The following is a 115343-nucleotide window of genomic DNA, read 5'->3' on the forward strand; positions in this document are numbered from 1 at the left end:
CACCCGGCGCGAAGCGGCCGAGTTCATCGAACAATACTTCGCGGCGTTTCCCGGCGTGCGCAAGTACATGGACGACATCGTCGCGCAAGCGAGAGAGGACGGCTACGTCACGACGCTGATGGGGCGGCGGAGATACTTGCCGGATATTCGTGCCTCGAACTTCAACCTTCGCTCCTTCGCCGAGCGGACGGCGATGAACACGCCGATCCAGGGAACGGCGGCCGACATCATCAAGCTCGCGATGGTTCGGATGGACGAGAAGCTGAAGGAGCTCGGCCTCCGCAGCCGCATGCTGCTGCAGGTGCACGACGAATTGGTGTTCGAGGTGCCGCCGGACGAGGTCGAGACGATGGCTGCGCTCGTGCCCGAGACGATGGCCCGGGCGTTCCCGCTGAGCGTGCCGCTCAAGGCGGACGTCAGCGTCGGAACCAACTGGTACGAGGCGAAATAATTCATACGAGGCAATCGGCGGGACATAGAGAGATTGCGGCCTGAACCCGGGTGGTTCAGGCCGTTTTGATCCGATATAATGGGAGAAGCCCGCACCGAATGGAGGGAATTCGTACAATGCCGGAGTTGCCGGAAGTCGAGACGGTGCGCCGCACGTTAAACGAACTGATTACCGGAAAGACGATCGGGAAGGTCTCGGTTCGACTTCCCCGGATCATTCAGAAGCCGGACGATCCGGAAGCGTTCGCCGCGTTGTTGGAAGGCCGGACGTTCACCGGCGCCGAGCGCCGGGGCAAGTTCCTCCGGCTTATGCTGGACGGGCTCGTGCTCGTCTCGCATTTGCGCATGGAAGGCCGGTACGGAATGTACCGCGAGGACGAGCCGGTGGAGAAGCACACGCACGTCATTTTTCATTTTACCGACGGTACCGCATTGAGATATAAAGACGTTCGCCAGTTCGGAACGATGCATCTGTTCGTCCCGGGAGAGGACCTGATCTCCGCGCCGCTGCGCAAGCTGGGGGCGGAGCCGCTGGACGAGGCGTTTACTCCGGATGCGTTCCGGGCGGCCCTCGGGAAGAGAACGACGAAGATCAAGCCGCTGCTTCTCAACCAGGAAGTCATCGTCGGACTCGGCAATATTTATGTCGACGAGGCGCTTCACGCGGCCGGCGTGCATCCGGAGCGCGAGGCCGATACGCTTACGCGCGCGGAGAAAGACCGGCTTCATGCGGCGATCGTCGCCACGCTGCGGTCCGCGGTGGAAGCCGGGGGGTCCTCGATTAAATCTTATGTGAACGGACAGGGCGAAATGGGCATGTTCCAGCATAAGCTTAAAGCATACGGGCGTACCGGGGAGCCGTGCGGCACCTGCGGGAGCCCGATCGTCAAATCGACGGTCGGGGGCAGGGGCACCCACGTCTGCCTTCGCTGCCAGAAGCCTCCCAAGGGCAGCCGGGCCAAGACGGTCCGGGAAGACCGCGCACCGCGCGGCCACGCCGTGAAGCGCCGTCTGGACGGAACGGGCGCGGCGGATTCGTAAAGGAGGGGGCATTCGCCCTCCCGCCTGCATAGGATGAACGAGAGCCGATACGCCTCGCCCTTTTGAAGCGGGCGCGCGTCGGCGATGTTTCGCCTATGCGGGAGGAAGAGCATGCAGCCTCACAGTTTTTTTTCGTTGATCTTGCTATCGATGGCTGTCAGTCTGGACGGATTCGGGGTCGGCATCTCCTACGGCTTGCGCAAGATCCGGATCCCGCTGCTCTCGGCCGCCATCATCTCTCTCTGCTCCGGCACGGTCATTCTCGTCTCGATGATGGTAGGCCAGGTGCTGGCCAAGTGGCTGTCGCCCAAGGGAGCGTCGTCCGTCGGAGCTTACTTGCTGATCGGCATCGGCATTTGGGCTTTGATTCAGTTTTTTCGCAATCGGGAGAAAGAGGATCAAGCGGAAGCAGGCGCTTCCCGCCGGCCGAAGCCTGCGATGCGGCCCGCGCAGAAGCAGGCGCTGTTCACGCTGGAGATTCGCCGTGCGGGCATCATCATTCAGATCTTGCGCACGCCGTCCGTCGCCGACGTCGACCGGTCGGGTATCATCACCGCCGGAGAGGCGCTGCTTCTTGGCATCGCGCTGTCGCTGGACGCCTTCGGCGCGGGGATCGGAGCGGCGCTGGTCGGCTTCCCGCCGATTCTGACGGCGGTGCTGATCGCTTGCGCCAGCGGAATGTTCCTGTGGCTCGGCATGAGAGTCGGCTTTGTCGTCGCCGGCCTGCGCTGGGTTCACCGCCTGTCGGTACTTCCCGGCATTATCTTGATCTTAATGGGAATCATGAGGTTGTTATAGAAGAAAAACGAGGTGCCTCGCGTATGAATATCGGATTGACCGGAGGGATCGCCACCGGCAAGAGCACCGTCAGCCGCCTGTTCACGGAGCGGGGGGCGGCGCTGGTGGATCTGGACGTGATTGCCCGGGAGATCGTGGAGCCCGGGCAGGCTCCTTTGTCGCAGATCGCGGAACGGTTCGGACAAGCCGTTCTGCAGGAGGATGGCACGCTCAACCGGCGCAAGCTGGGAGAGATCGTGTTCGCGGACGAGAACGAGCGGAGAGCGCTGGAGGCGATCACTCACCCCGCCATTCGGACCCGGATGCGCGCGCGGATGGACGCGCTGCAAAACGAGCGGCCGGACAGGCTGGTCGTCGTCGACGTTCCGCTGCTGTTCGAATCTTCGCTTCAGTCCTATTTTGAACAAGTGGTCGTCGTTTATGTCCCCCGGACCGTGCAGCTTGAGCGGCTGATGAAGCGGGACGGGCTCTCCCGGGAGGATGCCGAGCGAAGGCTGGCGGCCCAAATGGACATCGAGGAGAAGAAGCGTCTCGCCGATCGGGTCATCGACAACAGCTTCGGCGTGGAACGAACGGCGGAACAGATCGACCTTCTTCTTCGGGACAAAGGTTTGCCGGTATGAAGCGAAAACCGAAAAAAATTCGCAAACGGGTCGTCTTGCTGCTGCTCCTCGTCGTGGTCGGATTGTTGTTCGTTCAGTCGGAGTGGCTTGGCAGAACGATCTATCCGATTTACTATAAAGAGGAAATCAAGAAAAACGCAGAAATATACCGTCTCGATCCGCTGCTTATCGCGTCGATCATCCGGGTCGAATCGAATTTCAAGCCGGATGCCGTATCGCCCAAAGGGGCTCTCGGAATCATGCAGGTGATGCCCGATACGGCGGAATGGATCATGAAAAACGAAGAAATGAATTCGATTACGATCGACGACGTCAGCCACGACCCCAACGCGGGCATCCAGGTCGGGACCTGGTACTTGCAGAGCTTGCTCAAACAGTTCGGCGGCAATCTGGCGTTGTCGCTCGCAGCCTACAATGCCGGGCCGGGCAAAGTGAAACAGTGGGTCGACGGCAAGGTGTGGGACGGAGACGAGGATAAGCTGGAGGACATCCCGTACGGAGAGACGAAACGGTACGTTCAGCGGGTTCTTTACTTTTATAATAAGTACAAGCAGGTTCATCGGAACTTATAATCGTTTCTCGCGTTAAAGAAGAAAGCCTTGAAGCGGTTGGGCTTCAAGACCTTCTCTTTATTGAATGCGATTCATTACCTGGATTGACCGGCAAGTTGCTGCTCGGCGATCTGAACCAGACGCTTCGTGATTTGGCCCCCGATATGGCCAGTGTCGCGAGTTACCATGTTGCCATAGTAACCGTCTTGCGGCAGGGCGATACCGAGTTCTTGAGCCACTTCATATTTCAGTTGGTCCAGCGCTCCGAAAGCTTGAGGGACGACCAGCTGGTTACTGCTGCGGGATCCTGCACCCATGTTGTTCACCTCCTTGCGGTTGGTACAAGTATTATGTGCACGAATTCAAAGATCATGTAAGGGAAGACATGGGAAAATTTGAACGGGACAAGCAAGGCTGGTCCCAATCATGAGGGAGGTTGAGAAGAAAGTGAAGTGCCCATTCTGCGACTACAACGGAACGAAGGTGCTGGACTCCCGGCCGGCCAACGACAACAAGTCGATCCGCCGCCGCCGCGAATGCGAGCAGTGCAGCCGCCGGTTCACGACGTTCGAGATGGTCGAGGAGACGCCGCTGATCGTCATCAAAAAAGACGGCGGCCGCGAAGAGTTCAGCCGCGACAAAGTGCTGCGGGGTCTGCTGCGCTCCTGCGAGAAGCGTCCGGTCTCGATCGAGCAGCTCGAAGTCATCGTCTCTAATGTAGAGAGGGAACTGCGCAATACCGCCAATCCCGAGATCGAGAGCCGCGTTATCGGCGAATTGCTCATGGAACAGCTGTATGCGGTCGACGAAGTCGCCTACGTCCGTTTCGCGTCGGTGTACCGCCAGTTCAAGGACATCAACATGTTCCTTAAAGAGTTGAATTCGCTGATCAACAAGCACGGCATATAAGAAGGATGGCAGGCGAGCGGACGGGATGGCGGGCCCCCTCTGACGGGGCGCGCCTGCCGCGTGAAATTAGCCAAATTCTGATCGTCACGTTGACAGTCCCCCATTCGCTGTGCTATTATCAATCTTGTCGTCACGAATCGTGAACGAACGTTTGGGGATTTAGCTCAGCTGGGAGAACGCGTTAGCCGAGTTCACTACCCAAAAGTGAAATTAATAACAGTTTGTAACAAATTCCTTAAATGGAAATATTTGGGGATTTAGCTCAGCTGGGAGAGCGCATCGCTGGCAGCGATGAGGTCAGGGGTTCGATCCCCCTAATCTCCACCAAAACAAAAATGACAGCCCTCCATTGATTGGAGGGCTTTTGCGTGATGGCTATGATTCACAATTTACACCGTGATGGTTTATGGGGAAAATTGAATATGCTTAGTAGGTGCGCCATTAGCGCGGCAACAATTTAACGCGTACATCGGCTCTCAGCCAGCACGGTGATTGGGGTTCTTGTGAAATGGCCACCGCGCCAAACAAGCGCAAGACACACCAATCACGGAAATTCCCTCAAAAGTTTGGCGTACCCCGCTAAAGAAATCTTTAGCGCGGCCGACATAGGCGCGGCTGGTGTGTCGACCATAACTCTCCAGGGGAAGAGAGTCAAGTCAAGGAACAATTGAATATGCGGTCGTGGCGGAATTGGCAGACGCGCTGGCTTCAGGTGCCAGTGGTAGCAATACCGTGGAGGTTCGAGTCCTCTTGACCGCACCATCCCCTCAAACTAAACTCTTCTTCGGAAGGGTTTTTATTTTTATCGAAATTAGTTTATTTTTCTTCGAATTTTGAAAAGATGCAGACAACTGATTGGGTGAAACCCATGGAGGTTCGAGCCCTCTCACCGGTATCGCATTAACCAGATTAGTTCATTGGAGATTATCTCTAATGAGCTTTTTTTATTTTTTGATAATCCACTCATCATTTACACAGACGTAATCTTAATAGGCTGCACAATACGAAATCTTTACCCACCTGCTTGTTTTACCAAGGCTTTATTTATCAAAGTCTTGGACTGCCGCTATTTCTTTAAAAACCAGTCTTCTTTTTCTACTTCTAAACAAGGTTTTACAAAATTCAACATTAGTTTGAAAGGAGTAGGTATATAGATGTGGAATTATATAGTGATACGTAGTTCTATTGTCTAATCAGGTCGGACAGAGAGGGGTATCGTATTATGTTTTTACGACAGCTGAATATTTGGAATTTTAGAAAGTACGGGGTGTCTACACAGGATAGCAAATTACCAGGATTGGTTGTTTTGTTTAATGAAAGTTTTAACTTACTAATTGGGGAAAACGATTCAGGAAAAACAGCAATAATTGATGCCATAAAAATCACTTTAGGTACCTCAAGTGAAGACTCATTTCGTATATCTGAAAGTGATTTTCATGTTGATATAGCCGGTAATACGGCTCAGGAGATAAAAATCGAATGTATTTTTTCGGGATTGTCGGAGAAAGAAGCAGGAATTTTTCTGGAATGGCTTACTTTTGATAAAGATGGGAAATATGAACTACAAGTCAGAGTGACAGCAAAAAAAGTGAAAAGTGATTTACTCTCCAGCGAAAGAATAGAAAGAACAATTAAAGCTGGCCCTGAAAATGCTTCTACTAAACTAGAGGGACTTGCACGAGAGCTACTGAAGTCAACATATCTCAAGCCACTTAGAGATGCTGAGAATGAGCTTAAACCAGGTGTAAGATCTAGACTCGCTCAGATCTTAAAAAACCATAGAGCGTTTAGGAGGATTGATTTACTTGAAAAGCACCCTTTAGAAATTGCTTTTCAAGACGCTAATGATAAAGTCGAAGAGTTCTTTGATCTACCCTACTCAGATGGTGAAGATAAAACGATAAAATCTGAATTAACGGCTTATCTGGACAACTTTTTCAATGAACCAATGAATGGTGAAGAGAAACATGAATCTTATTTCAAAGTAACCCCGGTTAAACTGAATGAGATTTTAAAGAAATTAAGTCTTTTACTTGAGGATGTTCCATCAGGATTAGGTAGTTTGAATCTTTTATTTATAGCTGCTGAGCTTTTACTTCATGATGATGCACTTTCTATTGGACCCAATATTACACTAATTGAGGAGATTGAAGCTCATCTTCATCCTCAAGCGCAATTAAGATTGATCAAATATTTACAGAAAAATTGGTCAGAGAGCTCGACAGGGGGGCAGTTTATATTAACTACCCATAGTACAACACTGGCAGCATCTACTAAGCTCGAACATATTATACTAGTGCATGATGGAACGGCATATCCAATGAATGGAGAAAATACGGAACTTGAGTTAGATGATTATAAATTTCTTGAACGTTTTCTAGACTCAACAAAAGCTAATTTGTTTTTTGCAAAGGGGGTTATCTTTGTTGAGGGTGACGCGGAGAATTTATTAGTGCCTGCCATTGCTGAACTAATTGGACGGCCACTACATAAATATGGGGTTTCCATTGTGAATATAGGTAATACTGCCTTTAACCGCTATGTTAATATCTATTCTCGGTCAGAAAAATGGTTGAATGATTTTCCTCCATTAAAGGTGCCAGTAGCAGTTATTACTGATGTGGATATAAAGCCAATGCCATATTACTATGATTCTGAAGAAAGTATCACGAGCGCAATATACATTATTAGAAACGAGCATTTATCTTTTATTACTGAAAAAATGAATGTAGAAGAAGAAGATCTCATTCCTCTAGTTTTTCAATCATTTAGTACTAAGAAGGCTCTGACCGCTACTTTGGAAGTTTACTCTTCTGCTTTGTCGAGCAGCGATATAAATGAAATTGCTGATTTTATTAAAGAAGAGTTGTCGCAAGAGACTATTAACTCCCTCAGAGAGAGTAAAGCTCGTACTTTAAGAGCGGAGTATGGTAATGATGACAATATTCAGGTTTTTGTGGCGGCAAATTGGACTTTAGAATACGAAATAGCTATGAGTTCTCTTCGGAACGAATTATTGGATGCGATCCATAATGTTAAATATAAAAATCCTAGTAGTGAATCTAATTCAAGGAAATTATCAGATGTAAAACAGAAGATAGAAGATATCAGCTTTAGAGAAGCAGCGGCGTATGAAGTATATAAGCCGTTATTGGAGAAAAAAGTTTCAAAAGCTTCCGTAGCACAACAGTTAGCTTTAGTGCTTCATGCAAATGATGAGGGTGCTAGAGAAAGGATAATTCAAGATGAATATCTAAAATACTTGCGGGAGGCTATTTATCATGTAACTGGAGGGCCAAGTAATGATTGATATCACTATTGAAGATATTATCGATGTGGAAACAGCCCTTCTAGGACAGACTAAGAGTTTCACTGAAGAACAAAGAAATATTATAGCCTACGGTAGATCCGGTGATGTGGTAGCTTGTCCAGGAAGTGGGAAAACCACTGTTTTGATTGCAAAAATTGCAATCATAATTAAAAAAATAAAGGAAGCCGATTTAGATTATGGTATATGTGTTATCACACACACAAATGTCGGCGTTGAAGAGATTCTAAATAAATTAAAAATTCTAGGCATTAATGATGTTTCATATCCTCATTTTATTGGAACAATTCATGAATTTTTAAACAGCTTTTTTTCGCTAAAAGCGTATTCTATCCTTATTAATCGTGAACGTTTTTTTTTCATAGAAAATGATGAGTATAAAGCTTACTTCTCTAATTTTTTTGAGAAGCATAAACCAGCTTGGTGGGGATTTGCCCCCCCTATTACTGCTGTAGATAGAACAAAACTTTCAATAGACAATAACACTAGAGAGATTTCGTTAGTAGGTTTTGAGGATAAAAGATATCACAGTGAGCTCCAAGAAACGTTTAAGGATATGTTTTTTTCAGGTTACCTAAGACATAGTGATACAATAGCACTATCTAAGTGGTATATCGAAAATAATACAACGAAATTAAGCCGAGCGTTCCAAGCGAGATTTAAATATTTTTTTATGGATGAAACACAAGATACTAGCATCGACCAATATCAATTAATAACAAGATTAATAGAAGGGAATAAAGAAACAGTAATACAACGTTTCGGTGATCCATATCAAGCCCTTTATAATTTGTATTATGGTGAGCCTGATGCTTGGGAGCCTCCTGTAGAAGAACGGAAAGAAATAGCTACGAGTAATAGATTTGGGGAAAAGATAGCGAAAATACTAAGAACAACCTGTATTGAAAGATACGATCATTTAGAAGGAAGCGAGATTGTTCCATCCTTAGAACCCCATATACTTCTGTATGATAATCAGGCAGAGGTACTTGAAGCATATGCGAGGTTGCTTAAAATATATGGATTACCGTTAATTGGTAAGAAAGTTTATGCAATTGCCCAACACCATGAAGCTGTTGGACATTATCACCAAGGGTACCAAAGATCCAAAAATGACGGTCAGAGGAAATCAAATTTTGCTGATTGTTTAGGACAAGTATATAAAGTGATGTCGAAAACATTAAGAATGAAAAATCCCGCGAATCGCTCGAAGTATGCTTCCAATAGATTAAATGATTTGCTTAATAGCGAGTTTCCGTTGGCACACAACCAATTAAGAAGCCTCCTATCTGAGGTTATTAGACGAGTTTATTTATGTCAGGAATACAATTCAGAACTTGACCAATTTCACTTGTTATATGAAAAAATCATAACAGAAGATTTTCTATCTACTGTAGAAGCTATAGATACTAAGGCTGACGTCGAAAGTATTAAAAATTTTATCATTAGAATGTTTACTGTTGAGACTCAAATTGAAACTATTGATAATAATAGGTTTAAACACCAGGATGTATTAATTCATTTAAATACAGTGCACGGAGTTAAAGGAGAAACGCACTTATCTACATTGTTACTAGAGTCAACTGTTAGAACTGATTATTCTGATCTAGTTGGAATCATGCCTTTTTTATTAGGAAGTCATGATGAGGAGCTAACAAGAGTTGTAAAAATTAAGGACACACTTAAATTAGCGTATGTTGCTTTAAGTAGACCTACACATTTTGCGGGTATAGCGATTAATGAGAAGCACATAAGCTTAGAGGACATTCTAGTTGCAGAGCGACATGGGTGGAAAGTTCTTAAAACCAGAGAATTAATTTCTAGAAATAATTAGAGAAAAGATTTGGGTGAGTTTTTTTTTTAAATCGTTTATTAGCTAAGGAGCCTTTATGGAGAATTTTGAACTATTAAAGAGTAAGGTTAATATGGAAATGGATGAAAAAATAAGAGAAATATATGATTTTTGCGAAAATGTAAATATGATTGAATTTTTATCTTACAGTGCAGTCTTAAGTTGGATTAGTTTTGGTACACGTAATGAATATTCTTATATGTCGCCAATTGATTTTGAATATCTTGTCGGGGTGTTTCTAAGTTTAGGCTTTGACAAAAGCAAAAAAGGTAAGGGGAGCATTCAAGAGAACGGCAGAATATTAGAGAATCTCAAAAAGCTGATTCCATTGTGGAAGCTTTCTAATAACATTAGAAAAGTTGATGGAAAGACAGATATCTCCGATATTAATAAAGCTTTATTTGAGGCTAACTACATTTCGGCTACTGCAACAATAAAAGGTTATTCCCATTACCAGCCGAAGGATAAATTTAACAGTGCAATCTTTAAACCGTATAGCAATACATTCAAAGCATCTATTGGGTTCGATTTTGATGAGGCCCTTAAATTCCTTGACATAATAAATGAACATTATAAAAAAATATTGGAACAAATAAGAAATGACTTAGATAGCATGATAGGTACTGTTGAACATTTGAATGATGAGTATTTGGGGATGCGTCTGTTTGAAGAGATGCACGCATATAAATTCAACGAAACTTTATTTTTTAATGAAGAAACAATTGAAATGAATTCACCGGATATTGATAGAGTTTCTTTTAGAAGTTTTTTGGAGTTTTTTTCAGTTGATATTACACAAATTAAGCTGAACAACATTAAATATTTTAATGATACTAACCCCTTTAAAGAAAAGCCTATCTTGTATTTAGACAATAAGTTTTTTTTAATTAATCCAATGACAATAAGATGGTGTATGAAGGATCGGTTTGAAGACGAGTTGAAAAGAAATCAAAAAAAATGGCAAAGTTACAATGCATATAAATCAGATTGCCTAGAAGATTTAACAATGAAGCTATTTAAGAAAATATTTCCTTCTGCTGAAATCTATAGTTCCTTATACTACATATCTAAAGAGGGAAAACGCTGCGAACTGGATGGGCTAGTTAAGTATGATAACTGTATTATTCTCATTGAAGCTAAAAGTGGGATTTTTTCAAAATCAGCACGCAATGGTGCCATTGGTCGGCTAGAGAATGTTCTTTATGATAATATTGATTATGCGGCAATGCAAGCAAATCGAGCTAAAGAGTATATAACGCTAACTCATGAACCTATATTTGAAGATAAGAGCAAAAAAGAAATATTTCGTCTCAAGAAAAACGGGTATGAAAATATTTATTTATTGAATGTTACTTCAGAATATTTTTCTGAACTTTCGACTAATTTAAAGCAATTGCATAATATCGGATTGGTAAATATTGAAAACTTCCCGTGGTCTGTTACTTATACTGATTTGGATATAATAGCAGATTTTACACAATTTCCAAATCAGTTTCTTCATTATATTTATTTCAGAGAAAAATTAAATAATAAAGCCCAAATTAGTGGAACATTTAAACACATGTATGAACTTGATTTATTTGGGTTTTATTTATTAGAAGAAACAGAGGGACTGGACGATTTTTTCACTGAAGATATGGATGAGAGTGTCCTTGTCCGAAATATTTATTTAAACAAGTCTGAAGATGCAAGGTTAACTACTCCTGATTTTAGCAGCATTTTTAATGAGTACTATAATAGAAAAGCTATTAATATTGAGTCTCATAAAATAAAGAAGAAGTATAACACAGAGTACTATCATTTAGTAAGACAAATTGAGAAGTATGAAAATCAAAGTGGTGGTTTTTCCAATCTTGTACTTAGATTACTGGACTTTAACAATAGCGTACAGGATCAAATAATTGCGCTGATACACTCATTGAACCGAGAAACTAGTGTCAGTAAACAAATAAAGGTGAAATCCCTGCCGTATCTTCACGGCAACTTCGATGAAAAACCTAATTTTGGTATAACAATTATATCTGCTTATCAAAAAGACCAGGAAAAGGTATTTGAACTCCTTAAAAATCTTATTGTTATAAATAGATCTAAGTACAATTACACTGAATGGCTAGGATTATGTTCGTTTATTGATAACAAAATACATTTAGTTAATAATTTTATGTTCGTTAGAGATGATAAACAATTAGATTCGATATGGGGAAATTTATCGGAAAATCTTCCCTCAAAAAAGTTGAAGTACTATGATGGAAGTAAATTAAGTAGGAATGATCCTTGTCCATGTGGAAGTGGTAAGAAATATAAGAAGTGCTGTTTGGGCACACCGTAGCTTTGGCTAAATGTCGTAACATTGGCAGTTAACAGAAACGTGGAAAGCGTAAGTTTATGTTGTTTAAAGTTGATGAAATAAGCCAATCAGGGAATTATGAAGTCATGGATTTGGAAGAAGAAATGTTTTGCTAGATACCATGAATGCGGATAATCTGTCTTTTTTTCAGGCAGAGGCGTTTCGATTAAAGGTATACTCGTCAATATGAGAATGACGTTTATTAGACCGGACAAGTCGGATCCTTACATGGTGTTAGATCAACATAACAAGGATATGATCGAAATTTTCATGATTCGCTATTCGTATCAATAGTCATTGTTGTAAATTGATGGGGCATTGCTTAGCGGGGTTCTCAGCAATGCTTCATTTTTTCAAGAGATCACTTCCTCCGGGCTTGCATATGTTCTACCGGGCAATATTTCCGATGCTGCTCCTTCACCTCATTGCTGAAATGCCGCACATACATTTGTACCGATCTAGCGAGGAATGGCCAAGTATTTGCTGCAATGAAAACGGGTCGCCTCCGTTTCGGATATAAAGCTTGGCCATGGTGTGGCGAAACGTATGCGGGGAAACCCGAACACCGGAAGTTTTAGCCCTAAGTCCGTAATCGCGAATACGATCCTTTACAGACCGAAGCTGAAACGGCAGCAGGTAATGCAGCGTGCTATCATAATAAGCAATGGAGCGCTGGCTGAGGTTCCGGGATCGGCAGTCCTGAAGGAACAGATCGATCCACTCCTCGTTCGACGGTTTGGCGGAAAAAGACCGATCCGTTTGGGCGGATATGCGATTGGTACGACGTTTAACGGGACTATTTACGAGACATCTTCCTTTCTACTTTGCATTTCTGGGCATAACGAAGAAGCGATTCGACGGGGCTGCATGTTTCGTGCCGATGGCGTACATCGGCGGGCTGAAACGGCACATATTGACGGGTCATGGTGATGTCGCTATGTCCTAAAAGGGCTTGCAAAGCGTAGGCATTACCGCCATTCATCAAGAAAGATTTGGCCATCGTTCTCCGGAAGGCATGGGCGGAACCGCGTATACCGACGTCATGACAATACTTGATGATCAACTGCTTGATCGTGTCAGGCTGAAGGGACTGCCCTTTGCTTGAGATCCATAAGCCATCCTGCTGCTGTCCGCCGCGTAGTCGCAGATATGAACGGAGTACCGCGGCGCAAGTGTTTTGCATGGGGACGAAGCGGCTTTTGTCGCCTTTTCCTTGGGCAATGCGAATAAAGCCATCCTGAAAGTACAGATCGAAAATAAGTAGAGTACTTAATTCGGTAAGTCGAATACCGGTATCCAGCAATAACAGCATCATGGTGTAGTCCCGCAGTCCAGTGAATCGCCGGAGATTGGGTTGATGAAGAATCCGTTCGACTACCGCTTCCGTGAAGCAGATGGGCTCGTAAGGGTTGACCTGTGAATTCGAAGGCATGGCTATGGCGAAGTTTTCTCCAGCTGTATCCGGAAATGCGAATCGAAAAAATTGTCGACAAGTATAAAATCGGCCACGAATAGAATGCCGGGCATAGCCTTGCTCGTTCAATTGTTGAAGCCAGTCCTGAAGGACCATTACGCAGTTGGAAGCGAGGAATGGCATCTGGCGAGAGATAAAAAATCGTTCCAAGCCCAACAGGTGGAAGGAATAGTACGTTATCGTTCGGGGAGATAAACCGCGATGGGAGGCGGCGAGGAGAAACTGCCGAACCTGGTCTTGAAATTCAGGCCAGTGGAAGCCCGGCAGGCTGTGGGGAGTGGCTGGACTCGTAATCGTCATACGGATACGACCCTCCAATAAGGAAATGGAGGGAAAAGCAGAATGGAGAGTTAGAGCAGATTGTCTGGTCGACGCGTTTTTCACCCGCGCCAGATTCGGCGAATGTAATCCACTTGGCAAATAATCTTACGCGTCTCTTCAACACGGGGAACCCTGGCTCCATCTGCTTTTCCCGGTCCCGAATTTAGCGCGTCCCGGGCCAGACACGCCGACTTCAGGTGCCAGTAATGGAAACATTGTGGAGGTTCGAGTCCTCTCGACCGCACCAACCTTACAAAAGAAGCCCTGCAGAGTATCTCGAGGCCACTGAAAAACTGCTTATTTGAGAAAAAACATAAATTTTAGGGGGTACAAATATGTCTCCCTAACGTAAAAGGAACCTTAGAAGCTATTCTAGAGGCTCGTTTTTCTTTGCTTATTCAATTCCACCCATGGATCGTCTACACTAAGTTGGACAGAAAAAATGAGGGGGAGTAGAATAGACGAAACGATAAGGAGCGGATGAGCCGTGCCCCAACCCAGACGGACCTTTACAGATGAGTTTAAAAAACAGATGGTGCAGCTATTCGAGAGCGGAAAATCGAGGGCCAGCATCGTCAAGGAGTATGGTTTAACGGCTTCCGCCCTGGACCGGTGGATTAGCCAAAGCCAGCAGACAGGATCCTTTTCGGCTAAGGATAATCGCACACCGGAAGAAAATGAACTGCTGTCACTGCGCAAGGAAGTTCAGCGTCTGAAGATGGAGAACGACATTTTAAAGCAAGCCGCGCTGATCATGGGACGAAAGTAAATGTGATTCGCAGCAATGCCCACAAATACTCGGTATCAGCAATGTGTAGCGTCCTGCAGCTCCCCAAGAGCACGTATTACTATAAGCCAAAACCGGCCTTAAATCCGGACGAGCAGAAGCTGGAAGACGCAGTCGTCGAGATATTCCGAGACAGCCGTAACAACTACGGCACCCGTAAGATCAAGGTGGAACTCACGAAACGATCCATCCAAGCTTCGCGCCGTAAAATCGGCAAGATCATGCAGAGGCAGGGCTTGGTCTCCTCCTACACGGTGGCCCAGTACAAGCCTTACAAGGCCGCACCCAACGAATCGAAGACGACCAACCAACTGCAGCGCAAGTTTAGCCAGGACGAGCCTTACGCCGTAGTCGTCAGCGATCTAACGTACGTACGCGTGGACGGCAAGTGGAACTACGTCTGCTTATTTGTCGATCTCTTTAACCGCGAGATGGTCGGTTATAGTTGCGGCCAGAGAAAGACAGCTGAGTTGGTCTACGAGGCGATTGCAAGCCTCTCCGTGCGGCTGGATCGAATTCAGATGTTTCATACGGATCGTGGCAGCGAGTTTGACAACCGCCTGATTTCGGAGGCGCTAGCTACCTTCGGCATCCAGCGTTCGCTGAGCAAGAAGGGCTGTCCGTATGATAACGCAGTCGCTGAGGCTACGTTCAAGATTTTCAAAACAGAGTTTGCCAACCAACGACAGTTCCAAAGCCTAAAGCAGTTGTCGGTGGAGCTCCGTGATTATGTCCACTGGTTTAATGAGCATCGGATTCATGGGACGTTGGGTTATCGAACGCCCGCTGAATTCAGACGGTTGCCCTCATAATCGTTGTCCAGTTTTGTGTTGACAATCCAACCCCCCTTTTTTTATTGAAGAGGAAGCGGGAAAGGGACGAAATTTTTCCACCTACTAATTACCGAACAACAAACGGACATCTAGAAACCTGAGTTACGGGATTCCGTTTTTAGTAACAGTGCTAAACTTACCTTTAATATGTTCTTTAAACAAAAGCCGCCAGACTTGATACTCGGGCGGGACCTTCTTATTCGCATGCTACTCCGTCATGATCTCTATCTAAAGCGCTCCGATAGCCTGGATCTCCCTCATAGAGCGGCGCTTTCCCCGCATCCCTAACCGCTGAGCAGTTTTTATAATAAACGGTCTCAGTCGATTCAACCGGTTTTGGTGTCGGCTTAGGTGTTGGTTTCGGAGTCGGCTTCGTAGTAGGTTTAGGCGTTGATTTCGGTGTAGCCTTCGGTGAAGATTCCGGAGATTTACTAGACTGAATCGCCTTATCCGAACTCTTCGTTGCCTCAATCACCTTTTCGCTTTTCCCTCCCTCGATCACGAAGAGGATTCGCGTCCCGTCCGTGTAATCCTCCAGCTCGTTACTAACCCACGAACCAGCTCCACGGTTATCCGATGGAGTTACGTATGCAATATCAGCGCCCGAACCGCCCTCCGCGCACATAGCCATCGGCCATTCATCGCGGTCATAACCGTCTTTAGTAGCGATACCTTTCAGGGATTCCGATCGGTGCTCCTCGGCGTCTTTCCTGTCGATTGTACAAACGGGGGACTCTCCGCTATTTATAGCTGCCAGAATGTGCGCGGCTGTCTCCGGATACTTATCTGCGGGGAATTCGATCTTGTCATCGTAATTTATACCGCTAACTTGATCGCCACTAACTTCGACTTCCACTCGCTGCATTGGAGAAGCGGAGCCTGTAACCGTTGGCATCGGCTCTGCTGACTCGATCACTGGTGGTATGGATTCCGGCGTGCCCATGACCGGAGGTACCGGTGACACCACAACCATTGAAGATTCCGGCGTTGCCGATGGACTTGGCGTAGTCGAAGCCGGTGGAGTGCTTGATAACGTCGCGGTCGTGTCGTCGTATTGGCTACCGCCTATTGCTCCGGATATTCCGATAATCAAGGCTATAGCTGCCCATGTTGTTCCAAGAATTCTACCGGTGGAACCCAATTTTCTCCACTGAAAAAGGATCATAATGTAGGGAACGAATATCCAACCTAAAATCTTCATCAATGCTTCCTCCGCACCATGTCTTTAGACACAATTCTACATTATTCTGGCATTAGTGGGAAGAGGACCATTCTTTTAAATTTGGATAAGAAAGTTAAAGGAGAACAGAAATATAAGATTATTATCTGGATGTAAAATTTCGTTAAATAAATGTTAAAAATAAACAAATGAGTGATCATCTATAAAACAAACGAACGTGTCGTCGATACTATTAATAACAAGGAGGTGATATTAATAGAATACTCGCGGAGACTTCTTTATTTCTTCTATGAGATCGGCTTTCTAATCCATGTTGAAAAACAAAGAGGATTTGTTTACATGGCAAAGACAGCTGACCTCGATCGGTTCGAGAAGAAACTTTGTCCAATGATTGATCATGCTTTAGGAATTTTAAAAAGAGGCGTGACTGATGAGAGAGCTAGGATGCTTCTCGATCTGCACAAGATTAATTACTGGAGGGACAATTCGTACGATTGCTTCGATTTAAAATTGATTCAGATTTGTTTGGAATCTAGTCTTCTTCTGCGTAGATCGGATTTGGATGATTTTCGCTTGTTTGCTAATGAAATTTTAGTGTCTGAAGGAAAAGAAGACGATAAACATTTACTAGCGAATTTATTGCATACTCTCCAAAAGGCTGTACTTGAAAATAGGTTGCTTTCTTACGAACAATTGGCGATCGAAATCGAGAATACTTCCAGTCTAAACTTTAATGAAGGATTGAGCCGAGAACAAATTGATAAATTACTTTCAAAAAATAATAAATAGAAAGGTTGAGGTTTTAATGAAAAAACTTTTTTCCTTTGTTTCCATCGCGTCGTTAGCTATTGCTATTTCCATTCCGGCAGCGGCTGAAGCGGCGGCCCCTCTACCGGTTAACGAACATGTGTTATCTAAAGATAAAATTAACTCCCTGTTGTCAACTAGCCTTCCATTCGATCCTTCTACTGTACACACCGCCACTGAAGAAGAGGTAGAATTAATTAAAGAAAAGGCTAAGCAAGAGAAGTTAGCGCATCCTGATCAAGCTGTTGATCTGCAAGAAGTTCTCGAAGATTTAAATCTTTCTGATCTGACAATTGTTTCTGAAAACGAAATGAATAAAATTTCTAGCTCACAAGTTCAACCATTCGCTGCGTCTGGAATTATCGATGCTGGCGGAATTGGGTTTGAGTCTTACTCGCGTGATGCTACCTATTTTAGGGCTCAAGCGCATGTTTTTAATTCGGTTCCTTTAACTACTATCGACCAAATCGCGGGATATGTGGAGGGCTTCCGACAACTCTCTCTCGATTTTCCAACCTCATATGTTGTCATGTTCAATGAGTTCTACGATGCCAGAAACATTGGATATGGAAACACTAAAGTACTTGACCCTAAATCCATTGCTCATTTAGGCTTAATAGCAAAGATGACTATTACCGGAGTGGTAAAGGTCGGTGAAGATACGAGGACTCTCACAAACACAATCGTTAGTAATACAAACGGAACATTTACTAATGGGTGATAACTCGTAGCGATTTCTTTAATTAAAGAAAAGGGAACCGTTTGGTTTAGACGGTTCCCTTTTACCATATCTGAATTCAAGCTTCAGCGAACAGGCATAGAGTGTGTCGTTGTAAGAAGAAGGGACGGTAAGATATTCTATCCCTCCTCATTCCTTCTGCACAAAGATCGGTCTTAGAATTTCCTCAGTTAATTTCTTCATCTTAACTCGGATTTCCGACCTCATAACTTCGCGAGTGTATCCGACTTTCTCGACGAATCCGCGACATCGCACCTGATAATAATAAATATCGTCAACGTGTTCGTCCTGACTCACTCGGATGTTACGTCTGGTAAGCTCGCGAACGATACTTTGCATTTCCCCGCTTATCCGATTCATTAATGTCTGGAGAAAGATGTCAATTAGTGACCTGAGTGGATTGGCTGTTGATTGATTGCCACGCTGGCTGTTATCCGCAATAGTGAGCATATGCGGCAGGACGATGTAATCCCGAACTAAGAAGCGTTCGTCCTCCGTTTGTCGCTGAGCAGGCTTCTGCTCTTTGCGTGCCTCGAATTGTTCCTGATGTTCGGTAAGAAGCATTTTCGATTTCCACCTTTCGTTCCCATCGAGTTTACTCATTTGAAATGACCCCCGATTTGTCCTGCTCTTTCTCGTGCAACGCCCGATTCCAACATCGAAGAAGCCCGCATTGGCTGCGTCTCCAAACCGATCCTTAATCGAGTCGGTAGCGTGTTCGATCTCGTAAGCGGCCGGCCGATCGTCAAACAAAGTGAGCTGGTAAACCGAATCGCTCGCGAGATCGGTAAGCGAAATAAACAATCGACTAATCGGAAGGCCTCGCCAATGCTCAACGAAAAGCTTGTGAGCCGCCGATGCAACTTCATGCGTCAATGATGTCGCGTGAGGCAACGTTAATTGCCGACCGAAGTAAAGAACGCGTTCCCCATCTGTTTCTACGGCACCGACGGATACGACGCGGCCGATATAACCATGCCGGCGGGCTCTACGGCAGACTTCGATGACGAGTTCGAGTAAGACAACTTCGATGTCCTCGAGCCTACGATATAAGCTGCTTCGTAATGCCTTCCCGTGACTTACGGATTGAAGCTTATTGCGAATACTCGGAACAACGGGGGAGGGGGCGATTCCACGCGCAGTCTGCCAGTAATATTCCGCTTGAATATCCGATTGTCTACCCATTTCCCGCCGCATGCGACGTTTGAATTCCCCGAGTTCCAATCGTGTGACATCCCCGATCGTTGGCAGCCCCATCCGGATAAAATGCCGGGTCATGCGGCTCGCGACCATGAACATTTGATGCACGGGCAACGGCCACAAATCTTTTTCAATTTTCTCGAGACCTAGCCGAAACACACCGTCCGGCCGTTTCTTCGCGAAGTTGTCGGTTCCCATTTTGGCAAGTATTTTCGTCGGTCCGATACCCACGCGTGACCACACCCCGTACGGACTTCCGAACAAGGCAAGCGAGCCCTTAACGTCGAGAGATAGTTCATCGATCGAATAAGGTTCGACCAGGTCCGTAAAGTTTTCGAATATTTGCGTAATCAGAAGTGAGATCGAAATGTAACGCTGCATTCGCAGCCGGATGACGACGATGTCCGGACATTTGGCCCGCGCTTCTCCAACCCGTTCGGCGGTCGTAACTCCACGTGATTTTGCAACCGGACAAGCAGCGAGGATGTTTCCCGATTTTCGATCCGGATCTCCAACTGCGACAGGCTTATCGCGATACTCGGGGGGGCAGCTTTTTCAACCGAAGCGTAAAACGATTGCCCATCGATTAGAAATATCGTGCGCTCAGGAGGCATAGCCGCTCACCGGCTTTTGCGCAAGGATGTTCGGTAATTTAAACATGCGGAATTCCCTTTTTGAGTGATCGAACGCGCGAACACTTCCGTTCGTTACGGAATGTACCGTAATCCTTCGTTGTGTGAATTGCCCCTCGTTGTCTACGTAAATAATGTCCAACGACTTGCCTACGTACTTGTCAATGGACATGATTTCCGCCTCCATTTAACAAATCGTAACACGAACTTGTTCTAATCATATACGAACGAATGTTCCCTATCAAGGGATGTTTTATTCCAGTTATAAAAAATCCCGCTCTGCAGATGACCACGCGGGTAATTCGCAGATTCATTTGGAGTCCATGAAGGGTTTTGCCATGATGCGTCGAGATGGTAACGAAGTAAACAACGGGAGGAGATACCGTGGTTAGTAAGTATCCCCTTAAAGATAAGCCTGGTCGTACGATGTTTGTATTCGAGCGTTCGGGGAAATTTTGCGGGAACATCATCAAGGATCACACAGACAAAGAGCCGGCCAAACTAGTATTTGAAACAGAGCGGTTCGACAGTATTGAGGCGTTGAAAGAAGCTTACCCACCGGCGGACGAAAAGAAAGAGCAGGAGGCTTAGACCTCGCTGCTCTTTTGTATTATCTCTATTTGCTTTGGAAGTTGCTTTGCTGGCCGGCAAGGTGCTGCTCTGCCAAATTCGACCGGCGTCACGGACCGAGGTTTTTTGATTATAATTATAAGTTATTAGAAAGTGTTAGGGTCCAAGAATCGCCATATCCAGTTAGCTTGCATTCGGTATAAGCTCCTACAACAGGATCAGTAGCCATATTACCGGTTTTTGCGGCATCAATTGGTTTCCAAGTTGTAGGGGCGGCGTAACTGAACGTATTACTAGATGGATTGAATTCTTGGTGTTGTGCAACAGGAATTGAACCTGCAAATCCCGTTGTTCCAATTCGCACCAGTCTGTTCGTTACAGCAATACCATTATCTGAATTAGCCCAACCACCAGTTACACTGGTAAGTCTCCAGTATTCACGAGTATTAACAACTGTTCTTTCAACATAAATTGTTGAGTATGCTCTGACAGCAATAGAAGGATCCCAAGCCTCATCTCCTCTTGTTATGGTGGTTGATACGTCCATAACAGCATATGTTTCAACGACACTGTTTTCGGGAGTGAGCCTTCGTTCTAAAAGCTGGCTAGTGCGATACTTAGTAACTTTAGCGTTAACTGCATGCTTGCCATCATCCGAATTTAAAACAATATCAGAAGTTTCCGTGGTTTTGTCAACCAAATTAGAATCATTAATACCTTTCTTCGCCCTTTCAATTATCGAATCAATGTCCGTAATTTGATCGGCTTTAAATAAAACTTTGCCTTTTGGGGAGGTATTTGTGGCAGCAAGAACGGAACCGCTTGAGGCAAGGAATAGCATGACCATTATAACTAGAATAAAACTAGATTTGATTTTCATTATGACACTCCCCTTAACGTTAGTGATTGGTTTTATTGATTTTTAAAAAATGAAAATATGAATAGCAATCCACAAATCAGTGATAGAACGCTAGTATTGATACTGGCATTTAGGAAATTGATTAAAGAAGGAAAAAACAATATTAAAATGCACGGCAATAAAGCAAAAAAGGCTACAAATGCATTGAAACTAAATTTCCATTTTCGAAAAAATGGAAGAGCAATATAAATTCCGAAAATAAAATAAATCAAGTATATTTCTTGGGTTCCAGGGTTCAATTGGTAAGTACGTTGAATTTCATTCTTTATTGACTCTTCAAAAAAGTTCACTAGCTTTAGAACACATAAAAATCCAATAAGCCACGCAATGTAAAAAAGAATTCTACGTTGAGTAATCTTCATAGATGCATACCGCCTTTTTTAAGATTTAGTTTTAACCTCCATTTCATAATATACTGAAAATAGAAAAAAGAACCGAAATAAATATATCATAAATATATCTCATATGGAATAGATCTCCTTTTTTAGTTTTTATGCGCCAGGTCCAACCCCACCTTTTTAACTACTGCTTTTATGCTCCTCGGCTTTCCTCATATTCAAACAATTACCGATTTATCCTTCCGCGACCGAATGATACAATTGGTATATCACACTTTACGTACGGAAGGTATGCGCAATGTTCCTCACACCGATGCTACTAGCAAAACGCGAAGATCCATTTGACGATCCACGTTACTTATATGAGCCGAAAATCGATGGTCATCGTGCGATCTTTTCGATTGAAAATGGAGTCGCCCGCATTTATACACGTCATCATAGCGATGTAACTCGCCAGTATCCGGAATTGCACGAGGTCCCGATCGCTGATGACTCCGACATGGTACTCGACGGTGAAATCGCGGTTGTTGATCTGGAAACAGGAGCAGTCGATTTCGAGGCGGTGATGAGGCGGTTTCAACTGCGAAAAGCTGAAAAGATTCGCGTAGCTGCCGCAACCCAACCGGTTCATTTCTTCGCGTTCGATATCCTACGTTATAAAGGCATGGATCTACGGAAGTTACCGCTGATCGAGCGAAAGGAGATACTCGCGGCTGCACTCGATAATTCCCCGTATTTCTCACGTGTTTTATCGGTGGAAAACGAGGGGACCGCGTTGTTCAACGTAATAAAGGAACGGAAACTCGAGGGGATCGTAGCGAAGCAGAAGAGCGGCGTATATGTCGGCCGACGTAGCGAAAGTTGGCAAAAGATCATCAACTATACGTACGCCGACGTTTACATTTCGGGATACCTCAAGAACCAGTTCGGATGGCTCGTCGAGTACAACGGAAGGCCAGCGGGAATCATCGAGTTCGATTCGACGGTGCCGGCCGCGCAGAAACAAGCGTTTTACAGTGTAGCTCGAAAGCTTGTTACAGGAGAAGACCGGAACTTTGTATACGTGGAGCCTATGATCGAGGCTCGCGTAAGATTCCGGAATTGGACGAAAAGCGGGAAGATGCGGTCGCCGGAGTTTGTTGGTTTTACTGTATAGCAATTAATCTCTTGTCAAAGTGTCAAGCCGAATATGAATAAAAGAACGCCGGCCACCTTAAAACTATTTGGTAGCGAATTTAATGGATTATTGTCGCAATCTCCATTTTTTGCTATGATGGCTGTGGGTATTTTTGCCTGATTGTATTGCCCCGAAAAGCGGGGTATTTTTATTATCACTATATGTATGTAAGAAGGTGAGAAAATTTGGGTATAGTGTTTAAAGCGATTTTTGGAAGAGCTTTGTACACGTTATATGAAGAGTATGTTGGCAAGTCTGAGTTAGTGGATACAATCTTAATTATACTAGGTACTGTTTTTCTATGCTTTCTCGGATACGTATTCCTAAAAATCTTTATAGATGAAGTTATTTTTCAAAAATGTGTTCATGGTGTGAAGTTCGGTTATACAAAAAAGAAGTGTGAGGCATGCACAAACGGAGTACATAAGAATGTGGAGCCCAAAATCAATCCATCAGGAATTTGCAAATCTTGTGGATCTCAAGTTAAATCTCGCTATAGACATCAAGTTATAAAGCCTGGGCAATCCTTAGAATATAATACAGATGAAATTGATACATTTGTAAATGAAAATCGGCTAGGCCCACTATTTAAGCAACAATTACATCTTAGACACTATCCTCCTGAATTGTACTGGTTAGATTATTGCGATGAATGTTTTTGCTCGAAGGACCTAAACAGATACAATATGAAGTACAAGTTTGCAAAGTGGGGTGAAAGTCTTCTTAGGGCATTTGCGTATTACTGGTGGATTGTCTTACTTGCATTAGCGTTTGGTTGGATCAAATTTATAAATGATCTATGGGTCATTGTCTTGGGTTACTTTGTTATGATTCTGCTTTCTCGATATTTGTTTGGATTGGAGGTCACAAGCCGTATTCAACAAGCTCGAAGTGATTTATCCAAGGCTAACAGCGTTCATACAGAGATTTTAAAAGCCTTGGATTTCATAAAAAAGATTGATGAAGAGGCTGCTGCTGCAAAGGAAAAAATTCGTATTTTACGCGAAAGCAGGATTAACGATATTGATAAAATGTCAGGAGTGCAGTTTGAGGAGCATCTAGCCTACTTTTTTTCTAGACTTGGTTATAAAGTCAAAGGAACGAGCACTACTGGAGATCAGGGAGTAGATTTAATCCTTAAGAAGAACAACGAAACAATTGCAATTCAGGCGAAAAGATACGATCCTAGTAAATCCGTAGGAAACTCTGCAATACAGGAGGTTATTGCTGGCAAAATTATCTATGATTGTTCTGACGGTTGGGTGATTACCACCTCATACTTTACTAAGTCCGCAATACAACTAGCCAGTAAAGCAGGCATACGATTGATTGACCGTGAAAAACTAATTAAAATGCTAAGTGACGTTGAAAGAGAAGATCAGTTTGATGTGGTTTAACAAATCAAATAAAGTACGAAGCCGGCTGCAGAGAAAGCAGTCTGCCTATTCAGCTTTTGGTATAAAAGAAAGAACATACATTTCTGCGAAAATACTCTCCGCCTATCTTCACATACAAATCAGTAATCTCCTCGACAAGACCGTTGCCCATACATTCATCATCGATATAAACGGCGATAGGTCTGTGATCAATTGCCGCAGTATAAAGATGAATCGCGCTGAGTGGTTTCTTCTTCATACGAAAATAATTCGACAAATACCGCAAGATTCCTCCGAGAATCACTTGTAAAACTTGCGATTAGTTGTCTACGGGTTATGAAGCCGCACAAGGCTTAAATCGGAACTAGGCCGACGGGCCGAAAAGAGCGAACTCCCTGCGCTCCTGTTCCGCATATTTTTATTTTGAGAGAGGTAGGCGTTGTAAATGGAGCGAGAAGAAAAGCTCGGATTAAGCGTCAAAGTTAACGTGAACGTCTCGGAGGCTATTCGCGGGCTTAAAGCGATTCAACGCGAGGCTAAGAAGGCTGCACAGGCATTGCGAGAAGTCGAATCGGCTTTGGCGAGTGATGTCGCTAGTGCGTAACATAACAGCACGAAGAGTCGGCCGCCTAATCAGCGGAGCGCCTGTCGGAGCCTTAGCGCCGATTAACGCAGAGTGGGCACGTGACGAGCGTGGTAACCTTTTTAAATACACGCAAGCAGAGCGGATCGAAGCCGCTAGACGTCGCAGTTGGGCGAGTCGAGATAAGCGGCATTTTTCGTTTACGTATATGCAACACATACGAGAGATTACCCCAAGAACTATCGAATAAATACTGCGGCTATCTACTGCTCATTCAACCGTATATCGCGTTTAAATCGAACGTGTTGGTTACGGAGGGGCGAGCGGACATTCCGCTTACCATCAACGACCTAGCGCGCATATGGAATGTCAGTAAACGGACCGCACGTACCATCATCGACGAGTTCGAGCTTCGGAGCATTTTATTCGAAGCTGACGGAGTGTTCACGCTAAACAGTCGGTACCACTTCCGGAAGAAAACCGGAGGGGACGTGGACGCGCTGATTAAAACGTACTTTACGACGCTGAAGTCATTTAATATGACTGCGGCCGATCTTGGATTCGTCTATAAGCCTCTGCCATACGTTCATTACGAAACAAACCTCATATGTGCCGATCCATTTGCGGAGGACCACGAGATATGGTTTCTCAACGATAAAGAAATCGGAGAGGTCATCGGCTAAACGGAGACGAAAACAAAAGAGACGATCGCACGACTTCGCAAGGTGCGGATAATTGGTGAGTGGATTAACGCTGAGGATAAGCGCCAAAAGTTTACCGCGTTGAACCCTTACGTATTCTACCGGAAGAGAGGCGAGCCTGTCGGAGTAACCGCGTCATTGTTCGCGAATTGGGAAAGCGCCAGGAAACACAGCGCATAAATAGGTACCCTTTTTTGCACGCGATTAAAATCGCTGAAAGCCGGCTTTTATTACATGTAAAGGGAGTATTGTAATATTTCACTATAATGAAATTGAAATGGTGAGATCGCATCGATGGCGCTTACAAGATTTTTTTAAGTCAGAGCAACTAGTAACTATGAAACCGTATTTTACAGCGGCAGTACTCATAAAATTGTCTTGGATGGCAGCTAATGACTCACTTTCTGTCAAAGCACAAAGCTGATAGTGTTGTCTGAATGCCAAAAAAAAGCAGGAGGGATATCCTCGCTGCTTATTATTTCGCTTCCGCAATTAACTCTGGCGAATGATTTCGAACATTTCCAACAGCCTTATCGACCTTATACGCCCGCATTTTTTCGGCTTCGTATGGTCTTAGCAAAGATAAGAGCAGATCCTTGTCTTGGTTGCCCTTGTCCAGCCACACGTCTGTATTGTCACGGGTTAGAATGACAGGCATCCTATCGTGTATATCCTCCATTAACTCATTCGGTTTTGTCGTAATGATTGTACAAGTGCTTAATCTATCTCCGCTATCCGGATTTACCCACGTATCGTACAAACCTGCAAAACTAAATAATCCTCCGTCTCTTGGTACGATGCGATAGGGCTGCTTGTCCGATCCGCTCTTTTTCCACTCATAAAATCCATCAGCAGGGATGATGCAGCGTTTTCGCGAAAGTAAACTTTTAAACGCGGGCTTCTCGCCTATGGTCTCAGCACGAGCGTTAATCATCTTGAAACCTCCTTTACCATCCTTTGACCATGAGGGGATGAGACCCCAACGAAGTTCACCTAGCTTATTTCGCTGTCCATCGTTAATTATCGCAGGTACTAGCTGTGTTGGAGCAATATTGTAGCGCGGTAACATGGGGCTTACACTGGATTCTCCGATCTCATAAAGGGTCATCAGTTCGTCGAGACTTATCGTTATCGTGTACCGTCCGCACATAATAACCACCTCAAAGACAGTATGGCACGAAAAAAGCACGTGCTCAAGATCCTTGAGCAGACCATTTCCTGGGGATGTCGTACTGAGGACAGAACTTGTAATTCACAGCTTTTATTTTAAAAGATACAGATAATTTGAAGGGAAATCATTTCTGTCAGGACCTTTAATATGTTCGAACTTAAGGAGCTTTACGTTAACTGTCGGGGAAATTTCAAATATAAATCGATCCTTACCAACAACAATATGCGGCCCCACAGTAGGGGTAGCTTCAAGTGTGATAAGAAAGTCATAACCTCGAAATCCGTTTAATCGTTCAACGTGTTCAATATCAATATAATACGGGAACAGATCTGGAGTCGTTTTTAGATGTTTAGAGTACTCTTCGCCAAGTGTTTCCCTCATATCTGGCAGTAAAAAAAGTATGAGCATTTCTTGGAGCTGTAATTCCCTTGAATCATCAGTTGGCTTACTTACTAAGGCAGATGCAACGCAAGGCCAAAAAAACAAAGCAAGCATGTGTAAAATTAAAAGCTTCCTGAACATCATAACACCTTCATTTTATTGTTTTCGCAAGATCAACCATTATTTGTTCGGGTAGTTCCACACTCTCCATTTCCACGTAAGTGCCATTTTGTATCCAGCGTAAATACCCTCCCGTTTCACGGTTTGCCCATGGTTCGAAATAAGCCTGGGTCTTGTTAATACGAACCTTTTTACCTCGAGGAATAAACTTAAAATCCTCTTCAATCATTCTAGTCGTCGTAGTATGGTTCCGAATATCGACAATCGTTTCTGTTCGCATTTCCTTATAGCCGGATGCTTTGTGCTCATCAAGACTAAAAACGAATTTCTGGCTGTATTTATCGAAGTAATGGATTCTGGCTCTAGAGACAGGCTGACCAGGATCTAACGGATAGGGAACCTTAATTTCAGCCGTGTAAGAGGGGTTCTCAAGGGTCTGGAGCTTGAAGGTCGCAACTTCTTTTAGATCATCCAACTGATCACTTGATGTCGTCATCGTTAAAACAAGGGAAAGCAATGAAAGCAAATTCAACAAGCAAATCTCCTCCAATCCTGTACCAAAAAGAAGAGCAGAGGCAACGTTCCTCTGCTCTTTTCGTTTATCTCCAGTTGCTTTGCTGGTTCCAATTGCTTTGCTGGCCAGCAAGCTGTTGCTCGGCCATTTGTACAAGGCGGCGGGTGATGTTGCCGCCGATCCGGCCGGCATCGCGAGTCAGCATGTTGCCGTAGTAGCCATCTTGTGAGAATTGGATTCCAAGCTCTTGAGCAACTTCTGTTTTCATCTGGTTCAGCGCAGCGCGAGCTTGCTGAACGACCAATTCGTTATTGCGATCGTTAGCTGCCAATGTTTATCACCTCCGCGATTTGATCGTATTTTGCTTCCCCGAACTGCCTCCTATTCAAAAACTTACCGGCTCAGGAAAGTAATCCGAAAGGAATAAATTGACCTCTTGATGAGAACAATAGTTCGTATTAAACTTAGAACAAATGTTCCCATCGGAGGGCGAGTAAAATGTCCATTGAAAAGTATGTCGGGCGGTTGGTCCGCGTGGTGTACATGGATAGAAGCCAGCATTTCAGTATGCGAACGATTCGGATTGTTCAGATCAAGAATGGCACGGTCCGGGCGATTGATGTAGAGAAGGGACTGCCAAGAAGCTTCAGGACAGATCGCATTCTAGCGGTGGAGCCGGTGATGCTCCATGCCTCCTGAGCGCACCATATTTTTAATCGATGGCCAATCTTTTTACGCGAGCGTCGAAAAGGCTGCCCATCCTGAGTACCGAGATAAGCCAGTAGCGGTTGGGGATCCGGCACGGCGAAACGGCATCATCCTGGCTGCTTGTCCAATTGCAAAAGCACGAGGCGTAACGACGGCGGAACGAGTGGGTGAGGCCCTCGCGAAATGTCCGGATCTAGTGGTGATTCGCCCGCGTATGCAGCGTTACATTACGATTTCGCTTCTCATAACGGAGATATTCGAGTCCGTCTCGGACCAGGTAGAGCCCTTCAGTATCGATGAGCAGTTTATCGACGTGACTGGGTCGATTTCATCGTTTGGTTCCCCCGAAGAAATTGCGAAAATGCTTCAGTCCCGTATCATGCTTGCAACAGGGGTTTGGTCCCGGTGCGGGATTGGGCCAACCAAGATCCTGGCCAAGATGGCAACGGACAATTTCGCTAAAAAAAGGCCGGATGGTATTTATAAACTGGGTCCAGAAAACATCGAGTATGACCTCTGGCCATTGCCGGTGCATCAAATGTTTATGGTTGCAAGCCGCATGACGAGGCATTTCATCCGGATGGGACTGCCCACGATCGGTGATATCGCTCGCCTTGAGCTCGGCGAATTCAAGCGGCGGATGCGCCGGGAAATGGGGAAACAGTCAGATATCCAGGCCGAATACTACTGGCAAACAGCACGAGGCATCGATCCGAGTCCGGTTGTACCATCCATTCGTGGCGCCTTGAAGTCAGTAAGTCACGGCAAGGCACTTCGAGCTAATTTGTATACGCGCCGAGAAGACATTGAAGTTGTTTTGCTGGAGCTTGTGGTGGAGGTATGCCGGCGAGCGCGGAGGCTAGGTTACCAGGGCCGTGTTGTTTCGGTCGGAGCGATGGAGACGAATGGAGAGCGTGTAACAGGATTTGGTCGCCAAATGACGCTGTCGCAACCCAGTTCATTAACGCATGAGGTCGCCGCTGCAGCTTGCAAGCTCTTTGAGAAGTACTGGTCGGGCTTACCTGTAGGCCGGCTCTACATTGCATTAACGGAACTCTCCAGTGACGAGACCTATCAGCTTACCCTTTTTGATAATCGACCTGAAGCGTATGCGCTGGAGCGAGCGACTGATGCCATAAAAGAGCGGTATGGTGATGCTGCTATTCTAAGGGGATCGTCCTTATTATCGTCTGGAGTTGCCCGTGAGCGAGCTGGGCAGATTGGAGGACATTTCAAATGAATAAGCTGTCCGGTAATGAACGCTGGAAGTCCAAGATGCTTCTGACCGAGCATCAAGAGCAGTATCCGTCACGAAATGAACCAATGATTAAAGGCCGACCGACCACCGATGAAGTGACGATGATTAGAGATTACATCATGTTACCCCATATGCTTACCATGACGGACCGCGCTTATCAAGACATTTTACGGTCCTCCAATATTTTCAAAAGTTACTTTGCAGCGATGACACAGCTGATCATGGACAGGATCACATCGGATCTGGCGTCCTTGCGACGCGATTTACGGTCGCGGAACATCAAGGTGGTCGAATCTGAGACCCAGGACGACATCATTTACCATAAATATTATTGCCGCGGATACGAGGACAGGTTCGGGATTGTTCGTGAAGTGTTGAGGTCCCAAATTTCCATAAGACTTGCCCAATATGCTTCAGAATTACTCAAGAAAGGGGAGAGCGAGAAATCCAAGAATGAATGAGCGGCGAGGGGGAAATTAAACACTTGTCGCATTTATGTAAAAAGGGTTGGCGATGCCAACCCTTTTTTGAACTGAATTATTGGAACAGTTTAGGTTCAACAAGGTCGATTGACTCTTTACCATCGTCAGTAAAGCTAAATTCAATTTTTAGCTTTGCGACGCCTTCAACATTAACATTAAATGGGATTGCGTGATTTCCACCAACTAAATCGTCACTCTTATAGAGTTCTTGGTCGTCACCATAAATGGTCACAAACCCAAAGGAGGCTGAGTCCTTTGTATAATCGTCAATTCCCACATAACCAGTCAATTTAGAATATTTGTCGTCCAAATTATAATAAATCGTGCCTGTTTCACCCGTATATGCGCGTCCTAAATCCACTGCGAGACCATGATCGTAGGTTTCCCCAGCAATTTCAAATTTACCATCTATGTGATAGCTAGAGTTTTTCCACTTATTAATATAAAATTGCTCAAAACCTCGAATCGGATTGCTCGCAACTCCTTCAGCATGGGCGTAGTCTAGATCCGACAAGTATGTAGACTCACCTTCTTTTTTTCCAATCCATATCGTCTTCGTTTTGCCTTCATACTGAACTTCTTTTCCGGTTGCTTCAGCAGCAAATCGCAGGGGGACAAAGGTAGTGCCCTGATAAATAAATGCTTGACCTGAAGTCGGTTGTTTTTGAATTCCATCCACCATAAACTTAAAGTTATCTATTGTGACTTCAATACTTTTTGAGCTCGCGGCATAAATGGTTCCGCCTGTTACCATCGTACCTAAAAGCAGTCCAGCAACTAACCCCTTGACTTTGTCTTTCATACAGCCACCCCCGAAGTTATTGTATCCAGTAGTATTTATCGGCAGCTTCTAGGAAATTTTAACCTGATTAAGTGCTTTCCCCCTCTATCCAAAACAGTCTTTTGATTTATAGTTGAAAGTTGAGCTGAATTACCTTAGAATCCGTTATTTTGAAAATCTTTTTCATGTATACTGAAATTAATCCTTACAAAAGGGAGCTGATTTACATGAGTCAAGCCAAAGACAGGCGTCTCCCATCGAATGCAGAATCAATGAAATTGCTGCTTGTTAGAATTATGGAAGAATCTTTGAGCAGTATGGAAAGAGTCCGTGACCGAGAATGGCTTCTTCGCCAAATCAATTACTTTAAAAATCCGAAGCAGATAAATGGCCAGGTCCGACATATAAAACCCACAGGAATGGTGCGAAACCTGGATCCTCTTGGACGTGTCGTTTTGCCTAAGGAATTGCGCAAAACGATTGGGATATCGGGAAAAGACCCTGTAGAGATGTACACGGAAGGTGATTGGATTGTTCTCGAGAAGGCAGAAGGCGTCGCCACCAGATGTGCCGCTTGTCATTCTCAAGAAGACTTAAACCAATTTAAATCAATATATCTTTGCGAAAGTTGTATAGGTGAACTCTTTGATACGGTTGAAGTCGAGTAGGAGGGCGATTCTTTGAAAAATAAGGTTTTAACGCAAAAACAATGGGATCAAGAATTCGAAAAGAACAGCAGAGCTATTATGCCTTTTGAGAAATGGAAGGCTCTCCCCGATAAGAGTTTAAAACGTGAACTTATTAGAGCATGGCGCAAGCAATTCACGGACAAGTCGATCCGGGAAACCTGGGATATGAAGTTCTCCAAATATTATTATTATTTAAAAACCGTGGATCTGAAGGGTGCCGGAGGAGATATCGATCCGGTTGATCGGCCAGAGAATTCGAAAGCAACATCCCCTGAAGAAAAGATAATTGAAGCAGAGTGGACCGTAATTGAAGAGGAGAAGGAAAATAGCAAGGCCTTAGTGGTTAGTGGTGGCGCAGACGCAGCAGAACAGCTAATTGGAAGTCTCATTATGTCATTCCGAGAAACTGGCACGCCGGAACGTATTATGAAGCGTCTGAAAGCTATTGCAGCGAACCTCGAGCTTGAGGAAGATGATCTTGAGCTAAATATCCAAGTATGGCGTCGCTGAGTATGATAAAATAAAGGTGGAAACGCTCGTGGCACAGTTCGATGTAAAAATCACGCTGCCCAATCAAGTATTCCATGGGACGCAGATGAAGGCCATTCCGGGAATAAGACAAAAGCCCATTAACAAAGCCTACTGCAGAGCCAACAAAGACTTCGGTTCGGGGTTTTACACGACGATCGATCTTTACCAGGCCACGAGATGGGCGCGAAAGTCCATCGATGATGTTATTGCCTTCAATCGAAAGATGGGGCAGCCGCTGATCTCCAACATCTCCGAAGGCGAACTTCCTGCTGTGGCGGTACTAAATTGTGAACCAGATGGAAACAATTTAGATATACCGGTTCATGATTTTCGTGCAGAAAGCAAGGAATGGGCAGATTTCATTTTAAAGCACCGGTTCGACAGCTCCAATGTCTCATGCAATTGTTCGCTTCACCCCGATATTGTGTGCGGGGTAATGGCTGACAATAACACCGGTGATATTATTGCCAAATTCAGAAAAGAAAACCGTCAAATTGATAATCCAGCCGACCTGAAGTGGTTTTGGGAACGGATAACGCTCTCGCAAGAAGGAAGACGGCTTATCGGATTGGAGCTCGGTGATCAAATTGCTTTCTTAAATGAAGACTTAAACGAAATGCTGACGGTTAAAGGATATTATAAATATAATTTGTCAAAGCGTATTGATGTAGTGACTCCCCAAAACTATACGGAGGAGTGGGACTATTATGAAAACTAAAGCGACCAAATCACTTTATGCTCATGCGGTTATGAATGAAATCCGTAAGAAACTTGATCTTGATGAAAAAGAAGCCACGTCCTTCTTACTTCGGTATTATCGGCCGCTGAAAAGAACGTGGGGGCAAGAACCGAATCCAGAAGAATTTGCCGAAAAGGCCATCCGATTAGATCAGCTTGTAAAGAGCAGCCAAGCGAACTCGGATGATCGAGCCGGAAGGGTAAAGGTGCCGTCCGTTAAAGTAACATATAACGTTGGAAAGCCGGTAATCGGAAACAGTCCGAATATCCAAGTTCAAGTCACACAGAAAATGATTAAACGATTGAAAGATCGCAGATATGCCTATGCGCATCTTCATAAGCATCAACAATAAGAAGCCTTTTGATCTGAAGGCTTCTTTTTTTTGTCGTGAGCTCCTCAGAAATAAAAAGCAAGAGTGTTAAGTTAATCGACAGAATTATGTGGTAAAAAATGGGTGGAAATGATATCGTTAGTGTAAGCGAAGGGATTAAAAAAAAGGATGATAGAAAATGGAACTATCGACGCTGCTCACCCAAGATATTTATATTGAAGATGAACGTTGGGACCTGCAAAACAAGGGCTTGTCGTGGCACGAAATAGAGGCCCAGTTAAACTCTAAATATAGGGAAAGCTCTAAAAAGCGGCTCTTCCGTTGCAAATGTTGCAATGCGACAACCTTTCTCGTGCTGAGTGAGAGCAAAGCCTGTTGTTTTAAACATGAAAGCAAGGATGAATGTGCGGGCTCACGTAATTATACAACTTATGTAAGTGCCACCAATCGGAATGAGCATCCAAAGCATCGAGTAGGCAGAGCCATTATTAAAGATCAACTTTTGATTAATCTCACACGCCATGGAGCTGTAATCAAGGAAGGGTACTTGTCAAAAACGGAGCTCAAGTTTGTACCTGATTTTATCGTGGAATGGCCAGGTGACGAAACATGGACTATTGACTACGTTACCGGCACAAGAAGCGATCAATATCAGCGATACTTGAGGAATAAGCAAAAAGCATATGCAGAAAACGGTTATAAAGCATACTTTCTATTTGATTCTAGCCAGTTTGCGCGGCATCCAGATAAGGATGCAATAGCACTTAGCCCTGGAGAACAGGGTTCTCTTAGTTTCTTGTCTCGGGACTCATCGCGGGAATCTCTGATTCGTGAAATTCATAATCGAGTAGGAATAGACTATCTTGTTCAAGATCCTAAGCTTACGTTAAAAGAATTCCAAGTACAAAAACTTCTGTATGTAAGTGATTCATTCGAAGGCACTTTGTTCTTTGTGAGTCAGCTGCAGACGAAGCCTGATCAACCTTCAAAGAGGGAAATTCCGGATGGCTGGTACCAAGTCATTGGTGGAGAAAAATCCATATCGCTTGATGCTTTATTTTTATATAACAAGAACATGAACGGGTTTTACTGGGAATTCCTAAATTTATCCGATGTGGAACGAGATCAAATCATTCAAACAGTGAATGATCGATATCAACTCGCGCAACGAGAAACTGAAGAAAGAGAGCTTCAATTAAAAATTGCCAGACAGAAGCAACAACAGGAACAAGAACAGCAGGCAAAGGCTGAAAGAGAATGGAACTACGTGCATTATCAAGATCAAATCTATGTGGAATCGAAGTCGAAAAAAATGGCGTTCAATCCTTATCAAGTTAAAGAACTTACCCCCTATATTAAAGTTGTTGAGTTAATGAAACGGTCAGAAGTATTAAAATCCAGTCCAGGATTTCTAGAACGAATTCGAGAATGTGAAGAAGATTTTCAAGTGTTTAGGGAAACAGGGATCATGCCTGATCGTACACCCCCCTTAATTAGTATGATGATGAATGCAATGGACATTAAAGAAATACCGTCCTGAGAAATCGGCAGGAAAAAGTAATATAGTGAATAGGAGCGTACTGTATGACTGTAAGAGTGGACTTAGATTGGGATGGACCGTATAAATTAAGCCAGTTGGCTTCGATTAGTGATGTATCAAAGGACTACGGTATTTATCAAATTTACGGCCATCATCCGATTTATGGGCCAAATGTTCTTCTATATGTCGGCCTTGCCAGTAGACAAACCTTTGGAACAAGAATTGCCCAAGAAGGTTGGGAGCAGAATAAAGATTCAAAGAATGTAGAGGTTTACGTAGGGCGATTGTGCGGTGCAAGCACCCCATCTGATGACGAATGGGATAGATTGATTAAGCTTACCGAAAAACTATTAATCTTTTCGCACACGCCGGCTGCTAATCAATCAAATATAGGCTCGATACCTTTTGCTGCGTTAGAGGAACTCCATATCTTTAATTGGGGGAATCATAGGAGTCTTTCAGCTGAGGTGTCCGGGTTGCGATGGTGTACCGACACTGAATTACGTCATTTTATTTATGTTGGCGAAGAATCACTTTGAAGAGGAATTTGATCGATTCGAAGAATGTCCTTGTGGGAAAAGAGCCTCGTTTGCAAACGTATAACTTGAGGAAATCACCAGAGTCAATTTAGAACAGTCTTTGAAGAATGCCACTTCTTTTCGATTTAGGCGAATATAAGAAATTTAATAAGAGTATAAACAGGGCACAGAATATGTATTCTGTGCCCTGTTTCTTCGTACGCCCAGCATGGGCGTCATCTTTAGGGTGAAAGTCCCGAACGGGGGCTGGCGAGCGCCTACCGTAGCCAAGGGCAAGGGTGTCGGCCGCGAGGCCGAATCTGAAGGAAGCCGGAGGCAAATGCACGGGCCAAGGTACACGAACCTAATTCGAGGCAGCGTCAGTCGGATGAGTCTCCTAGACAAGACGAAATCCAAAGCCGCCAAGGGCTGGAGCTGTAAACTTAGGTGGTCGCGGGCAGACAGATGACGTTCTTATCTGGGGAGGCCTGTGGGACGTAAAAAAAAAATGCGAAGTCATTTCGTAACCGCAACCGGGAGGTTGCGCTGAACCCACAGGAGTCAGCAGAGGTCATAGTACGCAAGTACGGGACGCCGGAAAGCGGAAGGACCGAACCGAAAGGAGAGAGGAAACCGATGCGTTCGCGCGATGAGCAAAGACAGCCGAATATCCCGCAAGGGAGCTTACTGCAAAGAGAAGCGGTGAAGCCGCCAGGGTATGCAGAAGCGCCGAGTTCAACGCCGGCACCAATCGTCCCTTCCTCTCGCGAAGCAAGTGGCGACTTGCTGGAGCGGATGCTCGGTAGCGCGAACCTCAGGGACGCGTACAAGCGAGTGGTCCAAAACGGAGGAGCGCCCGGTGTGGACGGTGTAACGGTAGCACAGCTACAGGCTTACCTGAAAACGCACTGGGAGTCGGTGAAGACCGAACTCCTCGCGGGAACCTACAGACCTGCGCCCGTCAGACGGGTGGAAATCCCCAAACCCGGAGGCGGCGTACGGCTGCTTGGCATCCCGACCGTGATGGACCGACTGCTTCAGCAAGCGCTTCTGCAAGTGATGAACCCACTTTTCGATGCCGCGTTCTCTCCAAGCAGCTACGGCTTCCGGCCGGGCAAGCGTGCGCACGATGCGGTGCGGCAGGCACAATCCCACATCCAGAGCGGACTGCGCTGGGTGGTAGACATGGACCTGGAGAAGTTCTTTGACCGGGTAAACCACGACAAGCTCATGGCCAGAGTGGCACGTAAGGTGACGGACAAACGCGTCCTGAAGCTGATTCGCGCCTATCTGAATGCCGGCGTCATGGAAAACGGGGTTTGTCAGCGAACGGAGGAGGGGACGCCGCAAGGCGGACCGCTTAGTCCGCTGCTGGCGAACATCCTGTTGGACGACCTGGACAAGGAGTTAACGCGCAGAGGACTGCACTTCGTCCGCTATGCGGACGATTGCAACATCCTCGTGGCAAGCAAGCGCGCCGGAGAACGCGTCATGGCGTCGGTGATTCGCTTTGTAGAAGGAAAACTAAGACTGAAAGTGAACCGGGAAAAGAGCGCGGTAGCAAGACCCTGGGAACGCAAGTTTCTAGGGTTTAGCTTCATGAACCACAGGCAGGCGACGATTCGATTGGCACCAAAGACGATTTCGCGGTTCAAGGACAAGGTCCGGGAACTGACGAACCGTACGCGATCTATGCCGATGGAGGAACGGATAAGCCGGCTAAACCGCTATACGATGGGTTGGCTGGGCTACTTCCGACTGGCTGCCGCGAAGAAACACCTCGAGCAATTCGACGGTTGGATTCGCAGGAGGCTGCGCATGTGCCTGTGGAAGCAATGGAAGCGAGTGCGAACGCGGATCCGTGAACTAAGGGCATTGAAAGTACCTGAGTGGGCCTGTTATGTCATGGCCAACTCCCGGCGAGGCTCTTGGGAAATGTCCCGGAACGTAAACAACGCCCTTCCGACCTCCTATTGGGAGGCGAAAGGGCTGAAAAGTCTGCTTACTCGTTACTTGCAGCTTTGTTAACCTTTTGGAACCGCCGTATGCGGACCCGCATGTACGGTGGTGTGAGAAGACGGGGGTTAGTCGCCCCCTCTTACTCGATTGTCCGCAACTGCTAAGTGTTGCGTTCCCAATTGCTTAAACTCCCTGTTGAGGCTTGGCCATCGTCGCGGCGGCTGGCTGGATCGTCAACTGGAGACGGATAGCGCGCAAATTCCGAAGGCAACCCGCTGGCGTAGTTTCTCGAACGCCTGAGTGCCGTCTTGGCCAGGCGCAACTGGCCGGTCGATTTTCAGTACAGTTGCATGCAGATCCTGAAGACGGCCGGCGCCGGCGCTCAACTAACGTCTTCGTTAGCGGAATAACTTTACGTGAAGTTACGGTCCACCTCAACTCCATCCCCATTTCAAAATCTATTTCTTGACGACTATCCCCGTTGCAAACAATTTGATCGCCCGCAACGTAGGTCCGTGCACTAAACACGGAATTGCCGCCAGGACGATCGAATTCGGCCTGCAGCTTGGCGATACTCCGATGCGTTTTGTTCACATTTAGTTCATGCATAGAAGGTAACTTTGTTTCATGAACTAAAATAATATTGATGAAGGAGCAATAGATTATGTCCAATAAAGAGATGCCGCTCACATCGGGGAATGTCATATCCGCGGACGGAACGGCTATCGGATATTTAACACTAGGCAGCGGACCTGCGCTGGTCATTGTTCACGGTACATTCCGTGAGGCTGGGAATTACGAAACACTTGCCCGCACGCTTTCCACTTCCTTTACAGTCTATGTCTTGAACCGCCGGGGACGCGGCAGCAGCGGACCGCAAGGCCCCGACTATGGATTACATAAAGAGCGGGAAGATCTTGTCGCGCTATTGCAAAAAACCGGCTCGGAGCTCCTCTTCGGCCACAGCTACGGGGGTTTGGTAGCCCTTGAGACGGCAATCTCCTATCCGTTAAAAAAAGTCGCCGTGTACGAGCCGCCCATCTCCACTGACATGTTTTCGATCAAATGGATTCCAGCTTACGAGAGTGCGCTCGCCGAGCGAAACTATGGGAAGGCGCTGCAGTTATTCTTTAAGGGGCTTTCCACTCAGGACATTCCCGACGATCATTTGGAAGCGTTCGGGCACATAACGGAGCAACCTGAATGGTCTTCTATGGCTCGCCTTCTACCTTCCCTCCCAAACGAGGTCAGATCTGCTTATCAGGCGGCATCCGGGCTAAAGCGATACGAGGCAATCTCGGCTGAAACGCTGATGATGAGCGGCTCGGAGAGCACCGTTTTCAATCAAGCGGCTACCGTTCGCGAGTTTGGGAAGCTAATTCATCGGCTCCACTACATCGTACTGCCCGGACTTGAACACAACGCGCCCGATATGCATGCTCCTGAACAGATAGCGTCGCAGCTAACACGTTTCTTCTTGGAGTAGCAGCACTCTCTGTTTCACACGGATTGGAATGCTGTTCTGCCCGTTAGTTGAACAGCCTGCCGGATCACGCCGGCAGGCTGAAAAATTGAATTATCGTTTCCCGTTAACGTAATCCCAACAATTCTTTATCAATGCAATAGCAATTATGATAACACCAATTATAAGGAATAGTGGTACAAAAATGTTATCACTGAATGCCGGCATAGTAGGGTTTGGTACGTTTCCAGACATTCGTCCCGCATAAAAACCCGCGAGTGTGATATTTTCAGCAATATAAACGATAGCTCGTTCTATCGTATAGATTAGTCCTGATACTATTATGAATAGTGCTCCAATTACATAAACAATTCGTCCCCTCACATTTATCCTCCTTAATCCATTTTTCGCCATAAAGACGATAACTGTATACTAACATATATTGGAACTAAACGTACCCGTTTGTTCAACATCGATCAGACACTCTTATATACAAATTCACGATATCCCGAGAACCCTTGTTTTTTGTAAAAGTTCTTGGCAACTTCATTGTTAGCCCAGTAATCCAATTCTACGGTTTCAATGCTCTGTTCTCGTGCTAAGTCATATATGTAGTTCATTAATGCCGTTCCATATCCCCTTCGCTTTTGGCCATTCACTATGCTTATTTGATGGACAAACAACGCTTGACGTGCTTTAGTGAAGGCGTTTTGATGATAATTTCTCAACTCCACCCATGCATATCCAAGCGGTTCATTAGCATCTTCTAGAAGCAGAAAAATAAATAAATCGTTTTTTACCAAACTCTCAAATGAATCCCGAATTGCCTCGTAGTTGTATTCTGTAAAATACTGCGGGTATAAGGATACATGCAATTCGTGTATGGGCTTATTCAAGGATGTAATCAACTCAAAATCTGTTGTTCGAGTGATGTTCATATTCATTACTCCTAACGTTCTTAATTGTGTGACAATTGAATTCTACTGCCAGTTACTTCAGTAAACCAAAAAGGAGTCGCAGCTACGACTCCTACGCTATTGTTCCCCGTTAGTTTAATCTCCTTGCGTACTTTTTTCCAAAACAGGGTACCATTTTAAATCCTCAGATCTAATATGATTTGTTTCAGGATAGCGGTATTCATAAAGAACCTTTCCATATTCATTAAAAGCCTTTGCATTAAAATCATTCCATGGGAATGATTTATCCCAATAAAATGTAATTGGTACATTTAACTCTGCTTTCTTTGTTAATCTGTTCCCACTAGGTCCAACCTCTAAATAAGATACTTGGGGATCATTCAATAAAACGCTCAGAACGGTCGCCGTTCTGCCTTTGTCATCCGTATATATTATTCCGCCTATTGTTTTAATGGGGTCCTCGTTATGAAAATAATACGTGGACATTCATGAAACCCATAAAAAACCAAATGATTTGAAACTTAATGCTGTAATTGGCTTTTCAGATGAATCGAATATTAAAACTTTTCCCCACGGATATTCAACTTCATCTAATAAAACTGAATCTTTTGGTATAAATGAGTTCGCTCTGGCAGCACCTGATGCGTCTAATCTGTACCCGCCTAAATAAAAAAATAATGTGATCAATAACAATAAAATTACAAAAGCAATCCCTAGTCTAATTTTCGTCATTATTTCCCTCCAAGCACTACCAAGCTCTAATGACAACCGGAACAGATACGAATCCGTAGAAAGCATGGTTCACAATACATGTTCATTACTACTTATAATCTAACGTGGATTTTATTCCCAAACTACCCTGCCTTTTAGCATAATGGCCTGCGGATCACGCCGGCAGGCTTTTGGAGTATCTTAACGTACCCGTTAGCTTAAAGCATCATTGGTAAATAGTTGGATCTGATTAAAACATTTTGCTTTTAGAATATGACAATTGATCGAACTAATATTATTTAGCAACTCCTTTGTTTTTGCTATCAATTCTGTCTCTAATTCATTCCAAAGTATCTTCTCGTTGATAATTTCCTCTTTCTCGGCATTCACGAAGAATTCGGAATTGGTTTGAACAGGGGTGTTCACTGAGTTAACAATGTTTAGCTTACTAACGATTAATTCATTTTCTTTTCTAATGAATTCAAGCCAAGTCCAAGGGTTTTCAATGTACTTTAGTGCCACATAGTTGCTTTTTTGAAGCTCTGAATATGCTTCGATAAGAAGATCAAAATGTGTAAGTATTAATTCAGAATAGATTCGTTTCGTCTCTAATTTCATCTCACGAGACGGGAATGGCAAATACTCAATACCATTTATGCTCAAAGTAAAACAACCATAAATTTGATTAAACTCTTTTGTAAAAGTCTGAATATCAATTGTTTGAAGTTCGGAAATATCATCTTCAAAGATTTCATATTTAATCTCAAACATTCAGATATTCCTCCGAACTTTCATTGCATGATTTACCCCCACTACACTGGCGTAAGACACTTCAATATTATCATAAAATGGAACTATCCTGTCCTTTAGCTGAATGAAAACGGCAGCCGATTGTCTGGTCGGTTGCCGTCCTAATGATTGCTATCGTACCCAGTTAGTCGAAGACAGGTTTCCAGATCCGTTTGCTATTGTTCATTCTTGAACAGGTTTATCTAAAACAACAATTAAAAATGTAGCAACGGGACCCAACAATATTGAAATCAAAAACCAATTAAATCCGCTTCTATTTTTGCCCTGTGCTAAGCCTGCATTTAACAATGCCAGGGTTCCCCACCCTACTACATAACTTCCATCTTGAAACATCGGTTGCTCCCCCTTTACCCGAGATTACTTATTTTCAATTTCGGTATTTTATTCCACTATCCTACCCGTTAGCTGAGCAAAAGAAAAGGAGCTGCTGTGTAGGAGCTCCCTTCACTATCGTTTCCCGTTAGCTTAATCAGTTAATGCAAATATGGTTGGATTAACAATACAAGTCCAATGGCTGCACATATTGCAGTTCCGATTCGAGAAAATACAAAATATGCAGTCGAAGGTTCTCTTGTTGCCTTCCAACCTTGCGTTATGTTCCAAAAGGTTTTGGGTTTGATAGTGGCGAACAATGCAGCTCCAGACCAAAGCACGAGAAAAATGGTTATTATTACGGAAATGACTTTAAGTTCAGGCGGCACCATGTCATCCCCTCCTTAACTTACAGAATAATCCTAATACCTCTAAATTTCAATTTATAACAATATTCAGCTATCCTGCCCGTTAGCTTAACACCGCAACCAGTCCACAATTATATTTGCCCGCATTCTGCTGGAGGCCGCGCCGCCAGCATCGATCGCAGCGCGACTTCGAGCTCCCAGCGAGACGCCTCCGCCTGTCGTCGCCGGCGTTTAAGCGGATCCGGATGCGCATGGCCATGTTCTGCCGGCTATCACTCTGCCGGCAGATCGATCTGCAGCAAGCCAGGTCGTCGCGGTGGTCGGCCGATCGTCAGCTGTAGTTGAGCGGATCCCGCGGTGTCGGCGCAGATCGTAACCAGGTCGATTGCGATTATACGCGCCTGCCCTTATATCTGTAAGGACATCTTCTATGTAGAAAACCGTCTTAAAAAGCATGCTTTTTGAGACGGTCAAAAATCCTCTATATATATCGTCTCAAAATGTACTAAAATATCTTTAGGAACGTTTCACTTATTCGAGTTACTTTTTGAGACGATATAAGGGGAGAGAACCATTTGAAGCTGGCATATGTCCGTGTTTCAGCTAAAGACCAGAATCCAGAGAGACAACTCGTCAAGTTTCGGGAGCTCGGTATCGATGAGCGGTACATTTTTGTTGAAAAGCAGAGTGGTAAGGATTTTGATCGGCCGCGTTATCAGGCGATGCGTTTAATGCTTCGAGAAGGTGACTTGGTCTACATCGACGCTTTAGACCGCTTGGGTCGTGATTATGACGGAATCATTGCTGAATGGAAGGCAATTACAAGAGAAATTAATGCAGACATTGTTTGCCTCGATAACGAAACGTTATTTGATAGCCGGAAATTCAAAACGATGGGCGATTTCGGAAAAGTGATGGAAGATCAATTTTTAAGCTTGCTTGCCTACGTGGCCGAGCAGGAGCGAAAGAAGAATCGACAACGCCAAGCGGAGGGCATTGAAGTTGCGCGAGCTGAAGGAGTATCCTTCGGGAGACCTCGATTGGAAATTAACGCTGTGTTCATGCAGGTTTACGCAAAGTGGAAGGATGGACAAATGACAGCTACGGAAGCAATGAGACAGGCCGGTTTATCGAAACCGACCTTTTATCGACGTGCAAAGGAGTATGAACAACAAGCATTTAAAGAAAATTGATCGGTGGTCTTTGATGGTGGTTAATTGTTATGGAAAAGGACTGTTTTTCCCGTAACGACAGGCTTTATGGCAGGGACAGAATATGTATTCTGTGCCCTGTTCTAATCTGTCCGCAACTGCTAAGTGTTGCGTTCCCAAATGCATAAGACTCCTTGTTGCGGCTTGACCACCGTTGTGGCGGCTGGCCAGATCGTCAACTGGAGACGGATCGCGCGCAAATTCCGAAGGCAACCCACTGGCTCAGTTTCTCGAACGCCTGAGTGCCGTCTTGGCCAGGTGCAGCTGGCCGGTCGATTGTCAGTTCAGCGCTGCATCGCGCCGCGCAGATCCCGAAGACGGCCGGCGCCGGCGCTCAACTAACGTTACCCGTTAGCTTAATCACCTAATTGCAATTTATGATACGGTTCACTTTAATGTATAAGATATAACAAATGAAATGCTGTGGATTACTTATGTCCAAGCTTAGTTACAGCTTGGGCTTTGTGTGCTCGTCAGTGGAGAATATTGAACACCTTATTTCTGATTATATTTTGTCGCAAACGCTTTTGCATATTCTTTCAATTTTGTTTTGCCTAAAGTTGGGCGGTTTTTGTAATAATCTTCATACAGTTTACCTGTACGACCCGCCACACCCATTTCCACAAAACCATTTACCATTTGCTCATTCATACCTCTTTTTAGCATGGCATTTGCGAGCATTTTATCTGAGATTTCTCCATGTTTCAAATAGGGTTTACCGATTGCTTCACCTAATATTTTGGCGACCTCATTGGAGGTAAGTTCCTCACTGGCTATATATCGAACGGTTCTGCCATCAAAAGGTTTTTCCATCTCTTCAAGAATGGCAGTAGCAATATCAGTTGGAGAGACCATTAGGTTGATGACTTCACCGCCATAGTGCTGCTATTTTGCTATCGTACTCCGTTAGCGGAATCCAACCTGTTTTCTTCCAGTAACGTGAATAAAACAACACGGTTCTCCAAATAATGATGCAAACAAATTGTTTGGAGGAGATTTTTTATGGACAAAGGGACTGTCAAACTCACTGCCGCTGAAATTGGGACATTATGGGGGGAATATGTAAACGGAACGGCTGTTGATGTAGTGAACCGATACATGCTTGGTATTATAGAAGATGAAAACATAAAAACGCTGTTTGATGAAGCAGTAAAGACATTCGGTAAACAAAAACAGCAAATCGCAACGTTTCTGGAGAAGGAAGGTTTTCCAATCCCCATTGGATTTAACGAATCCGACCTGATTCCAGGGGCTCAAAGACTTTTTTCAGATACCTTCTGTTTACAATACCTGCACATCATAACGCTTCATGGGTTATTGGGACATATCACGTCGCTTTCCGCTTCGGTGCGAAAGGATCTGCGAGAATTTTACGACAGTTGCGACAACGATGGGAAGATCATGTACCATAAAACCATTGAATCGATGTTGGAAAAAGGGCTATTCCAAAGAGATCCTTACTTCTATCCCGAGGAAAAACCTGATTACGTGCAGGGTCAAAAGTTCTTAGACGGCTTCTTTGGTAACAAACGCCCTTTAAGTGCAACAGAAATGATTGCTCTTTCCTTTAATCTGAAAAAGAAAATAATGGAGAAGACGCTCTCCATTGCGTTTAGCCAAGTGACACAACAGGAAGACGTGAGGAAGTTTTTTGAGTCGACGCAGGAAGTGTCCAATAATCAAATTCAAGCGCTTGGCAACATTTTGCGCGACGATAATTTGCCTGTTCCTACGTCGTGGGAAACTGGGGTTACAACTTCCAAAGATTCCCCTTTCTCGGACAAATTAATGCTGTTCCACATTGGATTTTTAATTCAAACATCGCAAGCATATCATGGCACTGGTCTGGCATCCGCGATGCGAAAAGATCTCGCTGCGCAGTACGAAAAAATCATTCTAAGAAACCTCTTGGTCACGAAAGAATGGTTTGATCTCATGACAAAACATCAATGGTTAGAACAGCCGCCGCTTGCGCCCAATCGAACCATGATTGCGAATGGAAAATAAAAGGGAAGAGGACGCCCCTTCCAAAAAGGCAGAGGCATTTAAGATGAGTAAACGTGTTGAAGTGGTCTTATGTGCCTGTCGATTAACTGTGCACACCTAGCCTAGAAACGCTAAAGCAAATTACCCCGAAATCTAAACAAAATCGAATACTCTCTCGCCATTACTCCCACTCTCTAAGGTACTTAGGCGGGAGTTTTTGCGATGAAAAAAAAAGTTCGTTACAAAAACAATTGACCAGCTTTTCTTCGCCGAACTACTGGTGTACTCCAAACTGCCGGAGTATCCCTTCTGGAGTAAAAGTACCCCGAATCTTCGTCGTGCCGTACCCAAAAAAATCGTGCAAAATTACCCCTCATGATCGAGCCGGGTAAAACGAACGACGATTGAGAAACCGATACCCTTCGTAGCGAAATAGCGAAAGGTGCGGGGACGGGAGATGCTGAAGATGAGCCAGATCGATACGATTAAGGAACTGCAGGCGAAGGGGCTGGGGCCGGTGCAATCGCCGAGCGTCTGAACGTTACACGAAAGACGGTCAGCAAATATATGGCAGCAGATGGCTTCCAGGAAAAAGCGAAAGAGCAGAAGCAAGCGCAGCCTTCCAAGCTGGATCCGTTCAAGCCGCTCATCCAGGAGTGGCTAGAGGAAGACCGCAAAAACCGGTGCTTAAGGGGTTTATTACAGGTAGCCGGGGTAGAACGTCTCTGCCCGTGTGGCTTTGACCCCGTAAGCTAAACTGTTCACCCCCTGCTTGTAGAAACATGTTTGAGGCTGGTTGAGACATCGATCTCGAATAACAAGCGAAGCTATGACACTACAAGCGAGTGGAAGGAAATTACAAGGGAAATTAATGCAGACATCGTATGCCTCGATAACGAAACGTTATTTGATAGTCGGAAATTCAAAATGATGGGCGATTTCTGAAAAGTGATGGAAGATCAATTTTTAAGCTTGCTTGCCTACGTGGCCGGCGGGCAAAAATTGCTCGCGTTCGAGGAAAGCGAAAAACGGAGAGAACCGTTTTCCTGTCGGCCGAGGCCAGAACGGCGCTGGTGGAATATTTGGAGAAGGAAAGGCCCTTAGATGCAACGGCCGAAACCCGAGCATATTCTTGAGTACCAGCGGGAAATCGGATAAACGTCTGCACCCTCGATCGCTTAATAAGATCCTGGAGGAGATCGGCAGATCGCACGATGCGGCTTTCCCAGATCCGGAGCGAAGCATTTCACCGCTGTCTTCGCACGATCTACGCCACACGAGCGCAAGCGATTTACGTCGCTCCAATCCGGATATGACAGATCAGGATCTGATGATTTATATGGGGTGGTCGGATAAAGAGCAGCTGCTGCGATATACGAAGGCGCAGGAGGAAGTGATGTCCGGATTTGTTGAGCGAGCAAACAGGGGGGAGGCGTAGAGGGATGACTAATCCAACTGTTTGTCCTCATTACCAAGTTGTGTCGTCCAATCACCCTAAATTAAAGTGCAGCCATTTTTATAGTGGCCGTGAGTGGATTTACTTTGAGATCCGGGAAAGACTCACGGAGTACAAGAATTCATTCTGCAGAGGCAGCTATAAAGAATGTCAGTATTTCAAACTTAATTGAATGCTTCTTTTTTCAAATTCGAATTTTGCCGCGACGCAGAGCCAAACGGCCGTTGTCGAATACACTCATAATGGGCACTTTTTTTGGAATTATTTATTATAAAGCATAAAAAATAAGCAAGCCCATAGAGGACTTGCTTGAAATTAGGATATTTTTCTTCGACATTGCCGCCATTGTCATTGTTATCGGATTGATCACAACTGGAGGAATGTGTCTTGGCAGTATGAGCACCCTGAGTGGTTGCGGGCGAGGATGTTTTCCTGCCACGGCAGTAGGGGCTTCTACTGCTACGCTTTTGGATCAGGAGGGAAGAACGTGACGAGCCGTGGTGTAATGCGTGTTCCACCAACCCGTATTCAAGTTGGTGATCGTAACTCCGCCTTTGCCGAAAGTATGCAGCAATTTCCCGTTGCCGATGTATATCGCGACATGGTGAACCGGATTATAGAAGAACACAAGATCTCCCGGTTGCAATTGATCGCGGGAGACGGGAACGCCGACTTTTAATTGCTGTTTGGACGAGCGAGGAAGTTTAATGCCGTTCTGCCCAAAGACATACTGGGTAAAGGAAGAACAGTCGAAACGGTCTGTTCTCCCGGAAGCCGCCCCCCATTGATAGGGCACTCCCATGAATCGTTCTCCGGTCGAGATGATGTTAGCCGCCGTAGGGCTCATGGTCTCGGCTGCATGTGCCGGGGAGTTCACCGCGAGGATGCCTCCAGTAAGAAGCGTAAAGCTCAGCGCAATACCAGCCAACGTTTTGCCGTATCGAAAATTCATCTTATTTCCTCCTATGCTTTGGGATTGAGACTCGGCTTGTCCGAGCTCACAGGATTCACTATAACATGTCAGTTTTCACCTCCATTTCCCAACGGGAACGATAAATTCAGTTCCGCCAACAGTTTGAGAAAGAAACCGTTTCAATAGTTAGAATTTTTTCACTCACGTGATGTGGACAGGTAGATAAGGGTTCGCTAGAATAGTGGATTTTACCCTATGCTCTTGACAATAAGCCATAACTTCTCATCAAATTCTAATCTGAATCACAAGGCGATCTCATGTTGGGCTGCTATAGTTAAAAGCGGCTTAGACAAACCCAAATCAGGAGGTAATGAGATGAAAAAGAAATGGATGGTTGCAGCGGCATTGCTTACGGTGATTGCCGCAGGATCGGGAACTTGGTTGCATTCTTCGTATGCGGCTTCGGGCAAGAGCAACTCGACGACGGCAGTAACTACTAAAGTCGCAACAAATAATGGCTCTGTATCTGTCAATCAAGAGAAGTCCGATGGTGATGGTGAAGTGGCTGATGACCAAGCGAATTCCAGCTCCGCTAATGTCGCCAATCAAGCGGTCAAGTCCGACGGTGATGGTGAAGTGGCTGATGACCAAGTGAATTCCAGCTCCGCTAGTGTCGCCAACCAAGCGGTCAAGTCCGACGGTGATGGTGAAGTGGCCGACGATCAGGAGCAATCGGATGGCGATGGCGAAGTGGCCGACGATCAAGCTCAATCCGATAATGGCGGCACCGGTGTTGACCAGCAGAATGATGGAGAAACGAATGAAGATTAATTTGTGGATTGGGAATAAATGATCAATGGGCAGGAATCCTACTACAGTGGGGATTCTTGCCCTTTTGAACCTTTTCTGAGGAGAATCCGAGGATGAAAAAATTGCTCATTATCGAAGACGAGCCGAACTTTGCCCGATTTCTTGAGCTGGAACTCGAACACGAGGGTTTCGATATAACTGTCGCACATAATGGGAGAGAGGGATTTCATTTAGCCAATGAGCAGGGCTGGGACCTCATTTTGTTAGACTTGATGCTTCCGGGGCTAAGCGGTACCGAGATATGTAGACGTCTTCGCAGCCAGAAAAACAAAACTCCTATTATTATGCTCACTGCTCGAAATTCGGTGATGGACAGGGTATCCGGACTTGATAATGGAGCTGATGATTATTTGCCTAAACCGTTCGAAATCGAAGAATTGCTTGCTCGCATACGAGCATTGTTCAGACGAGTTTATGAGTCGGAGGAGGAAAAGGACGAGGCGATAGAATTTCAAGATCTTCTCGTGGAAATGGGGACCCGCACGGTTAAACGCAATGGGGAGGAACTTTCGTTGACCAAGCGGGAATTTGACCTGTTAATCGTTCTGCTTCGCAATGTGAATCATGTATTAACCAGAGAGCAGTTACTGAATCTTGTGTGGGGATTCGAAGCCGGAACAGAGACCAATGTAGTCGATGTTTACATTCGCTACCTTCGGCAGAAACTAGGGACTGGCGACCAATACATTCAGACCGTTAGAGGCATCGGATATGTAATGAAAGGGTGAGGATATGCCCTTAAAGTATAAATTGGCTTTATTAACCACATCATTGATTCTGTTGTTGTTTATTGGATATAGTCTCCTTCAGTACAATTCGGTAACGCAATGGATGATGGATTCTCAGAAAGACACGCTGCAAAGAACCGCTGGCGAAATATCCGGATATTTCGCAGAACAGGAAGAACCGTTGAACTCAGAAGGATTGGATGAGAGTAAGCGGTTTATGGAGAGGTTTGTACAGAATGATCAGTTGTTCAGATTGCTGGATTCTTCCGGCCAAGTGGTTTTGGTTCTGTCCAATAATCTTCCTGCCGATTGGATACCGGTACTCGTGGCCGATAAAGAATCCATTACCGAGCTGCTCCATGGACAAGATCGTTTGTTGGTTGTTCGCGCCCCGATCGATACCGCTGCATTTAAAGGCAGCATGGAATTGGTCACGAACCTAGAAAATATCGATGCAATGAAGAATCGGCTACGAAGTCTAATGCTTACTTTCGGTGCCCTTGGTGTTATCGTAAGCATGGCCGGGGGATATATCGTCGCTCGGAGTTTGCTGAAGCCGTTGAATCGAATGGCATCTGCCATGAACGTGATCAAACAAACAGGCGTCAGCGGAAGAATCGGCTATCGAAACAACGGGGATGAAATATCCCGATTGTCTTCCCTTTTCAATGAGATGATGGATGAGCTTGAGCGATCCTTTAATCGTCAGCGCCAATTCATTGAGGATGCCTCGCATGAATTCCGAACTCCCATTGCCATTATTGAAGGTCATTTGAAATTATTGAACCGCTGGGGAAAGAACGACCCTGCAGTTCAAGAGGAATCCATTGCCGCTGCCATTGAAGAGATCGTGCGATTGCGCAAGTTATCCGATCAGTTATTGGATTTATCTGAAGAGACTCAGTATCCAAATCAGACGGATTCAGAACCGATAGATCCTGAACGCATCGCGATTGAACTCATTCGAAATTACCGAATGTTGTATCCTCAATTCACGATAGAAGCAAAGCTTACGAAAGGTCTTCATATTAATGTTGACGGGCACCATTTACATCAACTCCTGATCATCCTGTTGGATAACGCCATTCGATATTCGGCGAAGAATCATTATGTAAAAATAAGCATTCTTGACGTTGGCGAGCATGTCCAATTATCTGTTGAAGATAAAGGAATTGGTATTGATAAAAAGGATATTCCATTCGTATTCGACCGCTTCTTTCGGGTTGACAAAGGGAGGGGGCGGAATGAAGGAGGGAGTGGCCTTGGCCTATCGATCGCCAAACGCTTAACGGAGAAATATGGGGGGGAGATTCGTGTAGAAAGCAATGTCGGTTTGGGCACAAAGGTGACGCTGGTCTTCCCACTCCTTTAGGCAGATTTTATTCCCTTCCTATTTTGATCCTAAACTGTTGTTAAGAATGAATTAAGAAGCTGTTCATTTGCGATTTACTATTGAACGCTACACTAAGTACATATAAATCTGATGCTTGCGTATAATCTGCGAAGCAATTGATAGAAACGCTGAAAGATTACTTGATACTGGCATTGAATGTCGCGACGCTTAAAACGGGAGACCTGTACATGCATGGACTGTTGAATTGGATTTCCGACAGCGCATTAAACCTTGTAACCGCAATTGGCATATGGGGCGTATTTATCGGCATGATTTTTGAAAGCGCATGTATACCGATCCCCAGTGAAGTATTGATGTTAAGCGGCGGACTTCTCGTTGCGCAACATCAGCTGGGCTTTGCGGAAGTGGCTGCTGCCGGCGTGATGGGCAACGTGCTCGGCTCGCTTGTCGCCTACTGCGTCGGAGCGTATGGAGGCAGGAGGATACTGAATCGATACGGCAAGTATGTGCTATTCAACCCTCATCACCTCGAGAAGTCACAACGATGGTTCGACAGATACGGACAGAGGACGGTCTTCTTCACACGCATGATGCCGTTCGTTCGCACGTTTATCTCCTTGCCTGCCGGAATCGCTGGGATGCCGCTCGGAAAATTCGTCCTATTCACTTTTCTCGGATGCCTGCCTTGGGATATTGGGCTTGCCTACTTGGGTTATCGACTCGGAGAACAATGGAAAGCCGTTGAGAACTATATCCATCCCATTAGTATCGGCTTTGCTCTGATCGTTGTTGTCGCAGCATTGATTTGGTTCCTGAGACGATTACGCGATCGGTCCAGAGGAAAAGTGAAGGAATTATGATGTGATACCCATAACCGAAAGGGGAAAAGAAATGTCGGCCAATCCGAACCAAACAAGGACGATACTTAGCAAAGTTCCGGAGGTAACGATTTTCTTCTGGATCATCAAGGTATTATGCACGACCGTAGGAGAAACATTCTCGGATTTTTTGAGCGTCAACCTGGGGCTCGGCCTGCCGTTCACGACCCTTCTTATGGGAATCGCATTTGTTGTTGTCATGTATCTTCAATTCCGGGCAACCCGATATGTTCCGGTACTTTATTGGCTCGCCGTTGTGCTTATCAGCGTGTTCGGAACGCTGGTTACCGATAATTTAACCGACGGATTCGGCGTTCCGCTTGAGCTTAGCACCATTGTGTTCAGCATCCTGTTAGGACTAACGTTCCTGTTCTGGTACCTAAGCGAAAAAACGCTTTCGATTCATTCGATTTATACGGTTAAAAGAGAAGCTTTTTATTGGCTAACGATTCTCTTTACCTTTGCGCTTGGGACGGCAGTCGGGGATTTGTATTCCGAGCAGCTCGGTCTGGGCTATCTTAACACCGGAATTGTCGTTGTCATCATCATAGGCTGCGTGATCCTGTGCTGGAAATTTGCAAAGCTTAATGAAATTTTGGCGTTTTGGGTTGCCTATATATTCACTCGTCCGCTTGGAGCGTCGCTGGGAGACTACTTGTCCCAATCCAAAGTAAATGGCGGCGTAGGTTTGGGCGCTACCATGACAAGTATCATTTTTCTTCTCGCCATATTGGCGATTATCCTGTACCTTGTCATTTCAAAGATCGATATTCTTTCCGGCAACGAATCTGTATCGTCAAACCGCACAAACGGTAACCCGAAGAATGTGTGGGCTCAAACTTTGGCGGTCCTGAGCGTCTTTCTGGCAGTCGGCATCGGGGGATATGTCTGGATGAATCAACACATCTCGTCGCAGACCGATTCTTCCCAATCGACATTAGCCGGGGAGCTAACCGATTTCGTCCATGTAGAAAACGATATTCTTAACAATGTCGATTCCAGCAATTTAGCGGACGCGAAAACGGGCGCCGACCAATTGGAACATGATTGGGACGATGCCGAGCCGAAGCTTCGAAAAATCGATCGGAAAACGTGGACCGAAATAGACGGCACCATCGACAGCGTTTTGGCGGCAGTTCGTTCTAAGAACCCGGACGCGAACAAATGCAAGTCTGCTTTGGATGCTTCGCTAACTGCACTGAACAATGCAAACCAATAATATAGTTATGAAAAGCAAACCGATAGAAGTTTAATCTCCTGGAGGTTTGCTTTTCATTTTGCAGTACTATTCGTTTACGCGTCCTATTTATAGGTCAAGATTTTTTGATACATCGATTTATCTTTCAATTTTAAAAATAAGGAAGTCATAGGGGTAAAATTAGCTTCGATAATCCACGCCTTTCCACGGACGTCCAAGCCCATATCCAACCCGATGGTACGAATTCCAGGATAGAACCGGCGTAATTGGTCGGCTGCCATTAGGGCGACACGATCGATTTCGGAAAGGACCCCTTTTATGCGCCGTTGTTGTTTCAGATTAGAACGTTGGATCGCCTGTTCGACTGGCAGTACATAACCGTTGCTTCTTATGGTATTTGTGATGATATAGCCTTTTCCTGCAATTTTCGCCAGTCTTCCGGTGACATTCCAGTCCGCATTTTTTTTGCGCTGAACCATAATTCTAAGGTCAAAGGGACGCCCATGAACCTGGGCTAGCGGAATGCGCCGCTGGATGATGTAGTGGGGAGACGATAACTTTTGGACGTAGGCGATTAAAGCATTTTTGCCGGAGACTTGTTTCTTGTATCGTCCGCTATGAACTTCAAACCGGACGCCATCTTCCGAGGAAACTTGCACAACCCCGGATCCGCCTGACTTACTAGACGGTTTGAGGATAATTTCCTTATACTTATTCAGAAGTTTCCAAAAGCTTTTCTCTGTCATCCATCGTGTTTCCGGTAAATGGGCAAATACCTCTGCAGATTCCTTCAAGACTTTATGCTTACTCCATTTGCTCCAGCTTAATTGGCCCATACTTAACCACCTTTGTTTTGGAATCCGTCAATCTGATGCGTTTTTCACCTGGAGCAACCGGTTTCGGTCATCCACAAATACTACGCTGGGCTGCAATTTTGTGATTTCCTCTTCATATAACATCCCCATCTTAGTAAACCACTATCTAAATCCGCTTGCGTTACGGTAGTACGATGGATCCTTCCCTTGCACATCAGACGACGCACGAGTGCTCATTCCTCCTATACAATAGCCAAAGGTGTTTAGCATCAATGTATGAATATTCGCCCAAATAGCCACTGGTCAACCAAAATGTATTAAAAATAGGTAGGTGCCGTTTCTGTTTTGGGGTTTCCGATATATGTTGACCGTAGTGTCTTTTGTATCGGATAAAGTAGGGAGGCCGTGGGATGAGGAGATGCCAACTCCTGTGTTCAAGCTGCGGTCGTCGGGAAAACTTTCGCCTAATCGGTCGCTGTGACTGCGGAGGGACACTACTGGTCGAATACGACCTTGAACGGGTCAAGAGAATATTGACACCACGCCGGCTTCAGCAGCGAATTACATCCATGTGGCGGTATCGTGAACTTCTACCCTTGAACAGTAGGGATGCTATTATCTCACTGGGCGAAGGGTTTACTCCTTTGCTCCGGCTTCCCAATTGGGAGAAAAAAATTGCCGGTTAAACAATTATGGATCAAACGGGAAGAGCAGAATCCAACTGGCAGTTTTAAAGCCAGAGGTTTCTCAGTGGCGATATCGCTTTTGTACAAACGAGGATTCCGGAAAGTAGCGGTGCCTTCCAATGGGAATGCAGCATCCGCTTTGGCAGCTTATGCCGGGCGGGCGGGAATGCATGCATACGTATTTGTGCCGAAGGATTGCCCCGGGATCATAATAGAAGAATGCCTTCAATACGGAGCCGAGGTCTACCGAGTTGAAGGACTCATTCATGATGCAGGTCAAATTATCGAAGATGGAAAGATGGAGCAGCAATGGTTCAACGTAGGGACCTTGAGAGAGCCCGGAAGGGTAGAAGGTAAAAAGACGATGGGGCTGGAGCTTGCCGAGCAACTAAACTGGACTCTCCCCGATGTGATCATTTATCCGACAGGGGGAGGATCAGGGATTATTGGCCTGTGGAAAGCTTTTCACGAACTAAAAGCGCTTGGTTGGGTAAAGGGAGATTTGCCTCGTCTAGTTAGTTTCCAAGAGAAGGGTTGCGATCCGATTGTTCAAGCAATTGAACGCGGGGGACCTGTGATCTCCCTTTCGAATGGCATATCATCCATGCCCACCGGATTACGTGTTCCTCACCCACCTGACGGGAACCTCATTGTCTCCATTCTGCGAGAAACAAATGGAGCTGCGGTGGCCGTCAGCCAAGCAGACATCAAGGCGGCACAGGTCACGCTTGGTACAGAAGGTATTTCCTCTTCCCCAGAAGGTTCAGCCACTTGGGCTGCCTTGTTACATCTATGCGATCAGGGAGGGATTGCCCCCAACGAAAGCGTTGTATTATTCAACACATCCCATGGTATAAAATATTTGCCCTGGAATCCAACGGAAACCATTAAGACGATTCGCAGTTACACTGAATTTATGAATCGTTGACAAAATGAGACTAAACTTAATGGGGCGGTGTAGTGGTCAACATACAGGTTGTTTGGAAGGGTCCCATAAAACGTACCTCTGGTCTCGGAATCGCGAGCAGGGAATATGTATCTGCATTAAGAAGACAGGGCGTTAATGTCAAGGTGGACGACAGCCCTGTGGATTTAAAGAAAGGCACCATAAAAAAACGAAGGGTGCTTATTTATCATCAATTGCCCTCAAAACTGAATATAGCACGGGAGCGTAAACGATATGACCGCATGATTTTAAATACGGTTTGGGAAACGACTCGAATTCCCCGGAGTTGGGTCCCGAAAATCAACAAATTTGACGCTGTATGCGTTCCGACAACGTTTAATAAATCTGTTTTGCGTCAGAGCGGCGTCAAGATCCCCATTTTTATTGTCCCGCACGGAGTTCACAGCGAAAAGTTTAAACCAGGAAATAAAAAATATGATTTACCTATTGCCAAGGGACGCTTTGTCTTTGTCTCTGTTTTTGGCTTTCAGCATCGGAAAAATCCCGAAACATTATTGAGGGCTTACTGGGAGCAATTTTCGGCAGCTGATAAAGTGCTGCTCGTTATCAAGACGAACGGGTATGCGAGGCACGAGACCGGACAGTGGATTCGAAACCGAATCGAAAACTATAAAAAAAGGCTTGGAATTCGCAAAAAAACTGCACCGATAGTCATCATTACTCAATTTATGAGCCCCAGTCAGCTAAAGGGTCTCTATACGCTCGGAGATGTATTCGTTCTTCCCACGAGGGGGGAGGGAGTAGGACTGCCGTTTCTGGAGTCGTTGTCTAGCGGGGTTCCCGTCATCGCTACCGGTTGGGGAGGGCACATGGACTATTTAAAAGATGGAAACTCTTTTTTGGTCAAATATAAGCTAAAAAGCCCGCAGATCAGCATGAACAGCAGGCACGCGATCGCGCGAACGTTTCGTTCATTATTTTCGGGGAACGGACAGATGTGGGCAGAGCCGTACTTGTCCAGCTTAAAAAGCAAGATGAGTTTGGCGTATCGCCATCCAGATTTATGTAAAAAGAAAGGCCGGCAAGGCCGGTTGAACATGAAAAAATATTCGTGGAACAGAGCCGGAGCCGCCTTGAAAAAAGTTGTAGAAATGAAATAATCCGAGCGAATGGCTAGGCCGATGAAGCACTTATGTTTTATCAGTCGCAGGGTCGGCAGAAATAAAAATACGACATCCGGCCCAGTTTTTCGGCTACAGGTGTCGTATTTTTCGTATTCGAATTTTGTATGGACTACCAGAGATTCTAACAGGCGGACTACTTTGTCATTCTTCAAGCATCAGGATAGTGTTTGCGACAGCACGATTAAGAAGCAGTTGTATGGAGAAAGAAATGGGCTTTACGCAAATTGGGGGAAAGCCGCGGCCATGGCGCAGATCGAGAAGGTCCGGGAATAATTGTGCTACCGCTTCAGCTTGGATTTAGTTGGAGGGATTCGTCCCAAGGCTTTGGCATAGCTTAGTACTTTGCGGGCGATGCTCTTGTCGGCCAAATGCCTGAATATATAGGGATCAGGATTCGTGTTCAACTCGATAATCCAAGGACGAAGGTGGTTGTCCAGGCCAATGTCAGCGCCAATCATATTGAGTTTGGGATATGAGCGGCTTAGAGCCTTGGCGGCGTCATATCCGGCTTTGGAAACGGTCTTCTCGATTTGGGACAACTTCTCCACAGAAGCAAATGATTTCAGCAACGTCCGAACTTCCATCGGTTTGCCGCCGCTATGGTAATTCGTCACGATCTTTCTTGGATGAGCGACCCTTCCGATCATGCCGGTCATCTCCCAAGCGCGCTTGCGATTGCGTTGGACCATGACGCGGACATCGAACCGGCGTCCTTTGTATTTCAAAAGATGGATTCCTTTCTGAACCAAATAAGGACGTTTGCGTTTATTGCGAACGATAGATCGATACATAGATTGGAATGAATCGAACACGCGCTTCTGTTCTTCCTTCTGATACGAATAGGAGCCGTTGCTTTGTTCCACGCGCATAACGCCTTTACCATATGTGCCCGATTCCGGTTTGATGTAAACCATGGAATAACGGCCAAGCATTTCGCGAAGCGATTTTTCGTTCATTCTGCGGGTTTCCGGTACCAGTATGCGGACGTTCGGGTCTTTCAATATGGCCTTTGTTTTGAGCCATTTGCTCAAAACGCTTTTTCGCGCGGATGAACTCAAGCTCCGACACCTCCTACAAGTTAATGTATGTCGAACTTCTTCTCGCCCGAATCAGGCAAATGGAGGGGGTGTACCCGCCGACAACCATTTTTTTAACCTCGGCTCCTCGGATTTAGGGCAGATGAGCAATCCGTTAGAGGTCGAGGCGACGATAAGGTCGCTAACCCCGATAATAACCGCCTTCCGGTCATCCACATAGACGAGATTTCGGACTGCATTCATCAGATTGACCTCACCTCGGATAACATTCCCACGTGGATCAGGTGATAGATGCCGCAGCAGAGAGCCCCAGGAACCGATATCGTCCCATCCGCAATTTACCGGTAAGCAGTAGATTGTCCGTGCTTTCTCCAGAACAGCATAATCTATGGAGAGCCTAGGCATATCGGCGTATGCGGCATCCGGGTCTGAGGTGTTCTGCAGCAGAGGGTTCCAAAGAGTCGGCTCGCAGGATTGGATGCAACGGGCCATAGTCTCCGGGCGGCAGACAAGGATGCCGCTGTTCCAATAGATGTCTGGTTCGCTCATAAGCTGTTGGGCACGTATATCGTCCGGTTTCTCCAAGAACCGGGCGACCCGGCGTATCCCACTTACGGAGCTTATCCTGCCTGTATTCGAGTCGGGCACGGTGAGTAAATATCCGAAGCCGCTCTCGGCTCGGTCGGGCCGGACGCCAAGCGTTACGATCGCATCGGGCAAAAATGCGACATCCGCAGCTTCGGAGATGGACGCTAGGAAGGCCTCCTTGTCCGCTATAAATTGATCGGAAGGCACGAATGCCACCGGCTCATCGTCACCGGATTGAAGGAAGCGATAGACGGTCAGTGCAATGCAAGCGGCAGTATCCTTCTGCTGGGGCTCTATGATCAACTGATTTGGTGAAAAATTGGGCAATTGATCGTTCAACAAAGGCAAGTAGTGTCTAGGCATCGCGATAAAGAGATGGGAGGCGGGCACGAAATCGCGAAAGCGATTCACTGTCTCTTGAATCAACGTTTGCTCGGACAAGAACGGCAGGAACTGCTTGGGCAAATCGTCGATGCTTCGCGGCCAAGAACGAGTTCCTTTTCCTCCCGCCATAATGACGATTTTCAAGGAATGCACCTCCAAATGACAAAAAGACAAACCATGTTCTTGACATTGTATGCGCTCTTTGAAGTATCAAGAGACGGCAGGAATACAATTATAGTGTAAATGGGAACCCGTTCATGGCAAAATGCCTATCACCCTAAATTAAAGTGCAGCCATCATAGTGGCCGTGAGTGGATTGGAGTACAAGAATTCATTCTGCAGAGGTAACTATAAAGAGTGTCAGTATTTCAAGGAGAATTTTGGATTAAACAAAACGTATGAAGATGTATGGATTGTTGCCCTTCGCCATCTTAGCCGTGACTACTGGATGATCGTCCCTTCAGACGAGTTCTTACTGATGGATGGGGCGCGAAAGCTTTTTGATGTAGGAGGACGACGAGTTGCAGCTGATCGAATATTCTCTGATCAAGGCGACCCCGCGCCCTTCGGAAGGACATTTGTATAAAAGACGACCTTTACGCAAACTAATATGAGATCATCGCTTTTTCGGTGTTCATATTATTAATCGGTTAACTCTGCAAAAAGCCAATTGATCTCTAATTTGGAGAAACTCGTTTTTAGAATACCAATCTCAAAAGGTATCGTCCTGATTGTCTACTCTAGAAGTTCTGGATGAACACAGAAACTATATTTCAGATGCTGTTTACGCACCTCATTGTTAAAAAGCCGAACATAAGTTGAATCATATCCAAACAGGAATGGTCGAGAATGAGCTGCAAAGAACGGATTCGCAGCAGCTGGTTATCAATCAATGCAACAAAGTCGCGGTGGTCAGATTCCCGCGTTCGGCCCGATAAGCCCGAAGCGCTTTGAAGCAGGTTTTCTGGAACGGGACCCGGCGCTCTTTGGCTGCAGATAGAGATCGTCCATGTGCAAAATTGAGAAACTATCCGATAAAAACGCCTGTATCAAGCAGAAACAGCAGGGTAGTGTAATCGCGAAGCCCGGTGAAGGTGGATCGATCTGGCTGTTGAAGCAACCGTAGTTCATATTGAGAAAACGTAGAGATCGCATCTTTGGAAGCATTAATAAAGGCTGAGGTTACTGCCGGATTCGTCAGCATGTAGCCGAGGAAATGGTCCTGAAAATTATAATTTTCCACGGGACTATATTTACCAAAAATTTGTTTATACATATAAAAAAAGTAATATTTAGTGCTTTAGTTCAACTGGGAGAGCGCATCGCTGGCAGCGATGAGGTCAGGGGTTCGATCCCCCTAATCTCCACCAAAACTAAAATGACAGCCTTCCATTAATTGGAGGACTTTTGTGTTTTGGCTATGAAAAATCACAAGACGTTGTTCACAAGACACTTCGATGAGTTGGCGGGAAAATTTGTTGCGCTTAACAGGCGCGCCAGATTCAGGTTCCAGTGGTAGCAATACCGTGGAGGTTCGAGTCCTCTCGACCGCACCACACCAAATGTGAAACTCTTCGATAAATCGAGGAGTTTATTTTATTCCTTAAGGACCAGTAGTTTTTAATTCAATCCCTGAGTTCTAACATCATAAAATATTCAACTCCGATAAGTCCATTGATGTCTCCTTGAGGAATCGATACCTCCAAAATCCAATTTCGCTTTTCAGTGACTCAGACTCAAAATTAACTTCTTCAACCATTATTGATGAAAAAGTTGTACAAGCTTTCACTGCTCTATAGAAAGAATGTACATTTCTTCAAGCTAAGCAAAAACGATTCTTGAATGGAATGTGTACATACAGTATTTTGAACGAGAAACATTGGCCGCTCCAAAAAATAAATATCCCTTAGTTCGACAAGATTAGCTCGAAGTGCTTTGGTGCAGGTTTTTTGGAACGGAAATCATCGTTCTTTTGCGCGCTTTCTCTTGACCGTTAACTCCATTTCCTGCATATGGGAGATTGTCCAGTGAATTCTGAAGGAATAGATTGATCCATTCCTCATTCGTGGGCTTGGCGGAAAACGACCGGTAGAAGCGATTCAATGGGGGTTGCATATATCATGCCAATGACGTATATCTTCAGGTTGAAGGGGCACATACCGGCGGGTCATTTCGATATTACTGTGACCAAAAAGGGCTTGAAGAACGTAGGCATTCCCGCCGTTCATTAGGAAAGATTCGTTCTTCGAAAGGTATGCCGGAATCGCGAATACCTGAAACGCGGCAATACTTGATGATTAAACGTTTGATGTTTCTTGTTGGAAGGGCTGTTCCTTAACCAAAATCCTCAAGGCATGATGTTGCAGTCTGCCGTGCAGTTTCAGATACATATGGAGTGCCACGGTGCAAGATTTTTGAAGAGGGACAAAGCGGCTCTTGTTACTTTTTCCCTTGCAATATGAATGAAGCCGTCCTATCTAGAACAGAAATGAGCAGGGCGTATAATTCGGTAAGCCGAATACTGGTATCCAGCAATAACAGCATCATATACGCGATTTCCCTTGTTATGCGAAATTTATAATATTGTCTTGGTTAATGAAATTTCGAAATGACCATGTGCTGAACTTGCCATACACAAGGCTATCCAACTTGCGCCGCAACAGATAGGTGAATGCTGTAGGCAAGCGGATTGTTTGTCATGCTTGACAAGTTAGCTGTCTCATAAATATGATGCAGGAAAAGTTGAAGGATTTGCGTAAAAGCATTTGGTCCCTCAAAAAATCGTCTAGTAGGTGCAACGTTCTGGTGTATCTAAGCGTCATAAATAGCAGGTAAAACCGGGAGGTTGAGGTTATGAAGAAAAATAAAGTAATTTTGTTCACGGCACTTGGTTCTCTATGTGTATTGTGCGGCTCTTTAGGTGTTAATTCCACAAGCGGTGCAAAATCAAATGTTCCGAATGTTATTCCTGCGAAAAACTTTTCATTTCAGAGAGTTGATCCAAAACCGGTACAGATGGATTTCCAAATAAGTAGAGAGCCTATTATAGCTGATCCGAAGCAATAAAATATTTTTTTGGATCTATTCGATATAGAAATATTATTCAACGTAAGGGGTTAAATGAATTTCGGCGTTGACGGATATTTATAATATATTTACATCTAATCCAAATTATTGTATATTCTAAATACATCAAACATTTGGAAGGGAAGTGGTATTATGAAGAGGAAGCATTGGTTAGGAACAACTGTATTTTTGTTGGCAATGTTATTGGTTGGGAGCTTGTCGGCTTGGGCTACGCCTAAAGAAAATCTAGAATTTCATAATTTTGTAGCTCCTCCATCTAATTTTAATGCTTTGACTGCAAGCAACGATGAACTTACACGGTTTGGCCTTCCCAAAAGACCAAATGTAGGGACAGCAGAATTTGAAATCTGGAAAAAGGCCGTGGTAGGTAGTAAAAGAGTTGACTCAAATCCTGTCGCAATACCTGGCCTTCAATTTGGTTTAACTACTTCAACTAGTCATAATTATGCCGGTTACAGAGTTACTGATCCAGGTACTTATACATCTGCAACAACTGTAACTTATGTGCCAGCAGCCGCAAGTAGTGCATCTCAGGTGATGGCCACCTGGGCTGGGTTGCATACTGCACCTAATATAATCCAAGCGGGTGCCGCTAACTCCGATAGTGTTTCTACGACTCCCTATTTCTGGTTTGAAGATTATCCTGGTCCGGCTTATAAAATTACAGGTCTAACCGCACATAACGGCGATCAGTACTATATCTTGGTAAGTTACGATTCTTCTACCCATAACGCATCTTATTACATCTCCGATTTTACAACTGGCCAATATACAAATGGAACATTTTCAGCCTCTTACGTGGGAAATACTGACGTAGAATATATCTTAGAGAATCCAACATTAAATTATCCTAATATTGGAAGCGTAACTTTCCAATATTGTGGGTACAACAGATCTGGTACCAGTGGGGGCCTTGGTGACGGTGCAACTAACATAACAAAATTCATTATGGTAAACTCATCTAATAGTACCGTTTATTCACCTGGTAGTGTTTCATTTGATACCAACTCGTTTACTGTCACACATAGCTAATAAATTGTGTTCTAGTTTGAAATAATGCCTCCTTAACTTCTCCGTGAAATGTCACTCTTGTTGGTTTTTGAAAGGCTGTCTCATAAGGTCTGTGACCTGAGAGACAGCCTTTTCAATTACGGCAATTAGAAACTGAGTTATTCTGAAATTCCCCTTTTGAATTCCCCCCAGTTCGTTCTTTCGTCCGTTATGCGGACGACTGCAACATCTTCGTTGCAAGCAAACGCGCCGGAGAACGGGTCATGGCGTCGGTCATTCACTTTGTGGAAGGAAAGCTGAGACTGAAAGTGAACCGGGAAAAGTGCGCGGTAGCACGGCCTTGGAAACGCAAGTTTCTGGGGTTTAGTTTCCTGAGCAACAAGCAGGCGACGATTCGGCTGGCCCCGAAAACGATCTCTCGGTTCAAAGACAAAGTCCGCGAACTGACGAGCCGCACAAGGCTATTGCCGATGGAGAAGCGGATAAACCAGTTGAATCGCTATATGATGGAGTGGCTAGGCTATTTCCGACTGGCTGCCGCGAAGAGCCATCTTATACAATTCGACGGCTGGATTCGCAGACGGCTGCGCATGTGCCTGTGGAAGCAATGGAAACGAGTACGAACACGAATCCGCGAACTTAGGGCGCTGAACGTGCCGGAATGGGCCTGTTTCGTCATGGCCAACTCCCGACGCGGTCCATGGGAAATGTCTCGTGTCACGAACACAGCCCTTCCGACTTCCTATTGGGAAGCGAAAGGGCTTAAGAGTCTGCTTTCTCGCTATTTAGAACTTTGTTAACCTTTTGGAACCGCCGTAGGCGGACCCGCATGTACGGTGGTGTGAGAGGACGGGGGCTAGCCGCCGCCTCCTACTCGATTTTTGCCAAAACTAAGGTGGTTAACAAAAAAATCATCCGATCACAAAAATTGTGGGATCCCTTGAATGAACAAAGGAATGGCTTCATAAAAAGTGCGGATATACATACGTTTTCGCATCTGCTAATTTCGATTTGCCGGCATCTTTGTGGTAATTCAAGCAGCTAATGTTGAAGGGAAAGTCGTTTTAGCTTAATACGAGCATCGGCCGTTGTAAATTGCCAATCCACGCCTTTCTGGTGCTGGTTTCGAGCACTTTCCCATGCCGCCAACTCGTGCGCCAACTCAGAATTAGAAGGGATGCGTCGCCCCAAACATTGGCTGGTCATCACGCTGAGCTCAATCTCCGCGATATTCAGCCAACTGTCGTGTTAGGGCGTGTTGTGGATCTCCAATCGCTTCGCCAACCGCCTGGCGGTTTCAGGCTCAAACGCTTGATAGAGGGAGGCGATGGAATGGGTGTTCAGATTGTCCATGACCAATTTGATCTTCGGCACATTCGGATAATGAACGTTCAGCAGTTCACGAACCTGCTCCGCCCAGTCGATGTTGCTCCCGTACCGCAACATGTCGCCAACCTGCCAAGGGTTCCGTAAAGACAATGATGCTGCAAGTTCCTTGTCGAACATATTCACTGTCTTCCCGACGTGGCTTGGCGGCCTTCATCGGAATCGGTTCACGAGCTTCGTCCAGCAGTTGAAATGGCTTTTCATCCATGCAAATCACCGGGCAATTGACATCGTAAGGTGATTTAGACGTCCAACACATCTTCCATAGCGGCGACAAACGCTGCGTGTTGCTCAGGTGGAATGCACCAGCATTTACGAAGGTGAGGCTTGAGTTTGTTTTTTTAAGACCTTCCAGACGGTTTCGTAGGAGATGCTGTCGATGTAGTTCAGTTCGACCGCCCGATCGGCAAGCAGATCCAAAGTCCAACGGCTTCTTCCATCCGGCGGAGTGCTGCAACTCAGCGCGATGATTTTTGCTTCGACTTCGCCCGTCACTTTCGGAGCTACGGGCGGTGTAAGTCGTTTCTTTCGACCGATCGCGCCTTCCCACCCTTTGTCGGCATACGCTTTTCGAACGTTATACACGGTGTTAATGTGTACCTGTAGACGCTCGGCAATCTCTAACTCTTTTAAGCAACCGCCTAGCCTGTTTTCATCCGCAGCTAACAGGATTTGCGCTCGACGAATGGATCGGGCCGCAGCTTTAGCTTTGGAAATGATGGCACGCAATTTCTCGCGTTCTTCGGTCGTTAAGCGAACAGGATGTTGGATGGGTCGCATTTATGATAACCTCTTTTTGGCACTACTATACCAGATCCATCCAATCTATACGATTAGCATTGAGAAAGTACTAGAATGGGCCAGAATGCTTAGCGGTGAAATGTCAAGAGGGTGACGAAAACGAATTGGAAATAAAACCTGGGTTAATAGCAATGCCAAGTGAGAAAAGGGTACATCAAATCAAGCTTGCATCAACTGTAAAATATAACCATATTACAGTTGAGGCTGGAAACGGTCTCAAACCAAGCTTCAAAAACTACTATACGAGGGGAACACTCATGGAATCTACAGCCGGACATAAAGCCAGCATTCCGACTGAAGCGGCAGGGTTGGCTGCGCAGAAGCCGCGATGGCTAAGGCGCTTACGCAAGGATCAATATTTATACCTCATGTTAGTTCCTGTAATGCTTTATTTCATTCTCTTCAAGTACGCACCGCTGTTCGGCGAAGTGATGGCCTTCAAAAATTATCGGTTGTCTGAGGGAATTTGGGGAAGTCCCTGGGTCGGATTGGAGCAATTCCGGAAGCTGTTCACCAGTCCCGATTTCGTTCAAATTCTCAGAAATACGCTCCTGTTGAACCTGTACAATTTGTTGTTTGCGTTTCCCGTTCCGATCGTTCTGGCGCTGATGCTGAACGAGCTTCGTTCGGAAGTATACAAGAGAGTTTTGCAAAATCTCCTGTATATTCCGCACTTTATGTCTTGGATCGTGCTTGGCAGCATCGTTATTGCGGTACTGTCTCCCAGCACGGGCATCGTGAATGCGGTCCTGAAATTTTTCGGAGTGGAGCCTATCTATTTTATGGCAAGTACGTTCTGGTGGCCGATCTCCTTTGTCGGATCGAGCATCTGGCGGGATGCGGGATTCGGAACGATTCTGTACTTGGCCGCGATGGCGTCCGTGAATCCGCAGTTGTACGAAGCCGCAGCGATCGACGGAGCGAGCAGATGGCGGCAAATCTGGCATGTGACGCTGCCGGGCATTCGCAGCACGATCGCCATTTTGCTTGTTCTGCAGATGGGCCATATGATGGATGTCGGTTTCGAACAAGTGTATACGCTGCAAAATTCGGCTGTCGGCAGCGTGTCCGAAGTTATCAGCACGTATGTCTATAAACGGGGGATCGTCGGGCTGCAGTACAGCTACACGACAGCGCTCGGCTTGTTTCAATCGGTCGTATCCCTGATCCTGGTCGTGGCGGTCAACCGATTCATACGTGCGATGGGGGAACGGGGGTTATGGTGAGATGATGCAGGCATCCGGATGGTTCCGTTGGTTGAACGCTTTTTTGTTGGGATGTTTCGCGTGCGCCGCGTTGTTTCCGTTCATTAACATCTTGGCGGTGTCCTTCAGCAGCAGCCGTGCCATCAATGCGGGGGAAGTGTCGCTATGGCCGATCGAATTCAATCTGGACGCCTACCGCAATTTGATTGCGGACGGGCAGCTGCTGGTGGCAATGAGAAATTCGCTGGTAATCACCATGGTCGGCACGGCCTTCAACATGCTGTTTACCGTGCTGGCCGCGTATCCGTTGTCGAAGCGGCGGCTTCAAGGAAGAAATGTTATGCTGATGGGTATTTTGTTTACGATGCTGTTCGGCGGCGGGCTCATTCCGAACTTTCTGCTGATCAGTTCGCTTGGTCTGGTCAATTCCTACTGGGGGCTTTGGCTGCCGGCGCTTATCAGCGCTTACAACATGTTTGTCATGAAATCGTTCTTCGAGGGGCTGCCGGAAGAGCTGGAGGAATCCGCAGCTATCGACGGCGCCAAGGATTGGATGATCCTGTGGAGAATCATTCTGCCGATCTCCATGCCCGTCATTGCGGCTTTGACCCTCTTCTACGCCGTGGGATGGTGGAACAATTATTTTAATGTTCTGATCTACATCAAAAGCACCGACAAGCTGTCCCTTACGGTCAAGCTGTACCAAATGCTGCAGAACGTAAGCTCGGAGCTGCTCCGGACGACGAATGGGGAAGGCGCCTTGCAAACGACGATCACACCGGAAGGGATTCGTGCCGCATCGATCGTGATCGCGGTTTTGCCGATTCTGTGCGTGTATCCGTTCTTGCAGAAGCATTTTGTCAAAGGAGTCCTGATGGGCTCGGTGAAGGGTTGAGGTCATAAGAGCCTTGCGGCCTTGTGATAGATTGCTAGATGATTTAAGGTTAAAAATTGAGGAGGAGTCAAATGAACTTGAATGTAAAAAAATGGGCAGCCGCGATCTTGCCTTTGTGTCTGTCCGCAGCCGTATTGTTCTCCGGGTGCTCGAAAAGCGGCACGCCGGCTAACGGCAGCACGGCAACGGTTAACGGCAGTACCGCGGCGTCGACAGCCAGCAGCCAGGGGGACAAGTACGACAGCTTGCCGAAAGATGTAAGCATTTCCATGTTCGACCGGGGGCAAGTGTCGAGCGATGAGGGAACGTACGAGGATAACCGTTGGGTGAAGTGGATTCGCGAGCAGTCCGGCATCAATCTAACCGTTGTGCCCGTGCCGCGCAACCAGGCGCAGGATAAGCTGAACGTGCTGATCGCATCCAATCAGGCTCCCGACTTGATCTGGGAATACGACCGCAATTACATCGGAAACCTGGTGTCGCAGGGCGTTATTCAGCCGTTGGACGACTACATCGATAAATACAGCACGTCTTACAAAAAATACCTGCAGGAAAACCCGGATTTGAAGCCGTATATTACATTCGACGGCAAGATCTATGCAATGACGACACGCCGGACCATCAGCAGCATCGCCAATCACGGCATCTGGATCCGGCAGGACTGGCTCGACAAGCTGAAGCTTAAGACGCCGACGACCATCGAGGAATTAATCGCGGTCGCCCAGGCGTTCAAGGACGGGGATCCAGACGGCAACGGGAAAGCGGATACCGTGCCCATTGTCGGCTATACGACGAACGATGTGTATGCCGCGCTGTTCGGCACCGACTATTACGATTGGTATCTGCAAGACGGCCAAATGAAATTCGGCCCCACGCTGGACAACTTCGGCGATGCGCTGGCTGCCGAGAAAACGATCTATGAGCAGGGATTGGCCGACAAAGAATATTTTACGGACAACGACAATTCCCGCGCGAAGCAGCTCTGGACTACGGGCAAGGCCGGCATCCTGCTCGGCCAATGGGGAAATATGACGACCAGCCTGAACCGGGATTTGCTGACGAACGATCCGAATGCGAAGCCCGTACCGCTTGAGCCGGTAGCGACGAAATACGGGAAGTTCGGCCTGTATCAGGAAACTCCCGCTTACATTTATGTAACTTTCAATAAAGATATGAAGAATCCGAAAGCCGCCATGGAATATTTGGACTGGTTGATGGATAAAGGCTGGTTTACGCTGACAAACGGCCTGGAGGGCGTTCATTATAAACTGGCGAACGGCGTGCCGCAGCAACTGGATGCGGATAAATTCGCGAAAGAAGTGAAATACGCGAACGAATACGCGTTGCTTAAACCGGCTGTGGAAAAACCGGAAGACCTGATTGTCAAAGCGGCGCAGGACCCGCTGTCCCAGCAGTTGGCAAAGCTGGAGGCCGATTCGCTTCAAATCGCTTTGAAAAACAAATTCCGGCGCGATATTCCGTATCAGCCGAACATTACCGAGATTAACGAACTGAAGTCGTCGTTCCTGAAGACCGTTCTTGATATCCGTGCGAAGACCGTTACCCGCAAGGATTATACTGCGGAAGAAGCTCTCGCGGATATCCGCAAAGAATGGAAGCGCTTAGGCGGCGACCAGGCCGAACAATTGGCGCAGGATTGGTACGAGAAGAATAAGGCGAACTTTTAACTAAACGGATAACGACCGGGGGAACAGGGCATGGGCATCTTGCGGAATCAATCGACAAAAAAGACCGTCATCGTGCTGTTATTGCTTCTGTTCCTCGTCGTTTCCATGATCTCCTTTTTATCGTATCGAGTGGCGACCAACCGGCTGAAATACGAGTCGACGAGCACCCATATGGCGCTGCTCAGCCAGATCGACAACAAGATGGAGCTCGTTCTTCAGGAGATCAACAAAGAATCGATCGATATTCTCGGAAACGAGGATGTCAAGAGGTTTTTCGATGATAATTTGAACGACCAGGAGAGCCTCGACAATACCTACCGACTCAACAATTACTTCGCCCGCTTCGTCAATGCCGGCGAATACGTGTATTCCGTCGATTTGTATTCGTACGTCCGGAAGCGGTTCTTCTCGGGGACCCCGCTGAACGACGGGCATATCACGAAAGATGATGATTGGATTCGTCCGTTCGAGAAGTTTGACGGTTATTCGAGTTGGCTGCCGACACGGAAGCTGTTGCTCAACGAATCGAATTTTCCGATCTACCGGAACGTTGTGACCCTCGTCCGCTCCTATCCGCTTATTCATTCGCCGGGTTACCGGCGCGGGGCGGTGGCAGTCAACATCAAGGAAGATGCGCTTTATCGTTTGCTGACGGATGCCAATAATCGAAGCCTGGGCAGTCTCTATCTCCTGGATTCGAACGGGCATGTCGTATCGAGCGCGGACAAAAAGTTGGTCGGACAGGATATGCATCAATCGGACATTATGGCGAAGGTTCTACAAGGCGAGCGTGAAGGGCGTTTTCAAGCGACGTTCGAGCATGTGCCGAGTTCGGTGTTTTATGTGACATCGGCTTATACCGGCTGGAAAATCGTCAATATCGTGCCCGACGTCCAATTGGACCAGCCGCTCATCACGGTTAGGAACGCCTTGCTGGTCATTGCCGTGATTCTGTTTGCAGTAGCCGGCCTCATGACCGTATTGGTCGGCCGGTGGACGTTCAAACCGCTGAATCGGTTAATCGCCAACCTGTCCAAGAAGATGAAAGCCCATCCGCTGTATGCCGTATCCGACTGGGATACGGGCAACGAGTTTACCAATTTCGAGAACATGGTGCAGCATATTTTGTCGGACAGCGAAAGGCTACAGATGCAGATCAAGGTAAGCAAACCGATCATGAAATGGCGGCTCCTGATGGAGCTCTTAACCGATTATCACGCAATTAACCGGTCTGTTTCGCAGTATATGGAGATGGTCGGCGTGCAGCTGTATCGGAACCGTTTTATCGTCATGAGCGTGGAATTCGACCGAAAATCGGAAATCGCGTCAAGCCGGGATTTGCACCTCTACGCTTACGGCTTATGCAACGTTGCGGAAGAACTGATCAATGCGGAAAGCAAAGGTGCGGCCATCGAATGGGAGGACGGCCAATGCGCCATTATTCTCAGCTTCGATGACGATGATTCCGAAGAGCATTCGCTGTACGCCATGGCTGTAGCAGATATGCTGAAAAATTACATTCAGGGGCATTTCAAAAAGACGGTGACGATCGGAATCGGCCCGGAGGTTTACCGGATGGAGGACATTCATCTGTCCCACAAGCAATCGATGGAAACGCTGAAGTATAAGCTGGTCATGGGACCCAACGCGATTATTACCGCCGACGATCTTCCCGATTACAGCGCGGGAGAGTTTCATCGCTTGTTCGCCTTCACCGACAACATGATCGACTCCATCAAAGTTCTCGATGAAGAGAAGCTGCGCCAGCAGGTGCGGGAATGGTTCGATTCGCTGGCCTCCTCCAATGTGCGGCCCGATATCATCAAGCAGCTTGTCGTGCAGCTGCTTATGAAAGCGGCTGTTGTGGCAAGCGACATCGGGGTGCTGCGAGAGGATCTGGCCCCCGCGCAGGAAGTTAATGAAACGCTGGAGCAATACGAAAGCCTGGAGCAGATCGCGGATTTTGTCACCAGCATTTTGGCCGATTTTATCGATCGAATCCGAACTCGGCGACACAATCGGGAGAAAAACGAAGCGATCGAAAAAATCATGCGCTATATCCAGAAAAATTACATGAGCCATGAAATGTCCCTGAGTTATCTATCATCCCAATTTCATATCAGCGTCTCCCACCTGAGCAAAATGTTTAAAGACTACACCGGCGGCAACTTTATCGATTACCTGATGGAAATACGGATCGAGAAAGCGAAAGAAATGCTTGCCGGCGGCAACGGGAAAATCCGCGACATTGCCGAATCGGTAGGGTACAACAACGTCAACAGCTTCACCCGTATCTTTAAAAAGATAACCGGCTTGACCCCGAGCGAATATCGGGAGCGGGAATGGGACAAAGAGGAAGAGAGAGAGGACCGTGTTTTGTAAATTCTCGGACAGATAAGGGAGGAAAAAGAATGTTCTCCAATAAACCGGTCGTACGTCTGATGGTCTGGCTGCTCGTCCTGCTGCTGTCGCTTCCTTCTTTTTCAGGGGTGGTGAAAGCGGATACGAACGAAGGGCTTGTCGATGATCTGGATAATTTCAATTCCATCTACAGTCATACCGCAAATCTCGTACTGGACTCGTCCAACGCTCAAAATATGGGGGGCGATCTGAAGCGAATCACCCGCAACAACACGGACACGGGATCATTGGTCTATAAAACGGATTATGACATCACCTCGTTCACCGTTCCCGCTTATTTCTGGACCGGCACTCCGGTGGTCGATGTCCAATTCTACGGATCCGCGGACGGCGTCGATTATACGCCGGTGACGCCGAAGATCTACACGTCGGGCCCGTCGGTGGCCAGTTGGCAGATGTATGTCTACGAAGCCTTCGGACTTCCGGCAGGCACCCGTTATTTGAAAATACAACTGTTAGGCGATGTGAAGTATTGGACACCGCAAATATCCAAGGTCATCCTCAATCTCAACACGGCGTCTGTGGAACCAAACCCTCCATCGGAAACGGTCATTGACGGATCGCAAACGCTTGTCTTGTCCACCGCTACGCCGGGAGCAGCCATCTATTACAAGAGAAATACGGATACCGCGTATCAATTATATCAAGCGCCAATCACCCTTACTACGGGTGTGGCGATCGACACGTACGCTCAGAAAGAAGGTCTTTCTCCCAGCTTTGTCCAAACGCTCTACTACCCTTCCAAGTCCGATTGGCAGATCGACCGGTACGGTCAGGTCATCAAAGCGGATTTTCCCGAGAAAGTGACGGATGACGCGCAGCTGACGCAAGATGCGGTGGATGATCAGAGCTACTATGACAGCTTGCAGGTTCCAAGCGATCGTGACGCATATGGGGGCCTGAAGGACAGCGCTCAGTCGTACGGACTGACCGCTACCGGCTTCTTTAACATACAGCAAACCAACAACGGCCGGACGGTCATGGTTACGCCGGACGGAAATGTCTTCTACAGTCTCGGCGTAAACGGGATTACGACCAATGAGACTTATGTCCAAACCAGCGGAAGGGAAAACCAGTTCGAATGGATTCCGCCTCAGACCGGGGAGTTCGCCTCGGCTTTCCGCGCGGGCAGTACGGATTTCTCTTACTATATTGCGAACCGTATTCGGAAATTCGGCGCCCCGTACGATGACGAGCAGTTTGTCAAGCAAGGCATGGATCGGATTCAAAAGTGGGGCTTCAATACGGTCGGGTCCTGGTCCGGCAACTACGCCGCCGAATACGGCATGCCGCATGTGAACATGCTGCCGACCTCGAGCATGGATTGGGCCCAGGTGGACGGCATGCATTACTTCGATATTTTCGCGGACGGAGCAGAGCAGAAGATCGACGAAGCGTTCGCCGCGAAATTACCGGCCAATCGAGACGATCCCACGCTTATCGGTTATTTTATAGACAACGAAATTCAATTCCAGAACATCTTGACGGTCATTCCGCAAGCGAAAGCGAGCAAGGTCGCATCCAAGCGCAAGCTGGTCGATCTGCTGAACGAATGGTATAACGGAGACATCTCCGCGTTCAACAGCGCTTGGGGAACGTCGTTCGCGAGCTTCGACGAGATGTATGAGGCCGCATTGCCCGTGAAAACGCAGCAGGCGCAAGACGATCTTTACTCGTTCGTCAGCGTGTATGCGGATACGCTGTACAGCACGATCGCAACGATTTTCCGCAAATACGATCCGAATCATCTGCTGCTGGGCGACCGCTGGTTAAAGAATACGGTGGAGAACACTAGAATCCGCGATATTTTGTCAGAAGCCGCGGGAAAATACTTCGATGTCATCAGCTATAACTATTATTCGAGAAATCTGAGTGTCAGCCAGCTGCAGGCTATTCACGACAAATCCGGCGGCAAGCCGATTATGATTACCGAGTTCAACTACGGCACGGCGGAGCAGGGACTGAATTCCGGCGTAATCCCGGTGGAGACGCAGGACGAGCGGCAGCTTCGCTACCGGAATTACGTGGAACTGGCCGCTTCGCTCGGATACGTGGTCGGCACGCATTGGTTCAATTACGTCGATCAGCCGGCCGCCGGACGCTGGTGGGAAGGAACGACCGGAGAACGGTACAATACCGGGCTGATCAATGTGGCCGACTCCCCGTATAAGCCGTTCTTGCAGGGCGTGAAACAGAGCAATGACGACATCTACAGCGTCCTTCTCGGCAATCGCTCGCCGTTCCAATATGACTTCGGCGAAGTCGAGCGTCCGGCAAATCGGAAGTTCGAGATCGGCTATACTTCCTCCCCGATGCAAATCGACGGCATTCGCGACGAAGGCTATGATCCGTCGCGTCAAATGTGGCTCAAGTCAGGTGACCGGATCGTAGGAACCGGCGGCAGCGACATGAAGGCGGGCTATGACTTTGCCTGGGATCAGTCGAATCTGTACTTGTTCGCCGATGTGACCGATCCTACGCCGATGATGAATCCGTTCCGCGACGGCAATGTTTGGAAAGGGGACGGAGTCGAGCTGTTCGTCGGTCCGGATCAGCTTGACGTGCGCCAGGGCCTGCTCGTATCCGACCGCCAGTTGATTTTGAGCGCAGGAGGGAAAGACGGGTCCTATTACTGGCGATGGTACAACACCTCACAGCAAGCGCCTGTGGACATGGTCGTTCGCCGGCATGGGGACGGCGGCGGTTATGCATTGGAAGCGCGCATCCCGTGGGATGCTTTGAATGTGACGCCCGAGGAAGGGAGAAGCCTGCTGTTCGATTTTGGCTTCGATGACAGCGAAGACGGCGTGCGGCGGATTCGCCAGTGGCTGTGGAACGGAATGGACGGCAACTCCAGCAACCGCGGTTACTGGGGGACGGCAACGCTGTCGGGCGGCCCGGACGTGACGCCTCCCGTCACCACGGCGGCCGTATCGCCTGAAGCGCCGGATGGAGCGAACGGATGGTACGTTCATCCGGTCACAGTTGCGTTGAGCGCAGCCGATGAGCGCTCCGGCGCGGCCAACTCCGAATATCGGGTGGATAACGGAGAATGGACGGCATATCAGGATGCCTTCACCGTTGCGGAAGACGGCTTGCATGAAGTGGCTTTCCGATCGATCGACATTGCGGGCAATGTCGAGGATCAGAAGAAGGTATCCTTCCGGATCGACAAGACCCCGCCAGATGTGGCCATGCTCGGAACGGGGGCCTATACGGTCAATCAGACCATTACCGTGACATGTACGGCGGCGGATCAGGTTTCGGGCGTGGCTTCCAGCGATTGCTCCGCGCCGCTGGTCGATCGTCCGGCCTACCTGCTTGATCTGGGCACGCACCAGGTGTCCGCTTCGGCGGAGGATGCGGCGGGAAATATCGCGCACGCATCCGGCGAATACACTATTCAAGTGACAAATGCCAGCCTCATGGAATTGACGCGGCGATTCGTTACCGGAGAAGGCTCGAGCGGCATCTTGAATTCGCTGATAACGAAACTGGAGAAGAGCCAATATAACGCCTATGTGAACGAAGTATCGGCACAGAAAGGAAAAAGAATCGCGGAGGATGCGGCGGGTGTGTTAACGGCGCTCGCCCGCGCCCTGGAATAGCTCCTCTCCCCGGCTCGAATTCGAGCCGGTTTTTTTGGTGCGGCGTGCCCTGAGGCACGCATCTTCCAGCCGGTTAAAGTCCGCTGTGGGGTGTTGTAGTGACCAACCACTAGCCAAGGGCAAGGGGGTATTCATCGTGAGGTGGAATTTGAAGGAAGCCGGAGGCAAACTTCCGACCCGAGGAACATGAACATTATCAGGCATAAGGCATGGGATGAGTTTGCCAAACAAAACGAAGTCCAATTCACTACATCGTCACCGTGCCGATGCCCAGAACTGCTTATCCCGGGAGCCTGGCGTCCCCTTCGATTCTGTCGCATGTGATGTGCCAGTAATATGTGGAAAGCTTGCCGGTGTACCGGCAGGAGCAGCAGTTCGCCCGACTCGGCTTTTCTCTCTCCCGATAGACGATGGCGAACTGGATGATTTACGGCGCCGCGCCGAGACCTGGCTGTCACCGCTTTACGAGGCGATGAAGGTGTACCTGCTCCGGCAGGGGGCGCTGCACGCGGACGAGACGACGTTGCAGGTGCTCCGGGAACCCGGCAAGTCGGCCGATGTAATCACTATTTGTGGCTATAACGGACCGGAGGCGTATCGCCTGCGGTTCTGTACGAGTACCAAAAGACAAGGGGCGGCGAGCATCAGCGGAACTTTCTGTCGGGATTTACGGGCTATTTGCACGTGGACGGCTAAGGTCGCCAAGGTGAAGCTTGTCGGCTGCTGGGCGCATGCGCGCCGCAAATTCGACGAAGCGCTGAAGGGAGCGCCGCCGGAGACGGGGAAGCTGAGCAGTGTCGCCGGACAGCGGCTGGCCTATTGCAACCAACTCTATGCGATTGAGCGCGAGCTGGCGGACGTATCGCCCGAGGAGCGCCATGCCAAGAGACAGAAGCGGAGCGTCCCGGCGCTGGGGGCGTATCGCGAGTGGCTCCGGCAGCAAAAGTCGCGTACGCTGCCGAAAGTCTAATCGGCCAGGCGATCGCCTATAGCCAGAACCAGTTGGAGAAATTAACGGTGTTTCTTGCGGACGGACGGCTCGAACTGGACAATAATCGTAGTGAACGGTCGATCAAGCCGTTTGTGATCGGACGAAAAAACTGGTTATTTGCGAACACGTCACGCGGCGAGAAGGCGAGCGCAACGATCTACAGCGTGATCGAGACGGCGAAAGAGAACGGGCTGCATCCCTACAACTACTTGAAGTTTCTTTTCGAGCAGTTGCCGCAGATCTCAGGTCCGCAGAATGCCGAAGCGCACGAACCTTTCCTTCCGTGGTCGGATACGTTTCCCGCCGACTGTCGGATGAAGAACAGCTAACAACAGCATAACCGAGTCAGCTCCCGCGCTAGGTGGGAGCTATTTGACGCTCATGAAGGAAAGTGAATCGTCTTACCGTGGAGATCTCATGGACGTGAAGAGATTCAATTCGAATCACGGTTGAAACAAGACGTGCAGCAAGCATAAAGCTCCGCGGAACATGAGGTGCTTGAACAAAGTTATGCCGCCGCGGTAACGTATTGGCTTCGCGTCAAAAATGGTGTGCCATCACAATAAATGAGAGTGGCGTGAAAAGAAAAAAGGTGCAGAGGCGCAAAAAGTAGCGGTTTTAACATTCGTTGGGAGGTGATAGTTTATCACTATCTTTAAAACTATTACGCCATTCAAAGTATTGAAGGGAGACAACGGATTTGAACCGGATGAGTGATTCGGACATGCTGTTGAATGCCGTACGAGCGTTGGACGGTATGTATAACCCGGAGCTTCGCATGCTGGCGTCGCCGTTCAAGAGTCCGGGCTACCATACGACGCTGAAACAGGCCAATATCGTGCACCCCACTCGCGAATCCGTCCATTATGCGCTTGCGCTGCTCGATACGGAGCTTCCGGAATACGAGCAACGTGCGTTTGAAATCCTGGACACGATCGTTTCCATGCAGGACAAGGATCCCGATCGCGATACGTTCGGGATCTGGCCGTGGTTTTACGAGGAGCCGCTGTCCCGGATGTCACCCCCGGATTGGAATTGGGCGGATTTTATAGGTAAGCAGCTGGTGTTGGCGGCGCTCCGTCACGGTAGGCGGTTTCCGGCAGCGCTGCGGCAATCGGTCCGGCAATCGGTATTCTGCGCTTGCAACGCGATTCGGAAACGCAATGTCGGGCCTCATTATACCAATATTGCCATCATGGGCGCGTTCGTCACGCTCATGGCTGGCGAACTGTATGGTTGGCACGTTGACAAGCATTACGGCTTGGACAGGCTGAACGGCATTGTCGAATTCACAAGAACGTTAGGTTCATTTCAGGAATACAACAGCCCGACGTATACGATTGTCGCCGTATTGGAGCTGTCGAAATTAAATACCGAAACGAAGATCGCGCAAGCCAAGGCCATGTGTGATGAACTGCTCGATCTCACTTGGAAAATGATCGCGGAACATTATCATGTCGGAACGAAGCAATGGGCCGGTCCGCACAGCCGCAGCTACAGCGCGATGCTGTCCGATCGGGCCAAAGCCTTCTTGCAGGTGGCCACCGAGGGGCAATTGCATTTCTTTCCGTGGGATCGGCTGCCATACGAAGGAGAATGGTTCAAAAGTGGCATCCGTTGTCCCTCTGCCTACCTCAACTGCTTTACCGAACCGGCGGAAAAGTCGGTCACGCAATGTTATTTCCGCGACGATGCAAGCGGAGAGAGCAAATGGGCCACCACCTATCTGACTAGCGATTACGCGTTGGGCACTTTCAGCAGGGAAATCATGTGGAATCAGGCGACTTGCCTGACCGCCTATGTCCGAAACGGCGGCGAGACAACCTATATGCGCCTTCGCGTGTTGCATGATGGATATGATTATTGTTCGGCGGTTTTTGCCTCTACACAATACAGGAATCGAGTACTGTTCGGCATTTCCTTCTTGACGAACGGGGGGGATACGCATCCCGCGTTGGACAAAATTGACGGCGCGGTGGAAGTTTCGGATTTCCGCCTGCGGCTTGAATTCGGCGGCTGCTTGAACAATGTGAACGGCTTATCGTCCGGAGATCGGGCCTCATTTACGATTGGCGGGCTGGAAGTCCGGATCGCCACCTTGTTCGCCACGTTTGACGACTGGACGGATCGAGCGCGATGGGAGGTCGGGAAGAATGAAGAGGTTTGTTTTGCCGATCTGGTCATCTATACCGGCGAGAAGAAAACGATGGATTTCCGTTCCATGCGCGAAGCCGCTTTTCTATTTTCGTTGACGTTGGGGGAGCAGGCATCTCGCTTCGAAGCCGCGGTGGAGCATGATGCGGAGCGGGTCAGGGCAACGGGGGATTCGGAGGACGGGCCGCCACTCACTCTCTCCTTGCCGAGAAGGCCACAGACTTTATAAGAGAAGGAGAAACCGCATGACGATTGATTGAATGGAACGCGACAGATGGACTGGAACAGGGATCGTGTTTATCAGAGAATGACGGATGTACCGACAGAGGATTGGGGGATGAAGCTGGAGGAAGGGGATTGGGTGCCCGGGGTCGGGTTAATTTCGATTCTCGCGGATGCGGAATTGGGGAAGAAGGCTTCCGCGATGGATGTCTTGTGCGAATGGGTCCATCGAAACAAACATAAGGCCGGCAAATCGAAGTTCATCAACGCTATGGCGCCATATACCGTCTTTCCGGCGCTTTATCGTCGGACGGGCGATGAGTGGTATCTGGAAATCGCAAAAAGGGTCGGCGATTGGATTGTGACGGAGGCGCCGCGCACACGCGAATCGGCATTCGAGCACACGGTGACGGAAAACGTGCTGTTTCCGGAGCAGGTATCGGCGGATACGCTGTTCATGGCCGTGCTTTTTTTGGCCAGGTTGGCGAGGCTTACGGGGGACAGGAAATACCCGAGGAAGCGGCGTTTCAGCTGCGCATCCATTTGTAGCTGCTGCAGGATCGGGAAACCGGACTGCTGTTCCACAGTTGGAACAGCGGCAGCAGAGATAATCATATGTCGTCTGCTTATTGGACGCGGGCCAACGCTTGGGTTGTGTTGGCCGCACCATGGATTGCCTGCGAAGTTGCCGGGATGGCCGACATTCCCGGCAACCTGATTCATCGTTACAAACAGCTAGCGAAAGCCATGCATGGGTATCAGGGGGAAAACGGCCTTTGGCCGACGGTTGTGAATCATCCGCATTTTTATGCGGAAACATTCGGCAGCGCCGGAATTGCGGCCGGTGGTTCGCCGGGAACCAAATCGACTGGCTGGACGAATCCTATGTGGAAGCCGCGAAAAAGACGCTGAACGGCGTGCTGGTGCAAGTTACGCCCGACGGAACGGTTAACGGCGGTTCCGGCGGCATGCCCGTCATGCCAAGCATTGCGGCTTACCGCGATATTCTGTGCTATCCGACGCTTTACGGTCAAGGTTAGGCGCTGATTTTGCTGTCGTACGCCTTAGCCTATAATGGCCAATAGAAAAGACGACAACCGGGAGTATTTAACATGAATGGCAAGTAGAAAATGAGAGTCTTTCAGGAAGAGATGACGAGTTGCACGGAAAAGAAGGGGTGTACTTCAGGTTGGCCGATCGTATTGGGTCGCCTTTTTTTGTTTTCCAAAGCAAAAAAAAGGGGGGTCCTCCGGTCAATTTCGTAACCTTTTGGGACAGCCCCTTTTAGTTTTTGTGTCTTCATGAAGGCCGCCCAATTCCAAGAAACGGTCGGATCCCGAGGCTGCCTGCAAAGCGGCGTATGCGCCCAGCAGATTAGGGATGCGCTGTCTTGCGCCTTCTCAGGTCGGGTTGCCGCATCCCTTTATCCGAACCGGGCATGCATGTTCATGCATGCCCGGTTATCAACCTTTTATTCCGGTAACGGTGGTTCCCTCGATGAAATAACGCTGGAAAAAGAAGAAAACGAGCAAGCAGGGAAGCATGAGCAGGATGGAAGCCGCCATGAGATAATGCCACTGGCTTACGTATTCGCCTTGAAAAGAGTAAAGGCCAAGAGACAAGGTTCGCATATTGTCGGATTGCAAATAGATGAGCGGACCGAGAAAGTCATTCCACGTATGCATAAAGGTGAATATCGTTACCGTAGCGAGCGCAGGCCGTATTAACGGAAGCATGATCTTGAGCAGGAGGCGCATCGGCCCGCAACCGTCGATGATGGCGGCTTCGTCAAGCTCCCGCGGAACGGTCATGAAGAATTGCCGAAGCAGAAAGATGTAAAACGCCGTACCGAAAAACGCCGGCACCGTAAGCGGTTTGATCGTATCGATCCAGCCGAGCCACTTCATCAAAAGATAAAGTGGAATCATCGTGATCTGGCCGGGAATGAGCATCGTGGAGATGAGAACGAGAAACCAGAAGCTCCGTCCCTTGAAGTCGAAGCGGGCGAAGCCGAAGGCGACCAGGGTGCAGGACAGCAAGGTGCCGGCAATGGTGAGCCCTGTAATCGTCATCGTATTGCCTAGAAGTTTCCAGAACCGCATCATGCGCATGGCGTCTCCGAAATTTTCCCAATGATACACGGAAGGGAAAATTTTCGGCGGTATTGTCAGAACGGCGGCCGAACTTTTGAGCGCCGTCGTCAGCATAAAGAGGAACGGAAGCATGAAGACGGCGGAACAGGCGAGCAGCAATAAATAGGTCAATGCCTTACCGAGTATGCGAGTGCGGCGCACGCCCCTCACCTCCTTCCGAGCACGGACGCCGCGTTCGGCGCTTCGAGCGGCTGGTCGCCGGACCTTCGCCTTCGTAGTACACCCAGCGGTTGGATGTTTGGAACAAGACGAGAATCAGAACCAGAATAATGACGAACAGCAGCCAGCCGAGCGCGGATGCATAGCCCATTTTAAAAAATTGAAAGGCGTTCTGATACAAATACAAAACATAAAACAAAGTGGCGTTCCCCGGACCTCCTCCGGTCATGACAAGCGCCTGGGTGAACACTTGGAACGAACCGATCAGTCCCATGATCAAATTAAAAAATACGGTCGGAGACAGCATCGGCACCGTAACGCTCCAGAAACGGCGTACCCGGCTCGCGCCGTCCAATTCTGCGGCTTCTTGCAGCGAGCGCGGCACGCTCTGAAGGCCGGCGAGGTAGATGACCATGCTGCCGCCTACTCCCCATAAGCTCATAATGATGATTGACAGCAGGGCGGTGCTAGAATCTGTCAGCCAATGCGGCCCTTTCACGCCGAACCAGGAAAGCACCGTATTTAATAGTCCGTAGTTGCTTTCGAAAATCCAAATCCACAGCATGGACACCGCCACGCCGGACACGACGGAGGGAAGATAGAAGAGGGTGCGGAAAATCCGCATCCCCTTCACGTTTTGATTCAACAGCACGGCGAGAAGAATGCTCAGCACCGTCCCCAGCGGTACGCTGCACACGACGTAGATCGCCGTCACCTTGAGCGAATCGCGGACATTCGGGTCATGCGCGAGCTTGTCGAAGTTATCGAGTCCGACGAATTTCGCAGGTTCGAGAATATTCCAGTCGGTAAAGGATAGTCCGAACGAATAAAGGAGCGGGAACAAGGTGAAGCAAGCCAATCCGATCAACCATGGCGAGATAAACAGGTAACCGGTTAAGCTTCGTTTTCTGTAAAAGGCGCTCATGGAGCCCCCCCTTTCACTTTTTCTCACTTGCCGGAGAGAATCTCGTTGATTTGCTTATCGACGCTTTCCAGCGTGGGCCCGATTTCCTGCTCTCCGTTCCAGTACAGTTGAAGCAGTTTGGTCATTTCGGCATTGATCTGCGTCCAGTTGGCCGAGCTCGGAGCGACACGGGCGTACTGGGTGGAATCGACGATTTCTTGGAGATGAATGTTCTTATAAGTCGGATGTTCGAAGCCTTTGGTGGCAAGAGGGGTATTGATGAGCGATTTCAGTGTCGGCAGCCCGGCGAAGCCGCCCTCGAATTTACGCTTCTGCCCTTCTTCTCCGGCAAGCCACGAAAGAAATTTCACGGCTTCTTCCGGATGCTTGGTCGTTTTGGAAACGGCGAAGCCTCCGAGCGCCATGGCGGTCGCCTTCGATTTGCCTGCTGGCGGAGCGACAACGTCCCATTCGAAATTCGTATCGCGCAAGATGGTCGAAGCCACCCAGGAGCCGCCGAAATACATCGCCGCTTTGCCTTGCTGGAACAGCTGATAGCTTGGCGTCGTTTGCATCGAGCTGGCCGTGGGAGCCACCTTATACTCGTTCATCAGGCTGCGGATAAAGGTAAAAGCCTCGGACGATTCGGGCGAGTTGATGGCCGACTTCGTGCCGTCGCTGCTGAGGATGTCGCCGTTGTTCTGCCATACGAACGGCGCCCAGAAGTTCCAGGTGACGTCCTGAGCGTAGCCGTACTGATCGATTTGATCCCCTTTCTTGACCGTGAGCGCTTGGGCCTTCTGCAGCAGATCGTCCCACGACATTCCCGCCGTCGGATAGTCGACTTTGGCTTGATCGAACAGCTCTTTGTTGTAGAAAAGCACGATCGGAGCCGCATCGCCGGGAAGGCCATAAATGTTGCCCTTCCATTTGTACCCCGCCATGATGTTGTCCAGGTAATCGCCGCTTTGGAAGTCCTTGCCGTCATACGGCGTCAAATCGAGCAGGGCGTTGCGATCCGCGAACGAAGGCATATCCTGGTTGCTCATCCAGAAAACATCCGGCGCATTGCCGCCGGCAATCCGTGTCATGATGGTCGAGGTGAAATCTTTGGCAATCGCCTGAGGCGTAATTTTGACGTTCGGATGCGCGCTCTCGTATTCCTTAAAAATGGATTTGTACAAATCATAGGTAGGACCGTCGCCTCCGTTAAAGCCGAACGTCAATTCGACGGTTCCCCCGGAAGCTTCTTGCGTATTGGCGTTCGATGCTTTCCCAGTATCGGAAGTCGCGGCGTCGTTCGCCGTACCGCCGGATCCGCAGCCGTTCGTCGTCAAGACCAGTAAAGCGGCGGTCGTTAGCGTAAGTCCGAATTTTTTCAAGCAAATTCATCCTTTCGTTTGGTGGTGGCCGACTGCGGCATGCAGCGGCAGCAGTTCGTCTTCGAGCAATCCCATTAGCATTCCGGCGGCAATCTCGGCAACCGTCCAGCCGGATTCGATCGCCCACGGACCCCAGCCGGAATCGGCCGGGGAACCGAACACTTCCATTCGTTCGACATCGAGTGCCCGGGCCCAAGCGCCGTCGATCTGCGAATCCGGGCTGACAATTTGCGCATCGAGAAAGAAGCGGACGGTCTCCAGCCATTTTTGCCTGAACCACCGGTCTCCCGTTACGAAGTAAGCTTGAATCCAAGCCAGTGGCAGCCAGTTGTTTGAATAGAGCAGATCCGCGACAGGGTCCCCGTTGCGGGCCAACAGCGAGCTCTCGCCTTCGCCAGCTCTGTGGCGCATCGCGGACAAGTAGCCTTCGTCCCACTCCACATAGGCGCCGCTATGGTGCGCGAATGCCTGCAGATCGCCGGCTACCCGGTAGAGCCACTCGCAGTGTTCCTCCGAGCCTGTGACGGCGTACAGCCAAGAGAGGGGGAGAATGAGCCGGCAAAGCTCCTGGGTTTGGCTCTGCTCCCGCCTTGTCGCGGGATAGACGGCCATGATCGACGAGAGGCCCTTGATTGCCGTCTCCCGGAACTGTTCCCGTCCCGTCAACCGGTACGCCACACTAAGAGCGGCGTAATAATAGGCGTTGTAATGGGCACTGGGCAAGTTGCCGGGGGTCGTTCGCAGCCGCACTAACGCTTCTTCCGTCAGCAGATGGTTGTCGGTACGGGAGGGGCGAGTTCCGTCCGTTCCGGTCGTGCGAATCAGGAAGAGGAGAACGTCTTCGCATTCCTTCAGCCGTTCCGTCGTTCCTTCATACAGACAGCGGAACAGATGGGGGAGCAGCGCGCGGGCGGCATCGTCCTGATAGCAGACGCCCCATGCCTCGTCCGTCCAGCGCATCATGCCGAATAACGGTCCCGGCTCCCGGCACACGAAATGATCTAGGACATATCCGGTCAGGCGTCCGGATATGCGATCGCTTCGGGAATCCCCGCTTACCCGGGAATGAAGCCAGTAAGCAAGCGCAAGCTCGCCGATGCAGTCGGCGCGCCGGATTCGGCTCACTCTCTGGCGGCCCGAATAGTCGATCTCCGTCCCTAATCCCTCCAAAGCTCCGTTCTTGCCTTCGTTCTGAAGAATGCCGGCCCGCTCTGCCCACCTTAGCGCGCGTTCGGCGCCCGTCCGGATCTCGCCCGCAGCAGGTTCCGGGTCGTTTAGGCGCTGTCCGCCGCTTGGGGGCGCAATGGCGGCTGCCAAACGATAGTGGCGGGGAAATTCGAAATCCGGGATTTCCTGTCCGTACAGCCAGCCAAGAATGTAACGAACGAGTTTGCGAACGCGATCGTGCGGGGCATGGCGCGCGCGGGAGAACATAGCCAGCCGGAACGCGCATACGAGAAGACAGTCATTCTGTTCAAACCACAAGGCGCGTTCACGGTCTGCAGTGTCGGCGTTCCATTCTTCATTCGGCGGCGTCCGGTCATGGGCTTGTACGTTGAAATACGACAGGAGCGGCACTTTTTTGGAACAGGTAAAAGCATGCGGGCGCAATCGTTCGCCGCACTGGTCGTCGATAAGTCCGCCCCGCGGCTCGCCCTCCAGCCATCCCTCGGAGGCGACGGCTAGCCGGACATAACGCGTCGAGGAAGGCGCTTCAAAGTAAACGTTGCCGATGCTTCCCGCAAATTCCGCAAACACGCGTTTGCCGGCCGCGATCTCGCGATCGATGAACGTTCGGACCGGCGGGGGGAGAAGGAGCGGGTTCGGCTCGGTTCCTCCCAGGATGGCGTAAGCGTCTGCCGGGTGATCCGCCAGCGCAAGCGCATCGTTCGGGTGAACGACCGTCAGCTTGGGATCGAGCATTTTCATACAGGACAATAAATCGCTGTCTGCCGAAGCAATTGCGGCCAATCGCCGTTTGGTAGACGGCAAGTCGATACCCCCTTTATCTGCAGAGCTATCCCCAAGCTACCACCACCGAAAAATCCGGAGTAGATGAAAATTGTAAAAAAATCAGGACGATTGTGACCGTTGCTTGAATTGGTCACGATCGTCCGCATTTGCGGCACCGGATTCGCCTATCCGGTGCGGAGTTCGCTTCTTATAATGATTCCGTCGGATAAAAAAAGTGAAAGGCGGAGAACGAATTGATACGTGAAGCATGGGAACGGGAGAAGCTGCTGATCTTTTACCGCTCGGTCCTGCGGCAGGATCTGCTCCCTTTCTGGGAGCGAGCTGTCGATCCGGTCCGCGGAGGCGTCTATACTTGCTTCGATAACCGCGGGGAACGCAGGCTCAGTTCGGACAAATATACGTGGTCGCAAGGACGATTTCTGTGGATATGGTCGCGGCTCGCCGACTTGTGCGCGCGGAAGCAGGCGGACGGCGATCCGAACCTCTATATGGAGCAGGCCGAGCGTACGTATCGATTTTTGCGCCGGCACGCCCTTCTTCCGAACGGCAACTGCGCGTTTCTGCTTACGGAGGACGGGGATCCGAAAGAGCCGATCGCGGGTTATGGGTACGACACGAGTTTTTACGCGGACTGCTTCGTGATTCTAGGGTACACCGAGTATGGCCGGATTGCCGGCGATCGGGAGGCGCTTCGGCAGGCGGCGCTGCTTTACGAGTCGGTGGAAAGGCGTCTGCGCGCCAAGAAGGTGCGGAGCGAGCCGTATCCCGTACCGGATAACCTGGCGTCGCACGGCTATTCGATGATTATGCTCAAAGCCGCTCAAGAGCTGGCGGATGCATGGCGGTCCGCGGACGGGGGACAAGCCGAGCGGTTCCGGCACAGGAGCGCCGCCTACATGGACGACATTATGAAGCACTTCCGCGATTCGCAGGGACGCATCCGCGAGGTGCTGGCTAAAGATGAGGCAGCGGAGCGGGATGAGAATGAACGGCTGCTTCTGCGGCATCTCAATCCCGGACATTCCCTCGAAAGCATGTGGTTCGTGATGCGGGAAGCGGCCGAGTCGGGAAATGGCGAATCTATCCGGAAGGCAATCGTCTCGGTGAAGCGGGCGCTTGCGCTCGGTTGGGACGACGAATACGGCGGTTTGCTTCGTTATGTAGACAAGGAAGGGGGGCCTCCTTCGGGACGGCGAACGATGGGGGACAACGGAGCGGAACGGTTTGAAGCGCTGATCGAAACGACGTGGAGCATGAAATTGTGGTGGCCGCATTCGGAATCGCTGTATGCGGCGCTGCTCGGTTACCGGTTGTCCGGTGACGACGAACTCGCGGACTGGTACGAACGCTTGCACCGTTATACGTTCGCCGTATTTCCGAACGACGACAAATCCGTAGGCGAGTGGATTCAAATCCGCACGCGCGAAGGCGAGCCGTCCGAACAAGTGGTCGCGCTTCCCGTCAAAGACCCGTATCACATCTTGCGAAACATCATGCTGATCATCGAGCTGTTAAGTGATTGGGGACGCTGAAGTCAGAGATTCCCGCGCACGGATCCAAGCGCAATCAGGTCACAAGAGTACCGGAACACGGCACAGATTTGCCTTACCTTCGCAACGGACGGCGTCTTACAATAAACGGGACCGGCCCGGCTAGACGAGCGAACAATCTTCGTCTTCGCCGGACGGTAGGAGAAGAAGCGAGGGAGGACATCATGCGGCTATCGGATCTGAGCTTGGAGGAAAAGGTCGGACAAATGTTTGCCGTCAATCACCTTGGCACCGGGATGACAGCGATTTCGAGAACATTGATTGAGGAACGCCGCGTCGGGGGCATCTTTCTCGGCACCGATTGTCTGGAGGAGCCGCAGCAGGTGCACCGCTTGACGACGGAGCTGCAGCGGGCGGCGCTTGGCACGCGGCTAGGCATCCCGCTGTTCATCTCCGCCGACTTCATCGCGGGAGCCGGCTGCAAGCTGCGTCGGGGGGCCGTTCATTTTCCGAAAAATAGGGCCTTGGCGGTGTCCGAAGATGAAGCGCTTGCCTACGAGTCGGGGCGCATCACGGCGGCGGAATCGTTGGCGATGGGGGTTAATTTCAACTACAGCCCCGTCGTGGATATTAATAATAATCCGGACAATCCGGTGATCGGTACGCATTCGTTCGGGGAGAACAAGGAGATAGTCTCCCGTCTCGGCTCGGCCGTCATCCGCGGTTACCAGGAGCACGGGCTGATCGCGACGGCCAAGCATTTCCCCGGCCACGGCGATACGCACGTGGATTCCCACGAAGATTTGCCGGTACTTCCGTTCGACAGGCAGCGGCTGGAATCGTTCGAATTCGTGCCGTTCCGCCGGGCCGTCGAGACCGGCGTCGAGGCCGTCATGGTCGGGCATATGGCGGCGCCGGCGTTGGACCCGAGCGGATTGCCGGCTTCCTTGTCGCATGCGATCACGACGGGGATCTTGCGCGAAACGCTCGGTTTTAACGGTCTTGTCGTCACGGACGGACTGTCGATGAGAGGGGTGACGAAGCGCTTCACAATGGAGGAGGCTTGCATCCGGGCGGTTGCTGCAGGCGCCGACATTCTTCTCGCGACGGTGCCGAGCGGCGAATTGGCGCTGTCTTTGATCGATGCGGTCCTGAAAGCGGTTCGGGACGGCCGCCTCGAGGAGCGGCGGATCGACGAGTCTGTGGAACGAATTCTGGCGGTGAAGCGGAAATACGGTCTCCTGCCGGAAGAGTTCGAGCTGCGACCGTTCGATCCGGCGGCGACGAACCGCGAGTCTGACCGGGCGGTGAGCCTCGCGGCGGCCCGAAAGGCCGTCACGCCGATTCACGGGATGAGGCCGTTGGCGAAGGACGGGCGTCTGCCCGAAGCCGTTACGCTCATTCGCGACGCTCAAGCCGCACGCTTCGCGGATCTCTTGCGGAGCGCAGGCGCCTTGGCCGACGAGATCGTTGTCGACGCCGAGTCCCGGCTGCCCGACGCCATCGCCGGGACCAATGGTTCCGGTATGGTGATCGTATCCGCCGGCTATCCGAAGCCGATGCGCAAGGAAGTGCTGGAGGCATGCCGCGAGAGCCTGATGCGAAGAGCGAGATCGGTCTGGATCCATTTCGGTTCGCCTTACGATGCGGATTTCTTGTGGGGAGTGCCGATGCTGCTTCTATACGACTCTACGGCTGATTTACATCAAGCGGCGGCGGAGTACGTTCTGGGCCGCCGGAGAACGGAGTGACGGGTGCTTGTGAAGGGCCTTGAAAAATCGTTTCGAGCCGATTGGATGCTCTATTTGTTCCTTCTGCCCGGTATTGCCTATTTCATTATCTTTAAATATTTGCCGATGTATGGCATTATCATCGCTTTTCAGGATTACAGCCCGTTTCTCGGCATTGCCGGAAGCGAATTCGTCGGTTTGAAGCACTTTGTCCGTTTTTTTACGGACGACGAATTTGTGAGAGTGTTTCGCAATACGATTCTGATCAGCTTGTACAAGCTCGTATTCGGCTTTCCGGTTCCGATTCTGCTCGCGCTCATGCTGAACGAAGTGCGCATCCGATGGTTCAATAAGACGATGCAGACGCTGGTCTATATCCCCCACTTTTTCTCTTGGGTCATCTTTGGAGGCATCGTCATCCAGGCGCTGTCGCCAACCGGCATCGTGAATGCGATTCTACATCTCTTCGGGATGGATCCCGTGCTGTTCCTCGGGCATAAGGAATATTTCCGCAGCATCGTCGTGATCAGCGATATCCTCAAAGAATCCGGTTGGGCGTCGATCGTTTATTTGGCGGCGATTGCGGGCGTCGATCCCACGTTGTACGAAGCCGCCCGCATGGACGGGGCCAAGAAGTGGCGCGAAATATGGCATATCACGCTCCCGGGCATTCGTAACACCATTATCATCTTGCTGATTCTGCGCCTCGGCTCCGTTCTGGAGCTCGGCGTCCAGCAAGTATTCATGCTCTATAATCCGCTCGTGTACGACGTCGGCGATATTATCGACACTTACGTCTACCGCGTCGGATTGACCGAGCAGAAATACAGCTTCGCTACCGCGGTCGGTTTGTTCCAATCCGTCGTCGGCCTCATCCTGATTTATATTTCGAACGGGCTGTCGAAGCGGTTCGGCGGAGGGGGGCTTTGGTAATGCGTTATATGACGCTGTCCGAGAAGATCGGCCGTGCCGCGAATCTCACGCTGCTCTTCCTGATGGGGTTGGCCGCACTGTTTCCGTTCTTACACGTCCTTGCGCAGTCGCTCAGCAGCCATACGGCCATCGTGTCCGACCGCGTATCGGTTTACCCCGTCGGATGGCAACTGGAAGCTTACAAGCAACTGCTGCAGGACGGCGCGTTTTATCGGTCGTTCGGCGTCGCGATCATCCGCACCGTGCTAGGCACGGCCATCAACATGACGCTGACCTGCCTGATGGCTTATTCCCTGTCGCGCAAGCATTTGAAAGGGCGGGGACTGGTCATGAATATGGTCATCTTCACCATGATTTTCAACGGCGGCATGATTCCGACCTTTCTGCTGCTCAAGCAATTGCATCTGCTCGATACGATCTGGTCGTTGCTCCTGCCTTCCGCAGTCAGCGCCTTCAACTTGATTTTGCTTAAAAATTTTTTTCAGACGATTCCCGAAAGCCTGGTGGAGTCGGCCCGAATCGACGGTGCGGGCCACGGCATCATTTTGCGGCGTCTGTTCGTCCCGCTGTCCCTTCCGGCTATGGCAACGCTTACGCTATTTTACGCGGTGATGCATTGGAATTCTTACTTCGATGCGGTAATGTATATCAACAATTCAAATCTGCTGCCGCTGCAAGTGTATCTGCGGAATGTGATCGTCCTTGACGATTCCAACATGAACTTGATCGATTATTCGGGCGCGACGCTGATCTCCCCGGAAAGCTTGAAGGCGGCGACGATTATCGCCAGCGTTGTCCCGATGATTGCGATTTATCCGTTCGTGCAACATTATTTCGCCAAAGGGGTGATGCTGGGAGCCGTCAAGGAATAAGGCTCGCCGCCGATAGGCTATGAAGGTGCAAGCGTCAAAAAAACAGAGGAGGGTTCGCGGCATGAGAGCAAAGTTTATCTCGATCCTGCTGCTGGCGTCATTGGCTGGATCTGCGCTAACCGGATGCGCTTCAGACAAAGGCAAGGAGACAACGGGGAAAAGTGCGGCGCCCTCGGCCAGCCAGCCGGTCGTGAAGGCGTTCATCATGGGAGGAGCGAAGTTCCCCGACGGGGAGGACATCAACAACAATCCGTGGATGACGATGCTCCGCAAAGAAACGGGGGTCGACCTGCAGATCCAATACGGACCGGCGGCGGCCGACGAGTATATGAACAAGCTGAATCTGCTGCTGGCATCAGGCGACATTCCCGACCTGTACTTCATTCCAAGCGCCAATCAAAGCTGGCTGATGGACAATGCCAAGCTCGGCGCCATCATGAAGCTTGACGGCAAGCTGGATGCTTACTCGAACTTGAAGAATGCGGTTTATCCCGAAACGTGGGATGCGGTTACTTACAATGGCGGCATATACGGCATCCCCGTGTTGGCCGACGGCAATTCGGCGACGGACAACGTTTATATCCGCAAAGATTGGCTGGATAAGCTGAAGCTGGACGTGCCGAAGACGCTGGACGATTATATCAAGGTAGCCAAAGCGTTCAAAGATCAGGATCCGGACGGCAACGGAAAAGCCGATACGCTAGGCCTTATAGCTTACGACAACATGCTGGCGTGGTCGAACATGTTCGGCGCTTTCGGGGTCATTCCGGGCTATTGGATGGAGAAGAACGGCACCCTTGTGCCGGCCGACATCCAACCCGAAATGAAGGACGCTCTCGCCTATATTCATCAGCTGTTTGCCGACAAAGTGCTGGATAACGAGTGGCCGATCACGAAGAAGGGCACTTACGAGGAGAAAGTGGCCAACGGGAAGGCCGGCTTGTACGAGAGTAGCTGGGCAGCCGCCCGCAGCGAGATCCAAACAAGCAAGCAGAACGATCCGAACGCCGATTGGATAGCGATCGCTCCGCCGGTCGGACCCGGCGGCAAGCAGGGTGTCTTCGGAGGGGCCAGATACAAATCGATCGCCGTCATCTCCAGCAAGGCGCAGAACGTCGACGCAATTCTGAAGCTGCTCGATTGGCAGGCTGTGCCGGAGAACCGCGACAAATTCGTCTTCGGGTTCGATCAATACGGCGAAAATTTCATGTATACGAAGAAGGACGGCGCCATTGAGATGAATTTCGACAACCATAACAAGTACGGCTACCGCCAGCAGCTCATGTTGATGCAGCCCAAAGAACTGAACGAGCAGAAGATGGAAGCGCTCGGTCCTCAGTTCAAATTGAACGACATGATCAAGCTATCGAATCAGTACGGCATTCCGAACGCCTTCACCGGCGCGCCGACTCCGGCCATGGTGGACAACCAGAGCGCTCTGGACAAATTGCGCCAGGAGACGTTCACCAAGATCATTATCGGCGATCTGCCCGTCAGCGCGTTCGACGATTTCGTTGCGAGCTACAAGGCCAAAGGCGGAGACATCATTATGAAAGAGGTGGCGGACTGGTATAATAACAAGAAATAATAGAGTAGGAACGAAATGACGGAGCGAAGCGGTGACAGGCATGAAGAATGGAGCATCCTGGCTTAAAACAACCACGATCAAGGGACGGTTTGTCCGCATAGTCCTCGGCAATTTGATGCTGTTTGCCGTTGTGACCTTCTCGCTGATGAGCTGGTTTCAACATGTCCTGGAGCGAAAAATCGGAGATTCGGCGCAGCAATCAGTTCAGACGGTGGCGGGCAATATCGACGTCTACCTGAAGAACATGATCCGTCTCTCCGATTCGATCGTGGCCGACTCGGAGCTGCAGAACTTGCTGAAGGTGAACCCTAGCTTTGACGCGGCCGGATCGGTAGGGTCGATGATCGAGGCTTTGAAGCAGCTTAAAGTGTTCTCCGTGGCCAACGAGTTTATTTATTCGATCGGCATTTACAGCCCGGACTCCGGAAAGATGCTGACTACTGCTGACGGTATCTATACGCTGCCGGAAGGCAGACAGCCCAATTGGCTCGATACGGTGCTCAAATACCGAGATTCGCCCTATATCGGAAACGGTCTGATCGATGCGGTTCCTTCGTTTACACAAGACGGCGGCGCATCGACCTTCAGCGTCGCCAGAAGAATGCGGACTGGGAACGGAGCCGAGCATGTGCTGTTATTGAACAGCGACAAAAGCGTGCTGGGCAAATTGATCGGCGAGGTGAACGGCATTGAAGGCACCGGCATCGTCGTTGCCGACGAACGCGGCGGCACGGTGTATGCGGCAGGCAACCCCGACATCCGGACAGCCGACCTGTCCGGCATCCCCTTAAAGGAAGAAGCGGATACAGGCCTGCTGCGGAGAGTCGAGCTAAACGGCAAAACCTTCTTCGTCATTCGCAAGCGGTCGGACGTATCGGGGTGGACGGTGTCCCTCGTCATGCCGGAATCGGCGGTCTTTAGCGATGTAACAGTCATGAGGCAAAACGTCCTGGTGCTGCTTGCTCTGTTGTCGGTCCTTTCTCTGCTGTTGTTCGCCTTGCTGTACATGCAGCTGTCGCAGCCGATCAAGCGGCTGATGACCGGAATGATGCGGGTGGAGAAAGGGCTTCCCTTCGTTCCGATCCCGATCCGCCGGATGGACGAACTCGGTTATTTGCAGCAAAAGTTTAATCAAATGGTCGCGAACGAGCAGCAGATGCGCAAGCAGATTTATTCAGAACAGCTTCACAAGAAAGAAATCGAGCTGAAATTTTTGCAGTCGCAGGTCAATCCGCATTTCCTCTACAACACGCTCGACTCCATCTATTGGGTGGCGCTGGAGAGCGGAGTGAAGGAGATCGGTTCGTTGGTTCTGGATTTGTCGCGGTTTTTCCGAATCAGCTTAAGCAGGGGGAAAGATTTCATCCCCCTGTCGGAGACGATTGAGCATTTGCACTGCTATCTTCGCATTCAGCAGTTCCGCCATATGGAGAAATTCGAAGTCGTCTGGGATGTCGATCCTTCCTTGCTGGATGTCAAAGTCATGAAGCTGATGCTCCAGCCTGTCGTCGAGAATGCGATTGTGCACGGTCTGGAAGCGGTGGACGGTACTTGCCTGCTGCAAATCGGCGTCAAGCGGTCGGGCGAGTACCTGCAATGTTCCGTCTCCGATACGGGAGTCGGCATTGAGGCGGACAAACTGCGCGAGCTTTGGGCGGAAATTCACGAGGAAGGAGGAAGCGGCAACAAAACCTACGGGCTGAAGAACTTATACCAGCGCCTGTATATCCTGTATGGTGACGACATGCGTTTCGCAATCGACAGCGATGCCGGCAAAGGAACCAAAGTGACGATCAGGATCCACTTGAACCGATTGGAGAGATCGACGGATGCTTATGAAAGCTATCATCGTAGAGGATGAACCGAGAGTGCGCAAAGGACTTTCTGAGATGGTCGATTGGGAGGACATCGGATTCGAACTGGCAGGGACGGCGGCCAACGGCAAGGAAGGGCTGGAGCTGTTCGATCGCACAAGCCCCGATCTGGTGATTAGCGACATCCGCATGCCCGTCATGGACGGTCTGGCCATGGCCGAGGCGGTGCTGGAGCGGAAGCCGGACGTGCGAATCGTGATCTTAAGTGGATACGACGAGTTCGAATATGCGCAGCGCTGCCTGTACCTCGGAGTCAAATCGTTCTTGCTCAAGCCGGTCGGGAAGGAGCAGTTGGAGGAGGAGCTGCTCAAGCTGCGCGCGAAGTGGCTGAAGGAGCGGGAAGATCACTATATCGCGGCGTCCTTCATGGATAAGTTCAGAACGCAATTGCCCCTTCTCCGCGCGGCGTTTCTCGAAGATTGGCTGAACATTCCGGATCGAAAGGATCGGGGATTGCTGCAGGAAAATATCGAATTTCTGGATATCCCCTTCCATTTGGACTGGAGAACGTCGGTGGCGGTGTTTGAGCTGGATGTGGAAGAGGGCAAGTACTCCCCCAATGACATTCGCCTGCTGCAGTTCGGCATGCACAATATCGCCGAGGAGCTTCTTGAAGGCAGAGGAATCGTCTATGCGAGAGGAAACGGTCAGACCGTAGCGCTTTATCAGATGGAGCGGCACGAGGGTGCGGAGCCGTTTATGACGTGGGTCGAGCGAGTGAAACATGAAATCGCCCGCTATTTGAAGGCGACGGTCACCGTCGGGATCGGAGCCGCGGACGCGGAAGCGGTGGAAGCGCCTCGGCAGTTCAAAGCCGCCCTACATGCGCTGCGGTTGAAGTGGACGGTCGGTCCGGGCGTCATTCTGCACGAAGGATTGGTGCTGCCACGCTCGGACCGGGGAATCTTCTTGAACGAGACGGATCGCGAGCTCTTGGTTCATTGCGTGGAGACGGGAGACCGGAAGCAGCTCGAGGAGCTGCTGCTACGTTACTTTAATTCGGCCCCGGCCTCCGGGCTGCTGAGAGGAAATCTGCGGGAGATTGCCTTCCAGTTTGCCGGGCTGTACGCCTCTCTGGTGCAGCGCTTGGGCAAGAGGCTGGATGAAACGCTGTCGGATGAAGAGATGATGCGTTTTCGCGAGCCCGAACGCTTTCTCGGCGCGGAAGACATGCGGATTTGGTGGACCGCCCGATTCGAAGCGCTTTGTTCCGATTTTGAAGGCTTCCGCACCGATCAGAAGGCGAAGCTGGTGCGAAGCATCGAAGCGTTCGTGGAGGAACGCATCATGGATAATGTCAGCCGCGAAGAAGCGGCTCGTCACGTGCACATCAACGTATCGTATTTGAGCCGCATTTTTAAAGAGGCGACGGGAGAATCGTTCTCCGAATACGTGCTGCGCAAAAAAATCGAGAAGGCCATTCACCTGCTGAAGGATGACGACGCAATGGTTTATGAAGTGGCCGATCGGCTCGGTTATCACGACCCCAGCTATTTTGCAAGAATATTCAAGAAATACACCGGGAAAACCCCTTCGGATTTCCAGAAGTAGGGAGGAACGCGGAGCGTGAGAGAGACTGAAGCGAAAGCCGACGTGATAATTATCGGCGCAAGCACGGGGGGATGCGCCGCAGCGCTGGCCGCGGCGGAAGCCGGAAAAACCGTGATCTTGACCGAGGAGAGCGATTGGATCGGCGGCCAATTGACGAGTCAAGCCGTGCCGCCGGATGAGCATCCATGGATCGAGCAGTACGGCTGCACGCTTGCCTACCGCCAATTCCGGGAGGGCGTCCGCTCTTACTATAAACGGAATTTCCCGTTGACGGCGTCCGCCGCCTTCCAGCCGCTGTTCAACCCCGGCAACGCTATGGTGAGCCGCATCAGCCACGAGCCCCGGGCCGCGCTGGCCGTACTGGAGGCGATGCTTGCCCCTTACGTGCACAGCGGAGCCGTCACCGTCGTCAAAGGAGTCAGACCCGTGGCCGCCGAAACGGACGGCGACCGGGTGCGGGGTGTCACCTTGGAGCATGAGGACGACGGAACGAGACTTACCGTGACGGGCGCCTATTTTCTGGATGCGACGGATTGCGGCGACCTGCTTCCACTGGTCGGCGCGGAATATGTCACCGGCGCCGAATCCGCCGCGGAGACGGGAGAGCCCCATGCGGTCGGCGGACCCGCCATGCCGCAGGATATGCAGGCTTTCACCTATTGCTTTGTCATGGATTATTTAGAAGGCGAAGATCATACGATCGAACGTCCGAAGCAGTACGATTTCTGGCGAGCCTGGCGGGCCGATTTTTGGCCTGCGCTTCAGCTTAGCTGGCAATCGCCCAGCCCTCGTACGCATGAGCCCGTGGAATATGCCTTGTTTCCGCACGGTGACAAATTTTCGTTGTGGCGGTATCGGCGTATTCTCGACCGGTCGCAGTTCCGGCCCGGCTTATTCGCAAGCGACATCACGGCGGTTAACTGGCCGCAGAACGATTATTGGCTGGGACCGATCATCGACGTGACGCCCGAGGAACGGCGCTCTCATTTGGAGGCCGCGAAGCAGCTCAGCTTGTCGCTGCTCTATTGGATGCAGACGGAGGCTCCGCGGCCCGACGGCAAGCTGGGTTATCCGGGACTGCGGCTGAGGCGGGATGTCGTGGGCACCCGGGACGGCCTTGCGAAGATGCCTTACATCCGCGAATCAAGGCGAATCCGCGCCGAATTTACGGTGCTTGAGCAGCATGTCAGCCCCGAGATCCGGGGGGAATCCGGAGCGCAAACGTTCGACGACAGCGTCGGGATCGGCTTCTATCATATCGATCTGCATCCGAGCTCGGGGGGACGGAACTACATCGATATTCCGTCGCTCCCCTTTCAAATTCCGCTCGGCTCGCTCCTTCCGGTCCGGCTAATCAATTTGCTGCCGGCCTGCAAAAATATCGGCACGACGCATATCACCAACGGCTGTTACCGGCTCCATCCCGTAGAGTGGAACATCGGAGAAGCTGCGGGGGCGCTGGCGGCGTTCTGTCTGGATGAAGGCGTCATTCCGAAGGAGGTGCGTCTAAAAAAAGAGCGGCTGGAAACGTTCCAGCGCCGGTTAGTAAAGCGAGGCGTCGAGCTGTCGTGGCCATAAGACCGCAAACGGCGTTTCGCCGCCTGACAGACGGATAAGATCGGATGATCGCGAGGAGGAAATCGTTTTGAAGGTATCTTTGAGACCAGCTCGCCGCAGATGAGCAGTGGACGGCGATGATTGCCGACGGATTCCATCTGCCCGCCTCGCTGCTCAAAGTGTTCTGCAAGGTCAAAGCCGGGAAATCCGTCCTCGTCAGCGACGCGGTGTCTCTGGCCGGAATGCCGCCGGGCAGGTAGGAGGCGCAAATCGGCGGCGACGTCGTCCTGACGGAGGAAGGGAGGCTGCATTTGGCGGAAGCACCCGAACTGCTCGCCGCTTCGGCGAAGCTGCTGCTGCACGGCGTCGAACATCTGGTACGGCTGGGCATCGCTACGCTCGCGGAAGCGTGGCGCATGGTTTCGACGGTTCCGGCGTAGTTGTTGAAGCTTCCGGCCGCATCCGGATTATCGGTGGGATCGCCCGCCGACATCGCAGTGTTGCGCCTTGACGGCGACCGGCTTCAAGTTTGCCGGACGTATAAGGCCGGGCGCTTGGTTTACGAACAGAACGGACCGGATATTAGCCAAGGAGGTTGTGTGATGAAAAGATGGATCGGTTTCTTGACGGCTCTCGTCATGCTGCTGACCGCAAGCGGGCAAGCTGCGGCAGCCTATATTCCCCCCGGCGATGCGAAGACGGACGGAGCGGAGAACATTTTGCTCGTTTACGCAGGTTATTATAATCCCGACAACTATGACGGGCAGCAGATCGGCGAATGGGATAAGGACAAGTTTTTGCCGTATGTGGGGCATTTGACCGAACATGGAACGCCGGACGACTTTTTTTATGATACCTATTTGTTTCTCGGTCTCAAAACGCCGTTAGGCGGAGACCTCCATCGTTACTATACCTGGGTGACGGATTCTCATCCGGGCACGAAAGCAGACTGGCAGTGGGTAATGGACCGGATGTTCGAGAAGGACCGACAGTTTGACGCGCTGAACCAAGCAGTGAAAACTGTTGGCAACCAGCTTCACGATCCGGACAAACAGGTGAACGTGTATATGGTGCTTCCGTTCCCGGATTCCCAAAGCACCGAATTCGGCGACATCGACGGCGACGGCGCCGCCGACAGCTTGGCCAGCCTGGACAACCGCAACTTGGCCGTGAAATGGTACGTGGACCAGTTTATCGAGCGCTTCCGGGCGGCGAATTACGATCATCTTAAGTTAAGCGGCTTCTACTGGATGCAGGAAGACCTGGATACGTCGGTGCCCGGCGAACTCGACAATGTGCACTATGCGGTCCAGTACTTGCACGAGCAAGGCCTCAAGCTCGGCTGGATTCCGTGGTCGGGCGCGGGAATGAAAGGTCAGGGCAACTCGGCGGGCTTTGATTTTACAATTATTCAACCCAATCATTATATGAATCAAAACACGACGATCGACAGAATCCGGGATACAGCGCAATTGGCCGACAGCAGCGGGGAAGGGGTGGAGATCGAATTCACCTCGTCCGTATTGGACGATCCGTGGTACGAGCAGGCGCTGCGGAATTACTTGGCCGGAGGCGTCATGTACGGCTATATGAACGGCTCTCTTAAGGCCTATTATCAGGACGTCTATGCTTTATACGATTTGTATCACAGCGACAATCCGAAGGGCCGGGACATTTACGATGACGTTTATCATTTTTCCAAAGGGCAGTATCAGCCTCCGACAGGAACGTTGACGGGGCGGGTCGTCGATCCGTCGGGGCAACCGATTCCGGATGCGGAGATAAGCGTAGACGGCCGGGAAGCGGTGAGCGATGCGAGCGGAAATTACCAAATTGCCGATTTGTACGCGGTTCAACATACATTCACCGTCCGCAAGGAAGGCTACCGCGATTTGACCGGGCAAGCTCAGATCGCACCGGGGCAGACGACGCTCAAGGATTGGGTACTTGCTCCCGATCCGGTCGAGCAGCCGGACGACCCGAAGCTGACGATCGACGATTTCGAGGGATCGGCATTGAAGGCGACGGCGGATAATCCGGGCAAAGTATCGCTGAATACCGATCCGCAATTCGTGTCTTCCGGCTCGCAATCGTTGAAAGCCGACTATACCACACAGTTCTCAAACTTCAGAGTCTATTTGACGGCGGGCTCCTCTTACGGACAGACCGATTGGAGCGGTTACGATTCCGTGACGGCGGACGTGTACAATCCTTCGGATCTTACGCAGTACGTGGACGCCGAATTTATGGACCAGGCGATGCAATGGTCGAGATCGTACAGCAAAACGTTTGAGCTCGCTCCTCATGCCTGGACGAAGATCAACGTGCCGATCAAGGACATGGATGGACCCAATTTCAATATTCACGACGTTCGCCGCATGTCGTTCAACCAAAAGCTGCAAGCTCCTTATCATCTGCCGAATACACTGTATATCGATAACGTCCATCTGGTGAAATACAGCCATATCGAGCAGGCGCCGAACTATCGGATCGTGCTGCCGAACAGCCTCATGGACTTGGGCCAAAGCTTCGGTCTTCAAGTCGTGGATGCAAACGACTCGAATCGGCTTGTTCCCGCCGAGGACGTTCAATATTCGGTCAGCGATCCGAATGTGCTGAACGTCTCCGAAGACGGAACGTTAACCGCTCTCGCGCCGGGAGTTGCGATGGTTCGGGTTCGGGTACAAGGAATTGACGCGGAATCCGTGAAGATCGAAGTGTCGAGATGGACGAAGTTCGATTTGAAGCCTCAAGACTCACAGCTGCAGGTAGGGCAAGTCTCGCAAATAACGGCCGTAGCCAAATTCGAGAGCGGATTTACGGTTCCGTTTCCGCCGGAGGATGTGACATGGAAGGTGAAGGGGGACGGCATTCAGGTGACGGAGCAAACCGGGGCTAAACTGTCTTTTCAAGTTGTCGCCAAAGGCGTCGTATGCGTGGAAGCGACCCTTCAGTTTAACGGAAAAACGATGACAAGCCGAACGAAGCTGCTTATTCAATAATCGGGAGATGTATGAGTATGAGACGCACATTTCAGAAGAGCGGGTTGATCGTATCGTGCCAGGCTCTTCCTGACGAGCCTCTGCATGGCGCGGAAATGATGAAGCGAATGGCCGTTGCCGCCGAGCAGGGGGGAGCGGTCGGCATTCGGGCGAACGGTACGCAGGATATCAGGGCGATTAAAGAAGCCGTCGAAGTGCCGGTCATCGGGATCATCAAACGGGACATCCCCGGTTCGGCTGTTTATATTACACCCGAAATGGAAGATGTTCGCGCGATTCTGGAGGCGGGCGCGGATATCGTCGCTTTGGATATGACCGACCGCGAAGGCCGGTTAAGCAAAGTCAAGGAAATGATCGATTTCATTCATGCCGCCGGGGCAAAGGTCATGGCCGATATATCCGTATTGGAAGAAGGCATGGCTGCAGAGCGTCTTGGCTCCGATATCATTTCGACGACTCTATCGGGTTATACCCCGTACAGTCCTCGGCAGGCCGGGCCCGATCTGGAATTAGTCAAGAAGCTGACCGAGAAGGTTCCGGTACCCGTCGCGGCCGAAGGAAGAATATGGAGCGAGCGGGAAGCCGTACAGGCCATGCGGCTCGGAGCTTCCTACGTTGTAGTGGGCGCCGCCATTACCCGCCCGCATGTGATTACGAAACGATACGCGGAACGTATGGACGAGTGGCTGCGCAATAAGCTGCGAGCGGGGAATTGGTGAACGTTTGGTTGACTGCGGGAGGAGCAACATGACTAAGACACTGCCGGAACAAGCCGTCGGCGTTGACATTGGAGGCACGAAAATCCATATCGGCATTACGGATCGTTCCGGCAACGTAGCCGCCGAGCTTACCGTGCCGTCGGTGGACACGGAGCGACGGGTGATCGGACAGGTGATTGCCGGCATTCGGAACGTGATGAAGTTGGCTGAAGACCGGGAAGAACCGCTCAATCTCCAAGGCATCGGCGTTGGGAGCGCCGGACAAATCGATTTTGCTTCGGGCACGGTGCATTATGCCAACGATTTGCTGCCGGATTATACGGGAACGCCCATTCGGGAGCTGCTGGAACGCGAATTTTCATTGCCGGTATATGTGGATAATGATGTCAACGTTCTTGCGCTGGCCGAGAAGCGGTTCGGGTCCGGCCGGCATTCGAAGTACATGATTTGCATCGCCTTGGGGACCGGCGTCGGAGGAGCCCTCCTGTCGGAAGGGAAGTTAGTCCGCGGCGCATTCGGCGGGGCGGGCGAATTCGGTCACATGACCGTCGATTTTCGAGGACCGCGATGCATCTGCGGCAATTTGGGATGCCTGGAACTGTATGCGTCGGGATCCTCCATCGCGAGAAGAATGAACGAACGGTTGAAGATGAGGGAACGAGTCGGCGCAGATGCGCCGACGGTTCCCGATGCCAGAGAGGTTTTTGCCCGGTGGCGGCAAGGAGACGAGATAGCGGAGCAGGTTATCGACGAAGCGGTCGCTGCCTTAAGCTCGGCTATCGCCAGTCTCATTCATATCGTCAATCCCGATACTATCGTCATCGGCGGAGGCGTCGCGGAATCCGGCGAAGCTTTCTTCGCCAAAATCCGGAACGAAGTCAAGCGCAGAGCGATGCCTTCCATGTATCGGAACGTTCGAATTGAAGGCGCCAGCTCGGGAAGCCGGAGCGGAATGCTTGGAGCCGCACAGCAATTATGGGAGTATTCGTGACGGCAGATCGGATCAAGCCGTCCAACTGAAAACCCGACAAGCCGAAAGGTGAGGCCAAGTTACGCGTACGCCTTGAGTGCCGCTTTATTGCACGGCCTCACGCACGAAGGCGTCGTCCATATTCAGAGGAACGTGTGAACTTCGCTTGAGGATGGGCAAGGCGCTGATCAACGAGATCGGAGCGGTAGAGCGTTTGCGAAGGCGGGAGTCCGAGTTTTTGGGGAGGAGCAGGTCGTTCGGCTGGACAAACCGAGCCTGTCCGGCGAAGATTTCGCTTATTATCTCAACAAGGCCCCTGGTGCGATGGCTCTGCTCGGGGTTCGAAACGAAGAGAGGGGCATCGTTCATCGTAAGGCAACTCTCAAACGAAAGGGGATCCGCCGCCTTCAGGCACGGGTCCCCTTTAAAAGTCGGTCCTGTTTTTGCAAGCCAGTTGCAAGATGAAGAACAGGCACGGCTTATTGCGACGTCAGAGCTGTTAGCGTTCCGCGGAGGCTGCTCCGGCGAATCCGCCTGGAATTGCGCGGAATAGGATGGGGGCAACGAGGGCAAGCCGTTCCATCTGCTCTCGCTGCTCCTATTCCTGCTGCCTGTCGACGCTGAGGCTGAGCACCGAGTGGCCGATCGCCCGATGGACTTCGGATCGCTGTCTAGATATGATCCGCTGAACTAAATAGCTATAGTCAATTTTTCAACAGGGCATGAACTTTTAAATCGCTTTACAAGTTGTAAAACAATTATTATTTCAAGTAGGAATGATATCATTCGAGAGCGATTCTTCAATTGGTAATTCTTTCTTAAATAATGAGTAAGCCATATGCTTATCTAGCGCGAAGATTGCTGCCCCCAATGCGCCTCCGATTTCATTATATACTGATTTTTTAACTACCACATTCGCAGTTAGCGGACTCATTGCCCGTTGGTTCATAACATGAGTGGCAATTTTTAAGTAATATTCATTCCCTGTTGGAATAGGACCCCCTAAAATAATGGCCTCGGGATTTAAAATGTTAACAAGGTTTGCCATTGCAATACCTAGATAGGAGGCTGCTTTGTGAACGACTTTCATGCACAACTCATCTCCCGCATCAGCACCGGAGCAAATCTTATCCGCTTTAATAAGCTGCAAATCGTAATTAACGTCAGGATAGAGGAAGGAACTTTGAGCGCCATTACGAAGTAGCATTCGTACTTCCTGCTCCATGGCAGGCCCTGTTGACAATTGTTGCAAGCATCCTTGATTGCCGCAAGGGCATAATGGTCCATCCGGATCAATAGTAATATGGCCCAACTCACCTGCCCCCCCGATTGCGCCGGTTACAAGTTGACTATCGTTCAGCAATCCAGCCGCAATTCCCGTACCTATACCAATATAAATGACTTGGCTAAAATCCTTCCCAGAACCAAAACGACATTCTGATAGACCACGAGCTCGATGTCTGTTTATCACAGCTGTTTGCCAACCAGTCTCTTGCTGAATCATGGTACTTATATCAACTTCACACCATCCCAAATCAGAGGCACTATTGATAACACCTCGATTGATGTCAATGAGTCCCGGCATGCCTAATCCAATCAACTGGATTGGTTTGGTCTCGAGCGTATCGACAAAATTGTTTAAATGCTTGGTCAGTGTTTTAACTACGACTTGAGGTGAACTATCATTTGAAGGGATTGTTAATTTGTTAATTAAATTCCCATGTAAATCGAACGCCCCTAATGTCCAAATTTGGTTACTATAATCAGCACCAAGGACAACAATAGAATTTGGGCATAACTCCAGTAACGTTGCTGGTCTGCCTCCGGTGGTGTAACGAGACTCCGTTTCCTTCACTAGATTTAATTGTATTAATTCCGCAATGGCTACAGAGATCGTTGCTCGGCTTAGCCCAGTCATTTTTGTAAGTTCAATTCTTGAAAGAGCTCCATACATCCTTAGTGCTTGGATAATACTGACTTTAGTGCCCTTTTGATCGCCAACATTATTGATACTATCCATTTTATATATGGACCTCCTTTTGTTTTTATGTTTACATATGTGGGAGTAAATCATTGTTTTCCTAAACCGAGTTCACACAGTGCGCCAATCTTTGCAACAAAATAAATTTAAAAGATTGCATAATTTACACCCTTAATATTCAATTGCATTCTGTATCCGCAATTCTACAGGGATTGCGGTGTGGACACAGACGCGTTTTTCTTATGGTTTAACAAGAATAATTAGAGCTATACGGTACATATGAACATTATAAAACAAAGTCAGGTTCTTTGACAATTTACATTTACACTAGTCTCTTCGGATTTAACCGTTTTTATGACTCTTGGCCCCGATCAAAGGGACTTAATTTAGAAAGCAATTAAATAGTTAATTCGTATATTGACGTAACTGTGGAATAGGATGTATAGTAAACGTGTTCAATAAATCCTGCTTAAACTGAATTGTAGATTGAAAACTTAACTAAACCAATGTACCAAGTATCAATGAAAGTCGTCGCACGTCTAAAAGAGGAATAAGGGGCTAAACCATGGAAAAGCGAAGACTGGGATTCTCTGATTTATATCTGAGCGTTTTGGGGATGGGATGCTGGCAATATGGCGGTGGTAAATACTGGGGTCCCCAAAATCAGAAAGATGTGGATGAGGTAGTCCATCGTGCTTTGGATTTAGATATTAATTATTTTGATACCGCCGAGGTTTACAATGACGGTGAGAGCGAACGATCGCTGGGCACTGCTTTGAAGGGGATCAGGCACAAGGCAATTATAGGAACGAAGGTTACCCCGGCCAATACTTCACCATCCGTTTTACGACAGCGATGTGAAGATTCCTTAAGGCGTCTACAAAGCGATTATATTGATTTATATATGGTACATTGGCCAATTACCCCGCACGGGATCGAGCATTTTACGAATGATCGTGCTGTCATCGATACTCCTCCTTCTATAGAAGAAGCTTTTGGGACCTTATCCACTTTGCAAAAGGAGGGGAAAATCAGATATATCGGCATTAGCAATCATGGCGTGAAGCAAATGAATCAAGTAAAGGCTACTGGCGTGCAGGTTGTAGCCAATGAACTTGCGTACAATTTATTTTCGAGGGGCATCGAAGAAGAAATTTTGCCGCATTGTGTATCTAATCATATCGGCGCAATAGGATACATGCCCCTTCAACAGGGATTGCTAAGCGGGAAGTACAAAAGTTTGGATGAAATAAAACCCATGCAGGCAAGGTCTCGTCACTTCCACCATGTAAGAGGGGAGGGAGCCAGGCATCATGAGGAAGGGGCAGAAGAAGAAATCGTTGAAGCGCTGTCAAAACTGCATGAATTAGCGGATCAATTGAAAACCCCTATCTCCGTTTTTTCTCTTGCATGGGTTATCGCCAATCGGAACGTGGCTACCACAATCGTTGGTTCGCGCAATATCGAACAACTAAAATCTAACCTGCATAGCACGTATTATCAACTCAGTAGCGAACTATATAATCAGTTGAACGAAATTACGAAGCCTATTTTGAAAAAACTTGGATCTAACCCTGACTATTATGAAAATCGATATAACAGTCGAATTGAGTGAAACAATGTCAACATGTCATGAAGAAAGAAGGGATTCCATGAGAATAACAGGCTACGAAACCTTTATTGTGCCTCCTCGCTGGCTATTTATTAAATTAACCACCGATGAAGGTCTTGAAGGCTGGGGTGAACCCATAGTAGAAGGTCGAGCGGCAACAGTGAAGACAGCTGTGGAAGAACTGATGGAGTATCTAATCGGAAAGGATCCGCTTCGTATAGAGGATCACTGGCAGGTCATGTACAGAGGGGGATTTTACCGCGGCGGACCCATCTTAATGAGTGCGATATCGGGTATTGATCAAGCTTTATGGGATATCAAAGGGAAATTTTATAATGCTCCAATTTATCAACTTTTGGGTGGTGCTTGCCGCGATTCCATAAAAGTGTATTCATGGATCGGCGGAGACCGTCCAAGTGAGGTTGGACTTGCAGCATTAGAAAAAAAAGACGCAGGTTTTACCTCCATCAAAATGAACGCGACCGAAGAAATTCAATTCATCGATTCATTTGAAAAAATCGACCAAGTAATTGAAAGGGTTCGCGCCATTCGGGAAATGGCTGGCGATTACTTTGGCATCGGCATCGATTTTCATGGTCGGGTACATAAGCCCATGGCAAAAATATTAGCCAAGGAATTGGAGCCGTTTCGTTTAATGTTCATTGAAGAACCTGTCTTATCGGAACATAACGACGCGCTTAGGGATATCGCGTTGCATACAACGATACCGATTGCTACAGGCGAACGGATGTATTCGCGTTGGGAGTTCAAGACACTACTTAACGAGGGATACGTTAATATTATTCAACCTGACCTGTCTCACGCAGGTGGTATTACAGAGTGCAAAAAGATTGCGACTATGGCAGAAGCCTATGATGTCGCTTTGGCACCTCATTGTCCTTTGGGACCGATCGCATTGGCTGCTTGTTTGCAGGTGGATGCGACGGCTCATAATGCATTCATTCAGGAGCAAAGTCTAGGCATTCATTATAACGAAGGCAGTGATGTGTTGGATTATCTTACCGACGCAAGTGTTTTTGAATATCGGGATGGGTATGTTAGTATCCCTCAAGGACCGGGACTTGGGATTGAAATCAATGAAGAGCATGTAAGGGAAATGGCGAAAACAGGACATCGTTGGAGAAATCCGATTTGGCGTCACAAAGATGGTACGGTGGCCGAGTGGTAGTGCTGCACCCCTCATTTTCGGAAAGAGGTGAAAATTTATGACAATCCATTCCCAAAATATTGTTCCAAACTGGAATTTTGTACAGGGTATGATCGGTGAAGTTCCTGAATTCTGGAAGGCAACAAACCCTAGACCGGCTCAAGCCCCCATTTTTAAATTGATTCAGGAGAATGGGCAGAAAGTACTGATGGCAGGAGGTAACGGGGATGTAAATTGCGTAGGGTGTTTACACGCTTCCATTCCAATCGTTTTAGGCAAAACCTACCGCATGAAGGTGGAATTTGCTGTTTCAGACGATGTGGAACCCTATCAGAATTTACTGTTTGCAATTTACACCGAACACTTTAATGATGGCATCTTTCATTATACATATTCAGAAGGGCATTACAAAGGAGAAAACACGTTTTTTATACCTGGCGACGGCGAAATAAACGGAGAAGTTCGAATTTATTTCAAATTGAGCAGTCAGGGCAAAGCTTGGATTAAATTTGTTACCCTTGAAGAATGTGAAGCGATTCCGCCGCGAAAAGCAAGAGTAGCTTGTGTTCAGGGTATGGCCGAGTTGGAGAATTGGGAGCGTGTTCTTGAGTTTATCGGCAAAAAAGGCGTAGATCTCGTGCTTCTCCCGGAAACGTTCAGGAGCAAGAACTTCGAAGATGCAGAGAATATAGACGGCCCAAGCGCTGCATTGATGTCTAGCAAAGCCAAACAACATCGGATGTATGTCTCGGGCACTTTTTTCCATTTGGATCAATCTGACGGTTATCTATATAATACCGGACTAATCATGGATAGAAACGGGCAAATCGTCGGAAGGTACGATAAAAACCATCCGTTTACTTCTGAATTGTTAGATGGAGGGGTGGCCCCAGGGGAGGATGTCCCTGTATTTGATACCGATTTTGGTAAAATCGGCATGATGATCTGCTATGACAGTTGGTTCACAGATGTGACTGAGCTGCTTGCGCTAAAGGGAGCCGAAATCATTTTATTCCCGAGCGCAGGGTACTATCAAAGCATCATTCCTGCTCGAGCTTCCGATAACTGTGTCAGGATCGTAGCGAGCAGTTTGGATTGTCCAATGGGCATTTGGGATACTTCAGGCGCAGAGGTGCAGAATCCCAATGCAGATCCGACGCGATTTGCCAATTGCGACAATACATTTAGTGATGTATATCGAGAAGAAGTCTTTGGGATTAAGATTCTCTTTGCATCTTTAGATTTAAATGTATCTCCTTCTCCTCATAATTGGGGAGGGCCTATGAGATCCGCCCCCGGCGGTAGAAGAAACCGCCGCGAGCAGAAAAAAGGGTTGTTTGATCAAATTCAGTCTGAACTAACGCTAACAAAGAAAAAGGGAGAATAGAACGATGAAAAAAGGCTCGATCAGTTTTTCTGTCTTTACGAAACCATGGAAAAGTCTGTCCGTTTGGGAAATGGGCAAACAAATCAGCGGCTGGGGATTCGATGGTATTGAATTCCCGTTGAGGGAAGGATATCTGCTGGAACCAAAGGATGCAGAAAAGGGATTGCTGAAGCTTGTGCAACAACTATCCGAACACGGTCTGAAGATTTTCAGTGTTGCTAGCGTAACGGACGAACACGTATTTGCCGGGTGTGCAGAGGCCGGAATCCCTATTATTAGAATCATGCCTGATATTACGAAGGGCGAAGGGTATTTAGCATCTGAACAAAGGGTGAGACGCCAACTGGAAAGTCTGGTTCCTTTATGTGAGAAATATGGAGTTAAGGTTGGGCTTCAACAGCATTATGGCGATAATGTCGTTGATTCCACAGGCATGTTGCACTTGATCGAAGGTTTCGAACCCAAGCACATTGGAGCTATTTGGGACGCTGCTCATGATGCGTTGGCCGGGCAGCAGCCGGAATATGGATTGGATATCGTATGGTCCCATCTTTGCATGGTCAATTTCAAAAATGCCTACTATAAAAGAAGCAATGGTCCGGAAGCGCAACAGGCCGAATGGAAACGCTATTTCACGTTGGGAAGCCAAGGTCTGGCATCCTGGAGAAGAGCAGTAGAATACTTGAAATATCGAAATTATCATGGAGTCGTATGTTTAACTGCTGAGTATACAAATGAGGATGACGTGAACCGCTTAATTCAACTGGATATTAATTATGCCAAGCAATTATTTATCGGAGAGGAGGCTTGAGAGGGAATGAAGAAAACAAGAGTTGCTGTTGTTGGTGCTGGGCATATGGCCAACAATGTTCATTATCCTTCACTGGCGTCCTTTGAAGACGTAGAGATTGTAGGAATTTGCGATGTGAATACGGAACGACTGAATTTGACAGCCGATAAATACCGAGTGACGAATCGCTTTACCGATTACAAGGAGATGGTTTTCAAAACCGAGCCGGATGCCGTATATGTAATCGGACAACCACACATTCTTTATGATGTTTGGATGTGGTGTCTCGAGCAGAAGTTACATTTGTATATTGAGAAGCCTCTCGGAATAACGATCCATCAAGCCAGGGCACTCACATATATGGCAGAGAAAAATAATTGCATCACGCAAGTAAGCTTTCAAAGACGCAGTTCTCCAATGGTAGCTATGCTGCGTAATGAGTGTTTAAAAAGAGGGCCGATCACTCATGCGACTTGCAAGTTCTACAAGTCGGAGATGGTGCCGTTTTTGGGTGCTCGCGATCGAATGATGGATGATACGGTTCACTCTATCGACACGCTGCGATGGATGTGCGGGGGGGAAGTAACCAAAATTGAAAGTAAGACAAGGCGTATTGGCGTGCCTGATATCAATTTTATATCCGCTACCCTTCATTTCGACAACGGTTCAACCGGATACTTATTAAACAGCTGGTCTAGCGGAAGAAGGATTTTTGCAGTAGAAATGCACTCGCAAAATATTTGCGCTGAGGCAGAGCACGAAAATAAGGGTTATCTCTATGCAGATGGAGATACAAAAGGAATAGAATACGATGCGCGTAAAATAGCCGGAGGGGATGAGTTCTATCTGTATGGCGGTTTCCAAAGCAAACATCGTGAATTTTTAGATTGTTTAAAGGAAGGAAAGCAGCCTTCTTCCCATTTTGCCGATGCTCTTAAAACGATGGAAGTTGCGGAGAAGATTCTTGCAAAAGCAATTCTTGAAGACTGACCAAAACTAGCTGATTCCTGCATGCGGGAATCAGCTTGTATTTCATTATGGAAAGGATGAACAGAGTTGCTAAAAGGGATTCCAATGATCTTATCGCCGGATTTGATGAAAACTCTTATGGAAATGGGTCATGGAGATGAGTTGGTCTTATCCGATGGGAATTTTCCTGCTGCTACTTGCGGGAAGCGTTTAGTCCGGTGCGATGGGCATTCCATCATTAAGCTCCTTGAAGCGATTATGATTTATTTCCCTTTGGATCTAAAAGTCGAACGTCCTGCTGCTGTCATGTCTCTTCTTCCAAATGAACAAGCACCTGTTGTGTGGGAAGAATACATGAATATTATTCGAAGATATGAGGCTTCTTTTACGGACTTTGATTACGTAGACAGATTTGCTTTTTACGAACGTGCCAAACATGCTTTCGCTGTTGTGGCAACAAGTGATATGGCGTTTAAAGGGAATCTTATATTAAAGAAAGGGGTTGTTCGTGAAAATAACTAACACTTACTTATATATATATTTGACATAAGTAAATTCCTGTGTACTTTGTTTTGTAAATAATAGATGTATTATTTGCTCTAAATCATCTACTATCATTGATTTTCTCTTTCTAAATGCAGGAATGAGAAAATAAATATCCCAATATAAAGTACAAATATTGACATAAGTAATGTAATGCCGTAATATAAAAACAGTGAAATGAAATCGCTTACTGGTAATTTTTAAACTATAATTTGGAAAAGGGGGGCTAAAAGGCAAGGGGGTTGTCGGTTTGTTATAAGTTTATGTTTTCGATTTGTAATGTTTTAAATTAAATCGTGCGGAGCGGGAGGTCAATCTGAATGAAGATTAGAAAATCATCCAAAGTTATGTTAATTGTTATGCTTTTGATGGTTGTTTTCACTGCGGCGTGTAGTAATAATGGGGCCCAATCTTCAAATAACGGGGCTCAAGCATCTAGTACTAACAGTTCGTCTACGCAATCCAATAGTCAAACTGCCGACGATAAACCATCTGGCCAACCCGTTAAAATTTCCTTCTTTGCGTCGCCATCCGCCTTGGTTGCTGATTTGAATACGAACAAGTTCACTCAATATGTAGAAAATGAATTTAATATGAAAATTGATTGGATGACCGTGCCTCAGAGTGATATTAGTACAAAACAATCCCTGCTGATGGCAAGCGGCGACTATCCCGAGGTATTCTGGAACGGAAGTTTTGATACCTCCGATATTCTGAAATATTCTCAACAGGGAATCTTAGTGCCGTTGAACGACCTTATCAAGGAATATGCCCCCAACATTCAGGAAGCCTTAGACACCATCCCAGGGATCAAAGAGATTTCTACCGCTCCAGACGGCAATATTTATGGTCTACCTCAATATAACTATTGCTTGCATTGTTACTATGCCGCGAAATTGTGGTTGAATACGAAGCTGCTAGACGAATATGGATTGCAGATGCCAACGACACCGGAAGAATTCGAGCATGTGCTTCAGGTCTTTAAAGATAAGCAAGGGAAAGACTTTATCCCGCTGACAGGTTCTACTGATGGTTGGCACTCAAATCCAGTCGTCTTTTTAATGAATGCGTTTGCTTATGATAACGACGACAACTACTTCGATGTAGAGGATGGCAAAGTAAGCTTCTCTCCTTCTTCACCGGAATGGAGGAAGGGATTAGAGTACATTCATGAGTTGTATGCGAAGGGTTTAATAGATCCGCAATTCCTGAGCCAGAAAGATGACGTCTTAAAAAGAAATTTAGCACAGAATAAAGTCGGAGTCTTTGCCGCCGGAGGATCAAATAACGAGTTAGAAGGCGGAGATATGCACCCAGATTTTCAATACTGGCGGACTGTTCCGCCGTTGAAGGGTCCCGATGGCCTCCAGGAGGCGGCATTCTTTGGAAACCAGCCGACATCTCTGACGTTTGTGATGACCAAAAAGTCAACAAAAGAACAACAAATCGCAATGATGAAATTCTTGAATTTCGTTTGGAGCCCTCTCGGAACCGAAATGTTGCAGTTTGGACCGGAGGGCGAGTACTGGAAGAAAGCTCAACCAGGAGAGTTGGGCCTGAATGGTCAACAGTCACTCTATACGGATAAAGGCGACAGTAAGACTGGATTTTATTCCGGAGGAACGAAACAAAATGAAGGCTGGGACGCAATGGGGCCTATGTATGGTTCGGAGTTGTTGAGGAACCTTTCCATCGTTGCTGTGCCGCCGCTGCAACCAGGAGGCTCGCAAACGACACTCCATCTAGAGACTTTGCTGAATTATGTTGGACACCAACCGGCGCAAGTTTACCCGGGCGTAGTATGGGTGCCGGTTGATCAAGTTCAACAATACGCGGTATATAAAACGAACATCAAAAAGTACGTAGATGAGTGGACCGCTTCATTTATCGCAGGTAACAAATCGTTGGATAAAGATTGGGATGCGTATATCAAAGGCCTCGATAATCTTGGTCTGAACGACTATTTAAAAATGTCGCAAGATAGTATGGGGAAGCCGTTTGATACCAGCGCATTTAAACCTGATCAAGATGCTCTAAATTACTTGTTGTCGCTTAAATAAACGTACATGATCTATTGGGGTGTTTGAGGGCTCGTCGTTCGATGCCCTCAAACATCCACAATATTATGGAATGGGGAATCACATTTGAATGTCATTACGAAAAAAATCTTAAAGCACTGGCAACTATACTTGGTGATTGCACTCCCCTTCGCCTTTTTGATTACCTTTAATTACATACCTATGTTAGGCGTTCAGATCGCTTTCAGGGACTATAACCCAGTACAAGGGATTTGGCATAGCAATTGGTCTGGCTGGAAGCAGTTCGACTTTTTCTTTAGTTCGCCATATTTTGGACCCATCATAAAAAATACACTAAGAGTCAGCATTTATTCCTTGATTGTGGGCACGCTATCCGCCATTTTCCTTGCAATTGCATTGAACGAGATTAAAAATAGACGTTTTAAACGGACGGTGCAAATGGTTACCTATATGCCGTATTTTATATCTACGGTTGTATTGGTAGGGTTGATGGATATTATCCTATCACCGACCGCAGGACTATACGGACAAATTGGTCGCTTATTGGGTATTGACTCGCTTCCCGATATTATGGGAAGTCCTAATGCTTTTCCTTCGCTATATGCTTGGTCTGGCGTTTGGCAAGAAACCGGCTACGGTGCTGTCCTCTATTTGGCCGCTTTGTCCGGCGTAAACCCTGAACTGTATGAAGCGGCGAGAATAGATGGAGCATCTCGGATACAAAAAGTCTTTCGTATCGACTTGCCGGCAATTCAGCCGACGATCATTGTGCTCTTTATTTTATCCATCGGCGGGCTGCTGGGTATAGGATTCGAAAAGGTTTTTCTTCTTCAAAATATTCTGAATCAAAGTACTTCCGAGATTATCTCGACTTATGTATATAAAGTCGGCTTAGTAGACGCGAACTACAGTTTCTCTGTAGCAGTTGGTTTATTTAACTCTGTCATCGGATTCGTTCTAATTATGATTTCTAATTTCATGGCTAAAAGACTGACAGAGTCGAGTCTATTTTGAGGAGGAAGAAATGAATACCTCTGCTATCCGAGAACCTAGGGGAGACCGTCTCTTCTTATTATTTTTATACATTATTCTGAGTTTGATTGGTATTTCAATCGCTTATCCACTCATCTATATCCTAAGTTCTTCTTTCAGTTCTTCCAATGCTGTGCTGTCGGGTGATGTCTGGCTATGGCCTGTGCATCCGACATTGAGTGGTTATAAAGCAGTGTTGCTCTATCCGAGTATCGGTACGGGTTATATCAATTCTGCAGTTTATACGGTTTTGGGAACCATTCTAAGTGTGTCCCTAACGATAATGATGGCTTATCCGCTTTCACGAAAAACGTTTTACGGAAGAAGATTTTTCATTTGGATACTGCTATTTGCCATGCTCTTTAGCGGAGGGTTAATCCCCTATTATTTGGTAGTTAAGTCGCTGGGGATGATCAATACAATGTGGTCGATTATTGTACCATCCGCCTTTAATGTGTTCTCGGTTCTAGTGGCAAAGACGTTCTTTCAACAGAACATACCGGATGAACTTTACGAAGCTGCTCAAATTGATGGTTGCAGTGATATCCGTTTTCTATTGAAAATGGTGATTCCGCTTTCCAAGCCGGTTATCGCGGTATTGGTTCTTTGGTCGGCTGTTGGTTCATGGAACTCCTATTTTAACGCTTTAATATTTTTAAATCACGACGATCTTTACCCACTGCAGCTTATTTTGAGACAAATTCTAGTTTTGAATAATGTAAATATGCAATCGATGAATCTATCACCCGAGATGTATCAACAGTTCGAGGATATGAAAAATCTATTGAAGTACTCCGTCATTATTGTGACATCTGTACCGGTTTTATTCCTATATCCGCTCGCACAAAAGTATTTTGTTCAAGGGGTAATGATTGGTTCGGTTAAGGAGTAATCTGCTTGTTTTTACAAATGGTCATTTATATTTTGGAGGGAACTGCAATGAAATTTGGGGTATGCTCCGTTGCGTTTGGTCCGATCGGTTACCAGGAATTGGCCCGAAAGATTAGCCTTTACGGATTTCGCTCCACTCATTTGGAAATGAACCAAATCGTCGATATCGACCACCGGCTGGGGAGATTAAGTACCGGTGTGGCGAACCTCGTGGCAGAAGAATTCGATCGCCATGGCGTACGGATTCCCATCCTGGGCTGTTACTCTAATTTGATCCATCCGGATCACGAAAATCGTCGTTACTTAATCAATCAATTTAAGGAGCATCTTCGGTTTGCCAGGGATTTTGGCGCGAGCGCCGTCTCAACGGAAACTGGAACAGCCAACCGAGAAAGCCAGTGGGACCCCCACCCAGACAATCAAAACGAAGACAATTGGAAGCTCTTGAGAAACGTGGTAGAGGAGATCACCGAGGAAGCTGAAAAGTGGGGAGTATTTGTTGGGCTTGAGGGGTTTTTCAACAATGTTATCGATACACCTGAACGGATGCATCGCGTGCTTCAGGAGATTCCTTCCTCCAATATCGGAATTGTGATGGATCCATGCAACTATATCCGCAAGCGCGATGCAACAAAGCAAGACGACATCATCAAGGAAGCGTTCGATCGACTTGGAGACCGGATACTTATCGCCCACGCTAAAGACTTCAATTACCGTCAGTACGACGACATGGCCCAACCGATTAACATTCAACCGGCGGCAGGTAAAGGGGATTTGAATTATCCTTTATATTTGCGGCTGCTGACCGAACATAAACCGAATGTTGAAATCTATTTGGAGCATCTGTCAGAAGATGAGATGTTTACTTCATGTGCGTACGTAGGAAAAATAATGAATCAGATCCTCTCAGAGAAGGAGTAAAACCGAAATGTCCACAGCGAACTCTTTGATTTATCCTTTGCCCTGCAAGCATGATTACGGTATTGGCATCGTGGGCGCAGGAGGCATTGTTAACTATGCTCATCTGCCAGCTTACCGCAAGGCTGGATTGAATATCATTGGGATTTGCGACATCAACGAGAATGCGGTCCGAAATTCGGCGCAAAAGTGGGAAATCCCTTTCAGCACGACCGATTATCGGGAATTGCTGAAACGAAACGATATTCAGATTATTGACATTGCCATCCCAAATGAAGGACGGGTGGACATTGTAAAAGAAGCGGTCGCAGCAGGAAAGCATATCCTCATTCAGAAACCGTTCGCCCATCAAATTGAACAGGCCGAAGAAATGGTTCGATCAGCAAGCGAACATGGGGTTCGCCTTGCAGTAAACCAAAATGCTCGATTCGCTCCTTTCTATAGAAAGGCAAAAGAAATCATTGACTCGGGGATATTGGGTGAACTTTATTTGATGACACATGAAATGCGGATCAATCAGGACGAGGCATTGGCTGGTACTTGGTTCGCGAAAGTTCCGAATTTTTTGCTAGTGGACTATGAAATCCATCATTTGGACTTGATGCGTTTTTGGTCTGGAAGCACCCCCGAACGTGTATATACCAGCGGAACCCGCATGCCTGGACAACACATTCAATCCGACATGACTGTATTGACGACGATGGAATTCGCCAGCGGGTTACGAGCTTCGTTGATTACTGTAGACACATTGCAGTCAAACCAAGCTTTTTGGAGTTTTACGGTTGAAGGGACGAAAGGGAGTTTATATGGCCGAATTAGTCACGACTATACCGTCTTCGAACTGGACTATTATACCAAAGACAATCCTGGACAATGGACGCGCGTTACTCCGCCGGGGCGATGGTTCGTAGACGCCTTTTACGGGTCGATGTTTGAATTAATGAACGCCATCCAAGAAAATCGCGAGCCTTCGATCAGCGGCCGAGATAACCTGGAAACTCTCCGTTTGCTTCACAGCATGATCCGTTCCACGGAAAAGAAGATGATCGTTTCTGTCGAGTGAAGAACACGATGATAAACGAAAGGAGAATGTACATGAGGGCGGTTATCAATTACTCATCCGGACCCGGAAGCGTGGAAATTCGGGACGTCCCAATTCCTTCTGTGCTAGGACCGAAAGACATTTTAATCCAAGTGAAAGCAGCAGGCGTTTGCGGCAGCGATTTGCATATGTATCACGACATTCAGGGATTTCCCGTTAAGCGTCCGGTTACGCTTGGACATGAATACTCCGGTATTGTCGCCGATGTGGGAACGGAGGTCACCCTGTTCCAGTCGGGCGACCGGGTGGTTAGTGAAACACCTGCATATGTATGTGAGACTTGTATTTACTGCCGAACCGGCCATTACAATCTATGTCCGAACCGTCGAGGGTTCGGTGTCCTAGAAGATGGTGCCATGGCGGAATACGTGAAAACGCGGGAGGCCATCGTACACAAGGTTCCAGACAACGTGTCCTTTGAAAAAGCGGCCATGACGGAGCCTACCTGTGTTGCCTACAATGCGGTTGCCCATCATTCCCGGATTCGCCCGGGCGACCATGTTGTCGTGATCGGACCCGGCCCGATCGGATTGATGTGCGTACAGATCGCG

101 protein-coding genes, 2 tRNA genes and 5 pseudogenes (2 of these 108 running past the window's edge) are annotated in these 115343 nt (G+C 48.3%); 78 read left to right on the forward strand and 30 right to left on the reverse strand.

From position 1 onward, the window contains the following. From polA to H7C18_RS17210, 5 genes are all read left to right on the forward strand, one after another. Positions 1–451 carry the end of a DNA polymerase I gene (gene polA, locus H7C18_RS17190; RefSeq protein WP_185130323.1) on the forward strand. The gene continues 2228 nt to the left of window position 1, outside the view, so 451 of the gene's 2679 nt are visible here — the last part of the coding sequence; its start codon lies off the left edge, out of view; the stop codon is at positions 449–451. A gap of 116 nt (positions 452–567) precedes the next feature. Further along, positions 568–1491: a DNA-formamidopyrimidine glycosylase gene (gene mutM, locus H7C18_RS17195; protein WP_185130324.1), complete on the forward strand. Its 924-nt coding sequence runs from the start codon at positions 568–570 to the stop codon at positions 1489–1491. A gap of 111 nt (positions 1492–1602) precedes the next feature. Then, positions 1603–2289 (forward strand): sporulation membrane protein YtaF, encoded by a 687-nt coding sequence (gene ytaF, locus H7C18_RS17200; RefSeq protein WP_185130325.1) that lies wholly within the window; start codon positions 1603–1605, stop codon positions 2287–2289. 23 nt (positions 2290–2312) lie between these two features. Further along, positions 2313–2912 (forward strand): dephospho-CoA kinase, encoded by a 600-nt coding sequence (gene coaE / locus H7C18_RS17205; RefSeq protein WP_185130326.1) that lies wholly within the window; start codon positions 2313–2315, stop codon positions 2910–2912. Next, positions 2909–3484, forward strand: coding sequence for a lytic transglycosylase domain-containing protein (locus tag H7C18_RS17210; protein ID WP_185130327.1), 576 nt, complete (start codon positions 2909–2911; stop codon positions 3482–3484). The genes coaE and H7C18_RS17210 overlap by 4 nt, the downstream gene beginning before the upstream one ends. Positions 3485–3558: 74 nt before the next feature. Here H7C18_RS17210 and H7C18_RS17215 read toward each other — a convergent pair whose 3' ends face one another. Continuing rightward, positions 3559–3780, reverse strand: coding sequence for an alpha/beta-type small acid-soluble spore protein (locus H7C18_RS17215; protein ID WP_185130328.1), 222 nt, complete (start codon positions 3778–3780; stop codon positions 3559–3561). Between the two features lie 130 nt (positions 3781–3910). Between H7C18_RS17215 and nrdR the strand changes: the two genes are divergently transcribed. The 6 genes from nrdR (at position 3911) to H7C18_RS35170 (ending at position 11881) form a co-directional block, all read left to right on the forward strand. After that, on the forward strand, positions 3911–4372 hold the full coding sequence (gene nrdR, locus H7C18_RS17220) for a transcriptional regulator NrdR (RefSeq protein WP_185130329.1): 462 nt from the start codon (positions 3911–3913) through the stop codon (positions 4370–4372). 251 nt (positions 4373–4623) lie between these two features. Continuing rightward, positions 4624–4699, forward strand: a tRNA-Ala gene (locus H7C18_RS17225). 348 nt (positions 4700–5047) lie between these two features. Further along, a tRNA-Leu gene (locus H7C18_RS17230) sits at positions 5048–5134 on the forward strand. Positions 5135–5594: 460 nt separating this feature from the next. Beyond that, the gene (locus H7C18_RS17235; RefSeq protein WP_185130330.1) at positions 5595–7682 is read left to right on the forward strand and encodes an ATP-dependent nuclease; all 2088 of its coding nucleotides are present in this window, start codon (positions 5595–5597) and stop codon (positions 7680–7682) included. After that, positions 7675–9534 (forward strand): UvrD-helicase domain-containing protein, encoded by a 1860-nt coding sequence (locus H7C18_RS17240; RefSeq protein ID WP_185130331.1) that lies wholly within the window; start codon positions 7675–7677, stop codon positions 9532–9534. Before H7C18_RS17235 ends, H7C18_RS17240 begins: the two co-directional genes overlap by 8 nt. Before the next feature lie 91 nt (positions 9535–9625). Continuing rightward, on the forward strand, positions 9626–11881 hold the full coding sequence (locus H7C18_RS35170) for a YecA family protein (protein WP_185130332.1): 2256 nt from the start codon (positions 9626–9628) through the stop codon (positions 11879–11881). Between the two features lie 435 nt (positions 11882–12316). On the opposite strand, the gene H7C18_RS36030 is transcribed toward H7C18_RS35170, so the two are convergent. Together H7C18_RS36030 and H7C18_RS17255 are read right to left on the reverse strand one after the other, a co-directional pair. Next, entirely contained in the window at positions 12317–12670 is a 354-nt protein-coding gene (locus H7C18_RS36030; protein WP_185130490.1) for a site-specific integrase, read from the reverse strand. Between the two features lie 25 nt (positions 12671–12695). Further along, positions 12696–13673, reverse strand: coding sequence for a tyrosine-type recombinase/integrase (locus H7C18_RS17255; protein WP_185130333.1), 978 nt, complete (start codon positions 13671–13673; stop codon positions 12696–12698). Positions 13674–14226: 553 nt separating this feature from the next. On the opposite strand from H7C18_RS17255, the gene H7C18_RS17260 reads away from it, so the two are divergent. Beyond that, positions 14227–15293 (forward strand): IS3 family transposase gene (locus H7C18_RS17260; protein WP_185130491.1). Its coding sequence is split into 2 segments (ribosomal slippage): positions 14227–14428 and positions 14428–15293, totalling 1068 coding nucleotides; the frame shifts between segments, so codons are not numbered across the junction. A 217-nt stretch (positions 15294–15510) separates the two neighbouring features. Here H7C18_RS17260 and H7C18_RS36035 read toward each other — a convergent pair. Continuing rightward, on the reverse strand, positions 15511–16515 hold the full coding sequence (locus tag H7C18_RS36035) for an excalibur calcium-binding domain-containing protein (protein ID WP_420481865.1): 1005 nt from the start codon (positions 16513–16515) through the stop codon (positions 15511–15513). A 318-nt stretch (positions 16516–16833) separates the two neighbouring features. On the opposite strand from H7C18_RS36035, the gene H7C18_RS17270 reads away from it, so the two are divergent. Further along, the gene (locus tag H7C18_RS17270) at positions 16834–17283 is read left to right on the forward strand and encodes a hypothetical protein (RefSeq protein WP_185130334.1); all 450 of its coding nucleotides are present in this window, start codon (positions 16834–16836) and stop codon (positions 17281–17283) included. A gap of 16 nt (positions 17284–17299) precedes the next feature. Next, entirely contained in the window at positions 17300–18022 is a 723-nt protein-coding gene (locus H7C18_RS17275; protein ID WP_185130335.1) for a hypothetical protein, read from the forward strand. A gap of 147 nt (positions 18023–18169) precedes the next feature. Here H7C18_RS17275 and H7C18_RS17280 read toward each other — a convergent pair whose 3' ends face one another. Further along, positions 18170–18643 (reverse strand): YhjD family protein, encoded by a 474-nt coding sequence (locus H7C18_RS17280; RefSeq protein WP_185130336.1) that lies wholly within the window; start codon positions 18641–18643, stop codon positions 18170–18172. After that, positions 18640–19854: pseudogene (locus H7C18_RS17285) on the reverse strand (DNA polymerase IV). The gene H7C18_RS17280 and the pseudogene H7C18_RS17285 overlap by 4 nt, the downstream one beginning before the upstream one ends. A 402-nt stretch (positions 19855–20256) precedes the next feature. On the opposite strand from H7C18_RS17285, the gene H7C18_RS17290 reads away from it, so the two are divergent. Next, entirely contained in the window at positions 20257–20463 is a 207-nt protein-coding gene (locus H7C18_RS17290) for a hypothetical protein (RefSeq protein ID WP_185130337.1), read from the forward strand. Between the two features lie 115 nt (positions 20464–20578). Here the strand turns inward: H7C18_RS17290 and H7C18_RS17295 are convergent, their stop codons facing one another. Then, a complete protein-coding gene (locus H7C18_RS17295; RefSeq protein ID WP_185130338.1) occupies positions 20579–21322 on the reverse strand; it encodes a hypothetical protein in 744 nt (247 codons plus the stop codon). A 675-nt stretch (positions 21323–21997) separates the two neighbouring features. Between H7C18_RS17295 and H7C18_RS17300 the strand changes: the two genes are divergently transcribed. From H7C18_RS17300 to H7C18_RS17310, 3 genes are all read left to right on the forward strand, one after another. Then, the gene (locus H7C18_RS17300) at positions 21998–22855 is read left to right on the forward strand and encodes an ATP-dependent DNA ligase (RefSeq protein WP_185130339.1); all 858 of its coding nucleotides are present in this window, start codon (positions 21998–22000) and stop codon (positions 22853–22855) included. Between the two features lie 215 nt (positions 22856–23070). After that, positions 23071–24273 (forward strand): restriction endonuclease, encoded by a 1203-nt coding sequence (locus H7C18_RS17305; RefSeq protein WP_337913709.1) that lies wholly within the window; start codon positions 23071–23073, stop codon positions 24271–24273. 424 nt (positions 24274–24697) lie between these two features. Next, the gene (locus H7C18_RS17310) at positions 24698–24856 is read left to right on the forward strand and encodes a hypothetical protein (protein WP_185130341.1); all 159 of its coding nucleotides are present in this window, start codon (positions 24698–24700) and stop codon (positions 24854–24856) included. 1155 nt (positions 24857–26011) lie between these two features. Here the strand turns inward: H7C18_RS17310 and H7C18_RS17315 are convergent. The 4 genes from H7C18_RS17315 to H7C18_RS17330 form a co-directional block, all read right to left on the reverse strand. After that, positions 26012–26686 carry an SOS response-associated peptidase gene (locus tag H7C18_RS17315; protein WP_185130342.1) on the reverse strand — a complete coding sequence of 225 codons (675 nt, stop codon included), beginning with the start codon at positions 26684–26686 and terminating at the stop codon, positions 26012–26014. 111 nt (positions 26687–26797) lie between these two features. Then, positions 26798–27229, reverse strand: coding sequence for a DUF3888 domain-containing protein (locus H7C18_RS17320; protein ID WP_238357761.1), 432 nt, complete (start codon positions 27227–27229; stop codon positions 26798–26800). 10 nt (positions 27230–27239) lie between these two features. Beyond that, entirely contained in the window at positions 27240–27854 is a 615-nt protein-coding gene (locus H7C18_RS17325) for a hypothetical protein (protein WP_185130344.1), read from the reverse strand. Then, positions 27808–27990, reverse strand: a complete 183-nt coding sequence (locus tag H7C18_RS17330) for an alpha/beta-type small acid-soluble spore protein (protein WP_273386997.1) — start codon at positions 27988–27990, stop codon at positions 27808–27810. Before H7C18_RS17330 ends, H7C18_RS17325 begins: the two co-directional genes overlap by 47 nt. Before the next feature lie 230 nt (positions 27991–28220). On the opposite strand from H7C18_RS17330, the gene H7C18_RS17335 reads away from it, so the two are divergent. The 3 genes from H7C18_RS17335 to H7C18_RS17345 are packed head-to-tail and all read left to right on the forward strand — an operon-like array spanning position 28221 to position 30149. Continuing rightward, positions 28221–28421, forward strand: a complete 201-nt coding sequence (locus H7C18_RS17335; RefSeq protein ID WP_185130346.1) for a hypothetical protein — start codon at positions 28221–28223, stop codon at positions 28419–28421. Further along, positions 28411–29670: a DNA polymerase IV gene (locus H7C18_RS17340; protein ID WP_185130347.1), complete on the forward strand. Its 1260-nt coding sequence runs from the start codon at positions 28411–28413 to the stop codon at positions 29668–29670. Before H7C18_RS17335 ends, H7C18_RS17340 begins: the two co-directional genes overlap by 11 nt. Then, entirely contained in the window at positions 29667–30149 is a 483-nt protein-coding gene (locus H7C18_RS17345) for a YhjD family protein (protein WP_185130348.1), read from the forward strand. The genes H7C18_RS17340 and H7C18_RS17345 overlap by 4 nt, the downstream gene beginning before the upstream one ends. Positions 30150–30225: 76 nt before the next feature. Here H7C18_RS17345 and H7C18_RS17350 read toward each other — a convergent pair whose 3' ends face one another. After that, the gene (locus tag H7C18_RS17350; protein ID WP_185130349.1) at positions 30226–30972 is read right to left on the reverse strand and encodes an NPCBM/NEW2 domain-containing protein; all 747 of its coding nucleotides are present in this window, start codon (positions 30970–30972) and stop codon (positions 30226–30228) included. A gap of 206 nt (positions 30973–31178) precedes the next feature. On the opposite strand from H7C18_RS17350, the gene H7C18_RS34835 reads away from it, so the two are divergent. The 8 genes from H7C18_RS34835 to H7C18_RS17390 all read left to right on the forward strand — a co-directional run bounded on the left by H7C18_RS34835 (position 31179) and on the right by H7C18_RS17390 (position 38744). Then, positions 31179–31619 (forward strand): AbrB/MazE/SpoVT family DNA-binding domain-containing protein, encoded by a 441-nt coding sequence (locus tag H7C18_RS34835; protein WP_202887112.1) that lies wholly within the window; start codon positions 31179–31181, stop codon positions 31617–31619. Between the two features lie 12 nt (positions 31620–31631). Continuing rightward, positions 31632–32150 carry a hypothetical protein gene (locus H7C18_RS17360; RefSeq protein WP_185130350.1) on the forward strand — a complete coding sequence of 173 codons (519 nt, stop codon included), beginning with the start codon at positions 31632–31634 and terminating at the stop codon, positions 32148–32150. Positions 32151–32178: 28 nt separating this feature from the next. Beyond that, entirely contained in the window at positions 32179–32889 is a 711-nt protein-coding gene (locus H7C18_RS17365; RefSeq protein ID WP_185130351.1) for a DUF3990 domain-containing protein, read from the forward strand. Further along, positions 32879–33262 (forward strand): hypothetical protein, encoded by a 384-nt coding sequence (locus tag H7C18_RS17370; RefSeq protein ID WP_185130352.1) that lies wholly within the window; start codon positions 32879–32881, stop codon positions 33260–33262. Before H7C18_RS17365 ends, H7C18_RS17370 begins: the two co-directional genes overlap by 11 nt. A gap of 157 nt (positions 33263–33419) precedes the next feature. Further along, complete coding sequence (locus H7C18_RS17375) at positions 33420–34781, forward strand: hypothetical protein (RefSeq protein WP_185130353.1); 1362 nt, start codon at positions 33420–33422, stop codon at positions 34779–34781. A gap of 44 nt (positions 34782–34825) precedes the next feature. Further along, positions 34826–35320, forward strand: a complete 495-nt coding sequence (locus tag H7C18_RS17380) for a hypothetical protein (RefSeq protein WP_185130354.1) — start codon at positions 34826–34828, stop codon at positions 35318–35320. Positions 35321–35935: 615 nt separating this feature from the next. Continuing rightward, the gene (gene ltrA / locus H7C18_RS17385; RefSeq protein WP_185130355.1) at positions 35936–37327 is read left to right on the forward strand and encodes a group II intron reverse transcriptase/maturase; all 1392 of its coding nucleotides are present in this window, start codon (positions 35936–35938) and stop codon (positions 37325–37327) included. 595 nt (positions 37328–37922) lie between these two features. Then, positions 37923–38744, forward strand: coding sequence for an alpha/beta fold hydrolase (locus H7C18_RS17390; protein ID WP_185130356.1), 822 nt, complete (start codon positions 37923–37925; stop codon positions 38742–38744). 452 nt (positions 38745–39196) lie between these two features. On the opposite strand, the gene H7C18_RS17395 is transcribed toward H7C18_RS17390, so the two are convergent. From H7C18_RS17395 to H7C18_RS36040, 6 genes are all read right to left on the reverse strand, one after another. Then, positions 39197–39658 (reverse strand): GNAT family N-acetyltransferase, encoded by a 462-nt coding sequence (locus tag H7C18_RS17395; RefSeq protein ID WP_185130357.1) that lies wholly within the window; start codon positions 39656–39658, stop codon positions 39197–39199. Positions 39659–39772: 114 nt separating this feature from the next. Beyond that, positions 39773–40123, reverse strand: coding sequence for a hypothetical protein (locus H7C18_RS17400; protein WP_185130358.1), 351 nt, complete (start codon positions 40121–40123; stop codon positions 39773–39775). Next, positions 40124–40369: a hypothetical protein gene (locus H7C18_RS17405; protein WP_185130359.1), complete on the reverse strand. Its 246-nt coding sequence runs from the start codon at positions 40367–40369 to the stop codon at positions 40124–40126. Between the two features lie 192 nt (positions 40370–40561). Next, positions 40562–41119, reverse strand: a complete 558-nt coding sequence (locus H7C18_RS17410) for a hypothetical protein (RefSeq protein WP_185130360.1) — start codon at positions 41117–41119, stop codon at positions 40562–40564. Between the two features lie 201 nt (positions 41120–41320). Beyond that, positions 41321–41491 (reverse strand): hypothetical protein, encoded by a 171-nt coding sequence (locus tag H7C18_RS17415; RefSeq protein ID WP_185130361.1) that lies wholly within the window; start codon positions 41489–41491, stop codon positions 41321–41323. Between the two features lie 140 nt (positions 41492–41631). Next, a complete protein-coding gene (locus tag H7C18_RS36040; protein WP_420481866.1) occupies positions 41632–41862 on the reverse strand; it encodes a DUF6199 family natural product biosynthesis protein in 231 nt (76 codons plus the stop codon). Positions 41863–42413: 551 nt separating this feature from the next. Between H7C18_RS36040 and H7C18_RS17420 the strand changes: the two genes are divergently transcribed. Then, on the forward strand, positions 42414–43031 hold the full coding sequence (locus tag H7C18_RS17420) for a recombinase family protein (RefSeq protein ID WP_185130362.1): 618 nt from the start codon (positions 42414–42416) through the stop codon (positions 43029–43031). Between the two features lie 513 nt (positions 43032–43544). Here the strand turns inward: H7C18_RS17420 and H7C18_RS17425 are convergent. After that, positions 43545–43904, reverse strand: coding sequence for a Rossmann-fold NAD(P)-binding domain-containing protein (locus tag H7C18_RS17425; RefSeq protein ID WP_185130363.1), 360 nt, complete (start codon positions 43902–43904; stop codon positions 43545–43547). A 147-nt stretch (positions 43905–44051) separates the two neighbouring features. Between H7C18_RS17425 and H7C18_RS17430 the strand changes: the two genes are divergently transcribed. The 3 genes and pseudogenes from H7C18_RS17430 to H7C18_RS36045 all read left to right on the forward strand — a co-directional run bounded on the left by H7C18_RS17430 (position 44052) and on the right by H7C18_RS36045 (position 46473). Next, entirely contained in the window at positions 44052–45056 is a 1005-nt protein-coding gene (locus H7C18_RS17430) for a DUF3231 family protein (RefSeq protein WP_185130364.1), read from the forward strand. An 801-nt stretch (positions 45057–45857) separates the two neighbouring features. Further along, positions 45858–45977: pseudogene (locus H7C18_RS35185) on the forward strand (recombinase family protein); the annotation flags it as partial. A gap of 34 nt (positions 45978–46011) precedes the next feature. Beyond that, positions 46012–46473, forward strand: a complete 462-nt coding sequence (locus tag H7C18_RS36045) for a tyrosine-type recombinase/integrase (RefSeq protein ID WP_420481867.1) — start codon at positions 46012–46014, stop codon at positions 46471–46473. Between the two features lie 490 nt (positions 46474–46963). Here H7C18_RS36045 and H7C18_RS17440 read toward each other — a convergent pair whose 3' ends face one another. Beyond that, positions 46964–47443 (reverse strand): C40 family peptidase, encoded by a 480-nt coding sequence (locus H7C18_RS17440; protein WP_185130366.1) that lies wholly within the window; start codon positions 47441–47443, stop codon positions 46964–46966. A gap of 336 nt (positions 47444–47779) precedes the next feature. Here H7C18_RS17440 and H7C18_RS17445 point away from each other — a divergent pair, with 336 nt between their 5' ends. From H7C18_RS17445 to H7C18_RS17465, 5 genes are all read left to right on the forward strand, one after another. Further along, positions 47780–48235: a hypothetical protein gene (locus H7C18_RS17445; protein ID WP_185130367.1), complete on the forward strand. Its 456-nt coding sequence runs from the start codon at positions 47780–47782 to the stop codon at positions 48233–48235. A gap of 92 nt (positions 48236–48327) precedes the next feature. Then, positions 48328–49002, forward strand: coding sequence for a response regulator transcription factor (locus tag H7C18_RS17450; RefSeq protein WP_185130368.1), 675 nt, complete (start codon positions 48328–48330; stop codon positions 49000–49002). 4 nt (positions 49003–49006) lie between these two features. Continuing rightward, positions 49007–50374: a sensor histidine kinase gene (locus H7C18_RS17455; RefSeq protein ID WP_185130369.1), complete on the forward strand. Its 1368-nt coding sequence runs from the start codon at positions 49007–49009 to the stop codon at positions 50372–50374. Positions 50375–50583: 209 nt separating this feature from the next. After that, a complete protein-coding gene (locus H7C18_RS17460; protein WP_185130370.1) occupies positions 50584–51216 on the forward strand; it encodes a DedA family protein in 633 nt (210 codons plus the stop codon). A 31-nt stretch (positions 51217–51247) separates the two neighbouring features. Then, positions 51248–52453: a COG4705 family protein gene (locus H7C18_RS17465; RefSeq protein WP_185130371.1), complete on the forward strand. Its 1206-nt coding sequence runs from the start codon at positions 51248–51250 to the stop codon at positions 52451–52453. Positions 52454–52536: 83 nt separating this feature from the next. Here the strand turns inward: H7C18_RS17465 and H7C18_RS17470 are convergent, their stop codons facing one another. After that, the gene (locus H7C18_RS17470) at positions 52537–53268 is read right to left on the reverse strand and encodes a YheC/YheD family protein (protein WP_185130372.1); all 732 of its coding nucleotides are present in this window, start codon (positions 53266–53268) and stop codon (positions 52537–52539) included. Between the two features lie 654 nt (positions 53269–53922). On the opposite strand from H7C18_RS17470, the gene H7C18_RS17475 reads away from it, so the two are divergent. Both H7C18_RS17475 and H7C18_RS17480 read left to right on the forward strand, forming a co-directional pair. Next, positions 53923–54861 (forward strand): threonine synthase, encoded by a 939-nt coding sequence (locus H7C18_RS17475; protein ID WP_238357762.1) that lies wholly within the window; start codon positions 53923–53925, stop codon positions 54859–54861. Between the two features lie 158 nt (positions 54862–55019). Next, entirely contained in the window at positions 55020–56000 is a 981-nt protein-coding gene (locus H7C18_RS17480) for a glycosyltransferase family 4 protein (protein WP_337913672.1), read from the forward strand. Positions 56001–56302: 302 nt separating this feature from the next. Here H7C18_RS17480 and H7C18_RS17485 read toward each other — a convergent pair whose 3' ends face one another. Together H7C18_RS17485 and H7C18_RS17490 are read right to left on the reverse strand one after the other, a co-directional pair. After that, positions 56303–57082 carry a YheC/YheD family protein gene (locus tag H7C18_RS17485; protein ID WP_185130374.1) on the reverse strand — a complete coding sequence of 260 codons (780 nt, stop codon included), beginning with the start codon at positions 57080–57082 and terminating at the stop codon, positions 56303–56305. A gap of 51 nt (positions 57083–57133) precedes the next feature. After that, entirely contained in the window at positions 57134–58177 is a 1044-nt protein-coding gene (locus tag H7C18_RS17490) for a mannose-1-phosphate guanylyltransferase (RefSeq protein ID WP_185130375.1), read from the reverse strand. A 2709-nt stretch (positions 58178–60886) separates the two neighbouring features. Here H7C18_RS17490 and H7C18_RS17495 point away from each other — a divergent pair. From H7C18_RS17495 to H7C18_RS17505, 3 genes and pseudogenes are all read left to right on the forward strand, one after another. Further along, positions 60887–61099, forward strand: a complete 213-nt coding sequence (locus tag H7C18_RS17495) for a hypothetical protein (protein WP_185130376.1) — start codon at positions 60887–60889, stop codon at positions 61097–61099. Between the two features lie 153 nt (positions 61100–61252). Beyond that, positions 61253–62152, forward strand: coding sequence for a G1 family glutamic endopeptidase (locus H7C18_RS17500; protein WP_185130377.1), 900 nt, complete (start codon positions 61253–61255; stop codon positions 62150–62152). Between the two features lie 179 nt (positions 62153–62331). Further along, positions 62332–62931, forward strand: a pseudogene (locus tag H7C18_RS17505) (group II intron maturase-specific domain-containing protein); the annotation flags it as partial. Between the two features lie 448 nt (positions 62932–63379). Here H7C18_RS17505 and H7C18_RS36050 read toward each other — a convergent pair. Next, positions 63380–63577: a hypothetical protein gene (locus H7C18_RS36050; protein ID WP_420481868.1), complete on the reverse strand. Its 198-nt coding sequence runs from the start codon at positions 63575–63577 to the stop codon at positions 63380–63382. Positions 63578–63829: 252 nt separating this feature from the next. After that, positions 63830–64297 (reverse strand): helix-turn-helix domain-containing protein, encoded by a 468-nt coding sequence (locus tag H7C18_RS36055; RefSeq protein ID WP_273386912.1) that lies wholly within the window; start codon positions 64295–64297, stop codon positions 63830–63832. A gap of 389 nt (positions 64298–64686) precedes the next feature. Here H7C18_RS36055 and H7C18_RS17515 point away from each other — a divergent pair, with 389 nt between their 5' ends. The 10 genes and pseudogenes from H7C18_RS17515 (at position 64687) to H7C18_RS35555 (ending at position 78414) form a co-directional block, all read left to right on the forward strand. After that, on the forward strand, positions 64687–65544 hold the full coding sequence (locus tag H7C18_RS17515; protein ID WP_238357763.1) for an ABC transporter permease: 858 nt from the start codon (positions 64687–64689) through the stop codon (positions 65542–65544). A gap of 1 nt (position 65545) precedes the next feature. Beyond that, the gene (locus tag H7C18_RS17520) at positions 65546–66418 is read left to right on the forward strand and encodes a carbohydrate ABC transporter permease (RefSeq protein ID WP_185130379.1); all 873 of its coding nucleotides are present in this window, start codon (positions 65546–65548) and stop codon (positions 66416–66418) included. Positions 66419–66489: 71 nt separating this feature from the next. Beyond that, positions 66490–68106 carry an extracellular solute-binding protein gene (locus H7C18_RS17525; protein WP_185130380.1) on the forward strand — a complete coding sequence of 539 codons (1617 nt, stop codon included), beginning with the start codon at positions 66490–66492 and terminating at the stop codon, positions 68104–68106. A 30-nt stretch (positions 68107–68136) separates the two neighbouring features. Then, entirely contained in the window at positions 68137–70488 is a 2352-nt protein-coding gene (locus H7C18_RS17530) for a helix-turn-helix domain-containing protein (protein ID WP_185130381.1), read from the forward strand. 29 nt (positions 70489–70517) lie between these two features. Continuing rightward, entirely contained in the window at positions 70518–74135 is a 3618-nt protein-coding gene (locus tag H7C18_RS17535) for an OmpL47-type beta-barrel domain-containing protein (protein ID WP_185130382.1), read from the forward strand. Between the two features lie 214 nt (positions 74136–74349). Next, a pseudogene (locus H7C18_RS35190) lies at positions 74350–75209 on the forward strand (IS66 family transposase); the annotation flags it as partial. 81 nt (positions 75210–75290) lie between these two features. After that, a complete protein-coding gene (locus H7C18_RS36195) occupies positions 75291–75455 on the forward strand; it encodes a transposase domain-containing protein (protein WP_475571995.1) in 165 nt (54 codons plus the stop codon). Positions 75456–75826: 371 nt separating this feature from the next. Beyond that, the gene (locus tag H7C18_RS17550; protein ID WP_185130385.1) at positions 75827–77509 is read left to right on the forward strand and encodes a hypothetical protein; all 1683 of its coding nucleotides are present in this window, start codon (positions 75827–75829) and stop codon (positions 77507–77509) included. 108 nt (positions 77510–77617) lie between these two features. Next, positions 77618–77956 (forward strand): annotated as a pseudogene (locus H7C18_RS35550) (glycoside hydrolase family 88 protein); the annotation flags it as partial. Between the two features lie 122 nt (positions 77957–78078). After that, entirely contained in the window at positions 78079–78414 is a 336-nt protein-coding gene (locus tag H7C18_RS35555; RefSeq protein WP_273387003.1) for a glycoside hydrolase family 88 protein, read from the forward strand. A gap of 551 nt (positions 78415–78965) precedes the next feature. On the opposite strand, the gene H7C18_RS17560 is transcribed toward H7C18_RS35555, so the two are convergent. From H7C18_RS17560 to H7C18_RS17575, 4 genes are read right to left on the reverse strand one after another with little or no spacing between them, the layout of a single operon-like run. Beyond that, positions 78966–79796: a carbohydrate ABC transporter permease gene (locus H7C18_RS17560; RefSeq protein ID WP_337913674.1), complete on the reverse strand. Its 831-nt coding sequence runs from the start codon at positions 79794–79796 to the stop codon at positions 78966–78968. Next, positions 79771–80739, reverse strand: coding sequence for a carbohydrate ABC transporter permease (locus H7C18_RS17565; protein ID WP_185130386.1), 969 nt, complete (start codon positions 80737–80739; stop codon positions 79771–79773). The genes H7C18_RS17560 and H7C18_RS17565 overlap by 26 nt, the downstream gene beginning before the upstream one ends. Positions 80740–80762: 23 nt before the next feature. Beyond that, entirely contained in the window at positions 80763–82100 is a 1338-nt protein-coding gene (locus tag H7C18_RS17570) for an ABC transporter substrate-binding protein (protein WP_185130387.1), read from the reverse strand. A 6-nt stretch (positions 82101–82106) separates the two neighbouring features. Then, entirely contained in the window at positions 82107–84092 is a 1986-nt protein-coding gene (locus tag H7C18_RS17575; RefSeq protein ID WP_185130388.1) for a hypothetical protein, read from the reverse strand. A 215-nt stretch (positions 84093–84307) separates the two neighbouring features. Between H7C18_RS17575 and H7C18_RS17580 the strand changes: the two genes are divergently transcribed. From H7C18_RS17580 to H7C18_RS17630, 13 genes are all read left to right on the forward strand, one after another. After that, positions 84308–85606 (forward strand): AGE family epimerase/isomerase, encoded by a 1299-nt coding sequence (locus H7C18_RS17580; RefSeq protein WP_185130389.1) that lies wholly within the window; start codon positions 84308–84310, stop codon positions 85604–85606. 182 nt (positions 85607–85788) lie between these two features. Continuing rightward, positions 85789–87315: a glycoside hydrolase family 3 protein gene (locus tag H7C18_RS17585; protein WP_185130390.1), complete on the forward strand. Its 1527-nt coding sequence runs from the start codon at positions 85789–85791 to the stop codon at positions 87313–87315. Between the two features lie 9 nt (positions 87316–87324). Continuing rightward, the gene (locus H7C18_RS17590; protein ID WP_337913678.1) at positions 87325–88227 is read left to right on the forward strand and encodes an ABC transporter permease; all 903 of its coding nucleotides are present in this window, start codon (positions 87325–87327) and stop codon (positions 88225–88227) included. Continuing rightward, complete coding sequence (locus H7C18_RS17595) at positions 88227–89099, forward strand: carbohydrate ABC transporter permease (protein ID WP_185130391.1); 873 nt, start codon at positions 88227–88229, stop codon at positions 89097–89099. The genes H7C18_RS17590 and H7C18_RS17595 overlap by 1 nt, the downstream gene beginning before the upstream one ends. Positions 89100–89160: 61 nt before the next feature. Beyond that, a complete protein-coding gene (locus tag H7C18_RS17600) occupies positions 89161–90687 on the forward strand; it encodes an extracellular solute-binding protein (protein WP_185130392.1) in 1527 nt (508 codons plus the stop codon). Positions 90688–90727: 40 nt separating this feature from the next. Continuing rightward, entirely contained in the window at positions 90728–92548 is a 1821-nt protein-coding gene (locus H7C18_RS17605) for a cache domain-containing sensor histidine kinase (RefSeq protein WP_185130393.1), read from the forward strand. Next, positions 92517–94112: a response regulator gene (locus tag H7C18_RS17610; RefSeq protein WP_185130394.1), complete on the forward strand. Its 1596-nt coding sequence runs from the start codon at positions 92517–92519 to the stop codon at positions 94110–94112. Before H7C18_RS17605 ends, H7C18_RS17610 begins: the two co-directional genes overlap by 32 nt. Positions 94113–94127: 15 nt before the next feature. Continuing rightward, positions 94128–95690, forward strand: a complete 1563-nt coding sequence (locus H7C18_RS17615; protein ID WP_185130395.1) for an FAD-dependent oxidoreductase — start codon at positions 94128–94130, stop codon at positions 95688–95690. A 116-nt stretch (positions 95691–95806) separates the two neighbouring features. Further along, positions 95807–95929, forward strand: a complete 123-nt coding sequence (locus H7C18_RS35560; protein WP_273386922.1) for a hypothetical protein — start codon at positions 95807–95809, stop codon at positions 95927–95929. Between the two features lie 51 nt (positions 95930–95980). Then, complete coding sequence (locus H7C18_RS35565; RefSeq protein ID WP_273386924.1) at positions 95981–96109, forward strand: hypothetical protein; 129 nt, start codon at positions 95981–95983, stop codon at positions 96107–96109. 162 nt (positions 96110–96271) lie between these two features. Continuing rightward, positions 96272–98671, forward strand: coding sequence for a DUF4855 domain-containing protein (locus H7C18_RS17620; protein ID WP_185130396.1), 2400 nt, complete (start codon positions 96272–96274; stop codon positions 98669–98671). A gap of 17 nt (positions 98672–98688) precedes the next feature. Next, positions 98689–99390: an N-acetylmannosamine-6-phosphate 2-epimerase gene (locus H7C18_RS17625; protein WP_185130397.1), complete on the forward strand. Its 702-nt coding sequence runs from the start codon at positions 98689–98691 to the stop codon at positions 99388–99390. A 28-nt stretch (positions 99391–99418) separates the two neighbouring features. After that, on the forward strand, positions 99419–100381 hold the full coding sequence (locus tag H7C18_RS17630) for an ROK family protein (protein ID WP_185130398.1): 963 nt from the start codon (positions 99419–99421) through the stop codon (positions 100379–100381). Positions 100382–101126: 745 nt separating this feature from the next. On the opposite strand, the gene H7C18_RS17635 is transcribed toward H7C18_RS17630, so the two are convergent. Then, the gene (locus H7C18_RS17635; RefSeq protein ID WP_185130399.1) at positions 101127–102380 is read right to left on the reverse strand and encodes an ROK family transcriptional regulator; all 1254 of its coding nucleotides are present in this window, start codon (positions 102378–102380) and stop codon (positions 101127–101129) included. 526 nt (positions 102381–102906) lie between these two features. Here H7C18_RS17635 and H7C18_RS17640 point away from each other — a divergent pair. The 12 genes from H7C18_RS17640 to H7C18_RS17695 all read left to right on the forward strand — a co-directional run. Then, positions 102907–103956, forward strand: a complete 1050-nt coding sequence (locus tag H7C18_RS17640) for an aldo/keto reductase (RefSeq protein WP_185130400.1) — start codon at positions 102907–102909, stop codon at positions 103954–103956. Between the two features lie 37 nt (positions 103957–103993). Then, positions 103994–105142 carry a galactonate dehydratase gene (gene dgoD, locus H7C18_RS17645; RefSeq protein ID WP_185130401.1) on the forward strand — a complete coding sequence of 383 codons (1149 nt, stop codon included), beginning with the start codon at positions 103994–103996 and terminating at the stop codon, positions 105140–105142. Between the two features lie 37 nt (positions 105143–105179). Further along, entirely contained in the window at positions 105180–106508 is a 1329-nt protein-coding gene (locus H7C18_RS17650; RefSeq protein WP_185130402.1) for a carbon-nitrogen hydrolase family protein, read from the forward strand. Positions 106509–106512: 4 nt separating this feature from the next. Next, positions 106513–107319, forward strand: coding sequence for a sugar phosphate isomerase/epimerase family protein (locus H7C18_RS17655; protein WP_185130403.1), 807 nt, complete (start codon positions 106513–106515; stop codon positions 107317–107319). Positions 107320–107325: 6 nt separating this feature from the next. Then, positions 107326–108288 carry a Gfo/Idh/MocA family protein gene (locus tag H7C18_RS17660; protein ID WP_185130404.1) on the forward strand — a complete coding sequence of 321 codons (963 nt, stop codon included), beginning with the start codon at positions 107326–107328 and terminating at the stop codon, positions 108286–108288. Between the two features lie 66 nt (positions 108289–108354). After that, positions 108355–108789 (forward strand): RbsD/FucU family protein, encoded by a 435-nt coding sequence (locus tag H7C18_RS17665; RefSeq protein WP_185130405.1) that lies wholly within the window; start codon positions 108355–108357, stop codon positions 108787–108789. 341 nt (positions 108790–109130) lie between these two features. Continuing rightward, positions 109131–110870 (forward strand): type 2 periplasmic-binding domain-containing protein, encoded by a 1740-nt coding sequence (locus H7C18_RS17670; protein ID WP_185130406.1) that lies wholly within the window; start codon positions 109131–109133, stop codon positions 110868–110870. An 84-nt stretch (positions 110871–110954) separates the two neighbouring features. Then, a complete protein-coding gene (locus tag H7C18_RS17675) occupies positions 110955–111863 on the forward strand; it encodes an ABC transporter permease (protein WP_185130407.1) in 909 nt (302 codons plus the stop codon). Between the two features lie 10 nt (positions 111864–111873). Further along, on the forward strand, positions 111874–112773 hold the full coding sequence (locus H7C18_RS17680) for a carbohydrate ABC transporter permease (protein WP_185130408.1): 900 nt from the start codon (positions 111874–111876) through the stop codon (positions 112771–112773). Between the two features lie 5 nt (positions 112774–112778). Continuing rightward, positions 112779–113693, forward strand: a complete 915-nt coding sequence (locus H7C18_RS17685; protein WP_185130409.1) for a sugar phosphate isomerase/epimerase family protein — start codon at positions 112779–112781, stop codon at positions 113691–113693. 7 nt (positions 113694–113700) lie between these two features. Continuing rightward, positions 113701–114753, forward strand: a complete 1053-nt coding sequence (locus H7C18_RS17690) for a Gfo/Idh/MocA family protein (RefSeq protein WP_185130410.1) — start codon at positions 113701–113703, stop codon at positions 114751–114753. 32 nt (positions 114754–114785) lie between these two features. Beyond that, positions 114786–115343, forward strand: partial view of a zinc-binding dehydrogenase gene (locus H7C18_RS17695; RefSeq protein ID WP_202887114.1) — the 5' portion only. 483 nt of this gene lie beyond the right edge of the window; 558 of the gene's 1041 nt are visible here — the first part of the coding sequence; the start codon lies at positions 114786–114788; its stop codon lies beyond the right edge, outside the window.

Source organism: Cohnella zeiphila (assembly GCF_014212055.1).
In the GTDB taxonomy this organism is placed as follows: Bacteria; Bacillota; Bacilli; order Paenibacillales; family Paenibacillaceae; genus Cohnella; species Cohnella zeiphila.

Coding starts and splice junctions, on each gene's coding strand:
- mutM (WP_185130324.1), top strand. CDS start 568: ATGCCGGAGTTGCCGGAAGTCGAGACGGTGCGCCGCACGTTAAACGAA.
- ytaF (WP_185130325.1), top strand. CDS start 1,603: ATGCAGCCTCACAGTTTTTTTTCGTTGATCTTGCTATCGATGGCTGTC.
- coaE (WP_185130326.1), top strand. CDS start 2,313: ATGAATATCGGATTGACCGGAGGGATCGCCACCGGCAAGAGCACCGTC.
- H7C18_RS17210 (WP_185130327.1), top strand. CDS start 2,909: ATGAAGCGAAAACCGAAAAAAATTCGCAAACGGGTCGTCTTGCTGCTG.
- H7C18_RS17215 (WP_185130328.1), bottom strand. CDS start 3,780: ATGGGTGCAGGATCCCGCAGCAGTAACCAGCTGGTCGTCCCTCAAGCT.
- H7C18_RS17235 (WP_185130330.1), top strand. CDS start 5,595: ATGTTTTTACGACAGCTGAATATTTGGAATTTTAGAAAGTACGGGGTG.
- H7C18_RS17240 (WP_185130331.1), top strand. CDS start 7,675: ATGATTGATATCACTATTGAAGATATTATCGATGTGGAAACAGCCCTT.
- H7C18_RS35170 (WP_185130332.1), top strand. CDS start 9,626: ATGGAAATGGATGAAAAAATAAGAGAAATATATGATTTTTGCGAAAAT.
- H7C18_RS17255 (WP_185130333.1), bottom strand. CDS start 13,673: ATGACGATTACGAGTCCAGCCACTCCCCACAGCCTGCCGGGCTTCCAC.
- H7C18_RS36035 (WP_420481865.1), bottom strand. CDS start 16,515: ATGAAGATTTTAGGTTGGATATTCGTTCCCTACATTATGATCCTTTTT.
- H7C18_RS17270 (WP_185130334.1), top strand. CDS start 16,834: ATGGCAAAGACAGCTGACCTCGATCGGTTCGAGAAGAAACTTTGTCCA.
- H7C18_RS17275 (WP_185130335.1), top strand. CDS start 17,300: ATGAAAAAACTTTTTTCCTTTGTTTCCATCGCGTCGTTAGCTATTGCT.
- H7C18_RS17280 (WP_185130336.1), bottom strand. CDS start 18,643: ATGAGTAAACTCGATGGGAACGAAAGGTGGAAATCGAAAATGCTTCTT.
- H7C18_RS17295 (WP_185130338.1), bottom strand. CDS start 21,322: ATGAAAATCAAATCTAGTTTTATTCTAGTTATAATGGTCATGCTATTC.
- H7C18_RS17300 (WP_185130339.1), top strand. CDS start 21,998: ATGTTCCTCACACCGATGCTACTAGCAAAACGCGAAGATCCATTTGAC.
- H7C18_RS17310 (WP_185130341.1), top strand. CDS start 24,698: ATGGAGCGAGAAGAAAAGCTCGGATTAAGCGTCAAAGTTAACGTGAAC.
- H7C18_RS17315 (WP_185130342.1), bottom strand. CDS start 26,686: ATGTGCGGACGGTACACGATAACGATAAGTCTCGACGAACTGATGACC.
- H7C18_RS17320 (WP_238357761.1), bottom strand. CDS start 27,229: ATGTTCAGGAAGCTTTTAATTTTACACATGCTTGCTTTGTTTTTTTGG.
- H7C18_RS17330 (WP_273386997.1), bottom strand. CDS start 27,990: ATGAAAACAGAAGTTGCTCAAGAGCTTGGAATCCAATTCTCACAAGAT.
- H7C18_RS17335 (WP_185130346.1), top strand. CDS start 28,221: ATGTCCATTGAAAAGTATGTCGGGCGGTTGGTCCGCGTGGTGTACATG.
- H7C18_RS17340 (WP_185130347.1), top strand. CDS start 28,411: ATGCCTCCTGAGCGCACCATATTTTTAATCGATGGCCAATCTTTTTAC.
- H7C18_RS17345 (WP_185130348.1), top strand. CDS start 29,667: ATGAATAAGCTGTCCGGTAATGAACGCTGGAAGTCCAAGATGCTTCTG.
- H7C18_RS17350 (WP_185130349.1), bottom strand. CDS start 30,972: ATGAAAGACAAAGTCAAGGGGTTAGTTGCTGGACTGCTTTTAGGTACG.
- H7C18_RS34835 (WP_202887112.1), top strand. CDS start 31,179: ATGAGTCAAGCCAAAGACAGGCGTCTCCCATCGAATGCAGAATCAATG.
- H7C18_RS17370 (WP_185130352.1), top strand. CDS start 32,879: ATGAAAACTAAAGCGACCAAATCACTTTATGCTCATGCGGTTATGAAT.
- H7C18_RS17375 (WP_185130353.1), top strand. CDS start 33,420: ATGGAACTATCGACGCTGCTCACCCAAGATATTTATATTGAAGATGAA.
- H7C18_RS17380 (WP_185130354.1), top strand. CDS start 34,826: ATGACTGTAAGAGTGGACTTAGATTGGGATGGACCGTATAAATTAAGC.
- ltrA (WP_185130355.1), top strand. CDS start 35,936: ATGCGTTCGCGCGATGAGCAAAGACAGCCGAATATCCCGCAAGGGAGC.
- H7C18_RS17390 (WP_185130356.1), top strand. CDS start 37,923: ATGTCCAATAAAGAGATGCCGCTCACATCGGGGAATGTCATATCCGCG.
- H7C18_RS17395 (WP_185130357.1), bottom strand. CDS start 39,658: ATGAACATCACTCGAACAACAGATTTTGAGTTGATTACATCCTTGAAT.
- H7C18_RS17400 (WP_185130358.1), bottom strand. CDS start 40,123: ATGTCCACGTATTATTTTCATAACGAGGACCCCATTAAAACAATAGGC.
- H7C18_RS17405 (WP_185130359.1), bottom strand. CDS start 40,369: ATGACGAAAATTAGACTAGGGATTGCTTTTGTAATTTTATTGTTATTG.
- H7C18_RS17410 (WP_185130360.1), bottom strand. CDS start 41,119: ATGTTTGAGATTAAATATGAAATCTTTGAAGATGATATTTCCGAACTT.
- H7C18_RS17415 (WP_185130361.1), bottom strand. CDS start 41,491: ATGTTTCAAGATGGAAGTTATGTAGTAGGGTGGGGAACCCTGGCATTG.
- H7C18_RS36040 (WP_420481866.1), bottom strand. CDS start 41,862: ATGGTGCCGCCTGAACTTAAAGTCATTTCCGTAATAATAACCATTTTT.
- H7C18_RS17425 (WP_185130363.1), bottom strand. CDS start 43,904: ATGGTCTCTCCAACTGATATTGCTACTGCCATTCTTGAAGAGATGGAA.
- H7C18_RS17430 (WP_185130364.1), top strand. CDS start 44,052: ATGGACAAAGGGACTGTCAAACTCACTGCCGCTGAAATTGGGACATTA.
- H7C18_RS17440 (WP_185130366.1), bottom strand. CDS start 47,443: ATGAATTTTCGATACGGCAAAACGTTGGCTGGTATTGCGCTGAGCTTT.
- H7C18_RS17445 (WP_185130367.1), top strand. CDS start 47,780: ATGAAAAAGAAATGGATGGTTGCAGCGGCATTGCTTACGGTGATTGCC.
- H7C18_RS17450 (WP_185130368.1), top strand. CDS start 48,328: ATGAAAAAATTGCTCATTATCGAAGACGAGCCGAACTTTGCCCGATTT.
- H7C18_RS17455 (WP_185130369.1), top strand. CDS start 49,007: ATGCCCTTAAAGTATAAATTGGCTTTATTAACCACATCATTGATTCTG.
- H7C18_RS17460 (WP_185130370.1), top strand. CDS start 50,584: ATGCATGGACTGTTGAATTGGATTTCCGACAGCGCATTAAACCTTGTA.
- H7C18_RS17465 (WP_185130371.1), top strand. CDS start 51,248: ATGTCGGCCAATCCGAACCAAACAAGGACGATACTTAGCAAAGTTCCG.
- H7C18_RS17470 (WP_185130372.1), bottom strand. CDS start 53,268: ATGGGCCAATTAAGCTGGAGCAAATGGAGTAAGCATAAAGTCTTGAAG.
- H7C18_RS17495 (WP_185130376.1), top strand. CDS start 60,887: ATGAAGAAAAATAAAGTAATTTTGTTCACGGCACTTGGTTCTCTATGT.
- H7C18_RS17500 (WP_185130377.1), top strand. CDS start 61,253: ATGAAGAGGAAGCATTGGTTAGGAACAACTGTATTTTTGTTGGCAATG.
- H7C18_RS36050 (WP_420481868.1), bottom strand. CDS start 63,577: ATGTTGCGGTACGGGAGCAACATCGACTGGGCGGAGCAGGTTCGTGAA.
- H7C18_RS36055 (WP_273386912.1), bottom strand. CDS start 64,297: ATGCGACCCATCCAACATCCTGTTCGCTTAACGACCGAAGAACGCGAG.
- H7C18_RS17515 (WP_238357763.1), top strand. CDS start 64,687: ATGTTAGTTCCTGTAATGCTTTATTTCATTCTCTTCAAGTACGCACCG.
- H7C18_RS17520 (WP_185130379.1), top strand. CDS start 65,546: ATGATGCAGGCATCCGGATGGTTCCGTTGGTTGAACGCTTTTTTGTTG.
- H7C18_RS17525 (WP_185130380.1), top strand. CDS start 66,490: ATGAACTTGAATGTAAAAAAATGGGCAGCCGCGATCTTGCCTTTGTGT.
- H7C18_RS17530 (WP_185130381.1), top strand. CDS start 68,137: ATGGGCATCTTGCGGAATCAATCGACAAAAAAGACCGTCATCGTGCTG.
- H7C18_RS17535 (WP_185130382.1), top strand. CDS start 70,518: ATGTTCTCCAATAAACCGGTCGTACGTCTGATGGTCTGGCTGCTCGTC.
- H7C18_RS17565 (WP_185130386.1), bottom strand. CDS start 80,739: ATGAGCGCCTTTTACAGAAAACGAAGCTTAACCGGTTACCTGTTTATC.
- H7C18_RS17585 (WP_185130390.1), top strand. CDS start 85,789: ATGCGGCTATCGGATCTGAGCTTGGAGGAAAAGGTCGGACAAATGTTT.
- H7C18_RS17595 (WP_185130391.1), top strand. CDS start 88,227: ATGCGTTATATGACGCTGTCCGAGAAGATCGGCCGTGCCGCGAATCTC.
- H7C18_RS17600 (WP_185130392.1), top strand. CDS start 89,161: ATGAGAGCAAAGTTTATCTCGATCCTGCTGCTGGCGTCATTGGCTGGA.
- H7C18_RS17605 (WP_185130393.1), top strand. CDS start 90,728: ATGAAGAATGGAGCATCCTGGCTTAAAACAACCACGATCAAGGGACGG.
- H7C18_RS17610 (WP_185130394.1), top strand. CDS start 92,517: ATGCTTATGAAAGCTATCATCGTAGAGGATGAACCGAGAGTGCGCAAA.
- H7C18_RS35560 (WP_273386922.1), top strand. CDS start 95,807: ATGATTGCCGACGGATTCCATCTGCCCGCCTCGCTGCTCAAAGTGTTC.
- H7C18_RS17620 (WP_185130396.1), top strand. CDS start 96,272: ATGAAAAGATGGATCGGTTTCTTGACGGCTCTCGTCATGCTGCTGACC.
- H7C18_RS17625 (WP_185130397.1), top strand. CDS start 98,689: ATGAGACGCACATTTCAGAAGAGCGGGTTGATCGTATCGTGCCAGGCT.
- H7C18_RS17630 (WP_185130398.1), top strand. CDS start 99,419: ATGACTAAGACACTGCCGGAACAAGCCGTCGGCGTTGACATTGGAGGC.
- H7C18_RS17635 (WP_185130399.1), bottom strand. CDS start 102,380: ATGGATAGTATCAATAATGTTGGCGATCAAAAGGGCACTAAAGTCAGT.
- H7C18_RS17640 (WP_185130400.1), top strand. CDS start 102,907: ATGGAAAAGCGAAGACTGGGATTCTCTGATTTATATCTGAGCGTTTTG.
- dgoD (WP_185130401.1), top strand. CDS start 103,994: ATGAGAATAACAGGCTACGAAACCTTTATTGTGCCTCCTCGCTGGCTA.
- H7C18_RS17650 (WP_185130402.1), top strand. CDS start 105,180: ATGACAATCCATTCCCAAAATATTGTTCCAAACTGGAATTTTGTACAG.
- H7C18_RS17655 (WP_185130403.1), top strand. CDS start 106,513: ATGAAAAAAGGCTCGATCAGTTTTTCTGTCTTTACGAAACCATGGAAA.
- H7C18_RS17660 (WP_185130404.1), top strand. CDS start 107,326: ATGAAGAAAACAAGAGTTGCTGTTGTTGGTGCTGGGCATATGGCCAAC.
- H7C18_RS17670 (WP_185130406.1), top strand. CDS start 109,131: ATGAAGATTAGAAAATCATCCAAAGTTATGTTAATTGTTATGCTTTTG.
- H7C18_RS17680 (WP_185130408.1), top strand. CDS start 111,874: ATGAATACCTCTGCTATCCGAGAACCTAGGGGAGACCGTCTCTTCTTA.
- H7C18_RS17690 (WP_185130410.1), top strand. CDS start 113,701: ATGTCCACAGCGAACTCTTTGATTTATCCTTTGCCCTGCAAGCATGAT.